Raw genomic sequence first — 115,343 nt, 5'->3', positions numbered from 1 at the left:
AATTTATTTCGATTATTTCTTTTTGAGAAGACGTTTTTTCTTCATAATTAACTTCCGCTTCTTCAATAATAAATTCTTTTACTTCAATTTCTGTTGTTTGTTGAATTGCATGCTCAATGTCAATTTCAGAAAGGCCATTATTTTTAGTTTCATCATCATTATTAGTCTCATTTTCAGAAATATTACTTTCAATATCTAATTTAACTTCATTTATTTGATGCTCATTTTCAATCGTTTCATTTTCTATTTCTATGAAAGGATCAGTAATATTTTCGTTTTCTGATAAAACAACGTTTGAAGGTGTAATTTTTTCATCTACAATAGAAGTAACAATATCTGTTTCATTGTCTTCTGAAATTATTTCTTGTTCAATTTTTTCAGAATTCATGTAGTGGTATAGATCAACACGGTTGCTACTATGAATAGAAGTTTTATTTAAATAATCCTCAAAAGAAGGATGATTTTCCTTTTTTAAACCATAAAGTAACAAAGCGCGCAATGTGTAGAAATACGGGTATTTTTCTACCTCTTTTTTAAGAAGTGGAATGTCCGATTTCTCGACTTCGTACGGATGTGCTACTAAATATTCAATTCTGGTCATTGCTCAAATATAAGGTTATTTTTTTACCAATCCATCGCAATAGACGCAAAAACTTGGTCGCGAATATCATCAATAATTAAAGGAACAATTGACGATTCTACAGCGCTTAACATCGCATTTCCGTCATATAATTGGAAAGCAGAAAATGTTCTGTCATAACTTTTTGATTCGTCTTTATTGTTGATATATCGAACTTTTACATAAATTGTCAAACGGTTTTTTGCTGCAATATCATTCGATTGAATTGCTTCTGGAACAACATCGTATCCCGTAATTTCACCTTCGATAATTAAGTCAGAATTTTCGTTTGAGTTTAACTTCAACTTCGTTCTACTTCTAAAAATATCTTGAATGGCAATCGTTAAATCTTGACTCAAAGTAGGATTTTGTTGAGGTGCGTAATTCGGGAAAGTTGCCACATAAATTGTGTTCCAATCTGGTTGAATTGCTGCTCCCGAAAGTGAATATTTTATACATCCTGTTAAACTAAAAATAGCAAAAATACTAAGGACGAATAGTTTTATTTTGTTCATATTACAAATGATATTGTTTGATTTTTCGGTACAATGTTCGCTCAGAAATTCCCAATTCGTCAGCCGCCATTTTACGTTTTCCTTTGTGTTTTTCCAACGCCAATTTTATCATTTCCTTTTCATTATCTTGCAACGAAAGAGATTCTGGTTCTTCGATTGGACTTACATCATATACATCGTTCGAATAATCGTATTGCGATTGTTGATAATTTGGTGTAATTGGAGCAGATTTCGTTGGAACCAAATTATATTGACTTGGCACAAAATCTTCTTCTGGTTCGTTTTGATCTTGATAAACGCGCTGAATCAATTCTTGTGTATTGCCATTAAAATCTTTAACATCTTTGTGTTTGATTAAATCTAATGTTAAAGCACGTAAATCGTTCAAATCTTTTTTCATGTCCAATAAAACTTTGAACAATAATTCACGTTCCATAAAATCAGAAGAACTTCCATCTTTCGATTTATTTGTTACCGTCAACATTGTTGAATTATTGGGTAATAATTCCATGATTTTTTCTAACGAAATCACACGGTCTTTTTCCACAACAGAAACTTGTTCAGCAAAATTTCTTAATTGACGCACATTTCCCGGCCAAGGATAATTCGCAATATAATTTTGGGCTTCTGGAGAAAGCTCAATATGCGGCATTCTGTATTTATTTGCAAAATCTGAAGCAAATTTTCGGAACAATAAATTAATATCTTCCTTACGCTCGCGCAAAGCAGGAATATCAATTTGAACTGTATTTAATCGATAATATAAATCTTCACGAAATTTACCTTTTTCAACAGCTTCTTTCAATTTTACATTTGTTGCTGCAACAACACGAACATTTGTTTTTTGAAGTTCCGAAGAACCAACTTTCATAAATTCGCCCGATTCCAAAATACGTAACAAACGCACTTGTGTCGCCAAAGGTAATTCACCAACTTCATCTAAGAAAATTGTTCCGCCATCGGCTACTTCAAAATAACCTTTACGTGTTTGTGTTGCACCTGTAAAAGCTCCTTTTTCGTGTCCAAATAATTCAGAATCTATTGTTCCTTCTGGAATCGCACCACAGTTCACTGCAATATAATTGTTGTGTTTGCGTGCTGATTGATTATGAATAATTTTCGGAATAAATTCTTTACCAACACCACTTTCTCCGATAACAAGAACAGAAATGTCTGTAGGTGCAACCTGAATCGCCTTTTCTAAAGCACGATTCAAGGCTACATTATTTCCAATGATTCCAAAACGTTGTTTGATAGTTTGTAAAGAATCCATTTTTTTATTTTTTAGGTTTTTGAAAAATGATCTATCAAATTTCAATTATTGTCTTATTAAAACCGTCATTTCGAGTAAAATTTTTTAGAGTTTGTATCGAAAATAAGGTTTTAAACTATTAAAATTCTATTCTCGATACAATTTTTAATCATTTCATTTATAAAAATCACTCGAATTGACGAATTTTATTTTTAGTATACAATTGACGGATTGATTGTTTATCCTTCTATCATTTCACCAATCAAAGTAGCCGTTGTACAGCTATTTGCTTTTACGTTTACAAAATCTCCTATTTTAGTTCCTTCTACTTTAGGGAAAACTAAAACCGCGTTTTGTGTATTACGTCCGTACCAGAAATTTTCGTCACGTTTAGAGTTTCCTTCAATCAAAACTTCATGAGTTTTTCCAACATAACTATTCATACGCTCTGCAGAGTGTTTTTGTTGCATTTCGATGATTTCTTGTAAACGACGTTTTTTATCTTCTGGTAAAACATCATCAGGCATTTTTTTGTGCGCTGGCGTTCCTGGACGCTCAGAATAAGCGAACATATAACCGAAATCATATTTCACATATTCCATTAACGATAATGTATCTTGATGTTCTTCTTCTGTTTCGCCACAGAAACCTGCAATCATATCGTGAGATAAAGCACAATCTGGAACGATACGACGAATTTTATCAATTAATTCGAAATATTCTTCACGAGTATGTTGACGATTCATACGTGCTAAGACAGTGGTAGAACCCGATTGAACAGGTAAGTGAATGTATTTACAAATATTTTTGTGTTTCGCCATCATTTGCAATACGCCTTCTTCCATATCTTGTGGATTAGAAGTTGAAAAACGTAAACGAATGTTAGGAAACTGCGTAGCAACCATGTCTAATAATTGAGCAAAATCTACAGCAGTCGCTTTCTGAATATCAGTTGCATTTTTGAAATCTTTTTTTGGTCCTCCACCATACCATAAATATGAATCGACATTTTGACCTAAAAGTGTAATTTCTTTGTAACCAGATTCTGCTAATTCTTTACACTCATTCAAGATAGAATGTGGATCACGAGAACGCTCACGACCACGCGTAAAAGGAACAACACAGAATGTACACATGTTATCACAGCCACGAGTAATCGTAACAAAGGCTGTAACGCCATTTCCACCTAAACGAACAGGAGAAATTTCGGCATATGTTTCTTCTTTTGATAATTGTACGTTTACCGCATCACGACCATCTTCTACATCGTTGATTAAGTTTGGTAAATCGCGGTAAGCATCTGGTCCTACAACGATATCTACTAAATGTTCTTCTTCTAAGAATTTATGTTTCAAACGTTCCGCCATACAACCTAAAACTCCAATTTTAAGACTTGGATTTTGTTTTTTGATTGCGTTTAAAGTTCCTAAACGTTTACGAACAGTTTGTTCAGCTTTTTCACGAATAGAACAAGTGTTTAAAAGAATTAAATCTGCTTCGTCAACTTTTTGAGTGGTTTGATAACCTTCGTTATTTAGAATAGATGCAACAATTTCACTATCCGAGAAATTCATTTGACATCCGTAACTTTCTAAGAATAATTTCTTTGTTGCATTACGAGTAGGAGCAGTCATCAAAGCCTCTCCTTGTCTTGCTTCATCTATATGTTTTTCTTCTGTATGCATTCTAAAATGGATATTTTATCGTGCAAAAATAATAAATCTATGTGACATATTGGCAGTAAAATTTTCTTTTGCATTTTATTAACATTTTGTAGATTTGAGGAAATCTAAAAAAATATAAAACTATGGATGATAGAATTAGACAAAGAATAGAAGAAATTAAACAACGAGGAGTAAATATAAACGTTGGCGATATTTTTTCAAAATCATGGGAAATTTTTTCAGGAATCGCTTTATATGCAATTCTTGCAATTGTAATAACATTCGCAATTAGTTTCATGATTAATTTCTTCTTAGGATTAATCATTTCAGCACCAACTATGGTTATTAATGATCCATCTGATTTAAATGAAGTGTTTGCAGAAGCATCATCTCCTTTAGCGTGGGTGAGTAATATTGTTAGTATTGTAGTTGCAGCAGCTTTAGCACCGATTACAGTAAGTATTTTGACAATGGCTAAAAAATTTAATAAACATCAAAATCCTGATTTTTCAGATTTGTTTGTTCATTATAAAGATGGAAAATTTGGTGTGATTTTTACAACATATTTAGCTGTTCAATTTTTAGGATTCATAGGTATTTTATTATGTATTGTACCTGGATTTATTTTCTATGTTACATCAATACTAGCAATTCCTTTTGTATTGTTTACAAGTTTTACTACAACGGAAGCTATAAAATCAAGTGTAAGTATTTTATTTAAAAACTTCGGATCAGCATTTGTTTTTTGTTTGGCTTGTTTTGGAGTTGCAATTTTAGGCGTACTTGCTTGTGGAGTTGGATTATTAGTAGCAATGCCTCTAATTTATATTGCTACATATGTTTTATATGAAACAGTTATAGGAACAGAAGACAATGAACAATCAGAAATAGACCAAATAGGAACAGATATTTACAAGGATAATCCTTACATGAAATAGACAAAATTATGAAGCAGTTGAAAATCATTTTTGGCTGCTTCATTTTTTTGTTATTAATTTTGCAGAAATTTTTTAAGAAAACAATATGTCTAAAAATCTCGTTATTGTTGAGTCCCCAGCAAAAGCTAAAACCATTCAAGGTTTTTTAGGTGATGATTTTATCGTGGAATCAAGTTTTGGTCACGTGGTCGATTTACCAAAGAAAGGAATGGGAATCGAAATCGAGAATCATTATAAGCCAATATACGAAGTAACACCTGATAAAAAGGAGGTTGTAAGTAAACTGAAAAAATTGTCTTCGAAAGCCCAAACAATTTGGTTAGCATCCGATGAGGACCGCGAAGGAGAAGCAATTTCTTGGCATTTGTATCACGTTCTTGGATTAGAAAAGAAAGATACAAAACGTATTGTTTTTAATGAAATTACAAAAAAAGCGATTCAACGTGCGGTAGAAAATCCACGTCAAATTGATGAGAATTTGGTTGATGCACAACAAGCTCGTCGTGTTTTGGACAGATTAGTTGGTTTCGAAATGTCGCCAATTTTATGGAAAAAAATCAAACCAGGCTTATCTGCAGGTCGTGTTCAATCAGTTTCTGTTCGATTAATTGTTGAACGTGAAAAAGAAATTCAAAATTTTGTTCCAGTTTCGTCATATAAATTCATTGCAATTTTCGAAACAAATGAGGGAAGAACATTAAAAGCAGTTTTAACAAAAGAATTTTCTACGTTAAAAGAAGCCGAAGATTTCTTAGAAACATGTGTTGGAGCAGATTTTAAAGTAAATGATTTACAAAAGAAACCAGCAAAGCGTACACCTTCAGCACCATTTACAACATCAACTTTGCAACAAGAAGCATCTCGTAAATTAGGTTTTTCAGTTTCAAGAACGATGCGTGTCGCACAACAATTATACGAATCTGGACATATCACATATATGAGAACAGATAGTGTGAATTTGTCTGATGATGCATTAACAGCAGTAAAAGCTGAGATAGAATCTGCTTACGGAAACAAATATGTTGAGATAAGAAAATATAAAAACAAAAATTCATCTGCACAAGAAGCGCACGAAGCGATTCGTCCAACGCATTTCGAAAATCATTCAATAAATGCAGACGATTCTATGCGAAAATTGTACGAATTAATTTGGAAACGTACAGTTGCTTCTCAAATGGCAAATGCAGAATTGGAACGAACTATTATTGATATTGATAACAACAAAAACAACTTTATTTTCCAAGCGAAAGGAGAAGTAATTGTGTTTGATGGTTTCTTAAAAGTATATCAAGAATCGTTTGACGACGAAGATGCTGATGATGATAAAGTATTATTACCAAGTGTAAAAGTAAATGAGCAATTGAAAGCAGATGAAATAAACGGTACTGAACGTTTTTCTCGTCCTTCGGCTCGTTATACAGAAGCATCTTTGGTAAAAAAATTAGAAGAATTAGGAATAGGTCGTCCATCAACTTATGCACCAACGATTTCTACAATCCAGAATAGAGGCTATGTGGAAGTTGGGGAATTGGATGGTCAAGAACGAAAATATAATACCTTAACGTTAATCGATAATCAAATCAAAAAAGTTCAACAAAAAGAAATTTTTGGAGCTGATCGTCGCAAATTAATGCCAACTGATATCGGAATCGTGGTAAATGATTTCTTGGTTGATTATTTTACGAATGTGATGGATTATGATTTTACGGCGCGTGTCGAAAATAGTTTTGATGAAATTGCGGAAGGTAAATTGAATTGGACAAAAATGATTGATGAATTTTACACGAAATTTCATCATGTTGTAGAAGATGTTCAAGAAAATGCAGATCGTGCAACTGGAGAACGCGAGTTAGGAATTGATCCTGTTTCAGGTAAAAAAGTGCATGCACGTATTGGACGTTTCGGACCAATGATTCAGATTGGTGAAGCAGAAGATGAAGAAAAACCTCGCTTTGCAAGTCTTCAAAAACATCAATCTATTCATAATATTACCTTAGAAGAGGCAATGAAATTGTTCGAATTACCAAAAACTTTAGGTGAGTATAAAGCGCACGAAGTAGAAGTGAATATTGGACGTTTTGGACCTTATGTGAAATTTGATGATAAATATATTTCGATTCCGAAAGAGGAAGATCCAATGGATTTATCATTTGATCGTGCAGTAGAATTAATCGAAGAAAAATTAAAAGCTGATGCACCGATTGCACAATACGAAGGGTATGATGTAACAAAAGGAAAAGGACGTTTTGGACCATTTATCAAATGGAATGAATGGTTTATTAATGTTCCGAAAAAATACGATTTCGATCATTTATCTCAAGCTGATATTATCGAATTGATTGAAGATAAAAAACGTAAAGAATCTGAACGTGTTGTTCGCGAATGGTCAGAACAGGAAATTCGATTAGAGAAAGCGCGTTGGGGACGTTATAATTTGATTCAAGGAAAAATAAAAGTTGAGTTATCGAAAGAGACGAATCCAGAAGCGTTGACTTTAGCTGAGGTTGAAAAATTAATAGAAGCAGCAAAACCTAAAAAGAAAGCTGCGGCTAAAAAAGCGCCAGCAAAAAAGACAACTGCGAAGAAAACGACAACTAAAAAAACAACGACTAAAAAGTAATGTACAAAGACTTTTTAAAACCCGTTTCTGAAGAATTACAAGATTTTGCTAAATCTTGTAATTCTTTTGCGTTAGGACAAGCTATAAAATTTCGTGAAGATGTGATCGAAATCGATGAAAAATCGAACGATAAAATCGCGATTATTGGTGTAACAGAATCTCGTTCGAAACAAAAAGATTTGATCGAAGATGTAGATTTTAGCTTAGTTCGTACACAATTGTATGAGTTGCAAATGGGAAATTGGTCGATCGATTTGTACGATTTTGGTGATGTTGTTTATTATGATGATAAAGCCGAAACCGAAAAAGTTTTTAGAGAAGTTACAAACGGATTAATTCGTGATGGATATGTCGTTGTTATTTTGGGTGGAAATCCAAGTTTAGGTTATCAACAATATCGTGCGTATGATGAAATTGTTGATAAAGTTTATTACTTAACAATCGATCATAAATTACGATTAGATAAAGATGAAGCGCAAACAACAGAAAATAATTATTTAACAAAAATTATTTCGAATGAGCCTTTCAATTTATTAGATTACACGAATATTGGTTTTCAAACATATTTTGTTGCGCAAGAAAAATTAGATTTGTTGGATCAGTTAAATTTTGATGCTGTTCGTTTGGGGCTAATTTCTGAAAATGTAAAAGAAATAGAACCTTATTCTCGAGATGCTAATGCAGCTTTGCTTAATTTATCGAGTTTGCAAGGTTCGGATTTCTCTTCTTCAAAAAATATGACGCCAAATGGATTTACTTCGCGCGAAATCTGTGCGTTAACAAGATATTTAGGTTTCAGCAATAAATTGACTTCACTTTACGTTTGTGATTATATCGAAAATTATAAAAAATTAGATCATCTATTAATTTCGCAGATGATTTGGTATTTTATTGATGGAAAAAATCACCGTCCAGAGATAAAAAGTTTTGAGGATACACAATATTTTGAGAAAATTTTTGTTCCTACAGAAGGATACAATTATATTTTTTACCGAAATATATTAACCAATCAATTGTGGATAGAAGTTGATAACACTGTTGATGGAGAGCGAAAATTTGAAATTATTCCGTGTTCAGAAAAAGATTATGAACAAGCCTTGAATGGTGAAATACCGAATAGGTGGTGGAAATATTTCAAAAAATTTTATTAAAAAATAAAGAACAATTTTAAAAATCAATTAATAAATTGCCTTAATTTGTAGCCTTATTAATTGAGAACTAAAAGTATAAAACCTGTATAAAAATAAATCTATAACAGAATGAATAGAATTTTGGTAAGTGCATTGTTGCTATCTCTTTCTTTATCATCATGTAAAATGCTGAAGAACAGAGGGAGTAGTGATAGAAATGATGGACAAATAGTTTCGAAAACATCTTCGGCTTGGACGCCAGTTCGTCCAAAGGGAATGGTTCCGATTCCGAGTGGATCGTTTGTTTTAGGACAAACCGATTACGATTTTACAAAAACAAATGATGCTCCAGTAAAAACGGTTACTGTTACAGGTTTCTTTATGGATGACACAGAGATTACAAACTCTGAGTATCAGATTTTTGTAAATTACGTAAAAGATTCTATCGCTCGTACTGCTTTGGCAAACAAGGCAGAAACTTTAGGTTTTGATCCAATGAATCCTTCGGCTGACGGAGATGGAATTGGAGCTTATGCTTACGTTTCAGGATCTGCTGATGGAGAAGGAACGCCATATGACGAATATTTAAAAAATAGTAATACAGGTCGTGATGGTCAATCATTAGATGCAAAGAAATTAAATTGGAAACAGCGCTTGGAGTGGGATAAATACAAATATCCAGATGTAGATTATGCAGAGGTTATGGAAGGATTATATTATCCACCAGAAGAGCGTATGAATGGAGAAAGACGTATTGACACGCGTAAATTAAACTATTCTTATGTGACAGTTGATCAAACTGCTGCAGCAAAAAAACGTGGTACTTTCCGTGTAGATTTTCGTAAAGAATTTAGTTTAAACATTTATCCTGATACAACAGTTTGGGTAAGAGATTTCAACTATTCGTACAATGATCCAATGCACCAAGACTATTTTTGGCATAAAGCTTATGCAAATTATCCTGTTGTAGGTGTTAACTGGAATCAAGCAACAGCTTTTTGTGATTTCCGCACAAGATATCATAACACAGCATTGAATAATAAAAAGAAAAGAGGAAGTCAAGTAAAAGTTATTAGTTACCGTTTACCAACAGAAATTGAGTGGGAATACGCAGCGAAAGGTGGTTTAGAAAATGCACCTTATCCTTGGGGAGGTCCTTATTTAACAGATGATAGAGGTTGTTATCTAGCGAACTTCAAACCAAAACGTGGAGATTATTTAGAAATCAACGATGGCAAGAAAACTGGTTACATGTATACGGCTCCTATAAAAACATTCCGTGCGAATGGATATGGTCTTTATGACATGGCTGGTAACGTAGCTGAATGGACAAGTTCTCCGTATAACAGATCATCTTATACAATGTCTTCATCACTTAATCCGTCAATTACAATGTCTGGAGAAGTAAATAGAAGTGTAAGAGGAGGATCTTGGAAAGATGTTGGATATTTATTAATGACTTCAGCAAGAGATTGGGAACACAAAGATTCTGCAAGAAGTTTCATCGGATTCCGTACAGTTCAATCTTTCCCAGAAGGATCAAAAGTAAATTTTAGAAAAACCAAATAACCTAATTAATAAAACAATTTAATAAAAAGCACTCTTATGGCAGTACAAGCTTCAAAACAAGAACGTCTTACAAATTTTTTGTATAATTTCTTTGCCGCAGTAGTAATTATCGGGGCATTATGTAAAATTACGCACACGAATTTAGGACCAATATCAGCCAATTTAATCTTAACAATCGGATTAGTAGCTGAAGCATTCGTCTTCTTTTATTCAGCATTTTTCGATAAACCTCAAGGAAGCTATGAATGGGAAAAAGCTTATCCAGAATTATTAAATGGAGAACCAGTACAAAGAAAAACTGCTGCTGTTGCAACTGCAGGAAATAATTTAACTGCTGAGTTAGACAAAGTATTAGCAGATGCAAAATTAGATAAAGAAGTTTTCGAAAGATTACGTGGTTCTTTAGATAAATTTGGTTCAGCTGTTAACGAATTAAACACAACAACATCTGCTGTCGCTTCAACAGAACAATATAGCAACGAAATTGCAAAAGCATCAACTAACATCAGCCAATTAAATGCTGTATATGCTGAGCAAATTGTAAATAGCCAAAAACAAGTAGAATTAAATAAACAATTTATCGAAGAAATGCAAAAATCTTCAGGTAGTTCAGAGCAATTCTTGAAAGAAATGCAAGAGCTTTCTGCTAACATTAATGCATTAAACAAAGTATACGGAGGTATGCTTTCTGCAATGAAAAACAACTAATCATTGTACGATAAATTAAACTAATTATTCATTAATTCTATAAATTATTATGGCAGGAGGTGGTAGACTAACCGGACGTCAGAAGATGATCAACCTGATGTATCTCGTGTTCATTGCAATGATGGCTTTGAACGTGGATCGTGAGGTGTTGAGATCTTTCGAAACGATAAATACTTCTTTAGAGTCAACAACGACTTTAACGAAAACAAATAACGATACCTTCTATGGTCAAATTGATCTAAAAGCGAAGGACGACCCAACTTATGCAAAAACTCAAGCAGATGCTGCAGAAGTTAAAAAGCAAACAAATGATTTTGTTGCTTATATTGATGGATTGAAAAAAGAATTAGCTGGTGCTGATTTTGTTTCAGGATCGGAAGATACAGATTACAATGCATTGTCTAATACAGAGCCTGTAGTTTCTTTATTCTTTAAAGGAAAAGGAGGTGACAAAGGAAATGAGAAAGCACAAGAGTTTACGAACAAAATTGATGGTTTCAGAAATTTCTTAATGACTTTTGCTAAGCAAAGTCCAGATGCTAAAAATGCTGAAGCTCGTATCAACGAATTTTTTGGAACAACACCAAAAACGAAAAATCAAAGCTGGATGCAAGAAAAATTCTATGATCAACCAATGGTTGCGTCATTAACGAATTTATCTAAAATGCAAATGGATGCACGTACAGAAGAAGGTAACTTAGTAAGAGCATTATTATCTGGTAAATTAGAAGAGAAAATCGAGTTGGATGCATTCCAAGGTTTATTCTTATCGCCAGGTGTTGTAAAAGTAGGTGATGAAGCTGTTCTTAATGTAGTTTTAGGAGCTTACGATAATTCTATCAAAGGTTCTGTTTCTACAAGTGTTGGTTCTGCTGCTGTTGTTGATGGTAAAGCTTCTATTAAGTTGAATACATCATCAGTTGGTATGCATCAATTAACAGGTAACATTACTTATGTATCGAATGGACAAACGAAAACGGTTAATATTGCACCTTCAACTTATCAAGTTGTAGCACAAACATTAGATAAAAAGGCTGCAGAGATTATTGAAAAAGATCCAACAGGAGGTTCTATTGTTGCAGATAATTTACGTGTAGTTTACCGTGGAGTTACTAACCCTATTTCTGCTACAATTAATGGAGCGAATGGACCAGTTAGTTTAAGTGCTTCTTCTGGAAGTCCTTCTTCTGCTGGAGCTAATAAATGGAATTATACTCCTGGAGGAGGAAGCGAAGTGGTGTTTACGGCATCTGCGAGAGCAAGCTCAGGAAAAACATTGTCAGTAAAAGAAACATTCCGTATCAAACCAGTTCCACCAGCACGTGGTGTAATCTTAGGAAATACAAGTCCAGCTATTCCAGATAATGGAATTGCAGCGCAAACAATTCGCGTAGATTGGCCAGATTTCTTATTCCCAATTTCGGGAGAAGTAACATCTTTCAATGTAAGAGTACCAGGTCAAGCAACAGTACGTGTTTCTGGAAATAAAATGTCAGGAGCGGCTGGAGCAATTTCGAAAGCGAAAAAAGGCGATGTAATTGGTGTGTTCGATATTAAATATCGTACAAATTCAGGAGCAACTGGAGAAGCATCATCTATCGCAATTCAAGTACAATAATTTAAAAAGTAAAAATTTAAAATATGAAGTATCTTTTGTTTGGTTTAATGAGTTTTTTCTCAACTCTTACAATGGCGCAAAATGTTCTTAACGCTGTTTCGCCAGAACAGTTAAGAAAAGACCGCGAAAATAAAACAAGAGTTGATGAAGCTGGAGATACAGTAAGTACGGCTCAAGATCCTATGAAATATGGTTTTATCGAAGATAAAGATGTTTTATGGTCGAAAGTTGTATGGGAAGTAATTGATTTGAATGAGCGTCTAAATCAGCCATATTATAGATCTGGTGATGAGTTAGTGCAAAATTCTAAATCATTATACGATGTATTGGTTGACGGAGTTCGTAGCAAAAAGATTAGAGAAGTTTACGACGATGAGTACTTTCAAACTAAAATGAGTTATGAGCAAATTATGGCTCGTAATGAGAAGAAAGATACACAACAGTATTACTACGATATGAAAGCTGCTGGAGAAACTCCTGATGAAGCTGCTATTTTTAATTATAAAATTAAATCTGACGATATCAAAATGGTAAAAACGAAAGGTCTATGGTACATCGACCGTCGTTTAGGAGAATTAAAATATCGTTTGTTAGGTTTAGCAATTATGGGACCTGATGCGCAATCGTTAGGAACAGAGTTTGCTGACGGAGCTTTCGTAGATTTGTTCTGGATTTGGTATCCAGATGCTCGTAATGTTTTGGTGAATGCAACGGTATTCAATCCAAGTAATTCAAATTCGGCAATTACATACGATGAGATGTTAAATGCACGTAGATTTAGTTCTATTATTTACAAAGCTCAAACAATGTATGGAACGAAAATGATTGATGATTACATTCCAAATGATGCGAAAGGTCAATTAGAAGAACATCACAAAATTAGAAATTCTATCATTCAGTCAGAAGCTGATATGTGGAATTACTAATCAGAATACAATACAAAAAATCCAGTCATTTGACTGGATTTTTTGTTATAACTTTAGTTCAAATTAAATAAAAACCATGAAAAATATTTTATTATTATCATTATTTATAATATCAATTAATAGTTTTGGACAACAAAAAGTTTTAAGGAACTCTATTAAAAAAATAACAACAAAATTAGATGAAAGCTCAGATGGAAAAACTTTAAAAGAGTTTGTAGAGAGCATTTACATTAATTCATTAAATACTTTTGAAGGAGAGAAACTATTGATAAACACTGATGAACTTAGTGTACAAGTGAAAAGAAACTCAGGTAAATTTGAATCGATGAAATTGAAAGATTTGAATGATATTTCTGTAGATCAACTAAAATCTTTTGAGTATAAAAAAGATAAAACAATCGAAGCTCTTTACGGAAGAAGAGGCGAATTATTTGGAATGGTTATGATAGAATTAAAATAGAAAAAATCCAGTCATCGACTGGATTTTCTTGTTTATGTATTTATAAGAATTTAACTTTCTAAAATCTAAAATCTAAAATCTAAAATCTAAAATCTAAAATCTAAAATCTAAAATCTAATTCGCATCTCCTTTTTCAATTCCTTCCTCTATTTTTTCTTCAACTTCTGCCTTTTCTTCATGGTCCAATTTCATTTCTCCCGAATCATCATCACTACGTAAAACAACTTGAATACTGATAGGAAAATGATCTGAGCCAATATTTGGTTCTCGTATCATATCAATTAATCGAAACTGCGAACTCAAAAAATAATGATCCAAAGGCCAACGTAAGAACCAATGATGTGCATGAAAAGTATTGAACATTCCACGACCACGACGAGGATCTAAAAGTTGCGAAGTTTTCAAAAATAAACGTGTTGTTCTGCTCCACGCAACATCATTCAAATCTCCAAAAACAATGCACGCTTTTCTATATTCTTTCGCTTGTTTTCCTATAATCAAAATCTCAGCATCGCGTTCAGCACTTTCTTCATTTTCTTGCGGAACTGGCGGAGTTGGATGTAAACCATACAAACGCACAATTTGATTATTATATTCGATATCAGCAATAATTGAAGGGATTTCTGTGCTGATTAAATAATTAATTTCTTGGTATTTTATAGGTAATTTAGAGTAAAACAATAATCCATAAGTGTTTTCTAACGGAACTTCTATTTTGTACTCAAAATCGTTTGTAGCTTCTTTTATTTGTTCCATCCATTCGTTGTTCGTTTCTAATAAAAAAACGATATCAGGATTTCTTTTCTTAATTAATTCAACCAAATTTTGATATTTCGTATTGTCTTGCAAAACATTATAAACAAGTAAATCAAGCGGTTTTTCATTTGGTTTAAAGGTTACTTGTTCAATCATTTTTTTACCAAAAGGAGAATAAGGAATAATGACCCAAAGCAAATAAATCGCCGTAAAAACTAAGCAAATAAATAGACTTATTGTGACTGAAGTTTTAGGTACAAAAATGAATAAAATACAAGTTGCAATTACCAAAGCAAATTTTTGAAATCGCGGATAATCAAAAACTCTAACCGTCCAATGTGTATGCTTGATGAAAGGAATAATGACGGAAAGGATAATGAGGCAAGAAATTATGGTATAGAATATTTGCATAAAATGGTTGATTTTAAGAATAAAGATAAGTAAAACCGAAACATTATTTACCTTTGTAAGCAAATTTTAGAAATTGAAAAAAGTAGAATATATCATCGTTGGTCAAGGTGTTGCAGGGAGTTGTATGGCGATGAAATTGTTGAAAGAAAATAAATCTTTTGTGGTAATTGATAATCATTTTCACAAAGCATCGGCAATTGCTGCTGGAATTTTTAATCCTGTAGTGCTAAAACGATTTTCAATTGTTTGGAATGCGACAAAACAAATCGAAAGATTACGCGAGGTTTTTGGTGATTTTGAACAATTATTAAACAAAAAATATATCTACAATTTTCCAGTTTATAGAATTTTTAATGACGAACAAGAGAAAAAAACGTGGTTGAAAAAAGCGACAACTCATCCAGATTTGATTGATTATTTAGCAACAGATACAGAACAACTGAATGATTTTTCTTCAATCAATTCTCCGATTGGTTCTGGCGAAGTTTTGCACACAGGTCGTGTCGATTTGACAAATCTTCTGGCTGATTTTAAAGATTATTTAGTTGAAAATGATTTGTTTCTTGATGAGACTTTTGATTTCAATGAGTTAAAATTAAATGATAATCAAACGAGCTATAAAAATATCGAGGCAACTAAAATAATTTTTGCCGAAGGTTATAATATTTTGAGCAATCCATATTTCAAAAATTTACCTGTAATTGGTGTAAAAGGCGAAGTTTTAAAGATAAAAACTGAAGCCAATTTACCTGAAGCAGTTGTGAAAGGAAAAGAATTTTTGATGCCTTTAGAAAATAATCAATATTTTGTAGGCGCAACTTACGATCGCGATTATGTGAATTATAAAAATACTGAGGATGCAAAACAATATTTGGTTGAAGGTGTTCAGAATTTTTTTAAAGATGATTTTGAAGTTGTGGAACAACATGCGTCAATTCGTCCAACGGTTGTCGATCGTCGTCCGATTATTGGAGTGCATCCTACGCATCAACAATTGATTTGTTTGAATGGAATGGGAACGCGCGGAACAATGTTGGCCCCTGTGATGGTGGATGATTTGTACGATTTTTTAGAAAATAATCAACCTATTGATAAAGAAGCGAATATTGCACGTTTCTATGATCGATTTTAAACCTATTTTGAATGAAAAATTTTGACATAAAAATATTTGCAATTCAACTTGTAGCAAGCGTTTTGTTATTTTTAGGAATTCAACAATTTTACGTTTTGGTTGAATTAGATTTGATTGAATTAATTCATTCAATGGGAAAAGATAATTTTGCCTTTTTGGTTAGAAAAAGTGACGAATTCGGAATCAGCGAAAAACTGAAACATTTAGCTACAATGAAAACAATTTTGAGTTTTGTAGGTATTGTTTTGGCATATATTTTATGTTCAGTTATCAACCATAAACGCAATTACGATTGGAAAATGTCTGTAATTATAGTAGTGTTGTGTTTTTTAGTTTTTCAATTCAGATTAATCAATCTTCCAATTAATTTTATTGCAACCAAAAATCTCGCATTGGCTTATTTTGTGCCAGCAACTTTTTCGATTTTAATCAGTTTTGTATTGTATTTTTTGAGTTATCGTTTAAAACCTTAAAAAAAATCAATGCAAAATTCTACAATTAGCATTAATATTTTTAGCTTCTTTTATAAAAGTTAAAGCTAATTGTTCATCGTTAACATCAATTGTTATTGAATGTCCATCTAATAATTTGTCAACATTACTTTTAGCAACTTTTAATGATATTTTTAGTAAGTCAATTTGTAGATGTGTTAAAGTGACTTTTTGAAATCCTTCATTCCAGCCATCAAATATTATCTTCATAAGTGATTTTAAATATTGTTAAAAATAGAAATGAATACTTGTTTTAAGTTCTAATGCTTTATGAAATATATTAATAATATTTTCGCATTCAGGATATGTTTTCTTCAATTGATTATAAGTGTTTTCAATTAAAACTAAATTATTAATTTTTTCGTCTTCATAATCGTCAATTATTGAATTACAAGTTTGATTAATTAAATCAAAAACACCTTTCTTCCATAAAATATTAAATTCTGATTCATTTAACCTAATTTCGATTAATTCGTTTGGAGAAGCTGTATCATAATCTAATTTTAATTCAGCTTCTTTATTAATAGGAACAATAATAATTTTACTCATAATCATTAATTGAAAGGTGATTGTTATTTTTAAAACACTTTCACAATATACTACTTATAGTTTTGAGATAAGTTTTCATCTAACAAAAAACATTGTATTTTTGCAAAATGTTATTAGTACAAAATTTAGGAGTTTATTTTGCGGGTAGATATTTATTCGAAAACGTTTCGTTCCGCATCAACAAAGGAAACCGTGTTGGTTTGGTAGGGAAAAATGGAGCAGGAAAATCTACTTTGCTTAAAATTTTAGCCAAAAGTCAGCAATCTTCAGAAGGTGAAGTTGTTTACGAAGGCGACGTTACAATCGGATATTTATCGCAAGATATTGATTTTGTACAAGGAAGAACGGTTTGGCAAGAAGCGGATTCTGCTTTTGAGCAATTGGTTGAAATTCAAGAACGTATTGATTTTGTAAACAAAGAATTAGCTGAAAGAACAGATTACGAATCGGACGAATATGGAAAATTAATTGAAGATATTTCTCATTTAACAGAACGTTTCGGACTTTTAGGTGGTTACACAAAAGATGCTGAAATCGAACAAATTTTAATTGGTTTAGGATTCAAAAATTCAGATTTTCATCGCCCAACAGAAGAATTTTCTGGAGGTTGGAGAATGCGAATTGAATTGGCAAAACTATTGTTGCAAAAACATGATGTAATGCTTTTAGATGAGCCTACCAACCATTTGGATATCGATTCGATTGTTTGGTTAGAAGATTTCTTGAAAGATTATCCTGGAGCTGTTGTGTTGGTTTCGCACGACCGTCAATTTTTGGATAACGTAACTAATCGTACAATCGAAATTGCAAATCGCCACATTTCTGATTTTAAAGCGAATTATACGCGTTATTTAGAATTGCGTGAAGATCGTCGCGAAAAATTAGAGCAAGCACAGAAGAATCAAGAGCAAATGATTAAGCACACGGAAGATTTAATTTCAAAATTCCGTGCAAAAGCTAATAAAGCTTCGATGGCGCAATCATTAATCAAAAAATTAGATAAAATAGAACGCATCGAAATTGAAAATGATGATGTAACGAAAATGAATATCCGTTTTGTGGATGCTGTTCAGCCAGGTAAAATTATTTTCGAGTTAGATGATGTAGGTGTTGCTTTTGGTGATCATCAAGTTTTTGATCATGTTTCTTTTTATGTTAATCGAGGAGAAAAAGTAGCTTTTGTTGGTCAAAATGGTCAAGGAAAAACGACTTTATCGCGTGCGATTATCAACGAACAAGAGCATTCAGGCAAAATAAAACATGGACATAATGTAGAAATCGGATATTTTGCCCAAAATCAAGCACATGTTTTGAATGATAAATTAACGGTTTTAGAAGAAGCAGAAAATTCTGCAACAGAAGAAACACGTAAACATGTTCGCGATTATTTAGGTGCATTTATGTTTGGTGGTGATGCTGTTGAGAAAAAAGTTTCGGTTCTTTCGGGAGGTGAGCGAAATCGTTTGGCGTTGTGTAAATTATTGTTACGTCCATTCAATGTATTAATCATGGATGAGCCAACGAACCACTTGGATATTGTATCAAAAGAATTGTTGAAAAAAGCTTTACAAAAATATTCTGGAACTTTGATTTTAGTATCTCATGACCGTGAATTTTTAGAAGGTTTAGTAGATAAAGTGTTCGATTTCCGTAATGGTCAAGTGAAAGAATATCTTTCTGGAATTGATGATTATTTGGCGCAAATAAAAGCGGGAAGTTTCCGTGAAGTGGAGAAAGGAAATAGTTTGGCTGCACGAAAAGAAGAGAAACCGATTGAGGTTAAAATAGAACAAGCGAAAAGAGTTTTATCTTTTGAGGAAGAGAAAGAGCAAAAACGTCTTAAAAATAGATTGTCAAGAATAGAAACGGAGATTTCTGATTTAGAGACGAAGATTGCCGATTTAGAAAATAAGTTGCATGCAGGTTCGCAAACGCAACAAGAATTAGATAAATACTCGAATCTGAAAAATGATTTAGACAAAAAAATGTTAGAGTGGGAGGAGGTTTCTGAACAAATTATCTAATGATAGAAATAGAAAAAAAAGTGCTACAAACTGTAGCACTTTTTTTGTACATTATATTTTTAGAATAAAACAAAATGCATAAACAATCATTTGCTGCAATTATATCAGAACTACCAAAAACATTAATTCTTGGCTCTTTACCTGGTGATTTATCGTTAGAAGTCAATCAATATTATGGACATCCGCGTAATCGATTTTGGAAAATGATGTTTGAGATTTTTGAGACAGAATTTTCAGAAGATTATGAAATAAGAAAACAACTTATTTTACAGAATAAGTTTGCGCTTTGGGATGTTGCACATTCTGCTGACAGAAAGGGAAGCATGGATGTGGATATGAAAAATGTTTTGCCAAATCAGATTGATGAATTGTTGAATGAATATCCTACAATTGATAAAATAATTTTCAATGGAAAGAAATCAGAACAATTATTTTGGAAATATTTTGATGAAAAAACATCTATTGAGTATATTTCTTTGCCAAGCACAAGTCCTGCAAATGCTCAATTTTCTTACGAACGATTGATTGAAATCTGGAAAAATGCAATTATTTAAGATGAATTTTTAATGTTCAAAATAATTTAATCAAAGAAAAGTAAAATTATTTTAGTGCTTAAAAATATTATGATGAGAAACTTAGCTTTTGATGTAAAATAATTATGAAAAAAATGTTTCCTAAAAGTTTTGTAATTAAAAAAGCTGTTCTATATTTGCACTCACAATCGCGGGAATAGCTCAATTGGTAGAGCGTCAGCCTTCCAAGCTGAATGTTGCGGGTTCGAGTCCCGTTTCCCGCTCTAACTTCTTTCTTAGAAGTGGATGCCTTGGTGGTGGAATTGGTAGACACGCAGGACTTAAAATCCTGTGTCCATTAGGACGTGCGGGTTCAAGTCCCGCCTGAGGTACAACAAAGCTCAAGAATTTATTTTCTTGGGCTTTTTTTGTTATATATTTTTTTCATAAAATAGATTTATAAAAAAAAACCACCTAAATAGCTTTAGATGGTTTTTTTTAATTATAAGTTGTAATAAATTACTTATTCATTGAGATTAAAAACTCTTCGTTAGAGCGTGTATGTTTGATACGATCGTGTAAGAATTCCATCGCTTCTACAGGATTCATATCCGATAAATGGTTGCGAAGAACCCACATTAATTGTTGTGTTTTGTCGTCTAATAACAAATCGTCTTTACGCGTAGAAGAACTTACTAAGTCAATTGCAGGGAAAATACGTTTGTTCGAAATCTTACGATCCAATTGTAATTCCATGTTTCCTGTTCCTTTAAATTCTTCGAAAATAACTTCATCCATTTTAGAACCTGTATCAATCAATGCAGTTGCAATAATTGTTAAAGAACCTCCATTTTCGATGTTACGAGCAGCTCCAAAGAAACGTTTTGGTTTGTGTAATGCATTTGCATCAACACCACCCGATAACACTTTACCAGAAGCTGGCGAAACAGTATTGTAAGCACGTGCCAAACGCGTAATAGAATCTAAAAGAATCACAACATCGTGTCCACATTCTACCATACGTTTTGCCTTCTCTAAAACGATATTCGCAACTTTTACATGGCGATTTGCTTCCTCATCAAACGTAGATGCAATAACCTCTCCGTTTACCGAACGTTTCATATCTGTTACCTCTTCTGGACGCTCATCGATTAATAAAACAATCAAATAAACTTCTGGATGATTTTGCGCAATTCCATTCGCAATATCTTTCAATAACGTTGTTTTACCCGTTTTTGGTGGCGCCACAATCATCCCACGTTGACCTTTACCTATTGGTGTAAATAAGTCAATCACGCGATTTGATAAAGATTTAGAATTACTTAAATTGAATTTCTCGTTAGGGAAAAGTGGAGTTAAATGCTCAAAAGCGATACGATCACGTACATAATCTGGCGTACGACCGTTGATTTCTTTAATTTTGATTAAAGGAAAATATTTTTCACCTTCTTTTGGAGGACGAACTTCTCCTGTAATTGTATCTCCCGTTTTTAATCCAAATAATCTAATTTGAGATTGAGAAACATACACATCATCAGGCGAAGACAAATAATTAAAATCAGATGAACGTAAAAAACCATAATTATTATCTGGTAAAATCTCTAAAACACCTTCAGTTTCAATAATTCCATCAAATTCATAATTCGCAGCGCGATATTTATTTTTTTGATTTTGATTGTTGTGGTGATTATTTTGTTGAGATTGATCGTTTTGATTACGATTATCAGATTGATTATTTTTCTTCTGATTATTTTGGTTATTCTTTTTCAGATCTTGGCTTTTGTTTGCTCGTTCCTGAAATTTATTAACGCGAGGATTATTTTCTTCCTTTTTTTCTGTTTCGGTAGAAATATTTTCAACTTTTTCAGTTTTTACTTCTTCTGCAACAGCCTCTTTTTGTTGAACTTCTCCTTCCGAATTCTGAACTCGTTTGCGTTTCGGTTTCTTTTCTTCTGTAGGTAGATTTTCAGCTTTATCTTTTTTAGCAGGTTTTGTTTCAGCTTTTTCTTCAACCTTTGGTTGGCTGTTGATAAAACCTAAAACAGCGTCTAACAATTCGCCTTTTTTTAATTTCTTATACCCATCGATTTTCAGTTGCTCTGCAACTTGTTGTAAATCTGGTAATTTGAATGATTTTAATTCTTCGATATCAAACATAATCCTATAATGAAGGTATTAATGTGTTTATATTTTTTTTATTCAATAAAGTAATTGGGAATCATAACAATAGAATTGTTATAAAGCGTATAAATTTGAGATTTATTAATGCAATAGTACGAATAATTATAAAAACTCAAAAAGTTTTTTTACATTTGTATTCGAAATTTAAGAAATGATTCAAAGAAAGCAAAGTATATATTTATTCTTAAGTGGAATAATTTCGAGTATATTCGCCATGAATTTTGATAAGCTGTTTGATATTCCATTAAATTGGTTACAAAATCCGGAGAAAGGAGATTACATTTTTTCGTTAGCCTTTTTCTCATCAGCTTTAATTTCATTTTTAACCATTATGTTTTTCAAAAAACGTAAGTTACAGATTAGCTTAGGATGGTTAAACATTATTTTGAATGTTTTATTAATTGGTTCTTTTGTATATTGTCTATTAACATTACCTGGAGAAGGAAATTCTGAGAAAGGTATTTGGGCATTAGTTCCTTTAGCTTCGATTGTGCTTCTGTCAATTGCCAATCGTTTGATTAAGAAGGATGATGATCTTGTAAAATCAGTAGACCGTTTCAGATAGACCAAAAACTTTTTATATTATGAGTGTCTAAAAGCAGTTTCAAGCAATTGAAACTGCTTTTTTCGTTTAAAGAAGTTTATTCGAATGTTAAATAAAAATTTATTTTACACTGATGTTTTGAAAATCTAAACTAAAATAAAGGGGTGTTGAATTTATTTGTAATGAAATTATAATTTAACCCCTAAAAAAATAGGGGTGTTTTTATTTTGTGTTTAATTTTTATTTATTTTTGCATCATAAAACAACACAAAGTAATTTTCTTATGACATCATTTCGTTTTGAAGCATTAAAAGCCGCAAGCAATCGCAAACCGGTAGCTGTTCCTGAATTAGGGAAAAAATCAGAAATTTTTGGAAGCAATGTTTTCAATGACAAAGCAATGCGTCAACATTTAACTTCAGAAGCTTATAAAGCCGTTCGTTCTGCAATGGATTATGGTACTAAAATCGACCGTAAAATGGCAGATTTTGTTGCTTTAGGAATGAAAGAATGGGCGATGAGCAAAGGTGTAACACACTATACACACTGGTTTCAGCCATTAACGGGAACAACAGCAGAGAAACATGATGCATTTTTCGAAACTTCATTTGACGGAAGTGATCCTGTAGAAAAATTCAGTGGATCATTATTAGTTCAACAAGAACCAGACGCGTCTTCATTTCCAAATGGAGGAATTCGTAATACATTCGAAGCGCGTGGATATACAGCTTGGGATCCAACTTCTCCAGCATTTATTTTCGGAACAACATTATGTATTCCGACAGTATTTGTTTCATATACAGGAGAAGCTTTAGATAACAAAGCGCCTTTATTAAGAGCACTTTTATCAATTGATGAATCAGCTACAGAAGTGGCGAAGTTTTTCGATAAAAACGTGAAGAAAGTAACGCCGACTTTAGGCTGGGAACAAGAATATTTCTTGATTGATGATGCTTTAGCGGCTTCTCGTCCAGATATTTTACAAACTGGTAGAACGTTGTTAGGACATGTTTCTGCAAAAGGTCAACAATTAGAAGATCATTATTTTGGTTCGATTCCTACACGTGTTTTAAATTATATGCGCGATTTAGAAAACGAATGTATGTTGTTGGGAATTCCTGTAAAAACTCGTCACAACGAAGTTGCGCCGAATCAATTTGAGTTAGCGCCAATTTTCGAAGAAACGAATTTAGCAGTTGACCACAATTCATTATTAATGGATGTGATGCAAAAAGTAGGTGAGCGTCATCATTTTAAAGTATTGTTTCACGAAAAACCATTCAAAGGAGTTAACGGATCGGGAAAACACAATAACTGGTCGTTAGCAACAGATACTGGAGTAAATTTATTAGCGCCAGGAAAAACACCAAACAGCAATTTACAGTTTTTAACGTTTTTTATCAATACCATCAAAGCAGTTTCAATTTACGAGGAATTGTTACGTGCTTCTATCGCTTCTGCTTCTAATGACCACCGTTTAGGTGCGAATGAAGCGCCACCGGCAATTATTTCAATTTTTATTGGTCAACAATTGACAAAAGTATTGGAAGAATTAGAAGGTGTTTCGACAGGAAAATTATCTCCAGAAGAAAAAACTGATTTAAAATTAAACGTTGTTGGGAAAATTCCAGACGTTTTATTAGATAATACAGATCGTAATAGAACTTCACCATTTGCTTTTACAGGAAATAAATTTGAGTTCCGCGCTGTAGGATCAACTGCAAACTGTGCAAATGCGATGACAACCTTGAACGCAATTGTAGCAAAACAATTGATTGATTTCAAAAAAGAAGTTGATGCCTTGATTGAAACAGGTTTGAAAAAAGACGAAGCAATTTTCAATGTTTTACGTGAGTATATCAAAGAAACAAAAAATATATTATTCGAAGGAGACGGATACAGCAAAGAATGGGAAGAAGAAGCAGCTCGTAGAGGATTGTCAAATCACAAAACAACTCCATCAGCTTTAAAAGCAAAAGTTTCTCAAAAATCGTTGGATTTATTCTCGGAGCTTAATGTAATGAACAACACAGAAGTTGAAGCGCGTTATGAAATCGAATTAGAAGATTACATCAAGAAAATTCAGATTGAAGGTCGTGTTTTAGGTGATATTGTTAGGAATCATATTATTCCGACAGCTTTCAAATATCAAAATATATTGATCAAAAACATTAAAGGATTCAAAGATATTTTTGGAGATGATTATGAAGAATATGCAGGCGAGCAATTAATCATTTTAAAGAAAATTTCGATGCATGTAAACGAATTAAACGCAAAATTGCACTTAATGATGGATGCACGTAAAGAAGCAAATCTGGTTGAATCTTTAGAAGAAAGAGCACATGCTTATTGTGACAAAGTAAAACCATATTATGATGAAATTCGTTACCATGCGGATAAGTTAGAATTAATGGTAGACAACGAATACTGGGTCTTAACAAAATACAGAGAATTATTATTTACGAGATAATATTTTCAACAATAAATCACAAAACCGATGAGAAATCATCGGTTTTTTTTTATTCAAATTTTCTGAATCCCTTGAGTTATTGTATCTTTGCAATCCAATAAAAGTATATGGCAGATTTAGGTCTATTAGATAAATTAAGAGCAATCAAACAACGTTTCGATGAGGTAGCAGATTTAATCATCCAACCAGATATCGTAACAGATCAAGCTCGTTATGCGAAATTAAACAAAGAATATTCTGATTTGAAAGACTTTGTTGAAATGCAAAAACAATACGAAAACTTAATCAATGTAATTGAGGAAGCAGACGAAATTATTCAAGATGGTTCTGATGCTGAAATGGTTGAGTTAGCTAAAATAGAAAAAGACGAAGCAATCAATGCGATTCCACCTTTAGAGGAAGAAATCAAAATGATGTTGATTCCAAAAGATCCAGAAGATGAGAAAAACATCATTGTCGAGTTACGTTCTGGTACAGGAGGAGATGAAGCAGCGATTTTCGTAGAAGATATTTACCGCATGTATTCGATGTATTTCAAAGAAAAAGGATGGAAACACGAAGTATTAAATACTTCTGAAGCATCTGGAAAAGGATACAAAGAGTTGGTGATGCAAGTAGAAGGAAATGCAGTGTATGGAACGATGAAATACGAATCGGGTGTTCACCGTGTACAACGTGTTCCTGAAACAGAATCGCAAGGGCGTGTGCATACATCGGCGATTACAGTTGCGGTTTTACCAGAAGCAGAGGAGGTGGATGTAGTGATTAATCCAGCAGATTTGGAGTATCAAACAGCACGTTCGTCTGGTGCGGGAGGGCAAAATGTAAATAAAGTTGAAACAAAAGTTCAATTAACGCACAAACCTTCTGGAATTGTAATTGTTTGTCAAGAAGCGCGTTCTCAACACAAGAACCGTGAAAAAGCCTTACAATTATTACGTACAAAATTGTATGAAATCGAGTTCGAGAAAAAACATTCAGAACGTTCTGCTCAGCGTAAATCGTTAGTTTCTACTGGTGACCGTTCGGCTAAAATTCGTACATACAACTATCCGCAAGGACGTGTAACAGATCACCGTATCAATAAATCAATTTATAATTTGGATAACTTTATGAATGGAGATATTCAAGAAATGATTGATGCATTGAAAATGGCAGAAAATGCAGAAAAATTAAAAGGTTCGGAAGAAGATTTCTAACATCAATTCTAAATCTTAGATCATACAAAACACTTCAAGAAATTGAGGTGTTTTTTTATATATTTATAGTATTAAGAATAAAACGAAGGATGAAAACAAGAGTTAAAATTTGTTGTATTAGTAGTAAAGAAGAAGCGCAACAAGCAATAAAATATGGAGCGAATGGATTAGGTTTGGTGGGTAATATGCCAAGCGGACCTGGAGTAATTGGTGATGATTTAATCAAAGATATTACTAAAACTATTCCACCAACATTGGCTTCGTTTTTATTAACAAGTGAAACAACTGCAGAAGCAATTATTCAACATTATAAAAAAGTTTATACCAATACAATTCAGTTGGTTGATGAACTGAAAAACGAAGAATATCAAATTTTGAGAAACGAATTACCTTGGGTAAAGTTGGTACAAGTGATTCATGTGATTGATGAAAATTCGGTAACGGAAGCGGTAGAGAAATCTCAATTTGTAGATGCAATTTTGCTGGATAGTGGCAATCCAAATTTACAAGTAAAAGAATTGGGCGGAACTGGACGCACACACAATTGGGCGATTAGTAAAAAAATTAGAGAAGAAATTAATATTCCTCTATTTTTGGCTGGAGGTCTTAATCCTGATAATGTTCGTGAAGCGATTGATGCTGTTCAACCTTTTGGTGTAGATATTTGCAGTGGTGTAAGAACTGACGGAAAATTAGACGAAAAGAAATTAGACGCTTTTTTTAGAGCAGTTAATGGATAGAAAAAAAACACCTTGTCAAAGTTTTTGAATCTTGACAAGGAGTTTTTAGTTTGTGTTCTGTGATTTAAGAATATTCCTTTTGTTTATAGATAAGACACCTTAGTTATTAGCTGTAGTTTTGTTAAAAATTAATATCTATTTGATGATATGATATTGGTAAATTAAATTCTGAATTTAGGAATTTTAAATACTTTTGGGTTGATTTATCAATTGGATATTCGCCTGCAATTACAATTTCATCTGCATATTTTTTTCCGTCAAAGTAGGTATATTCAAATATTTGTCCAAGGGCTTCTCTAATACATTGTTTTGCTGAGTTGGAAGTTTTAATTTCATAAAAAGTAAATAAATTATTTATTTTTAAAACTAAATCTATTTTTTTTCCATTTAAAAATATTTCCATTCCAACAGTTTCTTCACCAAATACTGATGTTAGCTTTTTGTATAGTTTTTCTTGTAAGAACGAATGTCTTGCATTTACATTTATTTGTTGTTGGGTTCTTGTGTATTTAGTGCTTTGAGGAAGGTTTGGTCTTCCACTAGCAAATATAAATCCAGTTGTAGATTTTTGGTTTTGAGGTCCAATTGTAATGTTTTCATTTTCTACTTCGATATAGATGTTCAATAAATCATCAAAATCTTTAAGAATTTCAATTACATTAACATTATTATAATCAACTAATTTTCCTATAAAAATAAAAGTTCCAATTTTTGTTAGTTGTTCATTTATTTCAAATACATTGTTTATTACACTACGTTTTCCATTTTGCCAATACCACATTTTATAGTCAGAAAATAAATCAGGTTGATTTATTATTAGAGAATTTAAACGTAATATTTTTGGAAATAAATCTTGAATATTAGGTAATGATTGACTTGGTTCTAATGAAAATGCAATTCCATATCTAATCCCTTCATCTTCATTACCAATGTTGAATTGTAATTCTTTCCTTCCTCCATAATGGAACGCCCAATCATCAAATGTTGTTTTATCATTGAATATTTTTGAGCCAGGTTTTGCTTTTAAATTTTTTAGATTCTTTCTTATTTCTTGTAGATTTCCGATTTTGAAATTAGATGATAATTCATCAATTTTTAAAGCTAAGTCTTTTATATTCATATCACGAAAGAAATATTATAGCTAACATATTATTTTATAAAATATAGATTGGTATCTATATCTGTATTTTGTTCAATTACTCGCTAATATAATTATTTATAAACGAATTGTTTGATTAAAATATATTCCACCTTAGCAGAATTTTCATTTTATTATAAACAAGTGTGTTTTACCTTTCCCGAGCTCTCGGTTAATTATAAACAAGTCTGTTTTACCTTTCCCGAGCTCTCGGTTAATTATAAACAAGTCTGTTTTACCTTACCCGAGTCCTTGGTTTATTATAAACAGGTCTGTTTTAGCTTTCCCGAGTCCTCGGTTGATTACAAACAAGTCTGTTTTACCTTACCTGAGTCCTCAGTTAATTACAAACAAGTCTGTTTTAATTATTTAGTTATAAAAACTATTGTTTGATAATAATATATTGATTAAGTTTATAAAACACTAACATTAAGTGAATTATAACCTAAAACAATCTACTATGAAAATTACATTAACTTCATTATCTACAAAAAATCTGGCGACATTAGCGCAGCGAATTATCAATTCTTCTCAAACTGGAAATTATACCATTGTAGAGAACCACCCTTTGTTGTTGTCGCTTATTGCGAGTTATCAAAACTACGATACGGTATACGCAAAGTTGACCTACAGTGGAAAAGGAAAAGAGGTGGCGACAGCAGATAAAGAGCGCGATGTTGCGTTTAGTAACATGAAGGCTTTCCTGAATGGTTACCGCAAATTGACTTCTGTTGCAAACTATCAAGATGCGGAAGCTTTGTACAAAGTTTTCCAAACGTTTGGACTGGATTTGGACAGATTGAGTTATTCTGCCGAAACAGCACAATTAAAGAAGCTTATCGAAGAATTAGAAAAGCCCGAAAACACACAACGCCTCACAAATTTAGCGCTTGCAACGGCTTTTACTGAACTGAAAACAAAGCATACAGATTTCGAGATATTATTTGCGCAACAAGCAGAGGCAAACGGAGATTTGCGCCAAATTGCTAGTGCTTCATCTACTCGAAAAGAATTAGAACAAGTGCTGCGATCTTACCTCAATCTAATTACAGCAATGAAAGATGTGCCTGATTGGACAAAATTGTACCACGATTTGAACGAAATTGTGAAAGCTGCAAAGAATAGTTCTCTGTCTACGAATGGAACAAACGAACCGACATTATAAAATTATTAAACGTTAATTACTGAATAAAAAAAACTCCATCTCATTAGTTTGAGGTGGAGTTTTTAATATAATTAATTTCTATTTGTGATGTTGATAAGATTATAACTCTTCTAATACTAAAGATGCATTAGCTAATTGTTGACTCCAAAAACCATGTAATTTACCATCTTTAAAAGTTGGAGAATCTTTAGCTCTAATTACTTTTATTTTATCTTTTGAATTTTGTAATAAAACTTCTAATGAAACTTTCTTAGAATTTGAATCAATTCTTGTAATACATTTTTTAGGGATATGATGAGATTTTAATCGACCATCTCCTCTGTAATCGGTAGTTATGTATCCATCATCTTGTTCTATTTTAAAGAGTTTCTTAAATTCTAGTTCATCAAATACTAAAAAACCATTTGCATGAGCTTTTTCACCAACAGCAAGATATTGATCCTCTATAATTAATAAGACACCTTCATCTTTCAGAGTATTAAAAACAGAAGTTGGAGAATTGAATAAGTTTATCCAATATTTTGGTTCAATTTCATGAAAAACATTACTCATTATGATAAAATCAAACGTGTTTTCACCCAAAGAAGAAATTAATTTAGCTTTATCATTAAAAAATCTAGTAGAAGAATCACCATAAATTTCTTTAAATAATTCTTCTAATTCATCTTTATATTCTTCTGTTATATCAAAACCATAAAAGTCTAACCAATCAGTAACGTTTCTACCATTTAATCTTTCGTTTTCATGAATTGAAGCAAGTAATCTTCCTTTACCTATGCCAAAGTCTAAAACTTTAATTTTTTCACCCGAATCAATCTTTTTTTGAATTAACTTATGAATTTGGTTAGTTTGAGGATCAGTATTATCCGTAAAAACAACTTCAGGATTTAATAAACTTTCATAAGCAAAATTATTCATTGACATTTTTGCTGGTAAATCTAAAAAATTAGATAATTTATCTATTTCACTTTCATCTCCCAATAATCCATTCAATACTTTTTGAGGGACATTACCTGCATATGATATTTCACCATTTTCCATATACCAAATATTTGAAGGATCAAAATGTGCTAATACGTTAATAGAATGTGTCGCAATCCAAATTTGACCATTTCTTACTTGAGAAGATATTTTGTCAAGTACTTCTATAAGAGCAGCAGGATGTAAGTGATTTTCTGGTTCATCCATAAAAATAATTAAATTATCTAATTTAATTTCTTGAGCATACAAAGCCATACAAAATTGGAGTAAAATAGTTTGCCCATCTGATAAGTTTGCTTCACCAATCCTAGTATTAAATATTGTAGGATTTCCATCAATATCACTTTCTAAATCTGTATTTAAAAATAGTTTAACATATTTTTTTAATTTTTCATAATCTTGAATTGCTTTGTTTTTATCTTCTTCTGAAATTTTTACTCCAGAGGATGCGGTAATCCATCTCCTTACGACTCTATCTATTTCGGGAATAGCTCCTTTAGCAATGGATTCAATACCAATTTCATAAATATTATTAGCATAATTATCAATTTCACGTTTTGAAATAGTATAACTATCGGTTAATCTTAATGATTTCGGGACAAAATAAACAACAGAAATAGCTTCATCTTTATCAAACTCGAAATACTCCAGACTTATTAATTTTGATTCACTTATTTTTAATTGTTCATAATAATATTTTAAGTTATTAACAATACCTTCGCGGCTTGTTCCATATTTATGAATTATCTCTTCATCTGATATTTGCAAATAGTTCTCATAAATTTTAATTTGCTCTTTATGAGATTTTACATCTCTGTTTAATTCTATTTGTCTTGTACTATTTGGTATATTTATTAAATTATCTTTAATAAGATTTAATAATCTACTTTTACCTGATCCATTTTTACCAGCTATTAAAACAATATCTTTTAATCTGTCCATTTGTATTTGGGCAAGTCCAATACTTGATGTGATATCTTCTGGGATATTTATCTTTTTAATTTTCATGTGTTTAATGTATTTGTTACAGTGAGAATTTTAAATTCTAAAGTAATCTAATTCTGATAAATTAAAATAAATAATTCAACAAAAAATCCATCTCAAGAGCTGAGATGGATTTTACATTTATAAAAAATCTGAAATACTAAAAATAATTATTCTGATTAATGTCCTGCACTGATTACTTTACCTGCTCCTTTTTTGATAAAGAACAAAATAAATGGAATACAGATTAGGAAAACTACACCCAAATACAAGAAAACATCCATGTACGTTAATACAGTTGCTTGTTTAGTAACTTGTAAATCGAGTAGGTTGTAGGCTTTGTTTAATGCTTCATTTGGGGCAAAACCTTTGCTCACGAAGCTCATTTGTAAATTCTGAATATGTTTTTGTACATCAAAATCGGATGTATCAAGATGCGAAACTAAATTTGTTCGGTGTCCAACTGTCCAACGAGAAATAAATGTTGTAATAATCGCAATACCAAAAGATCCTCCTAACTGACGCATCATTCCTGTAAAGGCAGCTCCTTCACCAATTTGTTGTCCTTTCAAGCTCGAAAGTGAAAGTGTGGTAACAGGTACGAATAACAATCCCAATCCAACTCCACGTACAATTAAAGGCCAGAAGAAATGCTCGGAACCTGTGTCTGGTGTTAAGATTTTGTATGACCAAAAACTGTAACAGAAAAAGATAAAGAATCCTCCTGCAACCATATATTTTGGTGGTACACCTTTTTGTAACATTGTTGCGATGATTGGCATCATGAAAGCGGTCATTAACGATGAAGGAATTAATAATAAACCTGCATCAGTCGCTGTCCATCCTAAGATTGATTGTGTATAAATTGGAATAATGAATGTCGATCCATATAATCCAAATCCTAAAATGAAGGATAAAATAGTACCAACTGCCAAGTTGCTATCTTTCAGTACACGTAAATTTACAATCGGATGTTTGAAAACTAATTCTCGCCAAACAAATAAAATGAATCCGAAGAAACTTGCAATACTCAAGGTTACAATTGTCGAATCTGAGAACCAGTCGTCTTGTTGTCCGTGTTCTAATACATATTGTAACGATCCAACAGCAATGGCTAACAAAATAATTCCCAAGAAATCGACTTGACTTAGTTTTGATTTCTCTGCATATTTTGGACTACGAACAAATGATATCGTTAACAATACAGCAGTAATCCCAATCGGAATATTGATGTAAAATATATATGGCCAAGACCAATTATCAATAATATAACCTCCTAAAGGCGGACCAAGCGTAGGACCAACAATAACTCCCATTCCATAAATTGCCTGCGCTAAACCACGCTTTTCGGGTGGATAACTTTCGGTAATGATGGTTTGCGAAGTTACCAACAGTGCTCCACCACCAAGTCCTTGAATAAATCGGAACAAGATAATTTCCCACAACGTTGTTGCATTTCCACAAAGAAATGAGGCAACTGTAAAAATGATAATCGAAGCCGCAAAATAATTGCGTCGTCCAAATTGTTGCGACAACCAGCTGGTCATCGGTACTACAATTACATTGGCAATTGCGTAAGCGGTAACCACCCACGCAATATCAGTTAAAGAGACACCCAAACTACCTTTCATGTCATTCATCGCAACGTTAACAATTGTTGTGTCAACAATCTCTAACAATGCACACATGATGGCGGTAATGGTGATGATTACACGTCTTGCACCATATTCAACTAAATTATTTTCTTCCATAATTTTTCTGAATAGGTGTTATTACTTTGCAGAAGTATTCGATTTTAAAAGAATATCAGCTTCCACGTTCATACCTGGACGAATCATTTTCAACATTTCGTCTTTTTGATCGATAAATTCGATTTTAATCGGAAGACGTTGAACTGTTTTTACGAAGTTACCAGACGCATTATCTGGAGGTAATAACGCAAATTTAGCACCAGTTGCAGGAGATAAAGACGTTACTTTCGCTTTGAATTCGTGGTTTGGATATGCATCTACTTTAATGATGGCTTCTTGTCCAACTCTAATTTTTTCTAATTGAGTTTCTTTGTAATTTGCCACAACCCAAATATTATTTGTTGTCACAATATTAAACAAAGATTGACCAGCTTGAACCAATTGTCCTGGTTGTAAATTAATTTTAGAAACTTGTCCATCTTCAGCTGCAATTACATACGTATAAGACAAATATAATTTTGCATTATCGATGTTTGTTTTGCTTTGACCAATTGCTGCTTCCGCAACTTTAATTTGTGCTTTTGAAGCATCAGCTTGTGCTTTCGAAGTGTTCACTTGTTTTGCTGTAGCTTGCGCTTGTTTTGCTGTAGAAGCTAATTGAGCACGAGAAACACCTAATTGTTCTTGTACAATTCGCAATTGCTTTTCAGCTGTTTCTTTTGCTGCTAAAGCTTGCTCGTATTGTTGTTTTGTGATCGATTGATTTTGGTATAATTTATTGTAACGATCAAAATCATTTTTCGTTCTCCAAACTTGTACTTTTGCTGCTTCTACATTTGCTTGAGCTGTATTAACACTTGCTTGAGCTGTTTCGATTGTTGTATTTGCTGCAACTGCACCAGCTTCTGTCACTCCAATAGCTGCACCAGCTTGAGAAACACCTGCGTGAGCAACTCCTAATTGACCTTCTGCTTGTAATAGAGCATCTTGCGATTGTTGCAATTTCAAGGCAAATTCAGATCCATCCAAAACAACTAATGTATCACCTTTGTGAACCATTTGGTTATCTTCTACTAAAATCTTCTGAATGTATCCTGAAACTTTAGGTATAACAGGTGTTATTTTTGATTCAATTTGTGCATCATCAGTAATTTCGTGCGCTTGTCCGTGTAAATATTTATAAACTCCATATCCACCTCCAAGGATGATTAATGCTCCTAAAACGATGATAAATTTTGAATTTATTTTTTTCTTTTCTTGATTATTTTCTTCCATATCGAGAGGTGTTATTGTACGTTTTCTAATAAAATTCCTGTAGTATAGTAATATTCGTAGATCGCTAATTGTTCGTCAGCATCTCCGACAACTTGATTGATTTTTGCTTGCAATTGTTGTACATCCGCTTCTAATAAATCGTCTGTATCAGCCAATCCGTTGTCATTTTTATCTTTTACAATTCTGTAGTTTTCGTTCGCTTGTTCTACAGCTTCTTTGTAAACATTATTTTTCTTTTTTGCTAAATCATACTTTTGAAAAGCTTCGTTCATTTCAACTTTAGCTTTATCAATTGTCGTTTCTTTTTGCATCTCATTTTCTAATTTCTGAGCTTTTGCAATTTCAACTTCTGCTTTATTTTTATACAAAGAAGATAAATCATATTTCAATCCGACACCAACATTTGTTGCATTTGTAACCGAAGCAACTTTATCAATATCCATCGCAATATATCCAGCTGAAACCGCTAATTGAGGGTAATAAGCTGCTTTCGCAATTTTGATTTGACTATCAGCAATCTGATTTTTTACATCATATGATTTAATATCTGTACGATTGACGTAATCTTGAGAATTTTGATTGATGGTTTTCAAGGTTTCTACATTATCAACATGAACGATTTTACTTTCGTCTTGTCCAGTCAATAAATTCAATCGGTAATTGATGTTTTTGTATTGCGTTTCGGCTTCATCAATTGCAACTTGCACATTCGATGCTTGCAATTTTGCTCTCAACAAATCATTTCTCGCGATGATTCCGTTATCCAAAAAGTTTTGAAAATCTTTCACACGTTGATTTGCTCTCACTAAGTTTTCATTCAACACATCGATAGAACGTTGCGTTTTGTACAATCCAAAATATAAATTAATAGCTTGCCAAACCACATTTTCTTTTGTTGCTTCGATTTGTAAGTTTGATAAATCAACCATTAATTCATTGCTTTTGATTGCATTTTTAATTTTAAATCCAGCAAAAACAGGAACAGAAGCACTTGCTTGTCCTAATAATAATTGGTTCGGTTCAACTCCCATTCCTCCACCAGAAGATTGCATCGGAAGTTTGATGTCTACATTTGTTGTCGTAAACAAATGCATATATTGTCCACTCAACGAAATGTCTGGTAAACGATTGTTTTTCGCGCTTTGTACTTTATACTCACTTGTATTTTTAGCAGCTTCGGCAACTTTCACAGATTTGTTGTTCTGCAAACTTTGTTGAATAACTTCCTGCAAAGAAACGTTGGTTTCCTGCGCATGAGCGAAAGTAGCAACAACTAAACAAATCGGTAAGAAAATTTTATTTTTTATCGTATAGTAAAATTGCTTTTAAAGAATCTATTAAATAAGGGTAATATTCTTCGTGAATATGTTCTGTAAACTCTTCATGAGAAGATAATCCCCATTGTTTCATATATGTTTTTTCGTTCAAAATCAAATAAGATGTTCCACCAATAACTACCATTACAACAGCTTCGGCAGGAGCTTTTCGTTTAAAAACGCCTTCAGAATATCCTTCACTAATAATATTTGTGATGTATTCTAAATTTTTTGTTTTTAAGTCATTGACTTTACAATCAATTTCTAAAATTGAATCTCTTTTCGAATATTCTCTTGCCATAATTCGATGAAATTCAGGTTTATCCAAAATTCTATTCAAATAAGCTTTTAGGATTGACTGTAACTTTTCAAATGGAGAAAGTGTCGAATTTTGTGAAATTGAAGCCAATGATTCATTGAAAGTTGTGATACGCCAACTAAATAAATTCTCGACCAATTTATCTTTTGATCCAAAATAATAGCTAATCATCGCAATGTTAATGTTTGCTTCTTTTGCAATTTCTCGAACACTTGCAGCATCAATTCCTCGTCTTCCAAAAACTCGTTCAGCCGCGCCCAAAATTTCTATTTGCTTCTCACTTAATTTCATCTTATAAAAATTGAACGTGCAAAGTTAAACAAACGTTTAATTAATTTAAAAAAAATAAGTATTTATTTTAATGATTTTTTATAATTCATTGATTAACTTTTGTCTATGAAAGAAATTTTTCTACATCATATTTGGAAATTGAATCAATTTTCACATCAAAGCTTACAAACTTTTCATGGAGATTTCATTGAAATTGTGAAAGTTGGAAAGTTAAACCATCATGCTGGGCCAGATTTTTTGGAAGCAGAAATCATCATTGGCGATAAATTGTGGATTGGAAGTGTCGAAATGCATGTCAATTCTTCGGATTGGAATTTTCATCAACATTCAAATGATTTATCGTATCAAAATGTGATTTTGCATGTTGTATGGAATCACGATTGTGAAGTTGATATTTTGCGTCAACGTAATGTACAAACTTTGATTTTACAAGATTTTGTAAAACCGGAAATTGTTTTTAATTATCAAAATATTATTAATTCTAAGTTGGATAAAATTTATTGTGAAGAATTTTTAGATTCAATTGATTTGAAGCAATTTTCTTTTTGGTTTGAACGAATTTTAATCGAACGTTTCGAAGAAAAAACAAACGATATTGTACAAATTTTAGAACACAATAATTCCAATTGGGAAGAAACATTGTTCAAAAGTTTGGCAAAGAATTTTGGATTAAAAGTTAATGTAGAAACTTTTGAGATTTGGGCAAATTCTTTTCCGTTCAAAGTTTTGCAAAAAATACAATTTAATGCCCAAAAAGTTGAAGCCTTGTTTTTTGGACAAGCCAGTTTTTTAGAAGAAAACTATGAGAATGATTATTCTAAGCAATTAAAAAACGAATATCAATTCCTGAAAAATAAATATCAATTAGAATCAATTGAAAATAGTTTGTTCCGATTTTCGAAAATGCGACCAATTGGTTTTCCGACGATTCGTTTGGCGCAATTAGCATCGATTTATGTGAATTATCAAAGTTTGTTTTCTGAAATTATTCAGCCAAAAAATTTGAAAGAATTTTATAAAATCTTCGAAAATTTGGAATTAAATTCTTTTTGGGAAACGCATTATACATTTAAGAACGAATCAAAATTTCAACTCAAAAATCTTTCAAAAGATAAAATAAATAATTTGCTCATCAATTCTATTATTCCGATTCGTTATGCTTTTGAGCGACAAAAAGATGAGGTAGAAATTGATTTTTATTTGGATTTATTAAATGAAATGGAAGCGGAAAATAACTCGATTTTAGATGAATTTGAACGAATTGGTTTTGAAAATAAAACCGCAAAAGATTCTCAACAATTAATTCAACTTAAAAAAAGATATTGCTCCGAAAAAAAATGTTTAAATTGCGCTATCGGACAACAAATTTTACGTTAAATGAAAGATCAAATTAGGAATTTTACCGAAACAGAATGGTTTAATGTGATTTCGCGATTTGCAGACAAATTGGGAATTCGCGTTGCAAAATTACGTTTGATTTTCATTTATTTAACCTTTGCAACTTTCGGTTTAACCTTTATTGGTTATTTTATTATGTTATTCTTTTTTTGGGTAAAAGATTGTTTTGTTATCAAACGAAAATCGGTTTTTGATTTGTAAAAAATATTTACAAATACTTAAAACCTTTTATTAATTTTAGATTTCTTAATTTGTTAAATATTTGATGGTTATGTCGTTTTCGATATCGTGAGTGTTTGATAAGGATATTATTTTCACTTCTTTTCCAACCAAGATGAAATATTTAAAAAAATCTACTTTTTACCTGAATAAATCGCAAAGATTTGGCTTGTATTTATTATTTGTTTTGATTTTGTTATTTGAGATTTTTCAACATATTTCAGTTGAAAAAGAAACATATCAATTATCAGAAGCAGATAAAGCTTTGCTAGCAAATTATCAAAAAACTCCGAAAAATTATACATTTAATTCTACTTCAAATAAACAAGTAAAAGATTCAATCAAACCCTTTAACCCAAACGAATTATCTTTAGAAGATTGGATGAATTTAGGGTTTTCGGAACGTCAAGCCGAAGTCATTTTGAAATATAAAGGAATTGTTGGCGGAGAATTTACATCGAAAGAACAGCTTAAGAAATGTTATGTTATCGATGAAGGAAAGTATAATGAATTAGCTCCTTTTGTTCTTTTACCAGAACAATCTAAATCGAGTTTTATAGATTATTCATCACCAAAAACTAAAATAGTTTACAAAAATTTCAATCCAAATGATTTGCCACAACAAGGCTGGGAAAAACTTGGTTTTTCGCCAAAACAGGCAGAAATAATCATGAAATATAAACAGATTGTTGGAGGAAAGTTTACCTCGAAAGAGCAATTGAGGAAATGTTTTGTGATTGATGATGCGAAATATGCAGAGATGAAAACGTATATTTTGTTACCAGAAAAATCAAAGGAAGATGAAAAAAATGAGAAAAAACAAAGTGGCAAAAAGATTCAATATGTAAAATTTAATCCAAATAGTTATTCTGAAAATGATTGGCAAAAAATAGGTTTTTCGTCTAAACAAGCTGCTTCAATTATGAAATATAAAAATATTTTGGGAGGTCAGTTTAAATCGAAAGAACAATTGAAAAAATGTTATATGATTTCGGATGAAAAATATGCAGAAATGGAATCTTATATTGATTTACCTGAAAATGTAATTTATAAAGCTGAGCAGCCAAAAGTTGAACAGTCAAAAAGTGAAGATAAAGTAGCAGAAAAAATAGAAATAAAAGGTAAGTTTAATCCAAATAATTTGAGTCATGAGGATTGGATAAAACTCGGTTTCACAGAGAAACAAGTAAATACGATTCTTAATTTTAAACGTTCGTTAGGTGGGAGTTTTAAAGATGCAAAAACATTGAAAAGATGTTATGCAATAAGTGAAGAAAAGTTTATGGAAATTGAGCCTTATTTGGTGTTTGAGTGATTTCATTCATTGGTTAGTTTTTAAAATAAACGCGTTGTAGGATTTCCTAAACGCGTTTATTTGTTTTTATGTGTTTGATTATTAGTAGTTAAACAACTCTTCTAACGTTAATTCTTTTACTTGTCCAAGTTTTTCAACAGATGGCCAATCTAAGTTTTCTTTCTTACCAATTAAACCAACATTGAAGTTTTGACCTTTGATATGTTTTTGGAAAAATTGATCCAATTGATCTAATGTTAATTTAGATGTTTGATCGTAAATATCTTTATTGATATCATAATTTAGACCTTTATCTTGTAATGATAACCAATAAAAGAACACATTTGCTTTTGTATAACGACTTGTAGCGATTTGCTTAAGTGCTGCTTGCTTAGAATTATTGAATTGATTTTCTGCTTTTGGCATATTATTCATTAATTCTTTCATTGCGTCAACAGCTTGTGGCAATTTGTTTGCTTGTGTTCCAATTACAGCTCTTACATAATTGTAATTATCTTTTTTATTTGCATTAATGTAATAAGAACCAGCAGAATAAGCCAATGATTTAGACTCGCGAATTTCTTGGAAAACGATAGATGACAAACCTCCACCAAAATACTCATTGAAAATTCCTGTAGATGTCAACAAAGTTGGATCATATTTAGTATCACGAGCAAAGAAATTAATTTCCGCTTGTACCATATCGTAAGGAGCAAAATATACTTTGCCATCTGTAGCTGGTTGTGGATATTCTTTTTTCTTAGGATAATCTAAATTTTTCCCGAAATTATGATTTTGTTCAATTGCTTTTTTCGTTTCCGCTTCATTATTTCCGTAATAGAAAATCTGGTGCTTGTAATTAAAGAAATCTTTGATGATTTGCGTTAATTCTTTTGGATCAATAGCTTTCAAATCAGCTTCAGAAATAATATCTCTCGAGCGATTATTTGGTCCATATTGCGCATAAGTGTTCAACAAAGAAGAAATCACGTTTTTGTTCTTTTTTGAATTTTCTCTTGATTTCAAGATTGTTTTCACATATTCTTGGTAAGATTCATTATTTGCAACGGCATCACTTAAAAGATGTTCAAATAATTTGATTCCGCTTGTTAAGTTCTTTTGTAAACCTGTGATATAAACAAAACTTCTGTCTGTTCCAGAATTTACATTGTACGAAACTCCTAATTTATAGAACTCTTTTTTCAACGCTTCTGGCGAATATTTAGACGTTCCTAAATAGTTCAAATAATTGATTGCTAAACCTAATTTTTTGTTGTGATCAGAGCCCAGATCCAAGATATAGTACACAGAACTTAGGTCATTTGTATTATTTTTGATCGAAGTAAACGCTGTATTTCTAACTTTACTTTCGTTCAATTCTTTTTTGAAATCAACAAAAACTGGTTGAATATCTTTTGTTTCAATTTTTTGGAAATCTTTGTAGAATTGAGATTCAGCATCACGATTCAATTGAATTGGCGTAATTCCAGGATTAGAAACACGAACCAAATCTTTGTTTTCACCTTGACGTTTGTAAACAATTACATAATTATTATTGTAATTTTTCTTCGCAAAATCCATCAATTGTTGTTTCGTGATTTTAGACAAATCGTCGTATTCACTTACCACATTCGACCAAGGCGTTTCGTTGATATACGCAGTATATAAGCTGGCTGCCAATGCACGAGAATTTTCCCACGATTGTAAACGTGATTTTTTCAAATCATTTACAACGGCATCAATCATCCAATCTTCAAATTTTCCTTGTTTGATATTTTCTATCTGACCTAAAATCAAATCACGAACTTCTTCTAAACTTTGACCTTGTTTTGGCGTTCCCGAAAAAGAATGCATTCCCAAATCACGGAAAAATGAAGCGCCACTTCCAGCTCCTAAAGCTTTTTGTTGTTGATTGATATTTAAATCAATTAATCCAGCCGTAGAATTGCTTAAGATATAATCAATTAACGTTACATATTTTGCATCGTCGCTATTTGCGCCATTAAAACGATAAGCAAATTGAACGCGCTCCGAAGATGGACTAAAAACTTCACTTGTTACGATAGATTTTATCGGTTCTTCTTTCGCTACATATTGCTGTGGAGCAGGTTTTGTAGCATAATTTCCGAAATATTTATCAATCATTGGAACAGCTGTATCAAAATCGAAATCACCAATCAACATCACAGCCATATTGCTCGCTACATAATATTTATTGAAATAATTATGAATGGCAACCATTGATGGATTTTTCAAATGTTCTGAAGTTCCAATTGTAGTTTGTGTTCCGTAATGAGATTTCGGAAATAACGTTTGCATTAGTTTATAGTAAACCAAACGTCCGTCGTTATCTTGCGCACGATTAAACTCTTCGTAAACGGCTTCTAATTCAGTATGAAAAAGACGTAAAGTTAATTCACTAAAGCGCTCAGATTCTACTGTTAACCATTTCTCTAATTCATTATTCGGAATATTATTATGATAAATTGTTTCTTCTAAAGATGTATGTGCATTAGTTCCTGATGCTCCCAAAGATGAAATTAATTTATCGTATTCGTTTGCCACAGCATATTTGGATGCTTCTTGCGAAACTTGATCAATTTTTTTATAGATTTCTACTTTTTTTGCAGGATCTTTTTCTGCTTTGTGCTGTTCGTATAAATCTGAAATTTGTTGGATCAAAGGTTTTTCAACAGCCCAATTTTGTGTTCCAATTTTAGAAGTTCCTTTAAAAACCATATGCTCTAAGTAGTGAGCCAAACCAGTATTGTCTTCTGGATCGTTGTTAGAACCTGTTTTTACAGCTATATGAGTTTGGATTCTTGGTTCGTCTTTTATTTGAGCCAAATAGATTTTCAAACCATTTTTTAGCGTATAAATTCTTGTATTCGAAGGATCATTTTCTACCATTTCGTAGGTATATCCTTTATTGTCAGTTTTTTTCACTGTTTTTAATTGTGCGTGAGTAAATACAGAACCAAAAATGATTCCGCAGATCAAAATAGATTTCCTCATGTATTAATTTTTTAAGTTGCTTAAAAGTAATACATTAAAACGAATAAGAGAAAACTATTTTCGATATAGAGTTATTTTGTTAATCTAAAACCAATCATTGTAAAGAGTAAACCAATGAGTACACTCAAAAAAATATAAATAATTGGTGTGATGTAATTTTGTTGTTGAATTAAGTTGAAATTTTCATACGAAAAACTTGAAAATGTCGTGAAACCTCCGCAAAATCCTGTTATCAGTAAAAAATTGAAATAGGTGTTTCCTAAACCATTTTTGATTGAATATCCATATAAAGCACCAATTAAAAAACAACCGATAATATTTGTCAAAAACGTAGCAAATGGAAAAGGTTGCGAATAATATTTTCCGATTCCGTATGAAATTAAAAATCTTGCAACACTACCAAAAGCGCCACCTAAACCAACGAATAGTATAGATTTTAAGAGATTCATTAAATTCTATTAACAATTTTAATTAAAGCTAAAAATAGTAAAATGATGAATGAAATAATTCCTAAAAAGAATAAACCTAATCCAAAATAAGCAATTGTAATTGTTCCAATATTCCAACCGATTAAGTTGATTGAATAACCTATCAAAATCAGTACTACTGAAATCAATAAAAATTTGAAATTATTTACTTTTTCTAAATTCATCATTCCTAAAGATGTGAAGCTAAAACAAGTTCAGCTTGACATCTGTATTTTATTTTGAGTATTAAATATAAAACTATTTTCCGATAAAATTCTTCACAGCAATTGCAACTTTTGCTCCGTCCATTGCGGCAGAAATAATTCCACCAGCGTAACCAGCTCCTTCAGCGCAAGGAAATAAACCAGCAACTTGCGTATGTTCTAAGGTTTCTTCATTTCTCGGAATACGAACAGGCGAAGAAGTTCTGGATTCTGTTGCCACAATATTTGCATTTTCGGTATAGTAACCATTCATTTTTTTACCAAATGTTTGGAAACCTAATTTTAAAGATTGATGAACTTCTTTTGGTAAAACTTCGCTCAATAAACCTGATGTTAAACCTGGTAAATAAGAACAATCATTTAATGAATTAGATAATTTCCCTGAAACAAAATCAGTCATTCGTTGTGCGGGAGCTTTTAATTTACCTCCACCAACTTGCCACGCTTTTTGCTCGACCATTTGTTGAAACTTCATTCCAGCCAAAGGTCCAGTAAAACCATATTTAGCAAAATCTTTTTCATCAACTGTTACAACCATTCCCGAGTTTGCAAAGAAACCGTCACGTTTGGAAGGTGACCAACCATTTACCACCAATTCCCCTTCGTCTGTAGATGCGGGCGCGATAATTCCACCAGGACACATGCAAAAAGAGAAAACGCCGCGACCTGCTTCTTGCGAAACTAATGAATACGAGGCTGGCGGAAGAAATTCGTTGCGTTCTGTTCCGATTGGACAATGATATTGAGCAGAATCAATCAAACTTTGGTGATGTTCTACACGAACGCCTAATGCAAAAGGTTTTGCTTCGATTAAAACTTTCTTTTCATCTAACATTCTGAAAATATCACGAGCCGAATGTCCCGTTGCTAAGATCAAAGAAGAAGTTTTAATTTTTTTATCATGATTAATTTCAATTCCTTTGATTTGATTATTCTCGATGATAATATCCGTTAGTTTTGTATCAAACCAAACTTCACCACCACATTCGATAATTGCTTCGCGCATGTTGGCGATAATCCCAGGTAACTTATTTGTTCCGATATGTGGATGCGCTTCTTGTAAAATACGCTCTGTTGCACCGAAATGGACAAACCATTGCAATGATTTCAGAATGTTTCCACGTTTTGTAGAACGCGTATATAATTTTCCGTCCGAATAAGTTCCAGCGCCACCTTCGCCATAACAATAGTTTGATTCAGGATTTACTTTTCCTTCTTTATTCATTGCTGCTAAATCACGACGACGATCACGAACATTTTTACCACGCTCGATGATAATTGGTTTTAGACCTTGTTCTATTAATTCTAACGCAGCAAATAATCCAGCAGGACCAGCACCAGCAATATAAACTTCGTGTTTGTTTTCTACATTTTGAAGATTTGGATGAAACTCGAAAGCATCAGAGAATTCTTCATTTACAAAAACATTGACTTGTAATTGGGAAATAATATTTCGGCTTCGTGCATCTAAAGAGCGACGAATAATTTGGTAAGCATTGATATTCTCTGGTTTTGTTTTAACAGCAGATGCTAAACGTTGTTTCAAAATTTTCTCGTTTGCAGCTTCTGTAGGAGATATGCGTATTGTTACATTTTGAGGCATATTTATTGACTAAAAATTAGACTGCAAAAGTACATCAAACCATTTGAAATATTCGTTTTTAAACAAAAAAAGCTGTCTCATAAGACAGCTTTTCATTATTATATAAATTAAGATTATAATCCTAATTTTTTCAACGTTTGTTTTTGAACTCCGTTTTTATGAACTAAAATATTTGTTGTTTTGTACTGAACAAAAGCTTTTGTTACATAAAGATATCCTTCGTAATCGTTAGTTAAACCCCAAGAGTTTTTCACGATGTAGTAATCTTTACCGTTTTGATCTTTTGCAATACCAACAATGTGCATTCCGTGGTCATCAGTCGTTTGGTAATCATCAAAAGCAGCTTGACGCATATCTTCTGTAATTACTTTTTCTGGTTTTGGACCTTTGAACATATCTGCTTTTTGTTGCGCATTCATATCTGCAAAATCAACTTCTGGTACATACGCTACACCATTTTTCCAGCTAAATCCTTTTTCAGAAACGTCTGTTGCCCAAGCAACTGTAAATCCGTTTTTCAAAGCATAATCAATGTTATCAGTCATCTCTGTCATCGGAACATTGTAGAAAGATTCGTACGCCCAGTTATCAGGAATCGCTAATACAAACGGTTTGTAATAGTCGTGATCTTTAAAAGATGTAATCGCAACATAATCGTTTGGATTAATTCCTACCACTTGATCAGCAAATGTACGTGGTGTGTATTTTTTTCCGTTGTATGTGAATTCTTTTGGATATTCTCCTAAATAGCTATCCAAAACAGCTGTATAGGCTTTCTCCCAGTTTGGAGTTAATTTACCATTTGGATTTGCAACAACCGCTTTCAAAACTCCTTCTTGAATTGCAGCCATTTCACCAAATTGATTTGTTTTTGTTCCGTAATTCAAACCTGTGTAAGTTTCAGTTGGAACAGCTCCGTATTTTTTGATTGTATTCAAAACATCATAGAAAGAACCTCCGTCACCTAAAGTTGTTGCACCATGCATGCGAACATATTGTTTTCCTTTCTCAACATATGTATTTCTCGCATTGAAAATTGGAGACAATTGAATAGGTTGTTTTCCCATTCTTAACATTTCAGATTCGAAGAAAGAATTTCCTGAATATGACCAACAAGTTCCTGATGAACCTTGGTTTTCTACTGGAGTTTTAGCTAAATTGATAACATCAGTAAATTTGAAAGCTTCTTTACTATTTTCACTAACATTTTTGTTCAAAGAATTAACTAAATTGTCTTGTGCAGACACCAATTGAGCTGAAGCTAAAAATAAAGCTGAAGCTAAAACTGGATAAAAAATTTTACGCATTTTTAAATTTATTTTGTGTGAGTATTTTATAAGTAGCTAATTTCACGAAAATGTTAACAATAAACCTATAAAAATTTAAAGTTTTTTTAATAAAAATTCTTAGTATTCATTCACACAGTACGTTTGGTAAATTAAAACAGACTTGTTTGTGATAAAAGTTTCTTTACGGACATTACAAACAGATATGATTTAAATAAATGTAGGTTACAGATAAATAAACTTTGTAATGTTTTTTTAAAACTGGCTTAATATCCCAAAGTGGATTTTAGATTCTTTAAAATCGAATGAAGTTTCGTCTGTTTTACCAACTGCATAACTCAAATTGAAAATTCCCATTTTAGTTAAAAAAGAAATTCCAGTTCCTAAACTTAACAAAGACGTATTCAGATTTGCGCGTTTGTTATCTATAAAACCATAATCGGCGAAAAGTCCAATATAGAATGCTTCGCTTGGAACAAAACGATAATCTGCACTCAAAAATCCGTACATATTTGTTGTAATACTTTCTTCGTTAAAACCTCTAAAACTACCAAAACCACCAATTCTGTACAATTCGTTTTCGGAGAAATCATCGTCTTTCGTGAGCAAACCTCTAAATTCTGCACCAGCTTTTAAGAAATGTTTTTTGGACAATTCGAATAAACGAAATGTTTTTAGACCAACTTCAATTTGATTGACGGTTTTATTTTCCAAATCTTCTGTCCACGAAAAATTCTTTTCCTTTTTACGAATCGAATTTACCACAACATTCAACATAGATTTTCCTTCCATCAAACGAAAAGGATGTTTCAGGAAATAGTGATAACTCAAACCAAAACCAATTTTCGAATAATCGTCGTAGCTCGATTTTAGATAGGAATCATCTTCCAACAAAAAGTTAGACGATTGTATAATTCCGCTTACACCAATATTCGAGTTGAGGTTGAGTTGATAAAATAATCGCTCCGAAAAATCTAAATTCACAAAAACAGAATCTTGTTTGAAAAGCTTGAAATTCGTTTCCGAACCAATCGCAGATTTGAACAAATAAGGTACTTTAACACCAATATTCAACGACGTATTTTTATTTGCTGTTCCAATCCAATTTAACCTGATTTCTTCCAAACTATTGAACACGTTGTTCAACGAAAGTTGTACATTTCCGTTCAATCTAAAATCGCCGTTATCATCTGTTCCAAAACCTAAAACACCATCAAAATAATTTGAATTTACTTTGCGAGGATACAAATATAAAATCGTAGAATCAGGCTTAAATAAAGTTTGTGGTAATTGCGCTTCTGCAATATAATTGGTTTGTTGCATTAATGTCGAAATTGTTGCCAACTTCTGTTCATTGTATACTTCGCCAGTTTTTATATTGAGTCCATGACGCAAATAACCTTTGGATAATTTTTCGTAACCAACCAATTTTACACCATCTATTGTTCGCAGATTTCCTTTGTCTAAAACCAATTCAATTTTCTGTTCATTTTGTTCAAAACCATTTGGAACAAGTTTTATTTGCGCAAACGGATAACCTTGATTAGTGTTGGTTGTTGCTATTTTATTTAGAATAGAATCTAAATTATTTGTTGGGAAATAATTATTTTTATTTTCGAACAATTCATTGTTTTTCACCCAAATTGTTTGGTACAATTTTCCTTTATTTAGATAAACTTTTTCATTTTTTATCGAATCAATCGTCAAAGTATAATAACCTGTTTTTTGAAGCGAATCTAAAGATGAATCAAGATTTTTGCTTTCGAAATCTTTTGTATACGATTTTGTATCATCATTATATCGTAAAAAATGATATGTTTTTTCTTGTCCAAAAAGTAAAATAGTTTGGATCAAAAAGAAGAATATGTAGCCTAAAAATCGCATTGTTGGTTATAATAACGTGTAAAATAGATGTTAAGTATTTGTTTTACTGATATCTATTAGTGTTCATGTGGAAATTAAAAATTATTTTTGACTTCAAATTTAAGATGAATGTTGAAATTATTTAAAATTACTGGATATTTAGAAGCTATTTCTGCGATAGTTTTGTTTTTTATCGCAATGCCAATGAAATATATTTGGGAAGATCCGACATGGGTAACATACGCAGGACGCGTACACGGAGGATTGTTTATAGCTTATATTATATTGGTTTATTTATTGAAAGAAAAATACAATTGGTCTTGGAAAATTTTTATGATCTTTTTTATCGCAGCAGTTATTCCTGGAGGAACAATTTGGGCAGAAAAAAGATTAATCGAAGGCAAAAAATATAAACAAATGTTGGCTGAAGAAGCGAAATAAGACAACGATTAGATAAAAAAGTAAAACCTTAAACGTGATTGTTTGAGGTTTTTTTATGTTTTAGGAATCAAATTTTTCTAAATAAAAAAAGCCGAAGATTAATCTTCGGCTTTTACAGAGCGGGAAACGAGACTCGAACTCGCAACATTCAGCTTGGAAGGCTGACGCTCTACCAATTGAGCTATTCCCGCGTAAATTTTCAAATCAAATTAAAAAGTACCTCAGGCGGGACTTGAACCCGCACGTCCTAATGGACACAGGATTTTAAGTCCTGCGTGTCTACCAATTCCACCACCAAGGCAAAATTTGATTTTTGAATTTAATATTTCAAAGAGCGGGAAACGAGACTCGAACTCGCAACATTCAGCTTGGAAGGCTGACGCTCTACCAATTGAGCTATTCCCGCGTTGTGAGTGCAAATATAAGGTCATTAATATTACTTTTGCAAGTGTTTTTCGAATAAATTTTACAACTTTTTTCTAATAAATTAATTTTGAAATATTTGACTTGTTGATTTTTTTTGAGAAATTAGGGAATTGAATTATTTTATGGAGAAATTATTTATTTTTTGTGGTGTTTTTCTTCTTGTGATGAGTTGTAATTCTAAGAAAAAGTTTGAATCAGATAAATGGATTCCTTTTGAGGAAGGAGTTTACGGACAAAATTATCGTTATAAGATGTTGGATGATTTGGTTAATAATGTTTTAAAATTTGATTCATATAATTCAAATGGAACTTCAAAAAATGAGGTTTATAAATTGATTGGTAAGCCTGATGAAATTTTAGATAAAATGGAGGTTTATTTAATTCAAGAAAAAATTGGTAAAATTGATCAAAATGGAGAAATTAAACTTTATTTAAAATATAGTGATAATTTGACGTTGAATTATTGGAAAATACAAGAAACAACTTACAAAGAATAAATTATGAAAATCCCTACAATTTATGGTATTATAGAACGTAGAATGTTAATCAATTTTTGTGTAGAATCACACTATATTGAGACGATTTTACCTCAACCTTTTCGTCCAAAATTGTACAAAGGAAAAGCAATTGCTGGAATCTGTTTGATTCGATTAAAAGATATAAAACCAAAAGGTTTACCTGATTTTGTAGGAGTGAATTCTGAAAATGCAGCGCATCGAATCGCGGTTGAATGGGAAGAAAATGGTGTGACAAAAGAAGGTGTATATATCCCGATGAGAGATACTTCTCTAAAATTGAATACGCTTGTTGGTGGTCGAGTTTTTCCTGGGAAACATTATTTTGCGAAGTTTAATGTTATAGAAGAAAACGATAATTATCATTTAGATTTCACGAGTTCTGACGATACACGAATTGAAATTGATGCAAAAAAATCTGTTGAATTTAATTCGAATTCGATTTTCGAAACGTTGAATGAAGTTTCAAAATTCTTCGAGAATGGTTCTGTCGGTTATTCTCCAAATGGAAATAATTTTGAAGGTCTAAAACTCGAAACCTATAATTGGGGAGTAGAACCTTTGGAAGTTTTACATGTGAAATCAAGTTTTTTTGAAAATGAAACAATCTTTCCAATAGGTTCTGTTCAGTTTGATAATGCAATTCTTATGACAAATATCGAGCATGAATGGAAGTCGTTAGAAAAGATAAAATGTTTGTAATCTATTCTTTCTTCAAAATAAAATCTTCCTCATTTGTTTTTCCTAAATTAAACTGAAACATTTCACCATAATTTATAGGTATTTTGAATGCATTTTTGATTGGTATTTGCAACAAATAACACCACATCAAACGGATGATTCCACCATGTGCAACAATCAGCACTTTTTCGTGTTGAGTATTTCGTAACTCGTCCATAAAATCAAAAAGTCGCGTAGACATATCTTGCATTGATTCGCCGTTTGGTGTTTTAGTTTCGACAAAATCGGCGTACCAAGGTTCTATTTCTTCCGAAGGAATTTCGTTCCACGATTTCATTTCCCAATCTCCAAAATTGAATTCTTTTAATCGATCATCAAAAATAATTTCATTCGAGAAAGTTTCTGCCAATCGTTGACAACGACTTAATGGACTTGAAAAAATTATCTCAAAGTCGTTTTCGATCTTAGTATGAATTTGTACTACTTCTTGATGAAAAGTATCAGCTAATTCCACATCAGTTTGTCCGTAACAAACCGATGAAGGAACATTAACTTTTGTATGTCGAATTACAGAAACTTGCATAGAATTAAAACGCCAAGATAAAACAAAACTTCGGTAACTTGTTGCACAGTTCCCAAGCAATCGCCTGTATATCCACCAATATATTTTTTGAAATACCAGCCCAAATAAACTTTTCCTATGTAACAAAGTGGTAATATCAACAAGAATTTCCATTCGCCAAAAACAATAAAAGGCACAAGACAGAAAAGAAAACTAATGATAAGATTTTTTATTGGAAGTGCTTTATTTGCCATCGGTTTTGATTTACTTTTGTCGATATCTGTCACATATTCGTGTGTATAAATCATCATTCCAGAAAAAAAGCGACTAACCGAATGTGCTGCAATCAAGCTGAAAATCATCAACCAAAAATTATTTTCTGCAATATGTTGAAGTGATGTGAATTTCAATAACAACAATAAGATAACACCAATTACACCATAAGCTCCAATTCGGCTATCTTTCATAATTGTCAAGATTTTTTCTTTGCCATAACCGCCTCCAAAACTATCGCAAACATCGGTGAAACCATCTTCATGAAAAGCTCCTGTCAGTAAAACGCTTGTAATCATTGTGATAATAATAGCAATATCAATAGGTAAAATAAATTGACAAATTGTATAAATCAATGCATTAAAAGCGCCAACCAATAAACCAATCGCTGCATAGTATTTTTGTGATTGATTCATGATTTCGTTGCTATATGGAATTTTGAACGGAATCGGAATTCGCGTAAAAAACATCAATGCGGTTAAAAAATAAGCGATTTCTTTTTTTAGCATTTCACTTCAGTTTCTTTGTTACTCACGCCTGCAGATTCGAAACTCGCCATATCATTGTAGAAATTTACCGCACTTTTGATAATTGGATAAGCCAACGCACACCCCGTTCCTTCACCAACTCGCAAATTGATGTTCAGAATTGGTTCTTCGTTGAAATAATTTAATAAATATTGATGTCCAGATTCATCACTTTGATGACAGAAAATTGTATTGTTTAAAATTTCTGGGTTTAATTTAGACGCAACCAAAATCGCAGACGAAGCAATATATCCATCAATCATCAACAACATATTATGTTCATAAGCAGATAACATTGCAGCTGTCATTTGAGCAACTTCAAAACCTCCAAAAGTGGCTAAAATTTCTTTTGGATCAGTAATTTTCCTATGTGTATTTTTAACCTGATTTAGAATATTGATTTTATTTTGTAATTGCTCATCATTCAAACCTGTTCCACGTCCTACACATTGTTCAAGCGGTAAATCGGTCAAATAATGTACAAGCATCGATGCAGAAGAGGTATTCCCAATTCCCATTTCGCCAAAACCAATAATATTTGTTCCATTTTGAGCGATTTCGTTCACAATTGTCTTCGAATAATCAAAACATTGTTCCAATTGATCTAAGGTCATTGCAGGTTCGTGCAAGAAATTTTTGGTTGATTTGGCTACTTTACAATTTTTCAAAACCGAATAATCCTCGAAATCATAATTTACACCAGCGTCAACAATCGTTAAATTAATCTCATTTTGATTACAAAAAACATTAATAGCTGCTCCATTATTTAGGAAATTTAAAACCATTTGAGGTGTAACTTCCGCAGGATACGCACTAACACCAGATTGTGCAATTCCGTGATCGCTTGCGAAAACGATTAGATGAGGTTTTATTAATTCTAAATGATTTTTTTGCTGAACCAAACCAATTTTAAGTGCGATTTTTTCTAATAAACCTAAAGCTCCAAGCGGTTTTGTTTTAAGATCAATAATGTGTTGAATTTCTTCTTTTTGCATTTTATACTAAACTAAATTTTAATAAAAAAATGCTTTCGAAATCAAGTGCAATCAATTCAACAAATAATAAAAATATATGTAGTTTTGATTGAGCTTCAATCGCGAAAGCATCATCTAAAAAGTGGTCTGGCTTATAGTTTTTCTCTACTTACAGTTGCGCGACAGCTCGAGATTTGCACTCGATTCCCTTTTGTGCAAGCAAGGTAATAAATTATTTTTCTGGGACAAAATTTTCATCAATCACTATATCTCCCATCAAAACGACTTGCTCTTCAAAATCAGAAGTGTTTAAATTAACTTTATTCGGAAAATTTTTAAATGAATAAGATTTATAAACTTCTGAATTTATTTCATTTGAAGCTAATCTTAGGTTAAGTTCAGTATTTTTTAAAGTCTCAAATTGTATTGTATATTCCTCGCCAACGTTTAATTTACTTTCTACTAATTCATCATTAATTAACAAACGATATGTTTTGATTTCTAAGTTAGAATTTCCAAAATTAACTTTTATTTTGAATTTTATTTTTTCTTTGTGAATCGAATCATTTTTTGCAACTAAAGGTTCTGTACAATTTGGTTTATCCTGTCCATTTGTACATGAATTTAATAACCCAAAAGCAGAAAAAATCATGACATTAGAAATCGTTTTCTTAAAAAGATTTTGACCTAATTGACTTGGATGAAAAATACCACAATGAACGTTGCTTTTCTGAAATTCATTCGAAATTTCGTCATTTGTCAAATTAGAAAAGTCAGTGATTTTATGTTGACATTTTGCACAGAAATTTTCGTTTGTTAATTTCTCTTTGCAAGGAATTGGAATTGTGATTTTCATATTTTTTAAAGTTTAGATTTATAATAGAGATGATTTTATGAATAAAAAGGTTGGTTTTATTTTTAGAAATAATTGATTTAGAATATTTGGATTTATGTAATATCTTTAACCACCTCTACTTTCCTATTAAATAAGATCAATTTTTAATGAAAAATTTTCCCATCCCAACGAACGAAAAGCAAAGATTGCAAGCGGTTTACGATTATAATTTACAAGAACATGATAAAGACGAAGAATTAGAGGTTTTTGCAAATGCTGCGAGTTTGATTTGTAATGCGCCAATTGCGTTAGTTTCTATTTTTGATGAAAACTATCAAGTGATTAAAGCCAATTGCGGAATCGAGGTAGATATTGTTCCACGTCAACAAACTATTTGTCAATTTTCTTTAATGGAAGAAGAAATTTTGGTGATTGATGATGTGACGAAATTTGAACCTGCAAAAAATATTGCTGGAGTAAAAGCTGCAAATATTCAGTTTTATGCTGGTGTTCCGTTGATTGATGACAATGGAAATGCGTTGGGAACATTGTGTGTAAACGACCATTATCCAAGAACGTTAGACGATAAACAACGTAATTTATTGATTCAACTTGGGAAAAATATTACCAAATTATTGGTGAGTAAAAAGCGAAAAAAAGACGCTTCTTACTTTCAAAATATCTATAAAATATCTAATAATCTTATTGGAGTTGCCGATATTAATGGTGTTCTAAAATCTATAAATCCTTCTTTTAAAGAGGTTTTAGGAATAAAAGATGAAAAGACAATTATTGCAGAAAACTTTTTAGATTTTGTTTCGGAAAAAGATAAAAAGAAAGTTAATACGTATTTATAAAATCTTAAAAATAATACAGATTCAATCAATTTCAAATGTTTGATGTATTCTCCCGAATCTCAAGAAGAGAAGTTAGTGGAATGGTATACAAAATCTAACTTAAAAATTGATAACGAAATCTTTTTCTTTGGTCGAGATATCACGCTTGAAAATTCGAAAAAAGTAGAATTAGAAAATAGCGAACGTAAGTTTAGAAATTTCTTCAATTCTTCGCTTGGTTTAATGACAATTCATGATTTAGATGGAAATATTTTGTCGATAAATAAGAAAGGATTAGAATCTATGGGCTATTCAGAAAATGAGGCAAAAGATTTGAATCTGAAAAAAATAATTCCAAAATCTAATCAAAAAGAATATCAAACCTATATAGAGACGATTTTGAGTAAAAAGCAAGATTCTGGTTTGATGAGCTTGATTAAGAAAGATGGTTCGTTAACATATTGGTTATACAGTAATATTTTGGACAAAGATAACGAAGGAAATCCTGTTGTAATGAGTACTGCTGTGGATATGACACAAAGAACTTTGTTGGAAAGAGATCTTAATCGTGTTCGTCAGTTGCTAGATCATACGTACGAGGTTGCGAATGTAGGAGGTTGGAAATATGATTTAGTGAAGCAAAAATTAATTTGGGCTGATATAACGAAAAAAATCCATGAAGTTGAACCAGATTATGAACCAAATGTAGAAACTGCACTTCATTTTTATGAAGCAAAAAGTAGTTATCCAAAAATAAAGAAAGCCTTTAAAGATGCGGTAGAAAAAGGAATCGAATATGATATGGAGTTGCAGATTGTTACACAAAAAGGAAAAACAATTTGGGTAAGATGTAAAGGGATTCCAGAATTCGTAAACGGAGAATGTGTTAGCGTTTTTGGAATTTTTCAGGATATTGATGAGAGAAAACGTTATACGTTAGAGTTGGCTCGACAAAAAGCTATTTTCGAAACATTTATTAATCACGTACCTGCTTCTGTTGCTATGTTTGATAATGAAATGAATTATCTGACTTTGAGTAATCAATGGAGTGATGAATTTGCGATAAAAAAGAAAAATGTGATTGGAAAATCTCATTACGAAATGTACGATGTTCCTGCTGAAAGAAAAGCGATTTACGATGCTTGTTTGCAAGGTCAAAATTATTCGAATGAAGATACCATTTATCGTACACCAAAATATGATACGGATCAACACTATTCCTGGGCGATTCATCCGTGGTATATCAATAAAAAACAAATTGGCGGTTTGATTATGTTTTCGCAAAATATAACAGAATCTGTCAAGAAAAATAGAGAACTTAAAAAGCCAAAAAGAACGCCGATATCGCTAGTAAAGCGAAGTCAGAGTTTTTAGCAAATATGAGTCACGAGATTAGAACGCCGTTAAATGGTGTGATTGGTTTCTCTGATTTATTGTTGAAAACGCCGCTTAATCCAACTCAAAAACAATATTTGAATTTTATTAATGATTCTGCAAATTCATTGTTGTCAATAATAAATGATATTTTAGATTTCTCTAAAATTGAATCCGGTCGAATGGATGTTTCGATAGAAAAAAATAATTTGTTCGAGTTAGGAAATCAAGTAATCAATGTGATTCTTTATCAAGCCGAAAACAAAAAAATAGAATTATTGTTGAATATAGATAATAATTTACCTCAATTTATTTGGATTGATGAAGCTCGATTGAAACAAGTGCTAATTAATCTACTTGGAAACGCTGTGAAATTTACGGATAGTGGAGAAATAGAACTAAAAATTAGTCAAGTTGAACCAATTGTGAAAGGAGAAAAAGCAAAATTGAGATTCTCTGTTCGTGATACAGGAATTGGTATAAAACCAGAAAAACAAGTCAAGATTTTTGATGCATTTACTCAAGAGGATAGTACTGTTAGTAAACGTTTCGGAGGAACTGGTTTAGGTTTAACAATTTCGAATAAGTTGCTAAATTATTTCGGAAGCCATCTAGAATTGCAAAGCGAAATAGATAAAGGTTCTACATTTTTCTTTGATTTAGAAGTTGATTACGAATATAATATTGAGCAACAATTTGATCATTTGGAAGAAATAAATCATGTGTTGATTGTAGATGATAATCAAAGTAATCAAATGATTTTGCAACATATGTTACAGTTCAAAAATATAACATCTGATATTGCAAATAATGGAATGGAAGCGCTACAGAAAGTTTTGAATGGCGATGTTTACGATGTTATTTTGATGGATTATCATATGCCGGTTTTGAATGGTTTGGAAACAATTCAGAAAATAAAAGAGTATTTCGTAACAAAGGATACAAAAACTCCTTTAGTGTTATTGCATAGTTCTTCTGAGGATGAATATCTAATTCAGAAAGCAAAAGAATTAGGAATTACTTCGCGTTTATTGAAACCAATTAAGTCGGAAGAATTGTTTGATACGTTGCGTAAAACAATTATTGATTCGAAAGAAATTCAAACCATAGAAATTGAAAATCAAGAAGAAATTTCGCAAGATTTTTCGAAACAATTTCACATTTTAATTGCAGATGATAATTTAGTAAATATGGCTCTGAATCAGTAAATTATCAAAAATATTGCACCAAATTCTATTTTGTATACAGCTGCGAATGGAGCGGAAGCCGTATCAATTTGTCAAGAAAATAAGATCGATTTAATCTTGATGGATATTCAAATGCCAGAAATGAATGGGATTGAAGCAACTAGGGTTATTCGTTTGTTAAATAATTTTCAAGAAACTCCGATTATAGCAGTGACAGCGGGAAATGTAAAAGGCGAAAAGGAAAAATGTCTTGATGCTGGATTGAATGATTTCTTAGCAAAACCAATTCGAGAAAAAGATATTTTTGATGTCCTAGAAAAATGGTTAGATTTTTCTAAAAAAGAAAAGAATGAAACCAACGATTTTGGAAATCACCTTGATCTTTCTATGATAAATAATTATACGAAAGACGACGAATCGTTTAGAAAAATGTTTATAGAAATAATTATTAATGAGTTAGAAAAATCTGTACAAGAATTTGAAACTTATTTCAACAAACAAAATTTAGAAGGATTAAATCAATTAGGTCATAAAGTAAAAGGAACAGCAAAAACTGCAGGACTTACAATTTTGGCTGATTTAACCGAACAAATAGAAAAATCAACTTCGATCAATTACCTACAAGAAAACCAGCTGATTATTAAAGTAAAAACCGAAATAGAATTAGTTATTAACTATTTAAAAAATATTTAAAAACCAATATTATGCAGATTTTAATTGCCGAAGACGATGAATTGATTTTAAAAACAATTGAACACAAACTGAAAAAAGAAGGTTACAAAGTTGTTTTAACACGAAATGGAAAAGAAGCAATCAGTAAGATTGAGAATGAAGATATTGATTTGATTATTACAGATATTATGATGCCTTTTGCGTCTGGTTTGGAGATTATTAGTGCTGTTAGAAAAAGTAAAAATTCCGAAACACCAATGATTATTTTGTCTTCTTTAGGGCAAGAAGATGTAGTGGTGGAAGCATTTAATTTGGGTGCAAATGATTTTATGGTGAAACCATTTAGCCCTATTGAATTGTCTGTTCGCGTGAAGAAATTATTAAAATAAAAGCATGATTATCCTACAAATTATAACCTATACCGAGTTAATCGTAGGAATTTATATTCTACTTATTTTACTTTTTTTGACAATTATTTATACGTTATTGACAAGTATAATTGAATATAAAATCATTACAAAGAAAAATAAGTGGAATGCGATTATTGATCAAGAAATTTATGAAACAATTTTGGATGATCAATCCAATTCGAATACTGACTTTAATGATTATTTGAAATCAAGTTCATTCAAACATTATTTTATCAAAAAATTACTAAAAGCGGAACAAAATTTTTCTGGACATTCAAAAGAAAGTATTCAAAATTTATTTGACCATTATGAATTAAAAAAAATATCCTTACAGAAATTAAATAGTCAAAAAAATCATGAAATAGCCGAGGCAATACAAGAAGTTACGACGATGAATCATGTTGAAACTTTACCAAAAATCAAAAGTATGTTACAACATAAAAATGATTTAGTACGATCTGAAGCGCAATATGGTTTAACGAAATTTGCTGGTTTCGAAGGTTTATATTTTTTGGATAATTTACAAGAGCAATTGACGGATTGGCAACAGTTGAAATTGTTGGATGCAATTACAATTTTACCAAATATTGATGAGGTTGATAAGATAATTTCGAATTGGTTAAAATCACCTAATCAAAGTGTGAAAATTCTAACAATGAAATTAATTCGCAAGTTTCAATTGTTGCAAATGCACGATTTGGTTGCAGATAATTTGCACGATTCTGATGAAAAAGTTGTGGAAGAAACGATTAAAACATTAGTCAGAATCGAAGATGATTCAACATCAAAATTATTGATTGAGCAATATGAAACGTGTAACGAAAAGTTTCAAATTCAAATTTTAAAAGCTTTAGAAAAAATCTCAAATCCAGAAAATAACACATTTTTAGAAACTCAAGCAAAGGAAAATCCATCATTTTCTGTCAAAAAAGCAAGTGTAAGAGCGTTAAATAATTGTTGTTCAAAAACCAATTTACAAAAACTTGCACATCAATCAAACTCTCCTGAATTAAAACAAATTATTAATCAAATTATCCAAGAAAACTAATCATGAATTGGCTAGAAACGGCTTTCGATTTTTTTATTTACGGCTTCCTTTTTTATTCAATCCTATTAATTTTAGTCTATGGATGGATAGGTTTTTATGCAAAAGGAGCGATAAAATCTTATATACGAAAAAACAGTTTTACAGATTATTCGCTTATTGCAACATCGCCAAATGCGCCAACTTTTAGCCTTATTGCGCCCGCTTATAATGAAGGTGCAACGATTGTGGAGAACGTGCGTTCTTTGTTGTCGTTGTATTACAATCAACTCGAAATTATTATTGTAAATGATGGTTCCAAAGATGATTCGTTGCAACGATTAATTGAAGCGTATGATTTGATTAAAATTGATTATTTCGTTGAAGGAAATATAGAAACGAAACCAATTAATGCAATTTATAAAAGTACAAATCCTGTTTTCAAGAAATTAATTATTGTTGACAAAGTAAATGGAGGAAAATCGGATGCGCTAAATGTCGGAATTAATATTGCAGCAAACGATTATATTGTTTGTATTGATGTCGATTGTATTTTAGAACAAGATGCGATTCTGAAGCTTGCGAAACCTTTTATGGATGAAGCAAAAGCAAAAGTAATTGCATGTGGAGGCGTAATTCGTTTGGCGAATAATTGTACCATTGTTGATGGTAAAATTGTCGATGTTAATTTGCCAAAAACTCGTTTAGGAAGAGCGCAAGCGTTAGAATATATTCGAGCATTTCTTTTGGGAAGAATGGCGTGGTCGCGCGCCAATGGTTTGATGCTGATTTCGGGTGCTTTTGGTGCTTTTGATCGTGAAATTGTACTCCAGTGTGGCGGTTACGATCACGATACAGTTGGTGAAGATATGGAGCTTGTTGTGCGAATGCGACGTTATATGCACGAACAAAAATTGGCCTATAAAGTGGTGAATATTCCCGATCCGCTTTGTTGGACAGAAGTGCCAGAAAGTAAAGAAATTTTAACCAAACAACGCAATCGTTGGATGCGTGGAACGATAGAAACATTGTGGAAACATCGTATTTTATTTTTCAATCCTAAATATGGAAAACTTGGAATGATGAGTTATCCGTATTGGTTTTTCTTCGAATTTTTAGGACCGATTATCGAATACATTGGTTGGATCATTTTCGTTGTTTTATTCTTTTTAGGATTAATAAATTGGCATATTTTCTTTCCTTTAATGGCTTTTGTATTGCTTTACGGAATTTTATATTCGATTTATGCCATTCTGATTGATTTGATGACGTATAATGTTTATCACAAAAAAGGCGATATTCCGAAATTATTTTTTACGGCGTTTATAGAGCCGTTTACATTTCATCCATTTGTTGTGATGGCAGGCGTGAAAGGGGTGAAGGATTTCTTTCTGAAAAATAATTCGTGGGGAGAAATGACACGACAAGGTTTTGGTGGAAATCAAGCGAAAGAATTATCTATTTGGCAAAAACTGAAACTTGGATTCATTAATTTAGTTCAACAAACTACTTTTATTTCGTTGGTTTATTTGTTACTTTTTGGATTGTCATCAATTCTTGAATTTTATCTTTATCAAGAAAATCTTACAACAACTTCTAATCAAACTTTATTTTTTGATTTATTCGTACATAATATCGATTTTGCTTTAGATAGTATTTTTGTGGTAAGTTTTATATATTTTTTACTACAATTTTATTCGATAAGTTGGACAAAAAAATGGATCATTTTTGCGTATTCTTTTTTAATAATTTTGAATATTTTATTGATTAAATATTTTCAAACAACACTCAATTTATTAGGTTCAGATTTGTTTTCTTATACATTCGAAGAATTGAAATTAATTATTGGAGCATCAGGTGTTGTCAATACAATAAGTATCCTTTTATCAATTGCTGTAATTGCTGTTTTAACAACGATATTTATTTACAGTTATCGATTAAAAATTAACCAAAAAATTCTTCAATTACCATTAATAATTTTGAGTTTTTTATCGCTTATTGTTCCAATTAATTTGGATTTAAAAAGTTCTCAAAATGATGAGTTTTCATCTAATCTAATTTTGAGTAAATCGTCTTATTTTTTCTCAAACTCGATTGAACAATATGCAGAAGATAAACTTTCGGAAATTGATTTTTTAAATTCAAATTCGAGTTCAAATAATGAAGATAATCGACATTATTTCGATAAAACTAATTATCCATTTTTGTATCAAGATGAGAACAAAAATTTCTTCGCGGATCAATTTAATCTAACAACAGAAAAACCGAATGTTGTTTTTATTGTGATTGAAGGTTTGGGACGAGCTTTTAGTAACGAAGGTGCATATTTAGGTTCTTTTACACCATATATCGATCAGCTTTCGAAAAAGGGTTTGTATTGGGAAAATGGATTAAGCACGACGGGAAGAACATATGGAGTTTTACCTGGATTGACGGGTTCTTTGCCATTTGCTGAAAATGGTTTTATGGAACAAAAAAACTTACCTCAACATTACAATTTGTATAATTTGTTAAAAAGTAATGGTTATAAAACTGGTTATTTTTACGGTGGTGATGCTGATTTTGATTTTATGTCGAAATACTTGAATTATTCAGGTGTTGAAACTATTATTGATGAAAATGATTATGAAAGTAATTATGCTAAAATTCCGTCAAATAATGGATTTTCTTGGGGATTTGACGATCATTCAGTGTTCAAAAAATATTTAGCAACGCAGAAAGAAAATAATCAACCGTATTTTAATGTTTTGATGACGTTAGCGACGCATAGTCCTTTCTTAATAAACAATGTTGAGAAATATAATAAGCAGTTTGAAACGTTGATTAAATCACGAAATTATGATGCAACAACTTTGACGACAGTAAAAAAATATAAACAACAATTGGTGACCTTTTTGAGTGTTGATGAAGCTGTAAAAAACTTTTTCGAAGCTTATCAAAAGCGTTCAGATTTTAATCAAACTATTTTTGTGATTACTGGAGATCATCGAATGCCAGAAGTTCCGATGGAAACAAAGATTGATCGTTTTCATGTTCCGATTATTGTCTATTCTCCTTTGTTGAAGTCACCGAAAAAGATGTCAAATGTTGTGACGCATTTTGATGTTGCGCCAACTTTCGTGACATATTTTAGAGATTCGTATAAAATGAAATTACCGAATTATGTGACTTGGATGGGACAGAATTTAGAAAACGGTAAAGCGAATTTCAGAAAACAAGGCGTTCCGTTGATGCAAAATAAAAATATTTTGGACGATTATGTTTTTCAAAATTATCATTTGTCAGGAGGGAAGTTATATCGAATTGAAAAGAATTTAACCGAAGATGTTGAACAAAATTCGAAGATGGAAACAGAGTTGAAAAATCGATTGAAAAGCTTTAAAACAAAAAACCATTCTTTGAAAAATACTCAAAAAATGGTTCCTGATTCTATATTTAATCGTTATATCAATTAGAATTTTCGGCTGTACGAAACGCTTACATCAAATTGATTTCCTTTTTGATTTGGACGATATTCTTGATTGTAATAATTCGCACCAATTGAAATTAAGTTTAATTCACTGATCGAAAAATTATAATCTGCTCCAATTTTGAAGGACTTCAGTTTGTAAGTTGTATCTTCTAAAAGATTGTTGTTAAAATCTTCTGGTGAAATTCCTGTACCAATAGCTAAGCTTAAATAATTGCTTGCATCGCCAGTATAATAACGAGTTGTGAATGTATACGAATGCGAAATATTGTTGTTGCTTGGCGTTACAAATGCACGTAAATTGAACCAATAATTTTTATAATATTTACCGATAGATCCTGTGAACATCCAAACATCATCCGAAAAATGAAGTTGACGATAACCTAATTCAGCTTCGAAACTTTTAGGTAAATTAGCGTAAAGAGAGGCTCCTGTGCGATATTTAGGAAAAATTCCATCACTATCCGAATATCCACCGCCAACATACATATAAAATGTCTTAGAAAGTCTTGGATAAGCTTCTACTTCGTATTGAACTCCGTTATCTTTAAATTTGTTTGCGTAATTTACTTTAAAAATCAACGAACCAAGTGAAGTTTGTCTTTTATAACTAACCGAAACTTGATGCCAATCATCTGCAAATTGCTTGTCAAAATGTGAGTAATTATAATTTACACTAATCGCATTTTTAGTATTATTTATTTCGATTCGATTTGCTAATTCGCGTGCTTCAGTATTTTTAGGATTGATCGCTAATAATTCTTTGATTGTTTTCGAAGCTTCTTCATAAGCATTGTTTGAATTAAGAACTTTAGCTTTTAACAACAATAATTCTTCATTTTTAGGATATTTAATTAATCCACGATCAATGATAGAAACGGCTTCTGTATAATTATCATTCCAATATTCAAGTGACGTGTAAGCTAAATAAAAATCGGTAGAAGGATCCATGTTTTTTTCAACATTCTGAAAAACTTTTCTCGCTTCTTCGGTTTCATCATTCCATGTATATATTCGTCCCAAAAAAACAGCGATATCTGTATATTCCGGAGATTGATCTAAAGCTTGTAATGCAAGTTTCTTGGCAGTTGCATAATCTTTTTCTTCGAAAGCTTTGTGACGTGCTTCTTGAAATAAATCATCCGAACTTTTCGATTCTTGACTATACGAAAATAAAGGTAAAAAGGTAAGAGTAAAGAGTGTCTTTCTTAGAAATGATTTTTGAATCATGTGATAAAAACGTACTTTATTATGAGGATAAAGATATAATTATTTAGAGCATAAAAAAAGCTCAAGAAAATAAATTCTTGAGCTTTATTGTACCTCAGGCGGGACTTGAACCCGCACGTCCTAATGGACACAGGATTTTAAGTCCTGCGTGTCTACCAATTCCACCACCAAGGCATCCACTTCTAAGAAAGAAGTTAGAGCGGGAAACGGGACTCGAACCCGCAACATTCAGCTTGGAAGGCTGACGCTCTACCAATTGAGCTATTCCCGCGTGTAAATTGTAAAAATCAAATTAAAAAGTACCTCAGGCGGGACTTGAACCCGCACGTCCTAATGGACACAGGATTTTAAGTCCTGCGTGTCTACCAATTCCACCACCAAGGCAAAATTTGATTTTTATGAATTTTTATATTTCAAAGAGCGGGAAACGGGGCTCGAACCCGCGACCTCAACCTTGGCAAGGTTGCGCTCTACCAGCTGAGCTATTCTCGCGATTGGAGTGCAAATATATAAAATCAATTTCTAATAATCCAAATCAAATTTGAATAAAATTTTAAAAATATATTTGCACTTATTTTAATTAGTTGATAGGCATTAACATATCAGCTACTTCTTTTATTTTATCTTTCATCTTTTTACGATGAACGATCATATCAACGAAGCCTTTTTCTAATAAAAATTCAGAAGTTTGGAATCCTTCTGGTAAATCTCTACCAATAGTTTCTTTGATAACACGTGGTCCAGCGAATCCAATTAATGCTCCTGGCTCTGCCATGATAACGTCACCAATTGATCCGAAAGAAGCTGTAATTCCTCCAAAAGATGGATTTGTTAAGATTGTAATATAAGGAATGTTGTTATCTGCTAATTGAATTAATTTAGCTTCTACTTTAGCTAATTGCATCAACGAAATTGCAGCTTCCATCATACGTGCACCACCAGATTGTGTAATAATTACGAATGGAGTTTTGTTTTTGATAGAATAATCAATTGCACGTGCAATTTTTTCTCCCATTACAGATCCTAAAGAACCTCCAATAAATTTGAAGTCCATACAAGAAATTGTAATGTCACGTCCATGAATTTTTCCAGTCGCATTGCGAATAGAATCTGTCATTCCCGTTTTCTTTTTAATCTCTTTTAAACGATCTTTATAAGGTTTTGTATCTGTCCAATTTAATGGGTCTTTACTTTCTACTTTTGTATCTAATTCTGTGAATTTACTATCATCAAATAAGATATCGAAGTATTCTTGAGAACCAATTTGTACGTGATGATCATCCTCTGGACTTACATACGCATTTGCTTTTAGTTCTTCAGTTTCAATAATTTTTCCTGATGGTGTTTTGTACCATAAGCCTTTTTTAACGTCTTTTTTAGACTCTGTAGGCGTTGTAATATTTTTCTTGCTTCTAATAAACCAAGGCATATTCTCTGTTTTTATTTGGGTAAGAATAATCTTAGTGAAAAGATTATCCTAAAGTATTAACATTATTTAAATCGTGAAAAGCTTGAATTAATCTGTCTTTGAAAGTAACTTCTCCAGCTCTTAACCACACGCGTGGATCATAATATTTTTTGTTAGGAGATTCTGGACCTTCAGGATTTCCAATTTGTCCTTGTAAATAAGCTGCATTTTCGTCAAAATATTTACGAATTCCTTCCATAAATGCATATTGTAAATCTGTATCAATGTTCATTTTGATAACTCCGTAGCTAATTGCTTCTCTAATTTCTTCTAAAGTAGAACCAGAACCTCCGTGGAATACGAAGTTTACAGCGTTGTCTACACCATACTTTTCGTTGATGTATTTTTGAGAGTTATCTAAAATTTTTGGAGTCAAAACAACATTTCCTGGTTTGTAAACACCATGTACATTACCAAATGCTGCTGCAATCCAGAAATTATCAGAAATAGATTTTAAGTTTTCGTAAACGTAAGCAACTTCTTCTGGTTGAGTGTATAATAAAGAATTGTCAACATTAGAATTGTCAACACCATCTTCTTCTCCACCTGTAATACCTAATTCCATCTCCAAAGTCATTCCAACTTTAGACATTCTTTCTAAGTATCTTTTGCACGTTTCTACGTTTTCTTCTAAAGGCTCTTCAGATAAATCTAACATGTGAGAACTAAATAAAGTCTTTCCGAATTTATTAAAATGTTCTTCGTTAGCGTCCATAATTCCATCAATCCAAGGCAATAATTTTTTTGCACAGTGGTCTGTATGTAAAATTACAGTAGCTCCGTAAGATTCAGCTAAAGTGTGAATATGTTTTGCTCCCGCAATAGCACCTTTGATAGCAGAAAGTTGATTTTCTCCTTTTAATCCTTTTCCGGCATTAAAAGCAGCACCTCCGTTAGAAAATTGAATAATAACTGGAGAGTTTACTTCAACTGCAGCTTCCATTGCAGCGTTAATAGTATCTGAACCGATGACATTACACGCTGGTAAAGCGTATTGATTTGCTTTTGCATCATTGATAATGTCTTGAACTAATGAACCGGTAGCAACACCGGCAGGAAATTTTCTGCTCATTATGTTAGTATTTTGTGAAACAAATATAGATGTTTTTTTAGAAAGGATAATTAATTCCGAAGTGGATTCTTGGTTTAAGCAAATTAAAATTGTCAAATTGCCAGCGATCACCCAATTCGTAAGAAGGGTCATAAATTTTGTAACCTAAATCAAATCTTACAATTGCAAACGTACCAATGTGATAACGGAAACCTAATCCAGAACCAATTCCGAATTCTTTGTAAAAATCTTTGAACTTAAATAATGTTTCTGGACGATTTTTATTAACACCCCAAATATTACCAGCATCAAGAAAATATGCACCTTCCAAACTTCCAAAAAGATTGAAGCGATATTCAGCATTGAATAACAATTTCATGCTTTCAAATTCTAAACTTTGATTTTTAGAATCGATACGTGGTTTACTTCCAGGACCTAAAGTTAACGGTGCCCAACCACGAACATCATTTGCTCCTCCAGCCGAATAACTTCTTACGAAGGGTGCAACATCTGAGTTTCCATATGGTTGAATGATTCCGAATAAGAAACGTCCCGCTACGCTAGAATTTGAATTTAATTTGAATTTTCGTCTAACATCCACATCAAATTTTACGAATTGAGAATAAGGAATTCCAAAGATCAAACCTGCTTGATTTCCGTCTCGATCAGGTTCAGCTTTATTAAAGCCAAAAGCTTTGTCTAAACCTCTTAATACATTTCCGGCTAATTCAATTCTCGCTTGAATAAACCAAGGATTACTTTTTGGTCGAAATGAATTTTCTTGATTAAATGTAAATTGATAGATAAAAGAGTTGATTAATACATTTTGGGAAATATTAGCTTTTCTATATAACATATTCTCAAAATCAACATACAACTTTGCGTTTTCTCCAGTTAATGAACTTTGGAATCCTTTGTCAGCCTCGATTGCGTCTGTTAATTCATCATCCGTTAGATAAATTGGTGCATTAGGATTGTATGCGTAGTATAAATCTTTTACTTCGTTTTTTGTATTATTATCTTTTGTAAACACTTCATAATAGCGATCTTTTTTTCGGTTACTAATAAATTCTGTGTTAAACAAAGAAACTTTGTGTTGAAACTCCGAACTCGAAATATCCATATCAAAACCAAAACCATAAGTCGTTTTGTCTAAACCTACATTTTTCTGCGTACTTGCATTCATTCGAATAGCAGATTCGGCAGTAAAACGTTTTGGTAAAATATTATCAAGATTAATTGGTGTTAATAAATAAGGAAATTTCAACTTTGTTTCGATAGCGATTTCGTAAGCATTTAAGAATGCTTTATTCATTGAGAAATCTTTGTTGACAGAACCTAAAGTTCCTTTCAAAGTTGTTTCTAAATTTTCTCCTCCTCCAAATAGATTTCTCGAAGTTAAAGTCATTCCGGGAGAAATTGCAAAGTTCATATAGCGAGAAGCATAACTTTCGACAAAGAGATTCAAGTCATATTTCTTTTTTGGTGTAAAGAAAACGTCTACATTTAGGATAGAATCTTGTTTATTAATTCTGAATCCATGTAAGTTAATGTTTTCTTTCTTGAAAATATTACGTTTTGTCTGAATTTCTTGTCGTTGACGATATAGTTGACCAGGACGAATTACAAATGCATCTGTAAAATATCTTGGTCGATATTCTGGCTCTTTTGTATATAAAACGTTATAATCTTTATATTCTTCTTTGATTAATTTACTTTCATCATCAACAAAACTGCGAGAATCTGCATAAATATTTATCTTTCCAAAACGATATTGTGTAAAAGGTGTAATACTATCCGTTTTCAACGAATCTTGAATATATTTATCAATAAACATCGTCACATCAAGGCGTTTATTACTTTTTAATGTATCCGCTTCAAAATATAAATCTTCGCCCGAATCATTAAAATCATAGTAACCTCTATTCTTTAACAAATCGATAATACGATCGCGTTCTTCCTCAAATTTGTCAAAATTATATTGATCTCCAGCATGCAAAACAGTTTGTTTTCCAAGAGGAGAATTCAAGTATTCTTCTATTTTTTGATCAGCTATTTTTTGATCATATGTTTCGATATAAGAAGGTTCACCTAACTTAATATCATAAATTGTTTCTGCTTTTTTTGCAACAGAATCTTTATCATAGGAAACTGCTACTTTCGAATCGAAATAACCTTTATCATGAAATAATCTATTTAAGTTCTTTGCAGAAAATTCTGATTGTTGTTCATCCAACAAAACTGGCGCTTCACCTTGATTATAATAAAGACGTTCTTTCCATAAACTCTGCCCAACATATTCGCTCAGATTATTCTTCGTTAGTAAACTGTCCAATAATTTTTGGTTACGAACCGAAGCATCTTGTCGATAATATTCCTGAAAAGTTTCATCAAATTTTGCAGGAGACCAATTGTAAACCCATTGCCAAAGAGGGAAAAAACCAAGGAACTTACCAGCTGGCTTTTGTTTCACATAATCACTTAAATCTTTGTTGATTATAGTTTTTTTCTTCTTAATATCGGGATCTTCTTTATCGTAGATAAATTTGTTTTTTACAAACAAATATTCTCCTTCAGGAACTTTTTTAGTTGTACTACAGCTATAAAAAAGTAAACCTAAACAAGAGATAAGTGTTATATTTGTTGTAATTTTTTTTTGCATAAATATGTTATCAAATAACGTTATTAAGATAATAACTTCTCTGGGTTCTAAAAAATATAGACAAAAATATAATTTGTTTGTCGTAGAAGGTGTTAAAAATATCGGGGAAGTTATAAAAAGTTCTATAAATATTAAAGAATTATTTATAATTGAAGACTTTTGGCCAGAAGCTACACACATCAAAAAGACTTTTATTGAAGAAAAAGATTTGAAAAAAATCAGTTTTTTAACTACTCCGAATGTAGGTTTAGCACTTTGTGAGTTACCTAATTATGATGAAAATATCAAGTTAAATGGTTTGAGTATTGCCTTGGATGATATTCGCGATCCAGGTAATTTAGGAACAATTATCCGCTTGGCAGATTGGTTTGGTGTAGAAGATATCTTGTGTACCAAAGAATCTGTGGATATGTACAACCCAAAAGTTGTGATGTCGACAATGGGATCTTTTACAAGAGTCAAAGTTCATTATATCGATTTGGAGAAATACTTATCTGACTATAAAGGAAACATTTTCGGAACTTTTATGGAAGGAGAATCTATTTATGAACAAATACTTCCACAAGAAGGTATCTTGGTTATGGGGAACGAAGCGAATGGAATTTCTCCAGAAATCGAGAAGTTAACGACACATAAACTAAGCATTCCGTTCTTTGGGAAAAATGGTTCTACCGAAAGTCTCAACGTTGCCGTTGCAACAAGTGTCATCTTAGGCGAATTTAAGTCTCAACTTTCTCACAAATCATAAAAAAAACTTAATGTTTATAAACGGGTAACTATTCCACAAATAAATATATACTTTAGTAGAAACAAACAATAAGATTAAGAAAAAACACATGAAATATGTAGCGGTTGTTCTTGCTTCTGCAATGCTATTTATGGGAAGCTGTAGCAAGAAAAACGAACAAAAAGAAGAAGTTAGAAAGAAGGATCCTCACGCTTTGCGCTATGATTCGTTGGATTGGAAAGCAGATTTCAAGCCAATGAAGTACACACAAGCAGAACTTAATGACTACAGAAATAAACTAAACACCTATTATAAGGACTTTTGGATTGATGGAAAAGTGAGCGGAGGTTTGCTGGTTGTGAAGAATGGGCAAGTACTTTTAGAGCAATATCAAGGGATGGCAGACGAAAGACATAAGCGTCCAATCACTGCCGAAACGCCTATTCACATAGCATCTATCTCGAAAGTTTTTACATCTATGGCGATACTTAAGCTGGTCGAGAAAGGTAAAATCAAATTAGATCAAAAGGTAAATACAATATTAGAAGGTTTTCCTTACGATGATATCACGGTTCGTAATTTGCTAAATCACCGCAGTGGTTTGCCAAATTATGCCAACGTTTTGTGGAATAGTAAGAAGGCAATGATGGATCGCGAGAAACCAATTTCTAATCAAGATGTGTTAGATATCTTTAGAGAATTTGACGTTAAACAAATTCGTCCCGCAGACAAAGGGTTTTATTACTCGAACACCAACTTTGCTTTCCTTGCTTTAGTAATCGAAAAGATTATGAAAATGCCTTATCCGAAAGCAATGAAATACATGGTTTTTGACCCTCTTGAGATGAATAATACCTTTGTTTTTGAGTATGATCGCGATAAAGATACAGTAGCACGTTCCTACAAATACAATGGTTACGAGTGGGCTTGGGATGATTTTGACCGCACGTATGGAGACAAAAATATTTACTCAACGCCAAGAGATTTGTACAAGTTAGATGTAGCCATGTATTCAGATGATTTCTTACCGAAGAATATTAAGAAAAAAGCTTTCCAAGGATATAGTTACGAGCAGAAAGGTTTCAAAAATTATGGGCTTGGAATGCGTTTGTTAGAATATGACAATGGTAAAAAACTATTGTATCACAATGGTTGGTGGCACGGGAATAACACCGTTTTTGTACACGATGTTAACAATCAATTTACGGTAATTGCATTAGGAAACAAGCAGAATAAGAATATATATAGTGCATTCAAATTGGCTGGACTTACAGGAACTTATCCGTTAAAAGCACCTAATAAAGACTCGATGAGGTTGCATAAACAACCAATTGTACCAAAAACAACAGCAAAACTTTCGACCAAAGTTTCAAGATAATAGCAAGGCTTCCTTATATATGGAAGCCTTTTTTATTTTTGTGTTATAATGTATTTTATTGATAATCAATAGTTTTATTTTGTTAATTAAATATAAAGTATTAAATTAGAGTTAATTAACTCTTAATTTATAAATACTTTTAATTATGGCTGTAAAATACAACGTTATTCAGAAGGCTTACCCAGGAGATCCTACGGGGCCTAAAAAGTTCTACGCAAATTCTATTGCAGATGGTGAAGTATCACTTCGAAATTTGAGTAAAGAAATTGCGCAAACCTCATCTATTAGTGAGAGTGATGTATATGCAACATTAATTGATTTGGCTAAAATGTTATCGAAACATTTGTCTGATGGAAAGATTGTTCGCTTGGGAGATTTTGGTTCTTTTCAAATAAGTATTAGTAGCGAAGGAATGGATGTAATGAACAAAGTAAATTCTGCTTCTATAAAAAGTGCTAAAATACTTTTTAGACCTGGTCTAGATTTACGAGATACTTTAGCTACTTTAAAATATGAGAAAAAGAAATAGTTAAGATAATTTTTCTAACTTCTAATAGAAGTAAATAAAAAACGTCAAGTGGTTTTCATTAAAACCACTTGACGTTTTGTTTAAAACCTCCTTATGTTTTATATAAAAGATAAGGAGGTTTTGTAAAATAGATTAATTGATTTTTTCTAACTCACATATATATTTATTATAATCAATCATTTCTATATAAATTATTTCTCCTTTTGTATTATATTTTAAGTTATAAGATAATGAATTAATTAAATTATCAACATGACCAAGATTTAAAAATGATTCAACTAAAAATACAGGGTAATCTTTATTAGAATAAACAATATGTACATCAAAATTACCTGGTTGCATATCATAAGAATACTTTATTAATTGATTCTTTTCATTGAAATATTCAACAATATATCCTTCTTTAGTCTTTGATATACGAGGTTTTATTTGCTTTTTCTTAGTGACTAATTGGTTAGGAAAAAAGGTAGGAGTATAAGAATTAAAATGTTTATTATAGAATACTAAATCTAGTTTTTCTTTAGATTTTATCGTGTCAAAAGATTGAGTGTGTACTTCTCCTCCTATATAGCATGTGTTTTTGAATATATATTCTTGAGAAAAAATAGTTGTAGATATAGGTAGAAATAATAAGAAAATAAAATATTTTTTTAGCATAACTAATGATTAATCAGTTTTAGTATAACAAGTTAATCGTAGTTAATATTGTTTGATTGAATAAAAAAGCTGCTAAATAATTATATTTAACAGCTTTGTAATTTATTAAAATCTATATTTTTTACTGCTTAATGTCCATAATATCTCGCAATACATTTCCAAAGATATTAAACCCAAGAACCAATAACATAATAGCTAATCCTGGTAGAATTGCCAAATGTTGTTTCCCTAAAATAATATGATTATAATGTTCTTTGATGATGTTTCCCCAAGACGGAGTAGGAGGTTGTGCGCCAATTCCAAGGAAACTAAGACCGCTTTCTACTAAAATTGCCGAAGCAAAATTGGCAGCAGATATAACGATAATAGGAGCAATGACATTAGGTAATATTTGGTTGAAGATAATTCTTGTGTCCGAAAATCCTAAAGCTTTTGCAGCTTCTACGAATTCTTTTTCTCTGTATGATAGGAATTGTCCGCGAACTACACGTGCAACTTCTACCCACATCGTTAGTCCAACTGCGATAAATATCTGCCAAAATCCTTTTCCAATAGCTAAGGTAATTGCAATAACCAATAGTAATGTTGGGATAGACCACACAACGTTTATCAACCACATTATAATGTTATCTGTTCGTCCCTTGTAATAACCTGCAAGAGCGCCCAAGGAAATTCCTACAACTAATGAAATGAAAACAGCGATAAACCCGATAAGAAAAGAAATTCTTGTCCCGATGATTAATCTAGAATAAAAGTCTCTTCCGTAAGAATCTGTTCCAAGTAAATAGGTTTTTGTATAGATAAAATCTTTCTCTATATCTTGCGTTTTGATGTTATGCTTTGTCCAAGTTGACACATCTATCTTTATTGCTTCACCACTTAGTCCGTTTCCTATATATGGAACATAAGTAATGCTTTGTCCATCTCTTTTGTAAGATGTAATACTTATTTGTTCGGTATCGATCTCTTTCCCGAATATAAAATCAGAAAAGTTCGTTTTTCCTGAATAATTAGGTAAAGGGATTTCGATTGTTTTTTGCTGATAACCTATAGGTGAATATGCAATGGTTAGGTCCTGTCTGTTTGCATTTTCCGTTTTGTCGGACGCAAACACATAAGCAAAAATAGAAATGATTGCAGCTAATACTATTACACTAAAAGAAAGAACACCAAGGGTGTTCTTTCTTAATTTATTGAATATGATTTGAGAAAATGAACCGTTTTCTTGTTCCATTATTTAATGTCTCTTAAAACGTTAACAGCTTCGTTTAAATAAAAGTCTTTTTGCATTCCTTTGAACCAATTGTTACGTTTAGCTTTTAGAACAGTATCTGTTTTAGTAGTTGCTAAATCGTTTTGATTCATTGTAAATTTGAAATTGTTTTTATACTTGTCTAAAGTTTCGAATTTCTTGATTTTATCTTCGCGTGTTTTACGGTACGTTTTGTAATCTTCTAAGTTCAAAGGAATCTCTTTTACGTCTTCCATTGATTTGATGAACTTGAAACTTTCGTTCATTAATGCTAAGTGAGCATTGTTTGCCAAACGAGTTTTACTGTTCGCTTTAATCTTCGCTAAATCGAAAGCAGAAGGCCATTTTGCAATAACCAATGGTTTGATTTGATCCCAGTTCAAGGCTTCTGGACGAGAAGCTTCGCTGATATCTTCGTAAGTAAATTGATTAACTAATGCAATGTCCGATTGAACTCCTTTCAATTGTGTAGAACCTCCGTTTACTCGGTAGAATTTTTGTATTGTTAACTTAATAGCGCCTAACTCATCACTTCCCGACTGACGATCTAAAGGCAAGATTGTTTGTACAGTACCTTTACCAAAGGTTTGCGGTGAACCCACGATAACAGCGCGACCATAGTCTTGCATTGCTGCAGCAAAAATCTCTGACGCAGATGCAGAAAGCTCGTTAACCATTACTACTAAAGGTCCGTCGTATGCGATAGAATTATCTTTGTCTTCGTGAATTTTAAGCATTCCGTCCGAACGTCTCACCTGAACAATTGGTCCTTGATTGATGAACAATCCAGAGATTTTAACCACCTCTTCAAGAGAACCACCTCCATTATTTCTAACATCGAAAACAAGACCTTTGATGTTTTCTTTTTTCAAGATTTCAATTTCTTTCTTGATATCATCCGAAGGATAACGTCCGCCTTCTTTTCCCATCGGCGTATAAAACTCAGGTAAATAGATGATTCCGTATTTATCTCCTTTCTCGTCAGTAATAACAGATGAGCGAGCAAACACTTCTTCTGATTCAATTACTTCACGAATCAAAGAGATTGTTTGTTGAGAACCGTCTTTTTTCTGAATAGTCAAGACAACTTCTGTTCCTTTCTTCCCTTTAATCAAGCGAATAGCATCGCTCAAAATCATTCCAACGATGTTTTTAGCTTCACCATTTTTCCCTTGTGCAACTTTAATGATCTTGTCGCCAACTTCTAATTTATTGCTCTTCCAAGCTGGTCCGCCTACAATTAATTCAGCAATTGTAGCGTAACCTCTTTTGTCTTGTATTTTGGCTCCAATTCCTTCCATTTGTCCAGACATTTCGAACTCGAAATCTTCTTTACTTGTTGGAGAGAAGTATGTTGTGTGTGGATCGTATTGTTCTGTGAACGAGTTCATGTAAATAGAAAAATAGTTCTCGCGTTTTGTTTGTTTTATACGACGGAAATAGTCAGAAATTAAGTCTTTAACTTCTTCACGCGCCATCTTTTCTACTTCTGCAAAAGGCGTATCTTTTGTGATTTTCTTTTTCTCATCTGCCAAAGGATCTTTTATAGGTTTTATAGAAGAAGAGTTGTCTAATGTATCTTTCTTTTGACCTTTTAATTCGTCTTGCATTGAAATGATTTCTAACATCACGTTATATTTCAAATATTTGCGCCACAAATCTTTCGATTCGTTCTTATCTTTCGCGAATTTTGATGTTTTATAATCGATGTTGAAATTCTCTTTTTGATTGAAATCAAAAGGTTTTGACAAGGCATCCATCGAATATTTTTCAGCGTCAGCAATACGTTTGTAGATTGTGTCAACAGTAGAATTGTAGAAACCTAAGTTTTCTGATTTGTAATAATCATCTAAATTGTGATAATCTTTTTTGAATAGATCATAATCAGATTGCAATAAAAAACGTTTGCTTGGATCAATGTATTCTAAATATTTATTGAAAACATTTTCCGAAAATTTATCATCTACAGTAGCAGGTTTGTAATGTAGGTAAGTTAGGGTGTTTCGTGTATTTTTTACGATTAACTTTTCTCTTTCTTCATCTGTGTCTAGCATGGGTTTGCAAAAGCAAAAAGCAAGCAAACTCATTGATAAAAACGATAGTAATACATACGTTTTTTTAATTAACATATTGCGTTGGTATTATATAAATTAATAATTTAAGACTCCTTCAAATATAAAACAAAAAAGAAATTAGAAGGAAGTTTTTTACATTTGTAAAAATGATGAATAAAAGTAAGAATAAAATATGGAAAGACCGCTAATTTTAGTTACAAATGATGATGGAGTAACTGCGCCTGGAATAAGAGCGTTGATAGAGATTGCAAAAGGATTTGGAGAAGTTTATGTTGTTGCGCCAGATAGTCCGCAAAGTGGAATGGGGCATGCGGTGACAATAAATTCGACATTGTTTTGTGATGAAATAGAAGTTGATGAAGATGTAAAAGAGTATGCGTGTTCTGGAACGCCAGTGGATTGTGTGAAATTGGCTGTTTCGCAAATTTTACCTCGTAAACCAGATTTGTGTATTTCGGGAATTAATCACGGATCGAATTCGTCGGTGAATGTGATTTATTCGGGAACAATGTCTGCTGCTGTAGAAGCTGGAATAGAAGGGATTCCTGCGATTGGTTTTTCGTTGTGTGATTTTGCTTATAATGCTGATTTTAAAGCTGGAGAAGAATTTATTAAAACAATTATTGATCAAGTTTTAAAACATAAATTACCAAAAGGTGTAGTGTTGAATGTTAATATTCCGAAGTTGAAAGGACATGAAATAAAAGGAATTAAAGTTTGTCGCCAAGCTGATGCAAAATGGGAAGAAAAATTTGATAAACGTGAAGATCCTCGTGGAAGAACGTATTATTGGATGAGTGGAGAGTTTAAAAATCTTGACAAAGGTGAAGATACAGACGAACGTGCTTTAGAGGAAGGTTATGTTTCTGTTGTGCCAGTTCGTTATGATTTGACAGCCCATCATTTTTTACCAGATTTAAGAAATTGGGATTTGTTTTAAGTTTTACTTAAGCTACATTCAGAATGATAAAGCACAAAAAAGGACTTCAATTGAAGTCCTTTTTTGTGTTATATTGAAATAATTATTTTACTAATTTTTTCTCAGCGTCACGATAGAAATTTTCTTTTTGATCGTTTCCTAAAGTTTTGTAAGCTTGAATTAAGTTACGAATAACTTGACGATTTTCTGGTTGAATTTCGTACATTTTTTCAAGATAAGGAGCTGCTTCTGTAAACAAAGCTTTGCGTTTTACTTCGTTTGCATTATAAATTTCTTTCTCTTTTTTAGATGTTCCTAAATTGTTGTTCATTGTTTCAACAATTTCTTTGTCTGGTTGCAAAATAGCTAAAACTAAATTGTTGTAAGACTCGAAATGTTTAGGATTTAATTCAATCGCTTTTTTGAACAAGTTTTTAGATTCTTCTGCTTTAGAAGCGTCATCTAAATATAAAACACCTAAGTTGTAATAATTTTGCGCATCGTTTGGATTGATTTTAATCGCTTCTTCGATACGTTTTGTCATTTTATCAGCGTTTCCAGAAACTTGGTAAATTCCAGTTGCGATATTGTTGATGTCAGCATCTTTTGGATATTTTGTAGTTGCTTCTTCTACGATTGCATCGTATTTTTTTGCATTGTATAATCCATTAAGAGCTAAAACATACATGTCACGGTTGTAATCTTTTGTTTGATTAGCTGATTTACCAGTGAATCCTTTTGCCGCTAATTCTTTCAAAATCGTTAACGATTTATCATAATCAGCTGCGTTGTAAAAACAGATTGCAGCTTGATATTTATAGATATCTTCTTTTGTACCTAAAGCTTCAACTAAGTTGAAAACATTTAAGAATTTTGTTCCAGCCTCAGTAAATTGTTTTGCGTCCATTGCTTTGTTTGCAGCGTCTAATTCTTTGTTTGCTAAATTAGAAACTTCAGATTGCAACAAGAAACCATATTTTGGTTGCAAAGCAACTTCTTTTGCTTTTGCGTAATTACCACCAGCTGTAGCTTTATCTAAATCGGCTTGAGAATAGTAAAATTCGTCTTTTTTAGAGTCTTTATTTTTGACTTGCCAAACTTTACCGTTTTCGTATTTAGATAATTTTGCTAAATCTTGACTTGCTTTTGTAACGTCACCTTTAGCTAAGTTTTCTTTTGCTGATTTATTATATTTTTCAGCTAAAACTGTAGGTTCTGTCGTTAATTCTTCTGTGTTAGTTTGAGCGAATGATGTTGACATTGCTAAAACTAATCCTAAACTAAATAATAATTTTTTCATTGATTATTCATTATTTGGATCCTCAGCAGGTGTTTCTTCTGCTTGAGTTTCGTTGTTTTCGTTTGTGTTTTCTACAACAATTGGATTTCCTTCTTCATCAAGTTCTACTTCGTCTTCCAATTCTTCTTCAACCTGTACTTTTGCAATTGCTGCAATTTCGTCGTTCTTTTTCAAGTTAATCAATCGAACACCTTGTGTTGCACGACCCATTACACGAATTTCATCTAAACCAGTTCTAATAGCAACTCCAGATTTATTAATGATCATTAAATCATCTTCGTCTGTAACAGCTTCAATCGCGATTAATTTTCCTGTTTTATCAGTAATATTAAGTGTTGTTACACCTTTACCTCCACGATTTGTTTCACGATAATCTTCGATAGAAGAACGTTTTCCGTAACCTTGTTCAGAAACAACTAATACAGTTTCTTTTTCTACATCAGTGACAACAATCATCCCAATAACCTCATTATCTGGTTGATCTCCTAAATTGATACCACGAACTCCAGAAGCAGTACGACCCATTGGACGAACTTTCTCGTCTTCGAAACGAATAGCTTTACCATATTTAGAAGCGATCATAATTTGAGATTTACCATCTGTTAATAAAGCTTCTAATAATGTATCACCTTCGCGAACTGTAATTGCGTTGATACCGTTAACACGTGGACGAGAATAAGCTTCTAAAGATGTTTTCTTGATGATACCATTTTTAGTTACCATAATTACGTAATTATTATTTACGTATTCTTCGTTCATTAAATCGTGTGTAAGGATATATGCTTTTACTTTATCATCTGGCTCGATGTTAATCAAATTCTGAATTGCACGACCTTTAGATGTTTTAGAACCTTCTGGAATTTCGTACACACGCATCCAATAACATTTTCCTTTTTCTGTAAAGAATAACATGTATTGGTGGTTAGATGCCGAAACCATATATTCTAAGAAATCTTCGTCACGTGTTGTAGCGGCTCTATTACCAACTCCTCCACGAGATTGTTTGCGGTATTCAGAAAGTGGTGTACGTTTGATGTAACCCATGTGAGAAATCGTTAAAACAACTTGCTCATCAGGAATTAAATCTTCGATATTTAAGTCTCCACCTGCGTAATCGATATCTGTACGACGTTCGTCACCATATTTTTTACGAATTTCTAATAACTCATCTTTGATAATTTGCATACGTAAATCTTCGTTTGCTAAAATATCTTTCAAATGGTTAATCATTTTCATGATTTCTTCGTACTCTTCACGAATTTTATCAATCTCAAGACCAGTCAATGTACGTAAACGTAAATCTAAGATTGCACGTGCTTGAATTTCTGATAACTCGAAAGCTTCCATTAATCCTGTGCGCGCTTCGTCTGGTGTTGCAGATTCGCGAATGATTTTAATTGCACGATCAAGATCATCTTGTGTTCCGATTACTTTCATGTAACCTTCTAAGATATGAGCTCTTTCTTGCGCTTTTCTCAATTCGTATTCCGTACGACGAACAATCACTTCGTGACGATGTTCTACGAAATGATAAATCATGTCTTTCAAATTCAATTGCTCTGGTCTACCTTTTACCAAGGCAATATTATTTACACTGAAAGATGATTGTAATTGAGTAAATTTATATAGTTTATTTAAAACAACGTTAGGAACCGCATCCATTTTAAGGACATAAACGATACGCATACCTTTACGGTCAGATTCGTCACGAATCTCAGAAATACCATCTAATTTACCATCTTTTACCAACTCAGCAGTTTTTGCAATCATATCTGCCTTGTTAACTTGGTAAGGAATTTCTGTAGCGATAATACAATCGCGACCATGTACTTCTTCGAAATTAGTTTTTGCACGTAAAACAACACGTCCACGTCCAGTTTCGAAAGCTTGTTTTACACCATCATAACCATAGATTGTACCTCCTGTTGGGAAGTCTGGTGCTTTGATGTATTGTGTTAATTCGTCAATTGTAATCTCACGATTGTCGATGTAAGCAATTGTTCCGTCAATAACTTCTGTTAAGTTATGTGGCGCCATATTTGTTGCCATACCAACCGCAATACCAGATGCACCATTTACTAATAAGTTTGGAACACGAGTAGGTAATACAGTAGGTTCTTGGATAGTATCGTCAAAGTTTAGTTGAAAGTCAACGGTCTCTTTATCTAAATCAGCTAATAATTCGTCTGAAATTTTTTGAAGTCTTGCTTCAGTATAACGCATTGCAGCAGGTGGATCACCATCTACAGAACCGTAGTTACCTTGTCCGTCAACCAATAAGTAACGCAAAGACCAAGGTTGCGCCATACGTACCATTGTGTCGTAAACAGAACTGTCGCCGTGTGGGTGAAATTTACCTAAAACTTCCCCTACAATACGTGCCGACTTTTTGTAAGAACGATTAGAAAAAACACCTAATTCATACATTCCGAATAATACTCTACGGTGTACAGGTTTTAAACCATCACGCACATCCGGAAGCGCACGAGATACGATTACCGACATCGAATAATCGATGTAAGCGGATTTCATTTCATCCTCAATGTTAATTGGGATTAGTCTTTCTCCTTCAGTCATATTGTTTTGTTATATAAGGTGGCTAATATACGAATTTTAAGCTAAAAAAAGATTGATAAAAACAAGATATTTGATGTTTTATGAAAGTTTTAAGGAAACTTTTCTAATCCTTCTAAAAATAGCTTTGTTTTATCCTCGTAAATGATATTGTTGATAAGTTTTAATTGTTATTGTTTTAATTTTCTCTTGCTTAACAAAAAAATGTTTTTATATTTGCACTTCGAAAATTACAAAGTGTAGAACGGAACGCGGTTTACTATTAATTCAGCTTTTTTGTAATTTTCTATCAATTTGATTTTTGAATTAATAATAATAACTGTATATTTGCAACCCATTCGAGTAATGGATTAGAAACTTAGTAAAGATGAGTAAGAGAACATTTCAACCAAGTAACAGAAAAAAAAGAAACAAACACGGATTCCGTGAGCGTATGGCTTCTAAAAACGGGCGCAAAGTATTAGCTGCTCGTAGAAAGAAAGGAAGAAAAGCATTAACTGTTAGTGAAGTAAGAGCTAAAAGATAATCGCTACAATTCATAAAAAATAAGCTTGAAGGTCGTTCTTTCAAGCTTTTTTTTTACATTTGTTTTAAAGACTGTAGAAAAGTATGGAAGCTAAAAATGTAATTGAGTTAAGTCAATCATCTATATATCAAAGAAATCATTTAGTATTATCTGACGTTAATTTTACACTTAATGAAGGAGAATTTGTCTACCTTATTGGAAAAACAGGAAGTGGAAAAAGTAGTTTGTTGAAAGTGCTTTATGGTGATTTGCCGCTTCAATCGGGACAAGGTTCTGTGGTTGGAATGGATTTGAAATCATTGAAAACAAGTAAGATTCCTGATCTTAGAAGACATTTAGGAATTGTTTTCCAAGATTTCCAATTGTTAACAGATCGTACAGTTGAGCAAAATTTGACGTTCGTTTTGAAAGCAACAGGTTGGAAAGATAAGGCTACAATCGATAAACGTATTGATGAGGTTTTAGATTCGGTAGGGATGTTGTCAAAAAAGAAAATGATGCCTTTCCGTCTTTCTGGAGGAGAACAACAGCGTGTTTCTATAGCTCGTGCTTTATTAAATCATCCTGAATTAATTTTAGCAGATGAGCCTACAGGAAACCTAGATCCAGAAACGTCAAATGATATTATGGATTTATTGTTGTCGGTATCGAAAGAAAATAATTGTGCAGTTTTGATGGCTACACACGATTATGAAATTATTCGTCGCTATCCTGCGCGTAAAGTGCGTTGTGAAGACGGAAGATTATTTGAAGTTGCGGAAGCGATATCAGAATAAGATAAATTACACAATATAATTTTAAAGAAAGAGTTTACTTAGTTGTAGACTCTTTTTTTTGTTAAATAATTAACTAACTAATGTATCAAGGTAATAAACTTCATTTTATAAGTATGGATGTTCCATTTCCTCCCAATTATGGAGGTGTTATAGATGTTTTTTATAAATTGAAAGCATTTCATCAACTTGGGATTGAAATTCATTTACATTTGTTTGGGTTTAACGAAACAGAAAGAGATGTTTTAAGGAAATATGCTAAAGAAGTTTATTTTTATCCAATACATCAGATGCCTTATTATATTTTTCAGAAATATCCTATTTCAGTAAAATCGAGGGATAGCAAATTATTGTATGAACGAATTAAATCGTTGAAAGCACCTATATTTTTTGAAAGTCTAAAAACAACATTTATTTTGAATAAATATAACCTTGAAGGTTATTCTAAATATTTGCGATTACATAATATTGAACAAAATTATTTTTCTGGATTAGCTGAAAGCGAGAAGAATCTGGTAAAAAAAGCATTGTTTTATATTGAGGCAAAAAAATATATTCAATACGAAAATATCATCCATCAGTTTGATGAAGTTTTTACACTCTCTAAATTTGAACAAAATTATATTCAAGAAAAATATAATAAAGGAAAATTTGTGCCTGTTTTTCATGGAAATGAAACTTTTCAATCACTAAGTGAAAAAGGAGAATTTGCTTTATATCATGGTGATTTGAGAGCTTCGGACAATTGTAAAGTAGTCGATTTTTTGATAGAAGTGTTTAAAGGAATTGATTATCCTTTCGTTATTGCTTCAGGTTCTAGAGAGAATTGGGTAAAAGAAAAAATTAAAAATTATCCTCGTATACAATTTGTTAAATTGAAAGATTTTGATCATTTGAAAAATCTTTTCGAAAAAGCACATCTCAATATAGCGTGGTCTTTTCAGGAATCTGGAACAAAACTAAAAGTGATAAATGCATTATTCAATAGTCGTTTTTCGATAATAAATGAAAATGTGATAGATGACGAGAAAATTAGTGGACTTTGTGTTCAAGTTTCGAATAAATCAGAGCTGATAAAAGCTATTAATCATTTAAAAGATCAATCATTTTTAGCATCAAAAGAATATATTGAAACACTTGAATATGATTTGAATGATAAATTGAATGCCGAAATTATTTTGAAACAAATTTTTAATTAACTTTATGATTATGAACAGAAATCAATTCGCAGATATAATTTTACAACGATTAATTGATCAAAAGGAAGAAATAAGTCAACAATATAATAGTAGCAAAGATAAGATCGGTTATTTTTGGGTTGATGATCTATTGCCAGAAGAATTAGTTTTGGAGATAAATCAAGTTTTTCCACAAGAAAAAGAAATGGTGTTGAAAAAAAGTTTGAAAGAAGATAAATATATTGCTGTTCAAATGGATCAATATCATCCTATTTTAGAAGAAATTATTTACGCTTTTCAAGATGAAAGAATCGTAAATTTGATTGCTGAGATTTGCGAAATAAAACAACCTATTCCAGATTCATCTTTGTATGCTGGAGGTTTGTCTATGATGGGAAATCGTCAATTTTTGCAGCCTCATTTGGATAATTCTCACGATGCGAAAAGAGAATTGTGGCGTGTGTTGAATTTATTGTATTATGTAACGCCAGACTGGAAAGAAGAATATGGTGGTAATTTAGAAATTTGGCCAAATGGATTGAAAAATGATCAAATTACGATTTTTAGTAAATTCAATCGATTAGCGGTAATGGCAACGCATAATGATTCTTTGCATTCGGTTTCTCCAATAAAGTTTGAAGGTTTTAGAAAATGTGTTTCAAATTATTATTTTTCTAAAGAACCTTTAAGGGAAACAGATTCTTTTCATGTGACTTCGTTTAGAGGTCGCCCAGAGCAAAAGGTTTTGGATCAAGTTTTGCAAGTTGATAATGCACTAAGAATGGGCGTTAGAAAAGTATTTAAAAAAGGAGTAGTGGAAAATCCACATATTTATAAAAAAGAAGAAAAGTAGATTAAAATTTAATCTACTTTTTTATTTTTTCAAAAATCTCCTTCAATTTTAATTCTTCATTTTCCCAACAAAGTTCATTTGCAGCATTTGCAAGGTTTTCTTGGTAACTTCTTTTTCCTTCGTTTAAGATTTCTTGTAGTTTTTCAGCCAAATGTTTTGGATAGTGGTTGTCAATCACTTTTCCAACTTTATACTCTTCGACTATTTTTTTTATTTCTGGTAAATTTGTTGCTAAAATTGGTACTCTAGCTTGAATAAAGTCAAATAATTTATTCGGTAGAGCGTAGCGATAGCTTAATCCTAAATCTTCTTCCATACTCATTCCTACATCAGCTAAAGGTGTTATAGTTTTTAAAGTTTTTGGGGGAATATTTCCTAAAAAATGAATGCGATTAGTTAAGTCTAAATCTTTTACCAATTGTTCGTATTTAGTTTTTTTAGGCCCTTCGCCAGCAATCCAAAATTGACAATTATCAATGTGTTTGAACGCTTCAATCATTCTGTCAATTCCTCGACTCATGTTAATTGCGCCTTGATACAATAATATTTTATCGTTTGTTGGATTTTCGGGTAAGCGAAAGAAAATTAAATCTTGTTTATCGTTAAGTTTTGTTCGGTTGGGAACATTTCTAATCACAGCCGGATTAGCACCATATTCCTTGCGAAACCAATTGGCATATCCATCACTTACGGTATAAAAATACTTGATTTTTGGAACAAGAGAACGTTCTAAAGTTTTCCAAACTTTTTTTGTTTTAGGACGATTGTGTAATGATGGCAATTCTGAATAAATTTCGTGACTATCAAAAACTAAAGGAATTTTTTTGATTTTACTTACCAAATAAAAAGGAAGTAAGCTATCTAAATCATTCGCTAGTAAAATAGTTTGTTTATCCGCTTTTTTAAGTAAAGTGAAAAATAATTTGTAATTGAATTCAGCATACTTTTTCATTGTTGATTGATTCTTTTGTTCCATCAAAAATGTCTTGTACGGTTTATTCAATTTCGGTCTACCGTTTATAGTCGCGCCAATCAATTCTACATCGTATCCAAATTTTAACAAAGAATGGCAAACTTTATCTAATCTTTGATCCGTTTCAATATTATTTAGTACAGCAGATAGGATTTTCAATTTTATGGTTTTTGAAGATTATTTTCCAGGTTTGAAGATGATATAATACGCCTGAACTAAAAATAAAATCGCATTTGGAATAAGGACTGGCCAAGCCTCGATCATAGCAGCATAAATTACAAAACATACACAACCAATTGCATTGATAATGCGGATAATTGTAATCTTCGAAAAAAAGAATGCTAGTACAATAAAGACTGAAGCAAGATAGCCAAAAATATCAGCTATACCAATGTTAGATAAAAAATCCATAAAACGATAAATAAGAATGATAAAGTATAGGCAAAATTATGAAAAATAAGTCGATAACTTTGTGTAAATTTGCACAATGATAGAAACTTTATCAAAGATAAAACACAAAGATTCGCCAAACTTCTTTTTACTTGCTGGTCCATGTGCCATCGAAAGTGAAGATATGGCTTTGAGAATTGCTGAAAAAGTAGTAACAATTACTGATAAATTAGAGATTCCTTATGTTTTTAAAGGATCTTTCAAAAAAGCAAATCGTTCTCGTATTGATAGTTTTACAGGGATTGGAGATGAAAAAGCATTGAAAATTATTCAAAAAGTTGGAGAAACTTTTGATGTTCCAACAACTACAGATATTCACGAACCTTTTCATGCAGAAATGGCGGCGGCTTATGTAGATGTGCTACAAATTCCTGCTTTCTTGGTTCGTCAAACCGATTTAGTGGTTGCAGCTGCACAAACTGGAAAACATGTTACGTTGAAAAAAGGTCAATTTCTTTCGCCAGAAGCAATGAAATTTCCTGTAGAAAAAGTAACAGATTCTGGTAATAATAATGTAGCAATTATCGAGCGTGGAACAATGTTAGGTTACGGAGATTTAGTGGTAGATTATCGTGGAATTCCTGTGATGCAAAATTATGCACCAGTTATTTTAGATATCACACATTCTTTACAACAACCAAATCAGGCTTCAGGTGTAACAGGAGGAAAGCCAGAATTAATCGAAACGATTGCTAAAGCTGGAATTGCTGTTGGTGCTGATGGTATTTTTATCGAAACGCATCCAGATCCTAAAAATGCAAAAAGTGACGGTGCAAACATGTTACAATTAGATTTGTTAGAAGACTTATTAACTAAATTAGTTAGAGTTCGTCAGGCAATTCTATAAAAATAATTTTTAAAGAAAATTTATTAAATAATACTTAGTCAAGTTGATTAAGTATTTTTAATTTTTTTAGATAATGGATAATTTAATTCAGAAATATAATATTCCAGGACCTCGTTACACAAGTTATCCAACTGTTCCGTTTTGGGACAATGATGATTTTACTAAACAAGGTTGGATTGAAACTTTTCAACGATCTTTCGATGAAAGTAATGTAGAAGAAGGAATATCAATTTATATTCATTTACCTTATTGCGAGTCGTTGTGTACGTTTTGTGCATGTAACAAACGTATTACGAAACAACATTCGGTAGAAGTTCCGTATATTGATACAGTTTTGAAAGAATGGAGATTATATGTGGATTTATTTTCATCTCGACCAAAAATTAAAGAAATTCATTTAGGAGGAGGAACACCAACGTTTTTTTCTCCAGAAAATTTGAAGAAATTAATTGATGGTATTTTTGAATATGCGGATGTAGCTGAAGGACACGAATTTAGTTTAGAAGGTCATCCAAATAACACAACAAGAGAACATTTACAGGCTTTATACGATTTAGGTTTTAGACGTATTTCGTATGGTGTACAAGATTATGATCTGAAAGTTCAGGAAGCGATCAATCGTGTTCAACCTTTCGAGAATGTGAAAAGAGCAACCGAAGAAGCGCGCGAAATTGGTTTTACATCGATTTCTCACGATTTGATTTTTGGTCTTCCACATCAAACAATGGAAGGAATGATGGAAACTATTAATTTGACAAAAGAATTAAATCCAGATCGTATTTCGTTTTACAGTTATGCGCATGTGCCGTGGATAAAAGGTGTTGGACAACGTGGTTTTCAGGACGATGATTTGCCTTCACCAGAATTGAAACGTGCATTATATGAAGAAGGAAAGAAAATGTTCGAGGAAATGAACTATTTCGAAGTTGGAATGGATCATTTTGCCTTAGAACAAGACTCGATGTATCAATCGATGAAAAACCATACATTACATCGTAATTTTATGGGATATTCTTCTTCGAAAACACAATTAATGGTTGGTTTAGGAGTTTCTTCTATCAGTGATTCTTGGTATAGTTTTGCACAAAACGAGAAGACAGTAGAAGAGTACGAAAAATCAATCAATAACGGAGAATTATCCGTTTTCAAAGGACATATATTATCAGAAGAAGATTTGATTATGCGTCGTCATATTCTAAATTTAATGTGTAATTTAGAAACTTCTTGGGCTGATGATAACATGAAATTTGATGATGTAGATCGTATCAAAACTATGTTACAAGATATGGTTGACGATAATTTGATTGAATTTGTAGAAAATGGTTTGATCGTAAAAGAAGAAGGACGTCCATACGTTCGAAATGTGTGTATGACATTCGATAAGAGAATGATAGATAACGAGCCAGAAACACGCATTTTCTCAATGACAATCTAATAAAATAGATAAATGTTTTAAACTTTATCAAAAAAAGTATATATTTGAATATCTCAAACAATGAAAGAAATAGAAATTCACGGTAAAAAATTTATTCCGTACATCGCTTTTGAAGAAATAGAACACGCCATCAAAAATATGGCAAACGAAGTTTACGAAGAATACAAAGACGAAAGACCGATTTTTGTTGGTGTATTAAACGGAGTTGTAATGTTCTTCAGCGATTTCTTAAAACAATATCAAGGAGAATGTGAGATTTCGTTCTTGAAATTAAAATCTTACGAAGGAACAGAATCAACAGGGAAAATTACTATTGAGATGGATATTCCGATGAATGTTGAAGGACGTCACGTAATTATTTTAGAAGATATTGTAGATACAGGTAATACGTTAGTAGAGTTGCACCGAATCTTGAAAGAGAAAAAGGTAAAATCATTAAAAGTAGCAACTTTATTATTTAAGCCAGACGCTTACAAAAAAGATTTAAAAGTAGATTTAGTAGGAATTTCTATTCCTGATAAATTTGTAGTAGGTTATGGATTAGATTTTGACGGATTAGGAAGAAATTTACCAGATATTTATCAAATAAAACATTAAAACAAAATGCTAAACATTGTATTGTTCGGACCTCCTGGCAGTGGTAAAGGAACACAAGCTAAATTTTTAGAAGAAAAGTACCAAACTCCTCAAATTTCTACTGGAGACTTATTTCGTTTCAACCTTAAAAATGAAACAGAATTAGGCGCTCTTGTGAAATCTTACATGGACAAGGGACAATTAGTTCCAGATGAGGTAACAACAAATATGTTGGTTGATCATTTAGATAACAATCCAAATGCGCAAGGATACATTTTTGATGGATATCCACGTACAACATCTCAAGCAGAAGCTTTAGATAAAATCTTAGCAGATAAATACGAAAGCGAAGTTTCGATTACATTAGCATTAGTTGTGGATGACGAAATTTTGGTTCAACGTTTATTAGAACGCGGAAAAACTTCTGGTCGTGCTGATGATGTGGACGAAAAAATTATCCGCGATCGTATTACAGAATATTACGAGAAAACTGCAATTGTAGCAGAACACTACAAAGCGCAAGGAAAATGGGTTGAGATTGATGGAGTAGGTTCTATTGAAGATATTACCGAAAAATTGAACGCAGCAATTAAAGAAGTTTTATAAAACGACTTTTACATTATAAAATAAAAAGGATTCTCATTTTGAGAATCCTTTTTTATTATTGTCAAGCTGAATTTTTTTCAGTTTATCATTTTTCAAGAATTTTTTTAGATTTTCAGGAATTTTCTCCCAAATATGATTAGGAATACCAAATTCTAATTTTTCAAATAGTTTCTCTTTATTGTTCCAAATTATTACATTATCCCAGTACGTTATAAAAAAAGTAGATTTATCTAAATATTCAGAACTATTTATATAATCCATCCAACCTTCTGCAATTAAATTGTTAGAATTATCATATACATAAATTTCTGAGTAATTTTCTAAAGAGCTATTAAGATGGTTACTTAGATGACCTTCAATACAACTATTTGACCAATCAAATTTTAAATTATCAGATTTTACATCATAGTATTTTAAGTCAACAATTAATTGTTCTTCGACTAATTTTCTCAATTCAACACTCATAGGAGATGATAATCCTAAATCTATATAATTTGGAGTCATAAGTTTTCTATTTTCCTTCAACCAAGCCTTTACAAATGTTTTTTACAACAGCAGGACCTTCATAAATAAAACCTGTATAAACTTGTAACAAACTTGCACCAGCTTCCAGTTTTTCTTTAGCATCTTCGGCTGTATGAATTCCGCCAACTCCAATGATAGGAAATGCTTTGTTCGATTTTTCAGAAAGATAACGAATCACTTCTGTTGAACGATTTTTAAGTGGTTTTCCCGAAACTCCACCAGTTTCTTTTACAATTTCTGGATCAGATTTTAATCCTTCTCTTGAAATGGTTGTATTTGTAGCAATCACTCCAGCAATTTTAGATTCTAATACAATATCTATAATATCGTCCAATTGAGAATCTGTTAAATCTGGTGCGATTTTAAGTAAAATTGGTTTCGGTTTTTCGTTTTGATTATTGTATTGTTGCAAATAATTAAGAATGTACAATAAAGGTTCTTTTTCTTGTAAATCGCGTAATCCAGGTGTGTTTGGAGAACTTACATTGACTACAAAATAATCAACATAATCAAACAATGCATTGAAACATTTGATGTAATCGTCAACAGCATCTTCATTTGGTGTCAATTTGTTTTTACCAATATTTCCGCCAATGATATAGTTTTCACGATTTTTTAATTCTCTAATTTTCGAAACAACAAAATCAACACCTTTGTTATTAAATCCCATTCGGTTAATAATCGCCTCATCTTCCATCAAACGAAACATACGTGGTGCATCATTTCCCGGTTGAGGTTTTGGTGTAACGGTTCCAATTTCGATAAAGCCAAATCCGAAGTGGTTCAATTCTTCAATATATTCAGCATTTTTATCAAAACCTGCAGCCAAACCAATTGGATTTTTGAATTTAATTCCAAAAACTTCTCGTTCTAAACTTGGTTGATTGTATTGATAAAATTTATCTAATAATTTTCCAACTCCAGGAAATGCAGCATAATTTTTTAGATTTCGTGTAACGAAATGATGTGCTTCTTCGGGTTGTAATTGAAATAAAATGTTTTTGAATTGTTTGTACATGCTGCAAAATTAATCAATCCTATTCATTATAAAAATATGTTTTGATTACTTATTTTTCGTGATTGATTGTATTGTGCTAATTGGAGAAATTTCAACAGTTTTTTGACCTTTCACAACATAAAAATAATAAAGACTATTCGTATTGACTAAATAAATTTCTTTTTTCTCACCAGAATTGAAAGTTAAGGTCTGTCCATATTTTTCGAATTTTAAATCTCCATTTTTTATTCGTTTTGATAAAAAATTACCACCACCAACTCCAAATCCTAAAAAGAAACAAATCAGCATAACAAAAAAGAATCCAATTAAATTTTGATTAATTTTCTTAGTGAATTCTTCATTCGTGAGGTTATCAGTTTCTTTAATCTTGTAATATTTCTTAATGAATTTTTTCTCTGGATGTTTCAATGAATACTGTTTAAAACTATAAAGTAGAAAAATAAGAAGAATAAAAAAGATTAGTAAGAAAGGATGTGCGGTGATTTCGGCTATTGGACTAATTAAGATATCCATAATGCTCGAAAATTTCAGAATATTAATATCCAATTGATAATAAAAAATAGATTCTTTAATAATTCCCATGAAGACTAAATAAATATAACCAAAAGGAAGTAATCGTTGTAAATGTTCGTTATTCATACTATTGAATCTATTTTTGGCGCGATTTTATTTCTTTGTTAATCATAGAAAGCCTTATGACCAAAGGCATCAAAGTAGTTGAAGTTCTGCAAGCAACGGCAATTAATGCATAATTTTTTGATTTTATTGCTGAATATACCAAGAAGATAGAAATCAAAAACATCAAACATCCAAAAGTAATTACCATTGTTTTGGTTTGTTTTTGCTTTTTCAGAAGTTAGTCATCAGTATATTCGGACAAATTTTTTTAGTATTCATGATAGTGTGTTAATTAATTGAATAAATATAAATAAAAATCTGAGTCATTATAAATTATTCATTCAAAATAGATAATACAAGATTTTAATAAACAAATTAGAAATTGTACTTTTGCAGACTAATTAAAAGAGAAAAATTATGCAATCAAATTTTGTTGACTACGTAAAAATAAATTGTAGAGCCGGACATGGAGGTGCGGGTTCAGCAAGTTTGCATCGCGAAAAATATATTGACAAAGGTGGACCAGATGGTGGAGATGGTGGACGTGGAGGAAATATCACGCTTCTTGGAAACTCAAATCTTTGGACCTTGTTAGAATTTCGATTCAAAAGACATTTCCGTGCGCAAAACGGTGGACGTGGAGGTAAATCTCGTTCTACTGGTGCTGACGGTGAAGATATTATTTTGGAAGTTCCGATCGGAACAATTGCCAAAGATGACGAAGGAAATATTATTGGCGAAGTAACAGAAAATGGGCAAGAATTAATTATTGCGCAAGGAGGAAAAGGGGGGCTAGGAAACTGGCATTTCCGTTCTGCAACGCGTCAAACGCCTCGTTATGCACAGCCAGGTTTGGATGGTGACGAGCGTCAAGTTACATTGGAGTTGAAAATTTTGGCAGATGTTGGTTTAGTTGGTTTTCCAAATGCAGGAAAATCTACTTTATTATCAGCTGTTTCGGCTGCTAAACCAAAAATTGCAGATTACGCATTTACAACGTTAACACCTAACTTGGGAATTGTAGAATACCGTAATCATCAGTCATTTATTATGGCAGATATTCCTGGAATTATCGAAGGTGCGGCAGAAGGAAAAGGTCTTGGACATCGTTTCTTGCGTCATATTGAGCGTAATTCTAACTTATTATTTTTAATTCCTGCCGATACAGAAGATTATAAAAAAGAATATGAAATTCTGTTGAATGAATTGAAAAAATTCAATCCTGAATTGTTAGATAAAGAACGAATTTTAGCTATTTCTAAGTCAGATATGTTAGATGATGAATTGGAAGCTGAGATTAAAGCACAATTACCAACTGATATTGATACGATATTTATTTCGTCTGTTTCTGGAAAAGGAATCACAGAATTGAAAGATTTATTGTGGAAAAAACTACACGAATAACTAATTATTAAAGATAAAGACAAATGTTTGGAAATTTTGGAGACATCATGGGAATGATGGGAAAAATCAATTCATTTAAAGATAAATTTTCTGATTTGAAAAATGAATTAGATGGAGAAATATTTACAACGACTTCTAACGATGGAAAAGTAAAAATTACAATGTCTAAATTGGCAACAGTAAAAGATATTGAACTTGCTGAAGGAATGGAAAAAGAAGAAATTGAAGATTTGTTAGTGATGACGTTAAACAAAGCGTTGGAACAAGTAAAAACAGAAGCAATTGACAGAGCGAAAAAAACAGCTCAAGAAAATTTACCAAACATTCCTGGAATGCCTTTCTAAGAAGAATTTGAAAAAATAAAAACCCCTGAAAAATAATTTTCAGGGGTTTTTGTTTGATAATTTGGTTCAATATTTTTATCATCTTTCTCATCCAAAGATTCAAGATATTCTGCTTTCAAACGTTCTTGTTCTTGGTAAATATCCCATAAACGCTCGGCTTGTGGATCATAATAATTTTCTTGATCCCATTTCGGAACTTCTTTTTGTGGACCAATATTTCTAAACAAATAAGCAAAAAATGCACCCGAAATAAATCCACTTAAATGTCCTTCCCAAGAAATAGAATTACTACTTGTATCTGTTTTTAATTGTGGTAAAATTTCTTGAGGAACCATTCCCCAAATCATTCCGCCGTATAATAAAATAATGATTAATGAAATCGCCATTAAACCGCGTTCTTTTCTAATAATTCCACTGAAAAATATGAACGAAGCCAATAAATAAACGATAGAACTTGCTCCGATATGGCAACTTACATTATCATCTAAAAAAGGAGGATTTCCAATCATCCAAAGAATAATTCCTGATAAAATCCAACCAAAAAAAATAACATAATAAGCTAATCTATCGTACATCAATAGTGCGATAAAGCTAAGAAATGCTAACGGAAAGGTATTACTGATAATGTGTTTCCAACCCGAATGAAATAAAGGTGAGAGCAGAATTCCTTTCAATCCTACGAAAGTTCTCGGAATAACGCCGTAACAACCGTTTAAATTGTATCCGTTTTGTTGGAACAAAAAGATAATCCACATTGGTATAAGCAGTAGCAGAGGAATTATAATAGTTTTCTTCGGAAAAGGATAACTCATAAAATTGGTTTTGAAAACATCATTCAATCTTTATTCCTTTCCAGAAAATCTGCCAATTTTGGTCAAATTAAGTTTAATAGCGTTTTATTAATTCTCTCGCAAGCAATTTCCAATCTGTCCATTTCACGCCTAATTGATGATTTTGAACAGCAATTTTATGTTGGTAATTCAAATGCTTAATCACTTCCTTATAAGCTTTTATCAAATTAAAATTCGGATCATAAATATGAGTTGCTTCAGAATTTGCACCATTAATTTCAAGTATGACAAAATTTCCGTTCTGAAAATCTTCTAAACTTTTTGCTTTCAAATCGATACGACCATAATAAAAACCATCAATTTTTTGTGCGATTTGATCTATAGTTTCTTCTAATTTAGACGTTTTTAGAGAAGATCCATCTAAAAAAGTTGTTCCTCGACTATGATTTCCTATTGGTTCAACCAATAATTTTTCATCTTTTTGAAGAACTGAATTTAGTTCGTTTTGTAAACGTTTAAACAAATAATCTTTTCGGTAAAAAGCTCTTAAATTTTGTTCGATTAATTCTTTCAAAGTTGATTTTCCATCACCCGTAAACGTCAAAAAATCTTTTGCTGTTATCGACAGTATTTTACCATTTTTTTCTTTTGGTAATCTAACATAGAAAACACCAAACTCAAAGTTTGATTGAATATATTCTTGTAAAATTAAATCTCGATTATTTTGCTCTAAATAATTTTTCCAATCAATTTCATTTCTGATTAATTCTACACCAATTCCACGTTCACCAAGATTTGGTTTTGCAATAAAGGGAAAATTAAACGGAATTTCTTGTGTTGTAAATTCATCAAAAAAAATGGTTTTTGGCTTATAATTTTTATCAATTTGATGGAGTAAATCAATTTTAGAATAATCAATAAATCCGCCCCATTTCATTGTAGGATTTGCCGAGCAAAAGTAAGCTGGAGCGCCTGTTTGAAAGATTTTATAAATGTACCAAGGTGTCAATGGCGCATAAAATAACCAGAATGGCCAAAATTCGTATCGTGTCCATTTTGTTATTTTCGGATTCATTTTTCTTGATTTTGAAAAGCAATTGTAGAAGATGCAATTCCAAAATTTTGTGGAATTTTAATCGTTGAAAAATGAGTTTCGATCGCAATTTTAATCAACGCAAAATGATGAATGCTATGATCAAAACAATACATTAATTCGCGATAATTTGTGGTATTAATTGTGAAATTCTCTCCGTAATAATTCTGTTTTAGCTGAATTGTTTTTTCTAAATCTAAACGTTCTATTTGTGATTTTAGATGATTCAGCGTATTCAAACTTTCAACAACCGAATTTTCTAAAGCACGATTTCGCTCTCTATCATCATAACAAATACAATTGTTTTTTTGCGCTTGTAAAAAGCACGAATAAAACTCGATAATATGACGAAAATGTTGACCAACAGAAGCACCAGAAATGATTTCTAATTCCTTTTGAAAAGACAGATCGTCAAATTGCAAAAGAATCGATTTCATTTCATCAAAGGAATGCGCTATAGTTTTCTGAATACTCATAATTCTTTGCAAAGATAAATTTTTACATTTGAACTAAATTGAAAAATGAGATGTGTATAATCAGTTTTTACAGAAATGAGGATGAATTTGTGTTGACGCACAACCGAGATGAGGAAATAAATCGTTCTTCTTCTAAAGAGATTGTGGAGCAAAAGCGTTTTGATAAAACTTATTTTTCGCCTGTAGATGAGCGCGCAAATGGAACTTGGATTTTTTATTCGGAACAATATGTTGCGTGTATTTTGAATGGAGGAATCGAAAAACCAATGCATTTCAAAGAAAAATACAGAGAAAGTAGAGGAATTATTTTATTAGATTTATTGAAATATAATTCTGTAAATGAGTTTATTAATTCGGAAAATTTGTCAGGAATCGCACCTTTTACAATTTTTGTTTTTGAAAGACTAACTAAAAATGCTTACCTTTTGTTTTGGAATGAAAATAAACTGAGCGTAAAAGATATTTCGCAAGAAAAAATTGTGACATGGTGTTCGTCGACATTGTACAGTCCTGAAAGAAGAAATGAAATTGATGAAATTTTTCACCAAAATAATGAGTTGAATTCCGAAGAAATTTTAGAACTTCACGATGATTTGAAAATGAAAAAAGGTGATTTGTACGATTTTTTAGCAACGACATCTATCTCTCAAATTATTATGAATTCTTTAAGAATTGATATGAAATATTGTCAGCTATTTTGAAATTAATAGACAATAATTCGTTATTTTAAGGAATCATCAAATCATTTCGGACATAGGCATAATTTATGCTATAGTCTATCAGAATAATTATATTTGTTAAAGACAGCTTAAATAATAAAATGAACGATAATTTCTCACAACAAGTAAAAGACGTTATTTCTTATAGTAAGGAAGAAGCGTTGAGATTAGGCCACGACCAAATAGGAACGGAACACCTTCTGTTGGGGATTATTCGCGACGGTGAAGGGAAAGCCATTTCTGTCTTAGAAGCATTGAATGTCGATTTAGACGAAATGCGTCAAAAAATAGAAAACCTAAACCCAGCAAAAGAAACTCCAGGTAATAGTATAAAAAATTTGAGTTTGACAAAACAAGCTGAAAGAGCGTTGAAAACAACATTCTTAGAAGCAAAATTGTTTAAAAGTCCGACTGTAAATACAATTCACTTATTATTGTGTATTCTTCGTAATGAAAACGATCCGATTACAAAATTGATGAATAAGTTGGATATTGATTACAATACAGTAAAGGAGGAATTCAAATTTCAATTTCAAGATGAGGAAATTCAATCTCCTCGTGCAGAAAATCCATCTTTTGATGGAGGTGATTCTGATAACGATTTTGAGCGTGCATCTACAAGTAAACCTACTTCGAAAAGTAAAACTCCAGTTTTAGATAATTTTGGACGTGATTTAACTGCGATTGCGCAAGAAGGAAAATTGGATCCTGTAGTTGGACGTGAAAAAGAAATAGAGCGTGTTTCTCAAATTCTTTCTCGTCGTAAAAAGAACAATCCATTGTTAATTGGAGAGCCAGGTGTTGGTAAATCTGCAATTGCAGAAGGTTTAGCTTTAAGAATTGTACAACGTAAAGTTTCGCGCGTATTGTTCAACAAACGTGTGGTAACATTAGATTTAGCATCATTAGTTGCTGGAACTAAATATCGTGGACAATTTGAAGAGCGTATGAAAGCAATCATGAATGAATTAGAGAAAAATGATGATATTATTCTTTTCATTGATGAGTTACATACAATTGTTGGAGCAGGAGGAGCTACGGGTTCTTTAGACGCTTCTAACATGTTCAAACCTGCTTTGGCGCGTGGTGAATTACAATGTATTGGAGCAACAACGTTGGACGAATATCGTCAATATATTGAAAAAGATGGTGCATTAGTTCGTCGTTTTCAAAATGTGATGGTTGAACCAACAACTCCAGAAGAAACATTACAGATTTTACATAATATCAAAGATAAGTATGAAGCGCATCATAATGTAAATTATACAGATGAAGCGTTGCAAGCTTGTGTAAATTTGACAACACGTTATATTACAGATCGTTTCTTGCCAGATAAAGCGATTGATGCTTTAGATGAAGCGGGTTCTCGCGTGCATATCAAGAATATAAAAGTTCCTCAAGAAATTTTAGATCTTGAAGCAAAATTAGAAGAAGTTCGCGAAGAGAAAACGAAAGTTGTAAAATCTCAAAAATACGAAGAAGCTGCTCGTTTACGTGATTCAGAGAAACAAATAGAAAGTGATTTGAAACGTGAGCAAGCAAAATGGGTACAAGAATCGAAAGAGAATCGTGAAACAGTTACAGAAGAAAATGTAGCGGAAGTTGTTTCGTTGATGTCTGGCGTTCCTGTACATCGTGTAGCTGAAAAAGAATTGAAAAAATTGGCTCAGATGAATGAGTTAATGAAAGGAAAAGTAATTGGTCAAGATGAAGCGGTAACGAAAGTTGTGAAAGCAATTCAACGTAATCGTGCAGGTTTGAAAGATCCAAATAAACCAATTGGTTCATTCATTTTCTTAGGAACTACGGGTGTTGGTAAAACACAATTAGCGAAAGTTTTGGCGAAAGAAATCTTTGATTCTAACGATGCATTAATTCGTATCGATATGTCAGAATACATGGAGAAATTTGCCGTTTCTCGCTTAGTTGGAGCACCTCCGGGCTACGTTGGTTACGAAGAAGGTGGACAATTGACTGAAGCAGTTCGTCGTAAACCATATGCGGTAATTTTGTTAGATGAGATTGAGAAAGCGCATCCAGATGTATTCAATATCTTGTTACAAATTTTGGATGATGGTCATGTAACAGATAGTTTAGGTCGTAAAGTTGATTTCCGTAATACGATTATCATTTTAACGTCTAACATTGGTACAAGACAATTGAAAGAGTTTGGAGATGGTGTTGGATTTGGAACTTCATCTAAGAAAGATTCTGCTGATGAACGCGCAAAATCAACAATTGAAACAGCTTTAAAACGTGCTTTCGCGCCAGAATTTTTGAATCGTATTGATGATATTATTTTCTTTAATTCATTGACAAAAGAAGACATCATGAAAATCATCGATATTGAATTAGCAAGTTTAATCGAGCGTTTAATAGCTTTGAATTATCATATTGAATTAACAGAGGAAGCGAAGAATTTTATCGCAGACAAAGGATTTGATAAAGATTATGGAGCTCGTCCGTTGAAACGTGCTATTCAGAAATACATCGAAGATCCAATGGCAGAAGAAATTATCAATGCTGTAATTAGTGAAGGAGATGAATTAACTCTTGATTTAAATGAAGCAAAAGATGGCGTTAAAATTTCTGTAAAAGGAAAAACGAAAGAAGAAAAATCAGAATAATTTCTAAGTTTCTATAATAGAAAGGCTTGAACATTTTTGTTTAAGCCTTTTTTATTTCGGTAACTTTTGCCGTACATTTGCGCTCAGCAAGCCACTTTGTCGCTTCATGTATGTGAAGAGGAAAGTCCGGGCTCCAAAGAGTAAGCATAGCGGGTAACGCCCGTCCGTCGAGAGGCGAGGACAAGTGCAACAGAAAGTATGTACAGTTCGGCTGTAGTGAAACCAGGTAAACTCTATGCGGAGCAATGCCATGTATACCAGCAGTTAAGAGCTACTCGTTCGTTGCTGGGGGGTAGGCAGATTGATATTTTAGGTAACTAAAATACTAGATAAATGACAAAGCATCTTGATTTATTAAGGTGACAGAACCCGGCTTATCGGCTTGCTTTTTTCTATTTTTTGAAGTAAAGACTAAATAATTCTGATGTATTAGAACAATCGTTTTTCTTCAAAATATTTCTACGATGTGTATCAATAGTATGTTTACTTAAGCCAATTGCATCAGCAATATCTTGACTTGTGTAGCCTTTGATCAGAAACTCGATAATCTCCGTTTCTTTTTTTGTAAGTTGTAAAGATGAATTTGTTTTTGAATTAAGAAGATTATTCAATCCATCTTTGATGTTGTAAATATGCATAATAGGCTTTCCTCCAACCTTTATTTGTGTGATGTCAGTCGCTAAACAAAAAACTCGATTTGGTAAAAAATTTTTACTTAATTCGTAAAAGAAATGTTGCAAATGAATTTGATGAATTTCTCTTTTTTTATCTATCACACGAAAATCATAAGTAAATTTATAATTCATTCTTTCTTCAGGGACAATTTCCATACTAAAATTTGCAATTCGTTGCTGAATATCAATCACATGTTGCAAATCATCGGGATGTACCATTTGAACACATAGTTCAGCTGTATATTCGTCAGGAAGATAACCCAAAATATCTTCGCATTGAGGAGAAACATATTCGAATGTTGCAGAATTAGGATTGATGAAATACATAAAAGATTCACCAAGTGCAAGACTTCTTAAAGTTTGTAAATAATCATTAATTGATTGAAAACTCTCATTTTTTTCGTTTAAGGTTCTACGATCTGTATTTTCACTCCATAGTTTTTTTACAATACTTGCATATTCAGTAATAGATTTTTGATTTGCTTTTTTCATATGCTTACAAGTAAAAGTTAATAAAATACCATTAAATGAGTATTTTTTAAGTTAGTAATATAAACTAATTTTGCAAAATATATATAGGATTAAAGCAGTTTTGCTTTTTTCAACCAACCTATTTTATATTTAACCTATAAAAAAAGGAGCTAAATTTTTTAGCTCCTTTTTAATATTATGATGGAATTAAAGTAAAGATTTTACTTTCTCGATTACAGCAGTAGAATCGATTCCATATTTTTTCATTAAATCTGAAGGTGTTCCAGATTCACCAAATTTATCATTAACTGCAACAAAAGCTTGTTTTGTTGGTAATTTTTGTGCTAAAACTCTTGCAACAGATTCTCCTAAACCACCTAAAATATTGTGTTCTTCAGCTGTTACAATTTTTCCTGTTTTCTTTACAGAATTTAAGATAATTTCTTCATCCAATGGTTTGATTGTATGAATATTGATTACCTCACAAGAAATTCCTTCTTTTTCTAACTCAGCAGCAGCAACCAAAGATTCCCAAACTAAATGACCTGTCGCAACAATTGTTACATCAGAACCTTCGTTCATTAAGATACCTTTACCAATTTCAAATTTTTGGTCAGCTGGTGTGAAAACTGGAACAGCAGGACGTCCGAAACGTAAGTAAACAGGACCTTCATATTCAGCTACTGCAATTGTAGCCGCTTTAGTTTGATTGTAATCACAAGGATTGATAACCACCATTCCTGGTAACATTTTCATCAAACCAATATCTTCTAATGTTTGGTGAGTTGCACCATCTTCTCCTAATGTTAAACCAGCGTGCGATGCAGCGATTTTTACATTTTTGTTAGAGTAAGCGATAGATTGACGAATTTGATCGTACACACGAGCTGTAGAAAACTCAGCGAAAGTTCCTGTGAAAGGAATTTTACCTCCAATTGTCAAACCTGCAGCAATTCCCATCATGTTTGCTTCAGCAATACCAATTTGGAAAAAACGCTCTGGGTTTTCTTTGATAAATTGATCCATTTTCAATGAACCAATCAAGTCAGCACACAATGCAACAACGTTAGGATTTGTTCTTCCTAACTCTGTCAATCCGTCTCCGAATCCACTACGTGTATCTTTTTTTTCTGTGTATGTTAAGTCTATCATTGTTTTTGTTTTTTGTATTCGTTTTTGTATTTTTCTACTTCTGTTTTTTCATCAAATTGATAAATAAAATCATTTGGCGAAACATTAATTTCTTCTTCCTCTTCGGCGCTCTTTTTTATCCAATTTTCTAAGATTTCAACATTTTCTAACACAATATTATGTCCAACTCGATAAATCAAGCCTTTCAAATTTAGTTCAGAATTGATAAATGGAACGGTGTTGATGTTAGAATTTGTATCGATGCAAATTTCTGTACCATTGTCGTTGTCATTATCTTTTCTGAAAATGTTATACACTTCACATTGTTTATTCAGAATTGTTTCTTTTTGACCAGTTCTAATCGCAACATAACTATTTCCGATTTCTGAATTTGTTAAACTTGGATTATTAGTCGCTAAAAAAGAATTTCCTAATAAATCTTTTGTGCCTTCGAAATCAATTTTAAAAACCTTCGGATTTTCTTCTTCGCTGTAAACAGAATACATATTGTCGTTTACTTTTAATGAAGCGAAGTTTCCCAGCGGTGTTCGCGTAATCATTAAATGCGCTTTGTAATCTTTGGTTGATAAAATGTCCAAAAAATCTGAATAGAAATCACTTTTGATACGATATTGAATAACGTTTTCGAATTTATACGATTGCATTTGAGCGAAAGTTAAACTTGTAAAAAGCGTTAATATAAAACTGATTGATTTTTTCATTATCGAATTGATTTGATAAGTATTAATCCAAAGAATTTAAGAAAGTAGTTAACTTATCTTTGTCTTCTTTTTTCAGTTTATCATATTTGTTATTGATTTCTAAAACACTTTTTCTTATTGCATCAATTGTTCCCGAAAGAGCAACACTTCCGCTTTGATAAATGTACATATCGCACACTTGTCCTGCGTAATTGTAAACCAAATTTCCTAAATCTTTATCTGTAAAAGTCGGAATTTTAGCTTTCAAATTTTTGCAATGTTCTGGTGCAACTTTCATGAAATCTTGAATGTCTGGATTGTCGATTGCCAAATCGATTTTGCTAATATCTGTCGTTTTGTAAGCAGATGTATAAGGATCATAATATTCGGCTAAACTAACTTCTGTTGTAGCAACAGCAGAATCTACTGCTACAGCCGCTTCATCATAATCTGTTGAAACTTCTGTTAATTTAAACTTTTTAGCATCATCGAAATACGTTTTGAAAAGGTTATTTAATTCTTTTACTTCGCTTTTGTTTGCTAATTTATTCTTTTTGAATTGTTTTACCAATTGATTTGTAGAACCTTGCGCAGTTGCCAAAGCTTTAGAACGCTCTATATCAGGATTTCCATCATAATCACTATCATTATAAATCAAGCTATAATTTAATGAAGCAACAGTTCCAAAAAGACTATTTACGTTATCACTTTCTGATGTTTGATAATTGTAATAATTAACAATAGGATCCTCGTAACGATTGTCTGGTGAATAAGCTGCTGCTTCCGCTGCATAAGCTGTATCTACAGACGACATCATGTTCTCGTATTCTTGTTTCTTTTTTGCCAATTCGTTGGTAAAACTTTCGATTTCTTTTTTCTCATCAAAAGTTACTTTTACGTTAGAATTTGCAATATTTTGAATCGTTAATCCATTAAAATCTCCTGCGTCATATCGTATCAAAAGTCCTTTCAGTTTTGTTTGAGGAAACATAATAGCAACGTTATTAATTGCATTTTTTTCATCAACACATAATGTAGAAGATTTTGTTTCGAAATCTGTTTTAGATGTTAATTCGTATTCATTACACTTATATCCATTGATCGTTGTAGATGAATTTAGATTTTTAACTGAAATAAATTTCTCGAACAAATTATCCGAATAAGGTTTTAAACTATCATCCGACATGCCTTCATAATAATAAGGTGCTTTTATCGATAATTGATTTTCTAATGAATTGGCATAGACTTCGAAAAACTTGCTGTTGTTGATAAAGAAAGCATCTTTACTGAAGCTTCCTGAAGTGTAAGGACCTCCTTCCGAAGTTCCTAAAACAGCGTCTTTAGAAATATAGGTTACAAAAGATAAATCTTTTTGACCATCCAAATAAGTTTGATATTCTTCTGGTAAATTGATTTTGTACGATACTTTTTTGTCAAAAGAATATGTTTTTTCCTGCCCAAAGGCTGTTAAAGAACAAAGCGTAAGTATAGAATAAAATAACGTTTTCATAGTATTGTGGTTGTATTCAAATTATTAATAATCTGTCAATTCAGTTTCAGGATTTTGCTCTAATGCAGATGCTAATTGCTCGTCGTTAGGCGCTTTTCCGTGCCAAGAGTGGCTTCCCATCATATAATCAACTCCATTACCCATTTCTGTGTGTAATAAAATTGAAACTGGTTTTCCGTTTCCTGTTAATGTTTTAGCTTCTTCTAAAATAGCAATTACTTTTTCTAAGTTATTTCCATCTTTTTCTTCTAAAACAATCCATCCAAAAGCTTCTAATTTAGCTTTCAAATCTCCTAATGGTAAAACGTGGTCTGTATCACCATCAATTTGACGACCATTGTAGTCAATCGTTGCAATTACATTATCCACTTTTTTACCAGCAGCATACATAAAAGCTTCCCAAACTTGACCTTCTTGTAATTCACCATCACCGTGTAATGTGTAAACTAATTTATCGTCGTTGTTTAATTTTTTTGCTTGCGCAGCACCTAACGCAACAGATAAACCTTGTCCTAAAGATCCAGAAGCGATACGAATTCCAGGTAAACCTTCGTGTGTTGTTGGGTGACCTTGTAAACGAGAATCTAATTTTCTGAATGTAGCTAATTCGCTAACAGGGAAGAATCCTGAACGAGCCAATGTGCTGTAGAAAACTGGTGAAATGTGACCGTTTGATAAGAAGAATAAATCTTCTCCTTTTCCGTCCATAGAGAAGTCTGTAGAGTAAGTCATGATTTTACCGTATAATGCAGCAAAATATTCTGCACAACCTAATGATCCACCTGGGTGTCCACTATTTACGGCATGTACCATTCTCAAAATATCTCTCCTTGTTTGTTGTACTTGTGTTTGAAGTTCTTGAAGTGTCATTGTTTGTTTATAAAAATTTGAACAAAAATAATTCTTTTTTGTAGGGCAAAAAAATCGTAGAACATAAATCACTACAATTGGGGAGGAGATTTTTTAGTTGTAATTTTTTATGGTTTAGTTTAATAATCAAAGTATTAATATTAAATTTGTTGTAAATCAAACTTTAATTCATGTCAACAAAAGATATTTTTATTATTGAAACTGAAACTTCTGAAGAAGCAAAGGCACTGAAAGCTTTTGTGAAAGCAATGAAGTTGAAAATGATTAAGACAAAAAAAGAAGAAGTTTATTTGAATTTGGAAGAAGCTGTTGAGGAATATAAATTGATTAAAGAAAAAAAACTGAAAGGTATTTCTGCGAAAGATTTATTGGATGAATTATAATGTAGTTGCTGTTCCAAGTTTTGTTAAATCTTTGAAAAGATTAATCAAAAAATATCCTTCTTTGAAAGATGATTTTCGTGATTTTATAAATAATTTGGAGTTAAATCCTGAACAAGGAACGTTGTTGAGTAATAATTGTTTCAAAATTAGAATTGCAATAAAATCTAAAGGAAAAGGAAAAAGTGGTGGAGCGAGAATTATTACGCATGTAGTTATTGAAGAAGAAAAGGTTTATCTACTTTCAATCTATGATAAAAGCGAGCAGATTTCTGTTACAGATAAAGAATTGAGAAAATTACTTGAAAATTTAAAATAAAAAAGACGAAGTTTAACTTCGTCTTTTTTATTTATTCTTCTTCCATATGCCATTCGCCACGGTGAGGTATCAAAGCGTCACGAACTTGTATCATTTCAGATTCTACTACCACCAAATAAGCAACTGCATATTCTGGCTCAACCTCTACAAATTCAGAAAATGTACTTTGTAACTTTTCTTTTTCAGCATATTGTTTCAGGTGAATTGCATGATGTTTTGCAGTTGGTATAGCATCGGGACCATAAAAATCCCAGATTAATTTTAATTTCTTTTCCATACTTATATTTTATCAAAAGAAGTTTTAATTCCTTTTATTAAAGCTGAACTAAATCCTTGATGTTCCATTTCATTTAATCCAGCAATCGTACAACCTTTTGGTGTCGTCACTTTATCAATTTCTTGTTCTGGGTGCAAACCGTTTTCTATTAATAATTCAGCAGCTCCTTTTACAGTTTGTGTTACAATTTTTGTTGCAGTTTGTGTGTCAAATCCAATTTCAATACCACCCTGAATCATTGCTCTTATAAATCGTAAAACATAAGCAATTCCGCAAGCGCCAATTACAGTTGCTGCATTCATCAATTCCTCATTTATAACAACTGTTTCGCCAATTGGATTGAAAATCGTTTTGATTTCATCAAGAATGTTTTCATCTTTCGAATTTCCACAAATACAAGTAATCGATTCTTCTACAGAAGCAGCCGTATTAGGCATTGCTCTAAAAATTGACATTCCTTGCGGTAAAATGTTTTGATACGTTTGCAATGAAATTCCTGTTGCAACTGAAATTAATATTTTGTTGGTCGTAAAATCATCTTTTAATTGTGTCAAAACTTCTTCCACTTTGTACGGTTTTACACACAACAGAATATAATCAGCATCTTTTACAGCAAAATGATTATCATTTGTAATCGTTACACCAAGCTTTTTAAGATGTTCAATTTGATTCAAATTATTTCTTGTAGCGATAATTTGATTTGGATCGAATGCTTTATTCTTAATTAAACCCTCTGTTATAGAAATTCCTAAATTTCCTGCTCCAATAATGGCGATTTTTTTCATAGTTGTAGAGTGTTAATTGTTCTGATTATGAATGAATAATTGTTTCTTTTTGACGATTAGAACTTACCAACCATAGACCGATAAAAGTTAATAAACCATTCAGAATGATTAATTCAACACCAATTTTGTAATCGGTAAAATTAATCACTAATTCGTTGATGATATACGTAAAAATAGGTGCTAAAATAGCAACTGTAATAATTGAATATTTTCTGTAAATGTTACGTTTCGTTAAAATTCCGAAAGCAAACAATCCTAATAAAGGTCCGTATGTATAACCTGCAATTTCCATGACAAGGTAAACAATTGATTTGTTGTTAATCATTTTGAAAACCATAATCAAGATAAAGAAAACTACCGTGAAAATTAAGTGAACACGAATACGAATCTTTTTCTTTTCTTTTTCTGATTTTTCTTTGTCTTCGTTGATGTTTAATAAATCGACACAATATGAACTTGTAACTGCTGTTAAAGCTCCGTCAGCAGAAGGAAATAAAGCAGAAATTAATCCGATAATAAAAATTACAGAAATAATCATTGGGAAATGATGTCCTAAAAGCGAAAGCGCAGGAAACATATCATCACCCATAATATTTTGTCCGCCTTGTTCCATAAAGAAACCGTCAGCAGTATAAAAACCACCTTCACTCATTGCGTATAAATAAAGCAATCCACCCAAAAATAGGAATGCTAAATTAACAATCAATAATGTTCCAGCAAACGTCAACATATTCTTTTTTGAGTTTTGAAGATTATCAACCGAAATATTTTTTTGCATCATTTCTTGGTCAAGACCAGTCATAGCAATTGTGATAAACATTCCGCCTAAAATAGTTTTTAAGAAATATGTTTTCGAATTTGGATCAAAGTTAATGAAATGCGTATAATTTTTGGCTTGCATCATATCGTAAGCTTCACCAACAGATAAATTAAGATGCGAAAGGATAAACCAAATACAAGCAATCAAACTAATGATCATAAACGATGTTTGCAAGGTATCTGTTACGACAATTGTTTTTACTCCACCTTCAAACGTGTACAATAATATCATCAATAATAAGACAAATGTTGTAGCCCAAAATGGTACGCCTAAATTGTCTAATAAAAATATTTGTAACACATTTACAACTAAATATAAACGTGCTGTTGCGCCAATTCCACGGGAAATAATAAAGAAAACCGATCCCATTTTATGTGCTTCAACATTGAAACGTTTTCCTAAATACGTGTAAATCGAGGTCAGATTCATACGGTAATAGAGCGGAAGTAATACACCCGCGACAATAAAATAACCAAGAAAAAATCCGATCACCATCATATAGTATTCGAATCCTCCATAAATATATTCAGAACCAGTTAATTTTCCGACCGTTCCCGGAACCGAAATAAAAGTAACGCCACTAAGGCTTGTCCCAATCATTCCGAAAGCCACTAACCACCATTTACTTTTTTTGTTTCCGTTAAAAAAAGATTGATTGTCAGAATTTCGACTGGTGAAGTAAGAGATCACTAAAAGTCCTACAAAGTATACGATAACACAAAGTAGTAAAATTGTTGAGTTCATAATTTATTTAGTAAATAAGCCCAAATTTAATATTTTTGAGTGAATGATGATAGATTAATTTTCCGAAGATAAAATTGTAAATTTGTTGTCTATAATTTTTTGAACGAATGAATTACCCAAGCAAGGTTTTAGAGCGAGCTGTAGAAGAAATGTCAAATTTGCCAGGAATAGGAAAGAGAACAGCTTTGCGACTTGTTTTACATATGCTAAATCGTCCTAAATCTCAAACGACGGCTTTGTCCGAAGCGCTTTCTCATTTGGTGGATGATGTTAAATATTGTCAACATTGTCATACGATTTCTGATGATGAGATTTGTGATATTTGCAATAATCCATTGCGAGAAGAAACTATAATTTGTGTGGTAGAAGATGTACGCGATGTGATGGCAATTGAAAACACAGGACAATTTAAAGGACAATATCACGTTTTAGGAGGAAAGATTTCTCCAATGGAAGGCATTGGACCTGGTCAATTGAATATTCAAACTTTGGTAGATCGTGTTCAAAATGAAAATGTAAAGGAAATAATCTTTGCTTTAAGTTCGACAATGGAAGGAGATACAACTGTTTTTTACTTGTATCGACAATTAAAGAATGCCGAAATTATTTTTTCGACCATTGCACGAGGTCTTGGTGTAGGAGATGAGTTAGAATATGCAGACGAAGCGACGTTGGTTCGTTCTATACAACATCGAATCCCATATTCAGAAAATAAATTTTAAAATGAAATTATCGATAATTATTGTTAGTTATAATGCGCCAAAACATTTAGAGCTTTGTCTTGATTCGTGTCAGGAAGCTTTAAAAAATGTAGATGGAGAAATAATTGTAATTGATAATGACTCATCGGAAATTGATTTTATATTCCTAAAAAAAACTTTTCCTACTGTAAATTTTTTACTTCAGAATGAAAATCTTGGTTTTGCAAAAGCGAATAATATTGGGGTTGAGAATGCTTTGGGAGAATATATTCTGATTCTTAATCCAGATACAATTATTCCAGAGAATTTATTCGAATCTTTGATTGAATTTCATCAGTCAAAAGAAAAAATAGGTTTTGTGGGAGTACGAATGATAGATACAAACGGAAATTTTCATCCAGAATCAAAACGTAATATTCCGACAGCTAAAAATTCATTTTCTAAGTTGTATAGTCGATTTAATCATTCAAAGAAAAATAATTATTACAAATTAGAAGTTGATGAATTTGAAATTGCTCCTTGCGAAATTTTAGTTGGTGCTTTTATGTTCACCACGAAGAAAATCTATCAGGAAATTGGAGGATTTGATCCACGTTATTTTATGTATGGAGAAGATATAGATTTGTCTTTTAGTGCAGAATTGGCTGGTTATAAAAATTATTATAAAGGAGATATAACGGTTTTACATTACAAGGGAGAAAGTACGAAAAAAGATAAAAAATATTATAAACATTTTTTTGAAGCCATGATGATTTTCTTAGCAAAATATTATCAAAAAAATTGGTTGCATTATCAACTTTTACGTTCGGGAATTTTGATTAAATATTTAATTCAATTATTTAAATTTTCTTTACATTCACCTAATAATACTTCTAAAATAGAAGTAAAAGCAGAAAATTTATTTTGGATTGATAAGAAATCAGATTTCAAATCTTTATCAAATAATGAAATTGCAATTGATGCAAGTTTTTTTACTTATCAAGAGATATTATCAATCATTTCTGAAAACAACTCTTCTTCACGTTCATTTTATATTCGCCCTAAAAATAAAAATTATTTAATAGGTGATGATAAACTGATTATAAATCTATAAAAACAAAAAAAGCTGAATCTTAATGACCAGCTTTTACAGTATCTTTTTTCTCAACTTTCGGAGTTTCTACAGTTTTTGTAGAATCTTTTACTTCCTCATGTTTTTCTTCAACAGCTTCTTCATGTTTTGCATGACCTTCGTGAGCAGCTTCAGACTTGTGGTGCATTTCTTCAGCAGTAGCTGGTTCGTGAACTACAGGAAGTACACCATGGTTTACACCTGCTTTAGAGTTACAAGATGTAGCAAATGCAGCAACAGCTACTAAAAGAATTAATTTTTTCATGACGTACAAAATTTATTGTATGAATATATTGTTATAATTGTTTTGACAAAATTAGTTAAAAACATTGAGTTCAACTAACTGATTTATTTCAATTGTGCAATTTTCTGAATTCCACCTTTTGTTTTATCTCCAACCTTTACATTGATTTCAGTATCAAGTGGTAAAAAGATATCTACACGAGATCCGAATTTGATAAAACCATATTCTTTACCAGCAACAGCTGTATCATTCTCTTTACTGTAGCAAACAATTCTTCTCGCAACAGCACCAGCAATTTGTCTAAAAAGAACTTTTGTATGATCTGTATTTTCTACAACAACAGTTGTTCTTTCGTTTAACTCTGATGATTTAGGATGAAATGCTACCAAAAATTTCCCTGGATGATATTTAGAATAAATAACCTTACCATTCACAGGATAACGTGTTACGTGTACATTAAGTGGCGTCATGAAAATAGATAATTGAATACATTTTTGATTCAAAAATTCACTTTCATATACTTCTTCTAATACAACTACTTTTCCATCTACCGGCGCAATAACACAATTTTCAGATGAATCTGATTCACGAATTGGATTTCTAAAAAACCAAACGACAAATCCATAAAGAATCCATAATGGTAAAGCGAATAAAAGACCATAAACAGGAAAAAAGTAATGTAATACTCCTGTAGCGATTGCAAATAAAATTAAGCAACCTATCAAAATTGCAGTTCCTTCTCTGTGAAGTTTCATAAAGTATATACTAATAAATAATATAAATAAACAAATGGTGTGACAAATATAAAACTATCTAATCGATCTAAAAAACCACCATGACCCGGAATTAAATTGCTGCTGTCTTTTACATTGAAAAAACGTTTCAATTTAGATTCTGTTAAGTCACCTAAAGGTCCTAATGCAGCAACGATTAAACCTATAATCATCCAATTACCATGTAAGTTTTCTCCAAAATATTTCTGAATAAAAAATCCAGTTAATAAAGTGAAAATAATTCCACCAAAAAAGCCTTCCCACGTTTTAGCTCCAGAAATTTTTGGTGCTAATTTGTGTTTTCCGATTAAGTTTCCTGTTAAATAAGCAAATGTATCGCTGCACCAAAGTAATAAGAAAACAAAAAATACTTCGTAGTGCATTACTTTTTCACCTAAACTATAATCAAAACTTGGTAGAGTAAGTGCAATAGCGAAAGGAGCGATGACGTAGGTTAAACCTAAAGTAGCTTTACCAAAATCATTCAATAACTCATTTGTTGATTTGAAAATAACATAAATACTAAAAATAAATAAAACAGGTATAATGAAATATAAACTTCGTAAATAAAAATAGTAGTGATTTGTAGTTTCAAAGGCTTGTAAAAACTCTTTCCCATAATATCCAAATACAACTAAAGCAGCTAAAAGTGAACCTAATTGATAAAGTTTATTGGTAAGATTGGTGATTTTAAAGAATTCGTACAAACAAAAAAGTCCAAAAACCATCATCAAAACAATCAAACCTTTTGGATCTATCGTTGTCCCGAAAAATATAATAAGTGCGTAAATAAGTCCCGAAAATGCTCTAATTGCTAAATTTTTCATAGCTATTCTTCAACCAATAACAAATAAATATTCTTCGCATTCTGTATATTAGGAAATTTGTGCATGTTTTTCCCTCGAATCGAAGTTATTTTAGATGGAAGGTTATCTTTTTTTAATGTTCGTAATTTCTGTAATGCCACACTCACATTTTCCACTAATTGTGACGGGCGTGCATAGATAATAAAATTTGACGGAAAATCAGCAATATTTCTACCATAAGTTTGATGCGCCGATAACATAATACTTCCATCAAAAGCAATCAGAAATTCGCAACTAAGAAAACTAAGCGTATAACGAGAGTCGCATGGATTTTCGACAAAAGGAATATTGACTGAATTAAGAACCTGTTGTAAATTTGGATCAGGACAAATTAATTCGGTTACATTTTCGTAATTGACAATCTCTTTAAGGTTTTTAGAAGCCTCCTCTATATTATCACAAAATAAAAAATGTCCACCACCTACATTAAAATTTGTAGCAAATACTTCATCCATAGAAATCTTTTGGTCAGCATAATTCGGATGAAATAAATCAATGTGATTATCATCTGAATTCTCTGCTGATTTTTCAGTAGCTTTTTTAAGTAGGTTTTTAATTGCTTTCCACATGAAAACTCATGATTTTATATGAAATTAATCAATTACAGCCTAAAGGTAATAAATTTTAACAATATAATAAGAAGTAAAAAAAAAATCGTCCAAATAGGACGATTTTTTCTATTATTTTGAATGAATTTGATTAAATATCATTTCCAGATTCTGGTTGAACAACTTGTTCTGAACCAGCTTCTATAGCTTCCTCTTGTTTTTCTTCGATTTGATCTAATTCGTTTACAAATTTTCTTGGTCCGAAAATTTCTTCCAAATCTTCTCTAAAGATCACCTCTTTCTCAATTAATTTTTGAGCTAAAACATCTAATTGATTGCGATGTTCACGTAAAATATCTTTTGCTCTATCATATTGAGCTTCGATCATTGTTTTTACTTCTTTATCAATTACCTGAGCAGTTTGTTCTGAATAAGGCTTGCTGAAACCATACTCATTTTGTCCAGATGAATCATAATAAGAAACATTACCAACTTCTTTGTTCAATCCGTAAATACTTACCATTGCAGAAGCTTGTTTTGTTACTTTTTCCAAATCACTTAATGCACCTGTAGAAATGTTATTGAAAACAACTTCCTCAGCAGCACGACCACCCATTGTCATACACATTTCGTCTAACAATTGTTCTGTCGTTGTAATTTGTCTTTCTTCTGGCAAATACCAAGCGGCACCTAACGAACGTCCACGAGGAACGATAGTTACTTTAACCAATGGAGCAGCGTGTTCTGTTAACCAACCAATTGTAGCGTGACCAGCTTCGTGATAAGCGATACGTTTTTTCTCAGAAGGTTTAATCACTTTACTTTTCTTCTCTAACCCACCAATAATACGGTCAACAGCGTCTAAAAAGTCTTGTTTTTCTACGACGTCTTTGTTTTTACGAGCAGCAACTAAAGCCGCTTCGTTACAAACATTGAATATATCTGCACCAGAGAAACCTGGAGTTTGTTTTGCTAAAAATTCGATTTCAACATCTTCACCTAATTTTAATGGACGTAAGTGAACCGCGAAGATTTCTTTACGTTCGTTTAATTCAGGTAAATCAACATGAATAATACGGTCAAAACGACCTGGACGCATCAATGCTTTATCCAATACATCAGCACGGTTTGTTGCAGCAATCACAATTACGTTAGATTCTGTTCCGAAACCATCCATTTCTGTTAATAATTGGTTTAATGTATTTTCGCGTTCGTCATTAGAACCTGTAAAGTTAGATTTTCCACGCGCACGACCAATTGCATCAATCTCATCAATAAAGATAATTGAAGGAGATTTTTCTTTTGCATTTTTGAATAAGTCACGTACACGAGATGCACCAACTCCCACAAACATTTCTACGAAATCTGATCCTGATAATGAGAAGAAAGGCACTTTCGCTTCTCCAGCAACAGCTTTTGCTAATAAGGTTTTACCTGTACCTGGAGGTCCTACTAATAAGGCTCCTTTTGGGATACGTCCACCTAATTTTGTGAATTTTTCTGGATGTTTCAAGAATTCAACGATTTCTTCGATTTCTTCTTTTGCACCTTCTAAACCTGCAACATCTTTGAAAGTTGTTTTGATATGATCATCACCTTCAAATAATTTCGCTTTCGATTTTCCGACAGAGAAAATTCCTCCGCCACCTCCAGCAGATCCGCCTCCGCCCATTCGTCTAAATAGTAAGAAGTAGATTAATCCGAAGAAAATTAATGAAATGAAAAGATTCATAAACAAACTTCCAAAACCATTTGATATTTGTGTGTTTAGAACAGCCGTTTTATTTGGACTCTTTTCTACGTTAGCATAAAAATCTTTTTCAAAATTTCCTGCATCAGCAACATTGAAAATAAAGTTTGGAGCTCCTGTAGCAAAAGGATTTAAAGTTTCGTTTGATTTATTAAACTTTTTAAATTCTTCAGTATTCAGAGCTGCGTCCGTTAAATATACACTTACACGTCCTGATTCTTTTTCTAGATTGGCTTCTTTTACGTAACCTTTTTCTACATAAGAAAGGAAAGTCGTACGGTCTATGTTTTTAGTAGTTCCGCCGGCACCTCCAATGTTATCAGAAAATAATAGAAAGGCAATCAGTAATAATCCAATAATGGCATATATCCATGTAGGATTAAACCCCGAAGGTTTAAAATTATTTTTTTTCAATTTTTTTTGGTTTCAGTTATGATTAATATTCCATTTCGATACGCGTCTCTACAGCATCACCCCAAAGACTTTCGATATCGTAATATTCTCTGTATTCTTTTTGGAAAATATGGACAATAACATTTGTGTAGTCCAACAAAACCCATTGATTGTTTTGTGTTCCTTCTACATGAAAAGGTCTTTCTGACATTTCTGTTTTTACAGTTCTTTCAATCGAACCTGCTAAAGCACTAACTTGTGTATTCGAGTTTCCGGTACAAATAACGAAGTATTGACAAAATGCATTTTCAATTTCGCGTAAATCTAGAATTGTAATTTCTTCTCCTTTAACATTTGTAATTCCGTCAACAATGCTATCTAGCAAGTCTTTTGTATATTGAGTATCTATCATCTTTTATTTTGTAATTCGCAAATTTAGTGAATCCTTATTAAAGTTTAAACTTTTTAAAATAACTTTAACCACTCTATAAAAATAGTAAAAAAAATGTATTTAATTAGTTTTGATTCTTTGCCTAATACGAATGAGTTCTTGGTGGATTTGTCCAAAAAAGATGCCAATAGTTGGACTGTCATACATGCTAAAAATCAAACAAAAGGAAAAGGTTACGCAGGAAATGAGTGGAAAGTTGTCGCAGGAGAAAATTTAACCTTTAGTTTTTTGCTGAAAACGGATTATAGTTTTCAAGAATTAATTTATTTTAACGAATGGATTTCAAATGTTATTTGTCTATTTTTAAAACAATTTCATCCAAAATCTAACGTAAAATGGCCAAATGATATCATTTTAAATGATAAAAAGGTTTGCGGAATTTTAATCGAAAATCATCGTTCCAATGGAATTATGAATTCTGTGATTGGAATTGGAATTAATGTCAATCAAGCTGATTTTAATCACTTACCAAAAGCAACATCTATTCGAAAAGTAACTGACAAAGAATATGACATCGAGGAAATTTTGGCAGATTTAATGCATTATTTCGAAAATGAATATCCAATTTTAGAACAGAAAAATTTCGAACAAATTCATCAAACTTATTTAGATAATCTGTTTAGAAAAGATGAAATCTCACATTTTAGATTGGATGGAGTAGAAGTGGACGGAATTATTAGAGATGTAAATGAAGCGGGAAATTTGATGATTGAAATCAATCAAGAATTGCGAGAATTTAAACACAAAGAAATCGAACTTCTTTTTTAATCCTACATAAATGGTTATTTTTGTTTTATGGAAGAATTTGTAGTTTTAGTTGATCAGGACGATCAAAAATTAGGATTGATGGAGAAGCAACAGGCTCATGTAGCTGGTTTGTTGCATCGTGCATTTTCTGTTTTTGTATTCAATTCCAAAGGAGAATTGATGATTCAGCAACGAGCTGCGAGCAAATACCATTCGCCAACGTTGTGGACAAACACATGTTGTAGTCATCCGCGCGATAACGAAACATACGAACAAGCGGCGCATAGACGTTTGGAAGAGGAAATGGGATTTGATTGCGAATTAGAATATAAATTCAATTTCATCTACAAAGCGCATTTAGAAAATGATTTGATTGAGCATGAATTAGACCATGTTTTTATCGGAACATTTGATGAAGAACCAAAGCTAAATCCTGATGAAGTGATGGCTTATCGTTGGGTAGAATTGGATGATTTGAAAAAAGATATGGAAAAAAATCCTCAGAATTATACAGCTTGGTTCAAAATAATTTTTGAACATTACGTTTCGTATATCGAAGAATAAAAATTTATACAGATGAAGGTTACTGTCAACAGAAAAGCACATTTTAACGCTGCGCACCGATTGTTTAACAAGAATTGGAGCGATGAACAGAATTTTGAAGTTTTCGGAAAATGTTCTTACCCAAATTATCACGGACACAATTATGAAATTATTGTGGCGGTGAAAGGTGAAGTTGATCCAGAAACAGGTTTTGTGATGAATTTGGACGAATTACGAAAAATTGTCGCGGTTGAAGTTGAAGAGTATTTGGATCATAAAAATCTAAATGTTGATATTGAAGAATTTAAAACTATCAATCCAACTGCCGAAAATATTGTGATTTTGATTTGGAATAAAATTAGAGCAAAATTAGCGACTGATTTAGAATTGAAAGTAACTTTATACGAAACTCCACGTAATTTCGTAGAATACGCAGGCGAATGAAATTAGGTGATCACATTCCAACTTTTTCGTTGGAGGATAATAAAGGAAATTGGTTTAATTCGGACGAGTTTTTGTACAAAAAATATTTTGTTTTATTCTTTTATCCAATGAATTTTACGCCAATGTGTACAAAAGAAGTCTGTCAATTTCGTGATGTAAATACAGATTTTAATGCTTTAGATGCTGTGATTGTTGGAATAAATGGACAATCAACATCTTCTCACGAAAAGTTTTATACAAAACATCAACTAAACTTTCCGTTGCTTTCTGATAAAGGCGCAAAGTTGTCGAAGTTGTTGGGAATTAAAAAGAAATTTGGTTTAATCACCCCGAGAGAAACTTTTGTATTCAATAAACAAGGAAAATTAATCAAACACATTGTTTCAAATGTTGCCGAAACGCACATCGAGGAAGCGATGCAAGCAATAAAAAAAGACCAAGAAAATTAGTTTTCTTGGTCTTTTTGTTTGTACAACATTTTTCTTACAAAAACGCGATAAATAAAAAAGATAACCGTTCCAATTGCCGAATAAACCAACATTGTTTGCACATCGCTTTTATCGAACAAATATTTTAGTCCAAATAACACGAAAAAGAAAATGATACTATAAATGATATTTTGTTTCATGTGGTAAAAGTAGGAATTAATTTATTTGTTATAAAGATTCTATGA

The 115,343-nt window shown here is 31.9% G+C and carries 111 protein-coding genes, 9 tRNA genes, 1 other RNA gene and 1 riboswitch (1 of these 122 running past the window's edge); of the genes, 58 read left to right on the top strand and 63 right to left on the bottom strand.

The window, feature by feature from the left end:
• From N5D03_RS05245 to miaB, 4 genes are all read right to left on the bottom strand, one after another.
• Positions 1 to 601 carry the 5' portion of a tetratricopeptide repeat protein gene (locus N5D03_RS05245; protein ID WP_280051091.1) on the bottom strand. Its footprint begins 383 nt before the window's first position, so only the first 601 of its 984 coding nucleotides appear in the window; its start codon is at positions 599 to 601; its stop codon lies off the left edge, out of view.
• 23 nt (positions 602 to 624) lie between these two features.
• Complete coding sequence (locus tag N5D03_RS05240; RefSeq protein WP_125349625.1) at positions 625 to 1,134, bottom strand: LptE family protein; 510 nt, start codon at positions 1,132 to 1,134, stop codon at positions 625 to 627.
• A gap of 1 nt (position 1,135) precedes the next feature.
• Complete coding sequence (locus N5D03_RS05235) at positions 1,136 to 2,407, bottom strand: sigma 54-interacting transcriptional regulator (protein ID WP_280051090.1); 1,272 nt, start codon at positions 2,405 to 2,407, stop codon at positions 1,136 to 1,138.
• Positions 2,408 to 2,625: 218 nt separating this feature from the next.
• Positions 2,626 to 4,071 (bottom strand): tRNA (N6-isopentenyl adenosine(37)-C2)-methylthiotransferase MiaB, encoded by a 1,446-nt coding sequence (gene miaB / locus N5D03_RS05230; RefSeq protein ID WP_125349623.1) that lies wholly within the window; start codon positions 4,069 to 4,071, stop codon positions 2,626 to 2,628.
• A gap of 122 nt (positions 4,072 to 4,193) precedes the next feature.
• On the opposite strand from miaB, the gene N5D03_RS05225 reads away from it, so the two are divergent.
• From N5D03_RS05225 to N5D03_RS05190, 8 genes are all read left to right on the top strand, one after another.
• Positions 4,194 to 4,988: a hypothetical protein gene (locus N5D03_RS05225; protein WP_125349622.1), complete on the top strand. Its 795-nt coding sequence runs from the start codon at positions 4,194 to 4,196 to the stop codon at positions 4,986 to 4,988.
• An 85-nt stretch (positions 4,989 to 5,073) separates the two neighbouring features.
• A complete protein-coding gene (gene topA, locus N5D03_RS05220; RefSeq protein ID WP_280051089.1) occupies positions 5,074 to 7,608 on the top strand; it encodes a type I DNA topoisomerase in 2,535 nt (844 codons plus the stop codon).
• Complete coding sequence (locus N5D03_RS05215) at positions 7,608 to 8,759, top strand: arginase family protein (RefSeq protein ID WP_280051088.1); 1,152 nt, start codon at positions 7,608 to 7,610, stop codon at positions 8,757 to 8,759. Before topA ends, N5D03_RS05215 begins: the two co-directional genes overlap by 1 nt.
• 165 nt (positions 8,760 to 8,924) lie before the next feature.
• Positions 8,925 to 10,307: a gliding motility lipoprotein GldK gene (gene gldK, locus N5D03_RS05210; RefSeq protein WP_280051087.1), complete on the top strand. Its 1,383-nt coding sequence runs from the start codon at positions 8,925 to 8,927 to the stop codon at positions 10,305 to 10,307.
• Positions 10,308 to 10,343: 36 nt separating this feature from the next.
• Positions 10,344 to 11,015 (top strand): gliding motility protein GldL, encoded by a 672-nt coding sequence (gene gldL, locus N5D03_RS05205; RefSeq protein WP_125349619.1) that lies wholly within the window; start codon positions 10,344 to 10,346, stop codon positions 11,013 to 11,015.
• A gap of 49 nt (positions 11,016 to 11,064) precedes the next feature.
• Complete coding sequence (locus N5D03_RS05200) at positions 11,065 to 12,633, top strand: GldM family protein (protein WP_280051086.1); 1,569 nt, start codon at positions 11,065 to 11,067, stop codon at positions 12,631 to 12,633.
• Positions 12,634 to 12,656: 23 nt separating this feature from the next.
• Positions 12,657 to 13,559 (top strand): gliding motility protein GldN, encoded by a 903-nt coding sequence (gene gldN / locus N5D03_RS05195; RefSeq protein ID WP_038332933.1) that lies wholly within the window; start codon positions 12,657 to 12,659, stop codon positions 13,557 to 13,559.
• Positions 13,560 to 13,635: 76 nt separating this feature from the next.
• Positions 13,636 to 14,019, top strand: a complete 384-nt coding sequence (locus N5D03_RS05190) for a hypothetical protein (protein ID WP_038332936.1) — start codon at positions 13,636 to 13,638, stop codon at positions 14,017 to 14,019.
• 114 nt (positions 14,020 to 14,133) lie between these two features.
• Here N5D03_RS05190 and N5D03_RS05185 read toward each other — a convergent pair whose 3' ends face one another.
• The gene (locus tag N5D03_RS05185) at positions 14,134 to 14,931 is read right to left on the bottom strand and encodes an endonuclease/exonuclease/phosphatase family protein (RefSeq protein ID WP_280051085.1); all 798 of its coding nucleotides are present in this window, start codon (positions 14,929 to 14,931) and stop codon (positions 14,134 to 14,136) included.
• A gap of 144 nt (positions 14,932 to 15,075) precedes the next feature.
• On the opposite strand from N5D03_RS05185, the gene N5D03_RS05180 reads away from it, so the two are divergent.
• The 3 genes from N5D03_RS05180 to N5D03_RS05170 are packed head-to-tail and all read left to right on the top strand — an operon-like array spanning position 15,076 to position 16,791.
• Positions 15,076 to 15,219 carry a hypothetical protein gene (locus N5D03_RS05180; protein WP_236688181.1) on the top strand — a complete coding sequence of 48 codons (144 nt, stop codon included), beginning with the start codon at positions 15,076 to 15,078 and terminating at the stop codon, positions 15,217 to 15,219.
• A 40-nt stretch (positions 15,220 to 15,259) separates the two neighbouring features.
• On the top strand, positions 15,260 to 16,318 hold the full coding sequence (locus tag N5D03_RS05175) for an FAD-dependent oxidoreductase (RefSeq protein WP_280051084.1): 1,059 nt from the start codon (positions 15,260 to 15,262) through the stop codon (positions 16,316 to 16,318).
• 11 nt (positions 16,319 to 16,329) lie between these two features.
• A complete protein-coding gene (locus N5D03_RS05170; protein ID WP_125349616.1) occupies positions 16,330 to 16,791 on the top strand; it encodes a hypothetical protein in 462 nt (153 codons plus the stop codon).
• Between the two features lie 6 nt (positions 16,792 to 16,797).
• On the opposite strand, the gene N5D03_RS05165 is transcribed toward N5D03_RS05170, so the two are convergent.
• Entirely contained in the window at positions 16,798 to 17,019 is a 222-nt protein-coding gene (locus N5D03_RS05165) for a hypothetical protein (protein ID WP_115001689.1), read from the bottom strand.
• Between the two features lie 18 nt (positions 17,020 to 17,037).
• Entirely contained in the window at positions 17,038 to 17,358 is a 321-nt protein-coding gene (locus tag N5D03_RS05160) for a hypothetical protein (RefSeq protein ID WP_115002126.1), read from the bottom strand.
• Positions 17,359 to 17,465: 107 nt separating this feature from the next.
• On the opposite strand from N5D03_RS05160, the gene N5D03_RS05155 reads away from it, so the two are divergent.
• From N5D03_RS05155 to N5D03_RS05140, 4 genes are all read left to right on the top strand, one after another.
• The gene (locus tag N5D03_RS05155) at positions 17,466 to 19,382 is read left to right on the top strand and encodes an ABC-F family ATP-binding cassette domain-containing protein (protein ID WP_180905128.1); all 1,917 of its coding nucleotides are present in this window, start codon (positions 17,466 to 17,468) and stop codon (positions 19,380 to 19,382) included.
• 74 nt (positions 19,383 to 19,456) lie between these two features.
• Complete coding sequence (locus tag N5D03_RS05150) at positions 19,457 to 19,936, top strand: DNA-deoxyinosine glycosylase (protein ID WP_219034386.1); 480 nt, start codon at positions 19,457 to 19,459, stop codon at positions 19,934 to 19,936.
• Between the two features lie 169 nt (positions 19,937 to 20,105).
• Positions 20,106 to 20,178: transfer RNA gene (locus tag N5D03_RS05145), tRNA-Gly, on the top strand.
• Positions 20,179 to 20,202: 24 nt separating this feature from the next.
• Positions 20,203 to 20,286: transfer RNA gene (locus tag N5D03_RS05140), tRNA-Leu, on the top strand.
• Between the two features lie 127 nt (positions 20,287 to 20,413).
• Here N5D03_RS05140 and rho read toward each other — a convergent pair.
• Positions 20,414 to 22,051, bottom strand: a complete 1,638-nt coding sequence (gene rho, locus N5D03_RS05135) for a transcription termination factor Rho (RefSeq protein ID WP_280036679.1) — start codon at positions 22,049 to 22,051, stop codon at positions 20,414 to 20,416.
• A gap of 175 nt (positions 22,052 to 22,226) precedes the next feature.
• Between rho and N5D03_RS05130 the strand changes: the two genes are divergently transcribed.
• The 4 genes from N5D03_RS05130 (at position 22,227) to N5D03_RS05115 (ending at position 27,028) form a co-directional block, all read left to right on the top strand.
• A complete protein-coding gene (locus tag N5D03_RS05130) occupies positions 22,227 to 22,640 on the top strand; it encodes a DUF4293 domain-containing protein (protein ID WP_038332961.1) in 414 nt (137 codons plus the stop codon).
• Positions 22,641 to 22,902: 262 nt separating this feature from the next.
• Positions 22,903 to 25,089: a glutamine synthetase III gene (locus N5D03_RS05125; protein WP_280051083.1), complete on the top strand. Its 2,187-nt coding sequence runs from the start codon at positions 22,903 to 22,905 to the stop codon at positions 25,087 to 25,089.
• Positions 25,090 to 25,196: 107 nt separating this feature from the next.
• Entirely contained in the window at positions 25,197 to 26,288 is a 1,092-nt protein-coding gene (gene prfA / locus N5D03_RS05120) for a peptide chain release factor 1 (protein ID WP_038332970.1), read from the top strand.
• Positions 26,289 to 26,377: 89 nt separating this feature from the next.
• Positions 26,378 to 27,028, top strand: coding sequence for a phosphoribosylanthranilate isomerase (locus N5D03_RS05115; protein ID WP_180906862.1), 651 nt, complete (start codon positions 26,378 to 26,380; stop codon positions 27,026 to 27,028).
• A 121-nt stretch (positions 27,029 to 27,149) separates the two neighbouring features.
• Here the strand turns inward: N5D03_RS05115 and N5D03_RS05110 are convergent, their stop codons facing one another.
• A complete protein-coding gene (locus tag N5D03_RS05110) occupies positions 27,150 to 28,148 on the bottom strand; it encodes a hypothetical protein (RefSeq protein WP_180905121.1) in 999 nt (332 codons plus the stop codon).
• Positions 28,149 to 28,626: 478 nt separating this feature from the next.
• Here N5D03_RS05110 and N5D03_RS05105 point away from each other — a divergent pair, with 478 nt between their 5' ends.
• Complete coding sequence (locus tag N5D03_RS05105; RefSeq protein WP_280051082.1) at positions 28,627 to 29,331, top strand: DUF6261 family protein; 705 nt, start codon at positions 28,627 to 28,629, stop codon at positions 29,329 to 29,331.
• Between the two features lie 99 nt (positions 29,332 to 29,430).
• Here the strand turns inward: N5D03_RS05105 and N5D03_RS05100 are convergent, their stop codons facing one another.
• From N5D03_RS05100 to N5D03_RS05080, 5 genes are all read right to left on the bottom strand, one after another.
• On the bottom strand, positions 29,431 to 31,320 hold the full coding sequence (locus N5D03_RS05100) for an AAA family ATPase (protein ID WP_280051081.1): 1,890 nt from the start codon (positions 31,318 to 31,320) through the stop codon (positions 29,431 to 29,433).
• A gap of 155 nt (positions 31,321 to 31,475) precedes the next feature.
• Entirely contained in the window at positions 31,476 to 33,047 is a 1,572-nt protein-coding gene (locus N5D03_RS05095) for a DHA2 family efflux MFS transporter permease subunit (protein ID WP_280051080.1), read from the bottom strand.
• Positions 33,048 to 33,068: 21 nt separating this feature from the next.
• Complete coding sequence (locus tag N5D03_RS05090; protein WP_038332984.1) at positions 33,069 to 34,262, bottom strand: HlyD family secretion protein; 1,194 nt, start codon at positions 34,260 to 34,262, stop codon at positions 33,069 to 33,071.
• A gap of 11 nt (positions 34,263 to 34,273) precedes the next feature.
• Positions 34,274 to 35,494: a TolC family protein gene (locus N5D03_RS05085; protein ID WP_260392491.1), complete on the bottom strand. Its 1,221-nt coding sequence runs from the start codon at positions 35,492 to 35,494 to the stop codon at positions 34,274 to 34,276.
• Between the two features lie 64 nt (positions 35,495 to 35,558).
• Positions 35,559 to 36,188 (bottom strand): TetR/AcrR family transcriptional regulator, encoded by a 630-nt coding sequence (locus tag N5D03_RS05080; protein WP_115001675.1) that lies wholly within the window; start codon positions 36,186 to 36,188, stop codon positions 35,559 to 35,561.
• Between the two features lie 105 nt (positions 36,189 to 36,293).
• Between N5D03_RS05080 and N5D03_RS05075 the strand changes: the two genes are divergently transcribed.
• The 3 genes from N5D03_RS05075 to N5D03_RS05065 all read left to right on the top strand — a co-directional run bounded on the left by N5D03_RS05075 (position 36,294) and on the right by N5D03_RS05065 (position 39,120).
• Positions 36,294 to 37,565: a DUF2851 family protein gene (locus N5D03_RS05075; RefSeq protein WP_125349609.1), complete on the top strand. Its 1,272-nt coding sequence runs from the start codon at positions 36,294 to 36,296 to the stop codon at positions 37,563 to 37,565.
• A complete protein-coding gene (locus N5D03_RS05070) occupies positions 37,566 to 37,787 on the top strand; it encodes a PspC family transcriptional regulator (RefSeq protein WP_125349608.1) in 222 nt (73 codons plus the stop codon).
• Positions 37,788 to 37,920: 133 nt separating this feature from the next.
• Positions 37,921 to 39,120, top strand: coding sequence for a helix-hairpin-helix domain-containing protein (locus N5D03_RS05065; RefSeq protein WP_219033727.1), 1,200 nt, complete (start codon positions 37,921 to 37,923; stop codon positions 39,118 to 39,120).
• Positions 39,121 to 39,201: 81 nt separating this feature from the next.
• Here the strand turns inward: N5D03_RS05065 and N5D03_RS05060 are convergent, their stop codons facing one another.
• From N5D03_RS05060 to N5D03_RS05035, 6 genes are all read right to left on the bottom strand, one after another.
• Positions 39,202 to 42,114 (bottom strand): M16 family metallopeptidase, encoded by a 2,913-nt coding sequence (locus N5D03_RS05060; RefSeq protein ID WP_280051079.1) that lies wholly within the window; start codon positions 42,112 to 42,114, stop codon positions 39,202 to 39,204.
• Between the two features lie 71 nt (positions 42,115 to 42,185).
• Entirely contained in the window at positions 42,186 to 42,563 is a 378-nt protein-coding gene (gene crcB, locus N5D03_RS05055; RefSeq protein WP_280051078.1) for a fluoride efflux transporter CrcB, read from the bottom strand.
• On the bottom strand, positions 42,563 to 42,769 hold the full coding sequence (locus N5D03_RS05050; protein WP_125349604.1) for a hypothetical protein: 207 nt from the start codon (positions 42,767 to 42,769) through the stop codon (positions 42,563 to 42,565). Before N5D03_RS05050 ends, crcB begins: the two co-directional genes overlap by 1 nt.
• 70 nt (positions 42,770 to 42,839) lie before the next feature.
• Complete coding sequence (locus N5D03_RS05045) at positions 42,840 to 44,408, bottom strand: FAD-dependent protein (RefSeq protein WP_280051077.1); 1,569 nt, start codon at positions 44,406 to 44,408, stop codon at positions 42,840 to 42,842.
• A gap of 113 nt (positions 44,409 to 44,521) precedes the next feature.
• On the bottom strand, positions 44,522 to 45,715 hold the full coding sequence (locus N5D03_RS05040; RefSeq protein ID WP_221854144.1) for a C1 family peptidase: 1,194 nt from the start codon (positions 45,713 to 45,715) through the stop codon (positions 44,522 to 44,524).
• 234 nt (positions 45,716 to 45,949) lie between these two features.
• Positions 45,950 to 47,548 (bottom strand): hypothetical protein, encoded by a 1,599-nt coding sequence (locus N5D03_RS05035; protein WP_257467997.1) that lies wholly within the window; start codon positions 47,546 to 47,548, stop codon positions 45,950 to 45,952.
• A gap of 138 nt (positions 47,549 to 47,686) precedes the next feature.
• On the opposite strand from N5D03_RS05035, the gene N5D03_RS05030 reads away from it, so the two are divergent.
• Positions 47,687 to 47,998 carry a DUF3817 domain-containing protein gene (locus N5D03_RS05030; protein ID WP_219033722.1) on the top strand — a complete coding sequence of 104 codons (312 nt, stop codon included), beginning with the start codon at positions 47,687 to 47,689 and terminating at the stop codon, positions 47,996 to 47,998.
• A gap of 118 nt (positions 47,999 to 48,116) precedes the next feature.
• Here N5D03_RS05030 and N5D03_RS05025 read toward each other — a convergent pair.
• The 3 genes from N5D03_RS05025 to N5D03_RS05015 all read right to left on the bottom strand — a co-directional run bounded on the left by N5D03_RS05025 (position 48,117) and on the right by N5D03_RS05015 (position 48,404).
• A tRNA-Gly gene (locus tag N5D03_RS05025) sits at positions 48,117 to 48,189 on the bottom strand.
• Positions 48,190 to 48,215: 26 nt separating this feature from the next.
• A tRNA-Leu gene (locus tag N5D03_RS05020) sits at positions 48,216 to 48,299 on the bottom strand.
• 32 nt (positions 48,300 to 48,331) lie between these two features.
• A tRNA-Gly gene (locus N5D03_RS05015) sits at positions 48,332 to 48,404 on the bottom strand.
• A gap of 142 nt (positions 48,405 to 48,546) precedes the next feature.
• Here N5D03_RS05015 and N5D03_RS05010 point away from each other — a divergent pair.
• Both N5D03_RS05010 and N5D03_RS05005 read left to right on the top strand, forming a co-directional pair.
• Positions 48,547 to 48,921, top strand: a complete 375-nt coding sequence (locus N5D03_RS05010) for a hypothetical protein (protein WP_125350484.1) — start codon at positions 48,547 to 48,549, stop codon at positions 48,919 to 48,921.
• Between the two features lie 3 nt (positions 48,922 to 48,924).
• On the top strand, positions 48,925 to 49,641 hold the full coding sequence (locus N5D03_RS05005; protein ID WP_280051076.1) for a DUF2071 domain-containing protein: 717 nt from the start codon (positions 48,925 to 48,927) through the stop codon (positions 49,639 to 49,641).
• A 1-nt stretch (position 49,642) separates the two neighbouring features.
• Here N5D03_RS05005 and cobC read toward each other — a convergent pair whose 3' ends face one another.
• The 4 genes from cobC to N5D03_RS04985 form a co-directional block, all read right to left on the bottom strand.
• A complete protein-coding gene (gene cobC, locus N5D03_RS05000; RefSeq protein ID WP_280051075.1) occupies positions 49,643 to 50,203 on the bottom strand; it encodes an alpha-ribazole phosphatase in 561 nt (186 codons plus the stop codon).
• Positions 50,188 to 50,964 (bottom strand): adenosylcobinamide-GDP ribazoletransferase, encoded by a 777-nt coding sequence (locus N5D03_RS04995; RefSeq protein WP_038333036.1) that lies wholly within the window; start codon positions 50,962 to 50,964, stop codon positions 50,188 to 50,190. The genes cobC and N5D03_RS04995 overlap by 16 nt, the downstream gene beginning before the upstream one ends.
• Positions 50,958 to 51,977 (bottom strand): nicotinate-nucleotide--dimethylbenzimidazole phosphoribosyltransferase, encoded by a 1,020-nt coding sequence (gene cobT / locus N5D03_RS04990; RefSeq protein ID WP_038333038.1) that lies wholly within the window; start codon positions 51,975 to 51,977, stop codon positions 50,958 to 50,960. Before cobT ends, N5D03_RS04995 begins: the two co-directional genes overlap by 7 nt.
• A 101-nt stretch (positions 51,978 to 52,078) precedes the next feature.
• Positions 52,079 to 52,211: riboswitch (cobalamin riboswitch) on the bottom strand.
• Positions 52,189 to 52,812 (bottom strand): hypothetical protein, encoded by a 624-nt coding sequence (locus N5D03_RS04985; RefSeq protein WP_038333041.1) that lies wholly within the window; start codon positions 52,810 to 52,812, stop codon positions 52,189 to 52,191. Its footprint overlaps the riboswitch before it by 23 nt.
• Positions 52,813 to 52,958: 146 nt before the next feature.
• On the opposite strand from N5D03_RS04985, the gene N5D03_RS04980 reads away from it, so the two are divergent.
• The 7 genes from N5D03_RS04980 to N5D03_RS04950 are packed head-to-tail and all read left to right on the top strand — an operon-like array spanning position 52,959 to position 61,749.
• Complete coding sequence (locus N5D03_RS04980; protein WP_280051074.1) at positions 52,959 to 53,648, top strand: GAF domain-containing protein; 690 nt, start codon at positions 52,959 to 52,961, stop codon at positions 53,646 to 53,648.
• A 42-nt stretch (positions 53,649 to 53,690) separates the two neighbouring features.
• Positions 53,691 to 55,001: a PAS domain S-box protein gene (locus tag N5D03_RS04975; protein ID WP_280051073.1), complete on the top strand. Its 1,311-nt coding sequence runs from the start codon at positions 53,691 to 53,693 to the stop codon at positions 54,999 to 55,001.
• Positions 55,002 to 55,006: 5 nt separating this feature from the next.
• Complete coding sequence (locus tag N5D03_RS04970; RefSeq protein WP_280051072.1) at positions 55,007 to 56,209, top strand: ATP-binding protein; 1,203 nt, start codon at positions 55,007 to 55,009, stop codon at positions 56,207 to 56,209.
• Between the two features lie 30 nt (positions 56,210 to 56,239).
• On the top strand, positions 56,240 to 56,881 hold the full coding sequence (locus N5D03_RS04965; protein WP_280051071.1) for a response regulator: 642 nt from the start codon (positions 56,240 to 56,242) through the stop codon (positions 56,879 to 56,881).
• 11 nt (positions 56,882 to 56,892) lie between these two features.
• Complete coding sequence (locus tag N5D03_RS04960; RefSeq protein ID WP_221854151.1) at positions 56,893 to 57,249, top strand: response regulator transcription factor; 357 nt, start codon at positions 56,893 to 56,895, stop codon at positions 57,247 to 57,249.
• 4 nt (positions 57,250 to 57,253) lie between these two features.
• The gene (locus tag N5D03_RS04955; protein ID WP_280051070.1) at positions 57,254 to 58,318 is read left to right on the top strand and encodes a HEAT repeat domain-containing protein; all 1,065 of its coding nucleotides are present in this window, start codon (positions 57,254 to 57,256) and stop codon (positions 58,316 to 58,318) included.
• Between the two features lie 2 nt (positions 58,319 to 58,320).
• Complete coding sequence (locus N5D03_RS04950; RefSeq protein WP_280051069.1) at positions 58,321 to 61,749, top strand: sulfatase-like hydrolase/transferase; 3,429 nt, start codon at positions 58,321 to 58,323, stop codon at positions 61,747 to 61,749.
• On the opposite strand, the gene N5D03_RS04945 is transcribed toward N5D03_RS04950, so the two are convergent.
• From N5D03_RS04945 to N5D03_RS04910, 8 genes are all read right to left on the bottom strand, one after another.
• Positions 61,746 to 62,993: a YaiO family outer membrane beta-barrel protein gene (locus N5D03_RS04945; protein ID WP_115001652.1), complete on the bottom strand. Its 1,248-nt coding sequence runs from the start codon at positions 62,991 to 62,993 to the stop codon at positions 61,746 to 61,748. The genes N5D03_RS04950 and N5D03_RS04945 overlap by 4 nt on opposite strands.
• Before the next feature lie 90 nt (positions 62,994 to 63,083).
• Positions 63,084 to 63,167 (bottom strand) — tRNA-Leu (locus tag N5D03_RS04940).
• Positions 63,168 to 63,191: 24 nt separating this feature from the next.
• A tRNA-Gly gene (locus tag N5D03_RS04935) sits at positions 63,192 to 63,264 on the bottom strand.
• 29 nt (positions 63,265 to 63,293) lie between these two features.
• Positions 63,294 to 63,377 (bottom strand) — tRNA-Leu (locus N5D03_RS04930).
• 35 nt (positions 63,378 to 63,412) lie between these two features.
• Positions 63,413 to 63,485, bottom strand: a tRNA-Gly gene (locus tag N5D03_RS04925).
• A gap of 88 nt (positions 63,486 to 63,573) precedes the next feature.
• Complete coding sequence (gene accD / locus N5D03_RS04920) at positions 63,574 to 64,422, bottom strand: acetyl-CoA carboxylase, carboxyltransferase subunit beta (protein WP_115001651.1); 849 nt, start codon at positions 64,420 to 64,422, stop codon at positions 63,574 to 63,576.
• A 43-nt stretch (positions 64,423 to 64,465) separates the two neighbouring features.
• Positions 64,466 to 65,533, bottom strand: coding sequence for a class II fructose-bisphosphate aldolase (fbaA, locus tag N5D03_RS04915; RefSeq protein ID WP_115001650.1), 1,068 nt, complete (start codon positions 65,531 to 65,533; stop codon positions 64,466 to 64,468).
• A gap of 37 nt (positions 65,534 to 65,570) precedes the next feature.
• Positions 65,571 to 68,174: a BamA/TamA family outer membrane protein gene (locus tag N5D03_RS04910; RefSeq protein ID WP_280051068.1), complete on the bottom strand. Its 2,604-nt coding sequence runs from the start codon at positions 68,172 to 68,174 to the stop codon at positions 65,571 to 65,573.
• A gap of 4 nt (positions 68,175 to 68,178) precedes the next feature.
• Between N5D03_RS04910 and N5D03_RS04905 the strand changes: the two genes are divergently transcribed.
• The 3 genes from N5D03_RS04905 to N5D03_RS04895 all read left to right on the top strand — a co-directional run bounded on the left by N5D03_RS04905 (position 68,179) and on the right by N5D03_RS04895 (position 70,808).
• Positions 68,179 to 68,922, top strand: a complete 744-nt coding sequence (locus N5D03_RS04905; protein WP_280051067.1) for an RNA methyltransferase — start codon at positions 68,179 to 68,181, stop codon at positions 68,920 to 68,922.
• Positions 68,923 to 69,010: 88 nt separating this feature from the next.
• On the top strand, positions 69,011 to 70,279 hold the full coding sequence (locus N5D03_RS04900; protein WP_280051066.1) for a serine hydrolase domain-containing protein: 1,269 nt from the start codon (positions 69,011 to 69,013) through the stop codon (positions 70,277 to 70,279).
• A 145-nt stretch (positions 70,280 to 70,424) separates the two neighbouring features.
• Complete coding sequence (locus tag N5D03_RS04895; protein ID WP_038333067.1) at positions 70,425 to 70,808, top strand: HU family DNA-binding protein; 384 nt, start codon at positions 70,425 to 70,427, stop codon at positions 70,806 to 70,808.
• Between the two features lie 132 nt (positions 70,809 to 70,940).
• Here N5D03_RS04895 and N5D03_RS04890 read toward each other — a convergent pair whose 3' ends face one another.
• The 3 genes from N5D03_RS04890 to N5D03_RS04880 form a co-directional block, all read right to left on the bottom strand.
• On the bottom strand, positions 70,941 to 71,465 hold the full coding sequence (locus tag N5D03_RS04890; protein WP_038333068.1) for a hypothetical protein: 525 nt from the start codon (positions 71,463 to 71,465) through the stop codon (positions 70,941 to 70,943).
• Between the two features lie 121 nt (positions 71,466 to 71,586).
• Complete coding sequence (locus tag N5D03_RS04885) at positions 71,587 to 72,699, bottom strand: ABC transporter permease (RefSeq protein WP_280051065.1); 1,113 nt, start codon at positions 72,697 to 72,699, stop codon at positions 71,587 to 71,589.
• Entirely contained in the window at positions 72,699 to 74,771 is a 2,073-nt protein-coding gene (locus N5D03_RS04880; protein WP_280051064.1) for a carboxy terminal-processing peptidase, read from the bottom strand. Before N5D03_RS04880 ends, N5D03_RS04885 begins: the two co-directional genes overlap by 1 nt.
• Positions 74,772 to 74,964: 193 nt before the next feature.
• Here N5D03_RS04880 and surE point away from each other — a divergent pair, with 193 nt between their 5' ends.
• Positions 74,965 to 75,732 carry a 5'/3'-nucleotidase SurE gene (gene surE, locus N5D03_RS04875; RefSeq protein ID WP_115001644.1) on the top strand — a complete coding sequence of 256 codons (768 nt, stop codon included), beginning with the start codon at positions 74,965 to 74,967 and terminating at the stop codon, positions 75,730 to 75,732.
• An 82-nt stretch (positions 75,733 to 75,814) separates the two neighbouring features.
• Here the strand turns inward: surE and N5D03_RS04870 are convergent, their stop codons facing one another.
• Positions 75,815 to 77,011, bottom strand: coding sequence for a tetratricopeptide repeat protein (locus N5D03_RS04870; protein ID WP_280051063.1), 1,197 nt, complete (start codon positions 77,009 to 77,011; stop codon positions 75,815 to 75,817).
• A 3-nt stretch (positions 77,012 to 77,014) separates the two neighbouring features.
• Positions 77,015 to 79,588 carry a DNA gyrase subunit A gene (gene gyrA / locus N5D03_RS04865; protein WP_115001642.1) on the bottom strand — a complete coding sequence of 858 codons (2,574 nt, stop codon included), beginning with the start codon at positions 79,586 to 79,588 and terminating at the stop codon, positions 77,015 to 77,017.
• 364 nt (positions 79,589 to 79,952) lie between these two features.
• On the opposite strand from gyrA, the gene rpmH reads away from it, so the two are divergent.
• The 4 genes from rpmH to N5D03_RS04845 all read left to right on the top strand — a co-directional run bounded on the left by rpmH (position 79,953) and on the right by N5D03_RS04845 (position 82,915).
• Positions 79,953 to 80,111 carry a 50S ribosomal protein L34 gene (gene rpmH / locus N5D03_RS04860; protein ID WP_019974979.1) on the top strand — a complete coding sequence of 53 codons (159 nt, stop codon included), beginning with the start codon at positions 79,953 to 79,955 and terminating at the stop codon, positions 80,109 to 80,111.
• A gap of 83 nt (positions 80,112 to 80,194) precedes the next feature.
• Entirely contained in the window at positions 80,195 to 80,887 is a 693-nt protein-coding gene (locus N5D03_RS04855) for an ATP-binding cassette domain-containing protein (RefSeq protein ID WP_038333079.1), read from the top strand.
• Positions 80,888 to 80,967: 80 nt separating this feature from the next.
• Complete coding sequence (locus N5D03_RS04850; protein ID WP_185144468.1) at positions 80,968 to 82,083, top strand: hypothetical protein; 1,116 nt, start codon at positions 80,968 to 80,970, stop codon at positions 82,081 to 82,083.
• A 10-nt stretch (positions 82,084 to 82,093) separates the two neighbouring features.
• On the top strand, positions 82,094 to 82,915 hold the full coding sequence (locus tag N5D03_RS04845; protein WP_280051062.1) for a 2OG-Fe(II) oxygenase: 822 nt from the start codon (positions 82,094 to 82,096) through the stop codon (positions 82,913 to 82,915).
• A gap of 13 nt (positions 82,916 to 82,928) precedes the next feature.
• Here the strand turns inward: N5D03_RS04845 and N5D03_RS04840 are convergent, their stop codons facing one another.
• Together N5D03_RS04840 and N5D03_RS04835 are read right to left on the bottom strand one after the other, a co-directional pair.
• Positions 82,929 to 84,047: a glycosyltransferase gene (locus N5D03_RS04840; RefSeq protein ID WP_280051061.1), complete on the bottom strand. Its 1,119-nt coding sequence runs from the start codon at positions 84,045 to 84,047 to the stop codon at positions 82,929 to 82,931.
• Between the two features lie 18 nt (positions 84,048 to 84,065).
• Positions 84,066 to 84,299: a uroporphyrinogen decarboxylase gene (locus N5D03_RS04835; RefSeq protein WP_115001637.1), complete on the bottom strand. Its 234-nt coding sequence runs from the start codon at positions 84,297 to 84,299 to the stop codon at positions 84,066 to 84,068.
• Between the two features lie 76 nt (positions 84,300 to 84,375).
• On the opposite strand from N5D03_RS04835, the gene kdsA reads away from it, so the two are divergent.
• The 4 genes from kdsA to N5D03_RS04815 all read left to right on the top strand — a co-directional run bounded on the left by kdsA (position 84,376) and on the right by N5D03_RS04815 (position 87,802).
• A complete protein-coding gene (kdsA, locus tag N5D03_RS04830; protein ID WP_115001635.1) occupies positions 84,376 to 85,185 on the top strand; it encodes a 3-deoxy-8-phosphooctulonate synthase in 810 nt (269 codons plus the stop codon).
• Between the two features lie 73 nt (positions 85,186 to 85,258).
• Complete coding sequence (gene hemN / locus N5D03_RS04825) at positions 85,259 to 86,620, top strand: oxygen-independent coproporphyrinogen III oxidase (RefSeq protein WP_115001634.1); 1,362 nt, start codon at positions 85,259 to 85,261, stop codon at positions 86,618 to 86,620.
• 60 nt (positions 86,621 to 86,680) lie between these two features.
• Positions 86,681 to 87,217 carry a hypoxanthine phosphoribosyltransferase gene (gene hpt, locus N5D03_RS04820; protein ID WP_038333090.1) on the top strand — a complete coding sequence of 179 codons (537 nt, stop codon included), beginning with the start codon at positions 86,681 to 86,683 and terminating at the stop codon, positions 87,215 to 87,217.
• Between the two features lie 6 nt (positions 87,218 to 87,223).
• The gene (locus tag N5D03_RS04815) at positions 87,224 to 87,802 is read left to right on the top strand and encodes an adenylate kinase (RefSeq protein WP_125350758.1); all 579 of its coding nucleotides are present in this window, start codon (positions 87,224 to 87,226) and stop codon (positions 87,800 to 87,802) included.
• 33 nt (positions 87,803 to 87,835) lie between these two features.
• Here N5D03_RS04815 and N5D03_RS04810 read toward each other — a convergent pair whose 3' ends face one another.
• Genes N5D03_RS04810 through N5D03_RS04800 form a run of 3 tightly spaced genes read right to left on the bottom strand, consistent with a single transcriptional unit; the run spans position 87,836 to position 89,984 of the window.
• Positions 87,836 to 88,306: a hypothetical protein gene (locus tag N5D03_RS04810; RefSeq protein WP_280036948.1), complete on the bottom strand. Its 471-nt coding sequence runs from the start codon at positions 88,304 to 88,306 to the stop codon at positions 87,836 to 87,838.
• A 7-nt stretch (positions 88,307 to 88,313) separates the two neighbouring features.
• Positions 88,314 to 89,345, bottom strand: a complete 1,032-nt coding sequence (locus N5D03_RS04805) for a quinone-dependent dihydroorotate dehydrogenase (protein WP_219033696.1) — start codon at positions 89,343 to 89,345, stop codon at positions 88,314 to 88,316.
• 45 nt (positions 89,346 to 89,390) lie between these two features.
• A complete protein-coding gene (locus N5D03_RS04800; protein WP_147280019.1) occupies positions 89,391 to 89,984 on the bottom strand; it encodes a hypothetical protein in 594 nt (197 codons plus the stop codon).
• A gap of 396 nt (positions 89,985 to 90,380) precedes the next feature.
• Here N5D03_RS04800 and obgE point away from each other — a divergent pair, with 396 nt between their 5' ends.
• Both obgE and N5D03_RS04790 read left to right on the top strand, forming a co-directional pair.
• Complete coding sequence (gene obgE, locus N5D03_RS04795) at positions 90,381 to 91,367, top strand: GTPase ObgE (protein ID WP_115001628.1); 987 nt, start codon at positions 90,381 to 90,383, stop codon at positions 91,365 to 91,367.
• Between the two features lie 23 nt (positions 91,368 to 91,390).
• On the top strand, positions 91,391 to 91,711 hold the full coding sequence (locus N5D03_RS04790; protein ID WP_038333099.1) for a YbaB/EbfC family nucleoid-associated protein: 321 nt from the start codon (positions 91,391 to 91,393) through the stop codon (positions 91,709 to 91,711).
• On the opposite strand, the gene N5D03_RS04785 is transcribed toward N5D03_RS04790, so the two are convergent.
• The 3 genes from N5D03_RS04785 to N5D03_RS04775 all read right to left on the bottom strand — a co-directional run bounded on the left by N5D03_RS04785 (position 91,708) and on the right by N5D03_RS04775 (position 94,071).
• Positions 91,708 to 92,523: a rhomboid family intramembrane serine protease gene (locus tag N5D03_RS04785; RefSeq protein WP_280051060.1), complete on the bottom strand. Its 816-nt coding sequence runs from the start codon at positions 92,521 to 92,523 to the stop codon at positions 91,708 to 91,710. The two genes, N5D03_RS04790 and N5D03_RS04785, sit on opposite strands and share 4 nt — an antisense overlap.
• 73 nt (positions 92,524 to 92,596) lie before the next feature.
• The gene (locus tag N5D03_RS04780; RefSeq protein ID WP_280036944.1) at positions 92,597 to 93,577 is read right to left on the bottom strand and encodes a D-alanine--D-alanine ligase; all 981 of its coding nucleotides are present in this window, start codon (positions 93,575 to 93,577) and stop codon (positions 92,597 to 92,599) included.
• Positions 93,574 to 94,071 carry a hypothetical protein gene (locus N5D03_RS04775; RefSeq protein ID WP_125350525.1) on the bottom strand — a complete coding sequence of 166 codons (498 nt, stop codon included), beginning with the start codon at positions 94,069 to 94,071 and terminating at the stop codon, positions 93,574 to 93,576. Before N5D03_RS04775 ends, N5D03_RS04780 begins: the two co-directional genes overlap by 4 nt.
• A gap of 50 nt (positions 94,072 to 94,121) precedes the next feature.
• Here N5D03_RS04775 and N5D03_RS04770 point away from each other — a divergent pair, with 50 nt between their 5' ends.
• The 3 genes from N5D03_RS04770 to rnpB all read left to right on the top strand — a co-directional run bounded on the left by N5D03_RS04770 (position 94,122) and on the right by rnpB (position 97,810).
• Positions 94,122 to 94,772, top strand: a complete 651-nt coding sequence (locus N5D03_RS04770) for an NRDE family protein (protein ID WP_280051059.1) — start codon at positions 94,122 to 94,124, stop codon at positions 94,770 to 94,772.
• A 119-nt stretch (positions 94,773 to 94,891) separates the two neighbouring features.
• Complete coding sequence (locus tag N5D03_RS04765; protein WP_280051058.1) at positions 94,892 to 97,417, top strand: ATP-dependent Clp protease ATP-binding subunit; 2,526 nt, start codon at positions 94,892 to 94,894, stop codon at positions 97,415 to 97,417.
• Between the two features lie 83 nt (positions 97,418 to 97,500).
• Positions 97,501 to 97,810: RNase P RNA component class A (gene rnpB, locus N5D03_RS04760), an RNA gene on the top strand.
• Here the strand turns inward: rnpB and N5D03_RS04755 are convergent.
• The 5 genes from N5D03_RS04755 to N5D03_RS04735 all read right to left on the bottom strand — a co-directional run bounded on the left by N5D03_RS04755 (position 97,810) and on the right by N5D03_RS04735 (position 102,774).
• Positions 97,810 to 98,583 carry a LuxR C-terminal-related transcriptional regulator gene (locus N5D03_RS04755; RefSeq protein WP_125350522.1) on the bottom strand — a complete coding sequence of 258 codons (774 nt, stop codon included), beginning with the start codon at positions 98,581 to 98,583 and terminating at the stop codon, positions 97,810 to 97,812. The genes rnpB and N5D03_RS04755 overlap by 1 nt on opposite strands.
• A gap of 186 nt (positions 98,584 to 98,769) precedes the next feature.
• Positions 98,770 to 99,711, bottom strand: a complete 942-nt coding sequence (locus N5D03_RS04750) for a transketolase family protein (RefSeq protein WP_185144213.1) — start codon at positions 99,709 to 99,711, stop codon at positions 98,770 to 98,772.
• Positions 99,711 to 100,415: a hypothetical protein gene (locus tag N5D03_RS04745; protein WP_280049849.1), complete on the bottom strand. Its 705-nt coding sequence runs from the start codon at positions 100,413 to 100,415 to the stop codon at positions 99,711 to 99,713. The genes N5D03_RS04750 and N5D03_RS04745 overlap by 1 nt, the downstream gene beginning before the upstream one ends.
• A 22-nt stretch (positions 100,416 to 100,437) precedes the next feature.
• A complete protein-coding gene (locus tag N5D03_RS04740) occupies positions 100,438 to 101,904 on the bottom strand; it encodes a hypothetical protein (protein ID WP_280051057.1) in 1,467 nt (488 codons plus the stop codon).
• Positions 101,905 to 101,928: 24 nt separating this feature from the next.
• On the bottom strand, positions 101,929 to 102,774 hold the full coding sequence (locus N5D03_RS04735) for a transketolase (RefSeq protein WP_125350518.1): 846 nt from the start codon (positions 102,772 to 102,774) through the stop codon (positions 101,929 to 101,931).
• 170 nt (positions 102,775 to 102,944) lie between these two features.
• On the opposite strand from N5D03_RS04735, the gene N5D03_RS04730 reads away from it, so the two are divergent.
• Together N5D03_RS04730 and N5D03_RS04725 are read left to right on the top strand one after the other, a co-directional pair.
• A complete protein-coding gene (locus N5D03_RS04730) occupies positions 102,945 to 103,157 on the top strand; it encodes a hypothetical protein (protein ID WP_280049851.1) in 213 nt (70 codons plus the stop codon).
• Positions 103,147 to 103,473 (top strand): hypothetical protein, encoded by a 327-nt coding sequence (locus N5D03_RS04725; protein ID WP_280049852.1) that lies wholly within the window; start codon positions 103,147 to 103,149, stop codon positions 103,471 to 103,473. Before N5D03_RS04730 ends, N5D03_RS04725 begins: the two co-directional genes overlap by 11 nt.
• Before the next feature lie 31 nt (positions 103,474 to 103,504).
• Here N5D03_RS04725 and N5D03_RS04720 read toward each other — a convergent pair whose 3' ends face one another.
• Genes N5D03_RS04720 through N5D03_RS04710 form a run of 3 tightly spaced genes read right to left on the bottom strand, consistent with a single transcriptional unit; the run spans position 103,505 to position 106,099 of the window.
• Positions 103,505 to 103,750 carry a hypothetical protein gene (locus N5D03_RS04720; protein ID WP_280049853.1) on the bottom strand — a complete coding sequence of 82 codons (246 nt, stop codon included), beginning with the start codon at positions 103,748 to 103,750 and terminating at the stop codon, positions 103,505 to 103,507.
• A 2-nt stretch (positions 103,751 to 103,752) separates the two neighbouring features.
• A complete protein-coding gene (gene proC / locus N5D03_RS04715) occupies positions 103,753 to 104,535 on the bottom strand; it encodes a pyrroline-5-carboxylate reductase (protein ID WP_280051056.1) in 783 nt (260 codons plus the stop codon).
• A 25-nt stretch (positions 104,536 to 104,560) separates the two neighbouring features.
• Positions 104,561 to 106,099, bottom strand: a complete 1,539-nt coding sequence (locus tag N5D03_RS04710; RefSeq protein ID WP_280051055.1) for a sodium:solute symporter — start codon at positions 106,097 to 106,099, stop codon at positions 104,561 to 104,563.
• 107 nt (positions 106,100 to 106,206) lie between these two features.
• On the opposite strand from N5D03_RS04710, the gene recR reads away from it, so the two are divergent.
• A complete protein-coding gene (gene recR, locus N5D03_RS04705; RefSeq protein ID WP_115001603.1) occupies positions 106,207 to 106,821 on the top strand; it encodes a recombination mediator RecR in 615 nt (204 codons plus the stop codon).
• A 1-nt stretch (position 106,822) separates the two neighbouring features.
• On the top strand, positions 106,823 to 107,893 hold the full coding sequence (locus N5D03_RS04700; protein WP_181816328.1) for a glycosyltransferase family 2 protein: 1,071 nt from the start codon (positions 106,823 to 106,825) through the stop codon (positions 107,891 to 107,893).
• 19 nt (positions 107,894 to 107,912) lie between these two features.
• Here N5D03_RS04700 and N5D03_RS04695 read toward each other — a convergent pair whose 3' ends face one another.
• The 6 genes from N5D03_RS04695 to rsfS form a co-directional block, all read right to left on the bottom strand.
• Complete coding sequence (locus N5D03_RS04695; protein ID WP_115001599.1) at positions 107,913 to 108,176, bottom strand: hypothetical protein; 264 nt, start codon at positions 108,174 to 108,176, stop codon at positions 107,913 to 107,915.
• Positions 108,177 to 108,259: 83 nt separating this feature from the next.
• Positions 108,260 to 108,910, bottom strand: coding sequence for a phosphatidylserine decarboxylase family protein (locus N5D03_RS04690; protein WP_125350513.1), 651 nt, complete (start codon positions 108,908 to 108,910; stop codon positions 108,260 to 108,262).
• Positions 108,907 to 109,755, bottom strand: a complete 849-nt coding sequence (locus tag N5D03_RS04685) for a phosphatidate cytidylyltransferase (RefSeq protein WP_280051054.1) — start codon at positions 109,753 to 109,755, stop codon at positions 108,907 to 108,909. The genes N5D03_RS04690 and N5D03_RS04685 overlap by 4 nt, the downstream gene beginning before the upstream one ends.
• Before the next feature lie 2 nt (positions 109,756 to 109,757).
• Positions 109,758 to 110,363 carry a hypothetical protein gene (locus N5D03_RS04680; protein ID WP_280051053.1) on the bottom strand — a complete coding sequence of 202 codons (606 nt, stop codon included), beginning with the start codon at positions 110,361 to 110,363 and terminating at the stop codon, positions 109,758 to 109,760.
• A 130-nt stretch (positions 110,364 to 110,493) separates the two neighbouring features.
• Complete coding sequence (gene ftsH / locus N5D03_RS04675; protein WP_280051052.1) at positions 110,494 to 112,506, bottom strand: ATP-dependent zinc metalloprotease FtsH; 2,013 nt, start codon at positions 112,504 to 112,506, stop codon at positions 110,494 to 110,496.
• A gap of 22 nt (positions 112,507 to 112,528) precedes the next feature.
• Entirely contained in the window at positions 112,529 to 112,897 is a 369-nt protein-coding gene (gene rsfS / locus N5D03_RS04670; protein ID WP_038331822.1) for a ribosome silencing factor, read from the bottom strand.
• A 93-nt stretch (positions 112,898 to 112,990) separates the two neighbouring features.
• Between rsfS and N5D03_RS04665 the strand changes: the two genes are divergently transcribed.
• From N5D03_RS04665 to N5D03_RS04650, 4 genes are read left to right on the top strand one after another with little or no spacing between them, the layout of a single operon-like run.
• Entirely contained in the window at positions 112,991 to 113,704 is a 714-nt protein-coding gene (locus N5D03_RS04665) for a biotin--[acetyl-CoA-carboxylase] ligase (protein WP_280051051.1), read from the top strand.
• Between the two features lie 27 nt (positions 113,705 to 113,731).
• Complete coding sequence (gene idi / locus N5D03_RS04660; protein ID WP_280036915.1) at positions 113,732 to 114,247, top strand: isopentenyl-diphosphate Delta-isomerase; 516 nt, start codon at positions 113,732 to 113,734, stop codon at positions 114,245 to 114,247.
• Between the two features lie 12 nt (positions 114,248 to 114,259).
• On the top strand, positions 114,260 to 114,670 hold the full coding sequence (locus N5D03_RS04655; RefSeq protein ID WP_280051050.1) for a 6-carboxytetrahydropterin synthase: 411 nt from the start codon (positions 114,260 to 114,262) through the stop codon (positions 114,668 to 114,670).
• Entirely contained in the window at positions 114,667 to 115,119 is a 453-nt protein-coding gene (locus tag N5D03_RS04650) for a peroxiredoxin (RefSeq protein WP_115001585.1), read from the top strand. Before N5D03_RS04655 ends, N5D03_RS04650 begins: the two co-directional genes overlap by 4 nt.
• On the opposite strand, the gene N5D03_RS04645 is transcribed toward N5D03_RS04650, so the two are convergent.
• Positions 115,116 to 115,298 (bottom strand): hypothetical protein, encoded by a 183-nt coding sequence (locus N5D03_RS04645; protein ID WP_115001584.1) that lies wholly within the window; start codon positions 115,296 to 115,298, stop codon positions 115,116 to 115,118. The genes N5D03_RS04650 and N5D03_RS04645 overlap by 4 nt on opposite strands.
• Positions 115,299 to 115,343: the final 45 nt, after the last annotated feature.

The sequence above is a fragment of the Empedobacter sp. GD03861 genome (assembly GCF_029840885.1).
GTDB lineage: Bacteria > Bacteroidota > Bacteroidia > Flavobacteriales > Weeksellaceae > Empedobacter > Empedobacter falsenii_B.
Note: the sequence above shows the minus strand (reverse complement) of the source record. Positions and strands in the feature narration are given on the sequence as shown.

Bases quoted from the DNA above. Each gene is read 5' to 3' on its own strand.
- N5D03_RS05240 (WP_125349625.1), bottom strand. From the start codon at position 1,134: ATGAACAAAATAAAACTATTCGTCCTTAGTATTTTTGCTATTTTTAGT.
- N5D03_RS05235 (WP_280051090.1), bottom strand. From the start codon at position 2,407: ATGGATTCTTTACAAACTATCAAACAACGTTTTGGAATCATTGGAAAT.
- miaB (WP_125349623.1), bottom strand. From the start codon at position 4,071: ATGCATACAGAAGAAAAACATATAGATGAAGCAAGACAAGGAGAGGCT.
- N5D03_RS05225 (WP_125349622.1), top strand. From the start codon at position 4,194: ATGGATGATAGAATTAGACAAAGAATAGAAGAAATTAAACAACGAGGA.
- topA (WP_280051089.1), top strand. From the start codon at position 5,074: ATGTCTAAAAATCTCGTTATTGTTGAGTCCCCAGCAAAAGCTAAAACC.
- N5D03_RS05215 (WP_280051088.1), top strand. From the start codon at position 7,608: ATGTACAAAGACTTTTTAAAACCCGTTTCTGAAGAATTACAAGATTTT.
- gldK (WP_280051087.1), top strand. From the start codon at position 8,925: ATGCTGAAGAACAGAGGGAGTAGTGATAGAAATGATGGACAAATAGTT.
- gldL (WP_125349619.1), top strand. From the start codon at position 10,344: ATGGCAGTACAAGCTTCAAAACAAGAACGTCTTACAAATTTTTTGTAT.
- N5D03_RS05200 (WP_280051086.1), top strand. From the start codon at position 11,065: ATGGCAGGAGGTGGTAGACTAACCGGACGTCAGAAGATGATCAACCTG.
- gldN (WP_038332933.1), top strand. From the start codon at position 12,657: ATGAAGTATCTTTTGTTTGGTTTAATGAGTTTTTTCTCAACTCTTACA.
- N5D03_RS05190 (WP_038332936.1), top strand. From the start codon at position 13,636: ATGAAAAATATTTTATTATTATCATTATTTATAATATCAATTAATAGT.
- N5D03_RS05185 (WP_280051085.1), bottom strand. From the start codon at position 14,931: ATGATTGAACAAGTAACCTTTAAACCAAATGAAAAACCGCTTGATTTA.
- N5D03_RS05170 (WP_125349616.1), top strand. From the start codon at position 16,330: ATGAAAAATTTTGACATAAAAATATTTGCAATTCAACTTGTAGCAAGC.
- N5D03_RS05165 (WP_115001689.1), bottom strand. From the start codon at position 17,019: ATGAAGATAATATTTGATGGCTGGAATGAAGGATTTCAAAAAGTCACT.
- N5D03_RS05160 (WP_115002126.1), bottom strand. From the start codon at position 17,358: ATGAGTAAAATTATTATTGTTCCTATTAATAAAGAAGCTGAATTAAAA.
- N5D03_RS05155 (WP_180905128.1), top strand. From the start codon at position 17,466: ATGTTATTAGTACAAAATTTAGGAGTTTATTTTGCGGGTAGATATTTA.
- N5D03_RS05150 (WP_219034386.1), top strand. From the start codon at position 19,457: ATGCATAAACAATCATTTGCTGCAATTATATCAGAACTACCAAAAACA.
- rho (WP_280036679.1), bottom strand. From the start codon at position 22,051: ATGTTTGATATCGAAGAATTAAAATCATTCAAATTACCAGATTTACAA.
- N5D03_RS05130 (WP_038332961.1), top strand. From the start codon at position 22,227: ATGATTCAAAGAAAGCAAAGTATATATTTATTCTTAAGTGGAATAATT.
- N5D03_RS05125 (WP_280051083.1), top strand. From the start codon at position 22,903: ATGACATCATTTCGTTTTGAAGCATTAAAAGCCGCAAGCAATCGCAAA.
- prfA (WP_038332970.1), top strand. From the start codon at position 25,197: ATGGCAGATTTAGGTCTATTAGATAAATTAAGAGCAATCAAACAACGT.
- N5D03_RS05115 (WP_180906862.1), top strand. From the start codon at position 26,378: ATGAAAACAAGAGTTAAAATTTGTTGTATTAGTAGTAAAGAAGAAGCG.
- N5D03_RS05110 (WP_180905121.1), bottom strand. From the start codon at position 28,148: ATGAATATAAAAGACTTAGCTTTAAAAATTGATGAATTATCATCTAAT.
- N5D03_RS05105 (WP_280051082.1), top strand. From the start codon at position 28,627: ATGAAAATTACATTAACTTCATTATCTACAAAAAATCTGGCGACATTA.
- N5D03_RS05100 (WP_280051081.1), bottom strand. From the start codon at position 31,320: ATGAAAATTAAAAAGATAAATATCCCAGAAGATATCACATCAAGTATT.
- N5D03_RS05095 (WP_280051080.1), bottom strand. From the start codon at position 33,047: ATGGAAGAAAATAATTTAGTTGAATATGGTGCAAGACGTGTAATCATC.
- N5D03_RS05090 (WP_038332984.1), bottom strand. From the start codon at position 34,262: ATGGAAGAAAATAATCAAGAAAAGAAAAAAATAAATTCAAAATTTATC.
- N5D03_RS05080 (WP_115001675.1), bottom strand. From the start codon at position 36,188: ATGAAATTAAGTGAGAAGCAAATAGAAATTTTGGGCGCGGCTGAACGA.
- N5D03_RS05075 (WP_125349609.1), top strand. From the start codon at position 36,294: ATGAAAGAAATTTTTCTACATCATATTTGGAAATTGAATCAATTTTCA.
- N5D03_RS05070 (WP_125349608.1), top strand. From the start codon at position 37,566: ATGAAAGATCAAATTAGGAATTTTACCGAAACAGAATGGTTTAATGTG.
- N5D03_RS05065 (WP_219033727.1), top strand. From the start codon at position 37,921: ATGAAATATTTAAAAAAATCTACTTTTTACCTGAATAAATCGCAAAGA.
- N5D03_RS05060 (WP_280051079.1), bottom strand. From the start codon at position 42,114: ATGAGGAAATCTATTTTGATCTGCGGAATCATTTTTGGTTCTGTATTT.
- crcB (WP_280051078.1), bottom strand. From the start codon at position 42,563: ATGAATCTCTTAAAATCTATACTATTCGTTGGTTTAGGTGGCGCTTTT.
- N5D03_RS05050 (WP_125349604.1), bottom strand. From the start codon at position 42,769: ATGATGAATTTAGAAAAAGTAAATAATTTCAAATTTTTATTGATTTCA.
- N5D03_RS05045 (WP_280051077.1), bottom strand. From the start codon at position 44,408: ATGCCTCAAAATGTAACAATACGCATATCTCCTACAGAAGCTGCAAAC.
- N5D03_RS05040 (WP_221854144.1), bottom strand. From the start codon at position 45,715: ATGCGTAAAATTTTTTATCCAGTTTTAGCTTCAGCTTTATTTTTAGCT.
- N5D03_RS05030 (WP_219033722.1), top strand. From the start codon at position 47,687: ATGTTGAAATTATTTAAAATTACTGGATATTTAGAAGCTATTTCTGCG.
- N5D03_RS05010 (WP_125350484.1), top strand. From the start codon at position 48,547: ATGGAGAAATTATTTATTTTTTGTGGTGTTTTTCTTCTTGTGATGAGT.
- N5D03_RS05005 (WP_280051076.1), top strand. From the start codon at position 48,925: ATGAAAATCCCTACAATTTATGGTATTATAGAACGTAGAATGTTAATC.
- cobC (WP_280051075.1), bottom strand. From the start codon at position 50,203: ATGCAAGTTTCTGTAATTCGACATACAAAAGTTAATGTTCCTTCATCG.
- N5D03_RS04995 (WP_038333036.1), bottom strand. From the start codon at position 50,964: ATGCTAAAAAAAGAAATCGCTTATTTTTTAACCGCATTGATGTTTTTT.
- cobT (WP_038333038.1), bottom strand. From the start codon at position 51,977: ATGCAAAAAGAAGAAATTCAACACATTATTGATCTTAAAACAAAACCG.
- N5D03_RS04985 (WP_038333041.1), bottom strand. From the start codon at position 52,812: ATGAAAATCACAATTCCAATTCCTTGCAAAGAGAAATTAACAAACGAA.
- N5D03_RS04980 (WP_280051074.1), top strand. From the start codon at position 52,959: ATGAAAAATTTTCCCATCCCAACGAACGAAAAGCAAAGATTGCAAGCG.
- N5D03_RS04975 (WP_280051073.1), top strand. From the start codon at position 53,691: ATGTATTCTCCCGAATCTCAAGAAGAGAAGTTAGTGGAATGGTATACA.
- N5D03_RS04970 (WP_280051072.1), top strand. From the start codon at position 55,007: ATGAGTCACGAGATTAGAACGCCGTTAAATGGTGTGATTGGTTTCTCT.
- N5D03_RS04960 (WP_221854151.1), top strand. From the start codon at position 56,893: ATGCAGATTTTAATTGCCGAAGACGATGAATTGATTTTAAAAACAATT.
- N5D03_RS04955 (WP_280051070.1), top strand. From the start codon at position 57,254: ATGATTATCCTACAAATTATAACCTATACCGAGTTAATCGTAGGAATT.
- N5D03_RS04950 (WP_280051069.1), top strand. From the start codon at position 58,321: ATGAATTGGCTAGAAACGGCTTTCGATTTTTTTATTTACGGCTTCCTT.
- N5D03_RS04945 (WP_115001652.1), bottom strand. From the start codon at position 62,993: ATGATTCAAAAATCATTTCTAAGAAAGACACTCTTTACTCTTACCTTT.
- accD (WP_115001651.1), bottom strand. From the start codon at position 64,422: ATGCCTTGGTTTATTAGAAGCAAGAAAAATATTACAACGCCTACAGAG.
- fbaA (WP_115001650.1), bottom strand. From the start codon at position 65,533: ATGAGCAGAAAATTTCCTGCCGGTGTTGCTACCGGTTCATTAGTTCAA.
- N5D03_RS04910 (WP_280051068.1), bottom strand. From the start codon at position 68,174: ATGCAAAAAAAAATTACAACAAATATAACACTTATCTCTTGTTTAGGT.
- N5D03_RS04905 (WP_280051067.1), top strand. From the start codon at position 68,179: ATGTTATCAAATAACGTTATTAAGATAATAACTTCTCTGGGTTCTAAA.
- N5D03_RS04900 (WP_280051066.1), top strand. From the start codon at position 69,011: ATGAAATATGTAGCGGTTGTTCTTGCTTCTGCAATGCTATTTATGGGA.
- N5D03_RS04895 (WP_038333067.1), top strand. From the start codon at position 70,425: ATGGCTGTAAAATACAACGTTATTCAGAAGGCTTACCCAGGAGATCCT.
- N5D03_RS04890 (WP_038333068.1), bottom strand. From the start codon at position 71,465: ATGCTAAAAAAATATTTTATTTTCTTATTATTTCTACCTATATCTACA.
- N5D03_RS04885 (WP_280051065.1), bottom strand. From the start codon at position 72,699: ATGGAACAAGAAAACGGTTCATTTTCTCAAATCATATTCAATAAATTA.
- N5D03_RS04880 (WP_280051064.1), bottom strand. From the start codon at position 74,771: ATGCTAGACACAGATGAAGAAAGAGAAAAGTTAATCGTAAAAAATACA.
- surE (WP_115001644.1), top strand. From the start codon at position 74,965: ATGGAAAGACCGCTAATTTTAGTTACAAATGATGATGGAGTAACTGCG.
- N5D03_RS04870 (WP_280051063.1), bottom strand. From the start codon at position 77,011: ATGAAAAAATTATTATTTAGTTTAGGATTAGTTTTAGCAATGTCAACA.
- gyrA (WP_115001642.1), bottom strand. From the start codon at position 79,588: ATGACTGAAGGAGAAAGACTAATCCCAATTAACATTGAGGATGAAATG.
- rpmH (WP_019974979.1), top strand. From the start codon at position 79,953: ATGAGTAAGAGAACATTTCAACCAAGTAACAGAAAAAAAAGAAACAAA.
- N5D03_RS04855 (WP_038333079.1), top strand. From the start codon at position 80,195: ATGGAAGCTAAAAATGTAATTGAGTTAAGTCAATCATCTATATATCAA.
- N5D03_RS04850 (WP_185144468.1), top strand. From the start codon at position 80,968: ATGTATCAAGGTAATAAACTTCATTTTATAAGTATGGATGTTCCATTT.
- N5D03_RS04845 (WP_280051062.1), top strand. From the start codon at position 82,094: ATGAACAGAAATCAATTCGCAGATATAATTTTACAACGATTAATTGAT.
- N5D03_RS04835 (WP_115001637.1), bottom strand. From the start codon at position 84,299: ATGGATTTTTTATCTAACATTGGTATAGCTGATATTTTTGGCTATCTT.
- kdsA (WP_115001635.1), top strand. From the start codon at position 84,376: ATGATAGAAACTTTATCAAAGATAAAACACAAAGATTCGCCAAACTTC.
- hemN (WP_115001634.1), top strand. From the start codon at position 85,259: ATGGATAATTTAATTCAGAAATATAATATTCCAGGACCTCGTTACACA.
- hpt (WP_038333090.1), top strand. From the start codon at position 86,681: ATGAAAGAAATAGAAATTCACGGTAAAAAATTTATTCCGTACATCGCT.
- N5D03_RS04815 (WP_125350758.1), top strand. From the start codon at position 87,224: ATGCTAAACATTGTATTGTTCGGACCTCCTGGCAGTGGTAAAGGAACA.
- N5D03_RS04810 (WP_280036948.1), bottom strand. From the start codon at position 88,306: ATGACTCCAAATTATATAGATTTAGGATTATCATCTCCTATGAGTGTT.
- N5D03_RS04805 (WP_219033696.1), bottom strand. From the start codon at position 89,345: ATGTACAAACAATTCAAAAACATTTTATTTCAATTACAACCCGAAGAA.
- N5D03_RS04800 (WP_147280019.1), bottom strand. From the start codon at position 89,984: ATGAATAACGAACATTTACAACGATTACTTCCTTTTGGTTATATTTAT.
- obgE (WP_115001628.1), top strand. From the start codon at position 90,381: ATGCAATCAAATTTTGTTGACTACGTAAAAATAAATTGTAGAGCCGGA.
- N5D03_RS04790 (WP_038333099.1), top strand. From the start codon at position 91,391: ATGTTTGGAAATTTTGGAGACATCATGGGAATGATGGGAAAAATCAAT.
- N5D03_RS04785 (WP_280051060.1), bottom strand. From the start codon at position 92,523: ATGAGTTATCCTTTTCCGAAGAAAACTATTATAATTCCTCTGCTACTG.
- N5D03_RS04780 (WP_280036944.1), bottom strand. From the start codon at position 93,577: ATGAATCCGAAAATAACAAAATGGACACGATACGAATTTTGGCCATTC.
- N5D03_RS04775 (WP_125350525.1), bottom strand. From the start codon at position 94,071: ATGAGTATTCAGAAAACTATAGCGCATTCCTTTGATGAAATGAAATCG.
- N5D03_RS04770 (WP_280051059.1), top strand. From the start codon at position 94,122: ATGTGTATAATCAGTTTTTACAGAAATGAGGATGAATTTGTGTTGACG.
- N5D03_RS04765 (WP_280051058.1), top strand. From the start codon at position 94,892: ATGAACGATAATTTCTCACAACAAGTAAAAGACGTTATTTCTTATAGT.
- N5D03_RS04755 (WP_125350522.1), bottom strand. From the start codon at position 98,583: ATGAAAAAAGCAAATCAAAAATCTATTACTGAATATGCAAGTATTGTA.
- N5D03_RS04745 (WP_280049849.1), bottom strand. From the start codon at position 100,415: ATGAAAAAATCAATCAGTTTTATATTAACGCTTTTTACAAGTTTAACT.
- N5D03_RS04740 (WP_280051057.1), bottom strand. From the start codon at position 101,904: ATGAAAACGTTATTTTATTCTATACTTACGCTTTGTTCTTTAACAGCC.
- N5D03_RS04735 (WP_125350518.1), bottom strand. From the start codon at position 102,774: ATGACACTTCAAGAACTTCAAACACAAGTACAACAAACAAGGAGAGAT.
- N5D03_RS04730 (WP_280049851.1), top strand. From the start codon at position 102,945: ATGTCAACAAAAGATATTTTTATTATTGAAACTGAAACTTCTGAAGAA.
- N5D03_RS04725 (WP_280049852.1), top strand. From the start codon at position 103,147: ATGAATTATAATGTAGTTGCTGTTCCAAGTTTTGTTAAATCTTTGAAA.
- N5D03_RS04720 (WP_280049853.1), bottom strand. From the start codon at position 103,750: ATGGAAAAGAAATTAAAATTAATCTGGGATTTTTATGGTCCCGATGCT.
- proC (WP_280051056.1), bottom strand. From the start codon at position 104,535: ATGAAAAAAATCGCCATTATTGGAGCAGGAAATTTAGGAATTTCTATA.
- N5D03_RS04710 (WP_280051055.1), bottom strand. From the start codon at position 106,099: ATGAACTCAACAATTTTACTACTTTGTGTTATCGTATACTTTGTAGGA.
- recR (WP_115001603.1), top strand. From the start codon at position 106,207: ATGAATTACCCAAGCAAGGTTTTAGAGCGAGCTGTAGAAGAAATGTCA.
- N5D03_RS04700 (WP_181816328.1), top strand. From the start codon at position 106,823: ATGAAATTATCGATAATTATTGTTAGTTATAATGCGCCAAAACATTTA.
- N5D03_RS04695 (WP_115001599.1), bottom strand. From the start codon at position 108,176: ATGAAAAAATTAATTCTTTTAGTAGCTGTTGCTGCATTTGCTACATCT.
- N5D03_RS04690 (WP_125350513.1), bottom strand. From the start codon at position 108,910: ATGAAACTTCACAGAGAAGGAACTGCAATTTTGATAGGTTGCTTAATT.
- N5D03_RS04685 (WP_280051054.1), bottom strand. From the start codon at position 109,755: ATGAAAAATTTAGCAATTAGAGCATTTTCGGGACTTATTTACGCACTT.
- N5D03_RS04680 (WP_280051053.1), bottom strand. From the start codon at position 110,363: ATGTGGAAAGCAATTAAAAACCTACTTAAAAAAGCTACTGAAAAATCA.
- rsfS (WP_038331822.1), bottom strand. From the start codon at position 112,897: ATGATAGATACTCAATATACAAAAGACTTGCTAGATAGCATTGTTGAC.
- N5D03_RS04665 (WP_280051051.1), top strand. From the start codon at position 112,991: ATGTATTTAATTAGTTTTGATTCTTTGCCTAATACGAATGAGTTCTTG.
- idi (WP_280036915.1), top strand. From the start codon at position 113,732: ATGGAAGAATTTGTAGTTTTAGTTGATCAGGACGATCAAAAATTAGGA.
- N5D03_RS04655 (WP_280051050.1), top strand. From the start codon at position 114,260: ATGAAGGTTACTGTCAACAGAAAAGCACATTTTAACGCTGCGCACCGA.
- N5D03_RS04650 (WP_115001585.1), top strand. From the start codon at position 114,667: ATGAAATTAGGTGATCACATTCCAACTTTTTCGTTGGAGGATAATAAA.
- N5D03_RS04645 (WP_115001584.1), bottom strand. From the start codon at position 115,298: ATGAAACAAAATATCATTTATAGTATCATTTTCTTTTTCGTGTTATTT.